General features: G+C 68.7%; 105 protein-coding genes and 4 tRNA genes (2 of these 109 running past the window's edge). 57 read left to right on the top strand and 52 right to left on the bottom strand.

Annotation, left to right across the window (positions count from 1 at the left end; translation table 11 throughout):
* The 6 genes from ACMGER_RS10965 to ACMGER_RS10990 all read left to right on the top strand — a co-directional run.
* Positions 1 to 291, top strand: the 3' end of a protein-coding gene (locus ACMGER_RS10965; RefSeq protein WP_436812181.1) for a FadR/GntR family transcriptional regulator. It extends 459 nt beyond the left edge of the window; the window shows 291 of its 750 coding nt (coding positions 460-750); its start codon lies off the left edge, out of view; it ends in the stop codon at positions 289 to 291.
* 471 nt (positions 292 to 762) lie between these two features.
* Entirely contained in the window at positions 763 to 2,568 is a 1,806-nt protein-coding gene (locus ACMGER_RS10970) for an IlvD/Edd family dehydratase (RefSeq protein ID WP_436812182.1), read from the top strand.
* Positions 2,569 to 2,585: 17 nt separating this feature from the next.
* Positions 2,586 to 3,752 (top strand): endo-1,4-beta-xylanase, encoded by a 1,167-nt coding sequence (locus ACMGER_RS10975; protein ID WP_436812183.1) that lies wholly within the window; start codon positions 2,586 to 2,588, stop codon positions 3,750 to 3,752.
* 287 nt (positions 3,753 to 4,039) lie between these two features.
* Positions 4,040 to 6,775 (top strand): TonB-dependent receptor, encoded by a 2,736-nt coding sequence (locus ACMGER_RS10980; RefSeq protein ID WP_436812184.1) that lies wholly within the window; start codon positions 4,040 to 4,042, stop codon positions 6,773 to 6,775.
* Entirely contained in the window at positions 6,775 to 7,719 is a 945-nt protein-coding gene (locus tag ACMGER_RS10985) for a family 43 glycosylhydrolase (protein ID WP_436812185.1), read from the top strand. Before ACMGER_RS10980 ends, ACMGER_RS10985 begins: the two co-directional genes overlap by 1 nt.
* A 61-nt stretch (positions 7,720 to 7,780) precedes the next feature.
* Positions 7,781 to 8,818 (top strand): arabinan endo-1,5-alpha-L-arabinosidase, encoded by a 1,038-nt coding sequence (locus ACMGER_RS10990; protein WP_436812186.1) that lies wholly within the window; start codon positions 7,781 to 7,783, stop codon positions 8,816 to 8,818.
* Between the two features lie 210 nt (positions 8,819 to 9,028).
* Here ACMGER_RS10990 and ACMGER_RS10995 read toward each other — a convergent pair.
* The 3 genes from ACMGER_RS10995 to lon form a co-directional block, all read right to left on the bottom strand.
* A tRNA-Val gene (locus tag ACMGER_RS10995) sits at positions 9,029 to 9,103 on the bottom strand.
* Between the two features lie 73 nt (positions 9,104 to 9,176).
* Complete coding sequence (locus tag ACMGER_RS11000) at positions 9,177 to 9,449, bottom strand: HU family DNA-binding protein (RefSeq protein WP_233782825.1); 273 nt, start codon at positions 9,447 to 9,449, stop codon at positions 9,177 to 9,179.
* Positions 9,450 to 9,592: 143 nt separating this feature from the next.
* Positions 9,593 to 11,989: an endopeptidase La gene (gene lon / locus ACMGER_RS11005; protein ID WP_436812187.1), complete on the bottom strand. Its 2,397-nt coding sequence runs from the start codon at positions 11,987 to 11,989 to the stop codon at positions 9,593 to 9,595.
* Between the two features lie 153 nt (positions 11,990 to 12,142).
* Here lon and ACMGER_RS11010 point away from each other — a divergent pair, with 153 nt between their 5' ends.
* Together ACMGER_RS11010 and ACMGER_RS11015 are read left to right on the top strand one after the other, a co-directional pair.
* Complete coding sequence (locus tag ACMGER_RS11010) at positions 12,143 to 13,858, top strand: M1 family metallopeptidase (protein ID WP_436812188.1); 1,716 nt, start codon at positions 12,143 to 12,145, stop codon at positions 13,856 to 13,858.
* A gap of 235 nt (positions 13,859 to 14,093) precedes the next feature.
* The gene (locus tag ACMGER_RS11015) at positions 14,094 to 15,656 is read left to right on the top strand and encodes an FAD-dependent monooxygenase (RefSeq protein ID WP_436812189.1); all 1,563 of its coding nucleotides are present in this window, start codon (positions 14,094 to 14,096) and stop codon (positions 15,654 to 15,656) included.
* 74 nt (positions 15,657 to 15,730) lie between these two features.
* Here ACMGER_RS11015 and clpX read toward each other — a convergent pair whose 3' ends face one another.
* The 6 genes from clpX to ACMGER_RS11045 all read right to left on the bottom strand — a co-directional run bounded on the left by clpX (position 15,731) and on the right by ACMGER_RS11045 (position 21,172).
* Entirely contained in the window at positions 15,731 to 17,002 is a 1,272-nt protein-coding gene (clpX, locus tag ACMGER_RS11020) for an ATP-dependent Clp protease ATP-binding subunit ClpX (RefSeq protein WP_436812190.1), read from the bottom strand.
* A 97-nt stretch (positions 17,003 to 17,099) separates the two neighbouring features.
* On the bottom strand, positions 17,100 to 17,444 hold the full coding sequence (locus ACMGER_RS11025) for a ribosomal protein L7/L12 (protein WP_436812191.1): 345 nt from the start codon (positions 17,442 to 17,444) through the stop codon (positions 17,100 to 17,102).
* 20 nt (positions 17,445 to 17,464) lie between these two features.
* Positions 17,465 to 18,082, bottom strand: coding sequence for an ATP-dependent Clp protease proteolytic subunit (locus ACMGER_RS11030; RefSeq protein ID WP_436812192.1), 618 nt, complete (start codon positions 18,080 to 18,082; stop codon positions 17,465 to 17,467).
* A gap of 124 nt (positions 18,083 to 18,206) precedes the next feature.
* Positions 18,207 to 19,133, bottom strand: coding sequence for a glycosyltransferase family 2 protein (locus tag ACMGER_RS11035; RefSeq protein ID WP_436812193.1), 927 nt, complete (start codon positions 19,131 to 19,133; stop codon positions 18,207 to 18,209).
* A gap of 219 nt (positions 19,134 to 19,352) precedes the next feature.
* Positions 19,353 to 21,011, bottom strand: a complete 1,659-nt coding sequence (tig, locus tag ACMGER_RS11040) for a trigger factor (protein WP_436812194.1) — start codon at positions 21,009 to 21,011, stop codon at positions 19,353 to 19,355.
* Between the two features lie 76 nt (positions 21,012 to 21,087).
* Positions 21,088 to 21,172: transfer RNA gene (locus tag ACMGER_RS11045), tRNA-Leu, on the bottom strand.
* A gap of 103 nt (positions 21,173 to 21,275) precedes the next feature.
* Here ACMGER_RS11045 and ACMGER_RS11050 point away from each other — a divergent pair.
* Positions 21,276 to 21,503 (top strand): hypothetical protein, encoded by a 228-nt coding sequence (locus tag ACMGER_RS11050; protein WP_436812195.1) that lies wholly within the window; start codon positions 21,276 to 21,278, stop codon positions 21,501 to 21,503.
* A 12-nt stretch (positions 21,504 to 21,515) separates the two neighbouring features.
* Positions 21,516 to 21,728: a hypothetical protein gene (locus ACMGER_RS11055; protein ID WP_436812196.1), complete on the top strand. Its 213-nt coding sequence runs from the start codon at positions 21,516 to 21,518 to the stop codon at positions 21,726 to 21,728.
* A gap of 36 nt (positions 21,729 to 21,764) precedes the next feature.
* Here ACMGER_RS11055 and ACMGER_RS11060 read toward each other — a convergent pair whose 3' ends face one another.
* From ACMGER_RS11060 to gatC, 6 genes are all read right to left on the bottom strand, one after another.
* Positions 21,765 to 22,373: a hypothetical protein gene (locus ACMGER_RS11060; protein ID WP_436812197.1), complete on the bottom strand. Its 609-nt coding sequence runs from the start codon at positions 22,371 to 22,373 to the stop codon at positions 21,765 to 21,767.
* A complete protein-coding gene (locus ACMGER_RS11065; RefSeq protein ID WP_436812198.1) occupies positions 22,370 to 23,398 on the bottom strand; it encodes a M48 family metallopeptidase in 1,029 nt (342 codons plus the stop codon). The genes ACMGER_RS11060 and ACMGER_RS11065 overlap by 4 nt, the downstream gene beginning before the upstream one ends.
* 250 nt (positions 23,399 to 23,648) lie before the next feature.
* Positions 23,649 to 24,413, bottom strand: coding sequence for a hypothetical protein (locus tag ACMGER_RS11070; protein ID WP_436812199.1), 765 nt, complete (start codon positions 24,411 to 24,413; stop codon positions 23,649 to 23,651).
* Positions 24,414 to 24,547: 134 nt separating this feature from the next.
* Positions 24,548 to 26,002: an Asp-tRNA(Asn)/Glu-tRNA(Gln) amidotransferase subunit GatB gene (gene gatB / locus ACMGER_RS11075; protein ID WP_436812200.1), complete on the bottom strand. Its 1,455-nt coding sequence runs from the start codon at positions 26,000 to 26,002 to the stop codon at positions 24,548 to 24,550.
* Positions 26,003 to 26,096: 94 nt separating this feature from the next.
* Positions 26,097 to 27,581 (bottom strand): Asp-tRNA(Asn)/Glu-tRNA(Gln) amidotransferase subunit GatA, encoded by a 1,485-nt coding sequence (gene gatA, locus ACMGER_RS11080; RefSeq protein WP_436812201.1) that lies wholly within the window; start codon positions 27,579 to 27,581, stop codon positions 26,097 to 26,099.
* The gene (gatC, locus tag ACMGER_RS11085) at positions 27,581 to 27,868 is read right to left on the bottom strand and encodes an Asp-tRNA(Asn)/Glu-tRNA(Gln) amidotransferase subunit GatC (protein ID WP_436812202.1); all 288 of its coding nucleotides are present in this window, start codon (positions 27,866 to 27,868) and stop codon (positions 27,581 to 27,583) included. Before gatC ends, gatA begins: the two co-directional genes overlap by 1 nt.
* Positions 27,869 to 28,009: 141 nt before the next feature.
* Here gatC and ACMGER_RS11090 point away from each other — a divergent pair, with 141 nt between their 5' ends.
* Together ACMGER_RS11090 and ruvX are read left to right on the top strand one after the other, a co-directional pair.
* Positions 28,010 to 29,116 carry a DUF3089 domain-containing protein gene (locus tag ACMGER_RS11090; RefSeq protein ID WP_436812203.1) on the top strand — a complete coding sequence of 369 codons (1,107 nt, stop codon included), beginning with the start codon at positions 28,010 to 28,012 and terminating at the stop codon, positions 29,114 to 29,116.
* Between the two features lie 19 nt (positions 29,117 to 29,135).
* Positions 29,136 to 29,597, top strand: coding sequence for a Holliday junction resolvase RuvX (gene ruvX / locus ACMGER_RS11095; protein WP_436812204.1), 462 nt, complete (start codon positions 29,136 to 29,138; stop codon positions 29,595 to 29,597).
* Positions 29,598 to 29,762: 165 nt separating this feature from the next.
* Here ruvX and ACMGER_RS11100 read toward each other — a convergent pair whose 3' ends face one another.
* On the bottom strand, positions 29,763 to 30,071 hold the full coding sequence (locus tag ACMGER_RS11100) for a PilZ domain-containing protein (protein WP_436812205.1): 309 nt from the start codon (positions 30,069 to 30,071) through the stop codon (positions 29,763 to 29,765).
* 208 nt (positions 30,072 to 30,279) lie between these two features.
* Between ACMGER_RS11100 and ACMGER_RS11105 the strand changes: the two genes are divergently transcribed.
* Genes ACMGER_RS11105 through ACMGER_RS11115 form a run of 3 tightly spaced genes read left to right on the top strand, consistent with a single transcriptional unit; the run spans position 30,280 to position 33,712 of the window.
* Positions 30,280 to 31,476: a cation:proton antiporter gene (locus ACMGER_RS11105; protein ID WP_436812866.1), complete on the top strand. Its 1,197-nt coding sequence runs from the start codon at positions 30,280 to 30,282 to the stop codon at positions 31,474 to 31,476.
* A gap of 41 nt (positions 31,477 to 31,517) precedes the next feature.
* Positions 31,518 to 32,507 carry an aspartate carbamoyltransferase catalytic subunit gene (locus tag ACMGER_RS11110; RefSeq protein WP_436812206.1) on the top strand — a complete coding sequence of 330 codons (990 nt, stop codon included), beginning with the start codon at positions 31,518 to 31,520 and terminating at the stop codon, positions 32,505 to 32,507.
* On the top strand, positions 32,504 to 33,712 hold the full coding sequence (locus ACMGER_RS11115; RefSeq protein ID WP_436812207.1) for a dihydroorotase: 1,209 nt from the start codon (positions 32,504 to 32,506) through the stop codon (positions 33,710 to 33,712). Before ACMGER_RS11110 ends, ACMGER_RS11115 begins: the two co-directional genes overlap by 4 nt.
* Positions 33,713 to 33,823: 111 nt before the next feature.
* Here the strand turns inward: ACMGER_RS11115 and ACMGER_RS11120 are convergent, their stop codons facing one another.
* Genes ACMGER_RS11120 through ACMGER_RS11130 form a run of 3 tightly spaced genes read right to left on the bottom strand, consistent with a single transcriptional unit; the run spans position 33,824 to position 36,416 of the window.
* The gene (locus tag ACMGER_RS11120) at positions 33,824 to 35,128 is read right to left on the bottom strand and encodes an SPOR domain-containing protein (RefSeq protein WP_436812208.1); all 1,305 of its coding nucleotides are present in this window, start codon (positions 35,126 to 35,128) and stop codon (positions 33,824 to 33,826) included.
* A gap of 9 nt (positions 35,129 to 35,137) precedes the next feature.
* Complete coding sequence (locus ACMGER_RS11125; protein ID WP_436812209.1) at positions 35,138 to 35,698, bottom strand: hypothetical protein; 561 nt, start codon at positions 35,696 to 35,698, stop codon at positions 35,138 to 35,140.
* 1 nt (position 35,699) lies between these two features.
* On the bottom strand, positions 35,700 to 36,416 hold the full coding sequence (locus ACMGER_RS11130; protein ID WP_436812210.1) for an AAA family ATPase: 717 nt from the start codon (positions 36,414 to 36,416) through the stop codon (positions 35,700 to 35,702).
* 162 nt (positions 36,417 to 36,578) lie between these two features.
* On the opposite strand from ACMGER_RS11130, the gene ACMGER_RS11135 reads away from it, so the two are divergent.
* A complete protein-coding gene (locus tag ACMGER_RS11135) occupies positions 36,579 to 37,559 on the top strand; it encodes an SPOR domain-containing protein (protein WP_436812211.1) in 981 nt (326 codons plus the stop codon).
* A gap of 4 nt (positions 37,560 to 37,563) precedes the next feature.
* Here the strand turns inward: ACMGER_RS11135 and ACMGER_RS11140 are convergent, their stop codons facing one another.
* Complete coding sequence (locus tag ACMGER_RS11140) at positions 37,564 to 37,968, bottom strand: Dabb family protein (RefSeq protein ID WP_436812212.1); 405 nt, start codon at positions 37,966 to 37,968, stop codon at positions 37,564 to 37,566.
* Between the two features lie 57 nt (positions 37,969 to 38,025).
* The gene (serB, locus tag ACMGER_RS11145) at positions 38,026 to 38,907 is read right to left on the bottom strand and encodes a phosphoserine phosphatase SerB (protein WP_436812213.1); all 882 of its coding nucleotides are present in this window, start codon (positions 38,905 to 38,907) and stop codon (positions 38,026 to 38,028) included.
* Here serB and miaA point away from each other — a divergent pair.
* The 8 genes from miaA (at position 38,900) to ACMGER_RS11185 (ending at position 48,289) form a co-directional block, all read left to right on the top strand.
* Positions 38,900 to 39,826 (top strand): tRNA (adenosine(37)-N6)-dimethylallyltransferase MiaA, encoded by a 927-nt coding sequence (gene miaA, locus ACMGER_RS11150; RefSeq protein ID WP_436812214.1) that lies wholly within the window; start codon positions 38,900 to 38,902, stop codon positions 39,824 to 39,826. The two genes, serB and miaA, sit on opposite strands and share 8 nt — an antisense overlap.
* A gap of 82 nt (positions 39,827 to 39,908) precedes the next feature.
* Positions 39,909 to 41,654, top strand: coding sequence for an acetolactate synthase 3 large subunit (locus tag ACMGER_RS11155; protein WP_436812215.1), 1,746 nt, complete (start codon positions 39,909 to 39,911; stop codon positions 41,652 to 41,654).
* 4 nt (positions 41,655 to 41,658) lie between these two features.
* Complete coding sequence (gene ilvN, locus ACMGER_RS11160; RefSeq protein ID WP_436812216.1) at positions 41,659 to 42,174, top strand: acetolactate synthase small subunit; 516 nt, start codon at positions 41,659 to 41,661, stop codon at positions 42,172 to 42,174.
* 174 nt (positions 42,175 to 42,348) lie between these two features.
* A complete protein-coding gene (gene ilvC / locus ACMGER_RS11165) occupies positions 42,349 to 43,368 on the top strand; it encodes a ketol-acid reductoisomerase (protein ID WP_436812217.1) in 1,020 nt (339 codons plus the stop codon).
* A 91-nt stretch (positions 43,369 to 43,459) separates the two neighbouring features.
* Positions 43,460 to 44,095: a YceI family protein gene (locus ACMGER_RS11170; RefSeq protein ID WP_436812218.1), complete on the top strand. Its 636-nt coding sequence runs from the start codon at positions 43,460 to 43,462 to the stop codon at positions 44,093 to 44,095.
* Positions 44,096 to 44,348: 253 nt separating this feature from the next.
* Positions 44,349 to 46,010 carry a 2-isopropylmalate synthase gene (gene leuA, locus ACMGER_RS11175; RefSeq protein WP_436812219.1) on the top strand — a complete coding sequence of 554 codons (1,662 nt, stop codon included), beginning with the start codon at positions 44,349 to 44,351 and terminating at the stop codon, positions 46,008 to 46,010.
* Between the two features lie 174 nt (positions 46,011 to 46,184).
* On the top strand, positions 46,185 to 47,765 hold the full coding sequence (locus ACMGER_RS11180; protein WP_436812220.1) for a hypothetical protein: 1,581 nt from the start codon (positions 46,185 to 46,187) through the stop codon (positions 47,763 to 47,765).
* A 245-nt stretch (positions 47,766 to 48,010) separates the two neighbouring features.
* Entirely contained in the window at positions 48,011 to 48,289 is a 279-nt protein-coding gene (locus tag ACMGER_RS11185; RefSeq protein WP_436812221.1) for a hypothetical protein, read from the top strand.
* Between the two features lie 55 nt (positions 48,290 to 48,344).
* On the opposite strand, the gene folE is transcribed toward ACMGER_RS11185, so the two are convergent.
* A complete protein-coding gene (gene folE, locus ACMGER_RS11190) occupies positions 48,345 to 48,965 on the bottom strand; it encodes a GTP cyclohydrolase I FolE (RefSeq protein WP_436812222.1) in 621 nt (206 codons plus the stop codon).
* A gap of 237 nt (positions 48,966 to 49,202) precedes the next feature.
* On the opposite strand from folE, the gene ACMGER_RS11195 reads away from it, so the two are divergent.
* From ACMGER_RS11195 to ACMGER_RS11205, 3 genes are all read left to right on the top strand, one after another.
* Positions 49,203 to 52,202 carry a TonB-dependent receptor domain-containing protein gene (locus ACMGER_RS11195; protein WP_436812223.1) on the top strand — a complete coding sequence of 1,000 codons (3,000 nt, stop codon included), beginning with the start codon at positions 49,203 to 49,205 and terminating at the stop codon, positions 52,200 to 52,202.
* A gap of 345 nt (positions 52,203 to 52,547) precedes the next feature.
* Positions 52,548 to 52,826: an SWIB/MDM2 domain-containing protein gene (locus tag ACMGER_RS11200; protein ID WP_436812224.1), complete on the top strand. Its 279-nt coding sequence runs from the start codon at positions 52,548 to 52,550 to the stop codon at positions 52,824 to 52,826.
* Between the two features lie 469 nt (positions 52,827 to 53,295).
* Positions 53,296 to 54,093, top strand: coding sequence for a SapC family protein (locus ACMGER_RS11205; protein ID WP_436812225.1), 798 nt, complete (start codon positions 53,296 to 53,298; stop codon positions 54,091 to 54,093).
* A gap of 287 nt (positions 54,094 to 54,380) precedes the next feature.
* Here the strand turns inward: ACMGER_RS11205 and ACMGER_RS11210 are convergent, their stop codons facing one another.
* A complete protein-coding gene (locus tag ACMGER_RS11210; protein WP_436812226.1) occupies positions 54,381 to 54,998 on the bottom strand; it encodes a TetR/AcrR family transcriptional regulator in 618 nt (205 codons plus the stop codon).
* A gap of 106 nt (positions 54,999 to 55,104) precedes the next feature.
* On the opposite strand from ACMGER_RS11210, the gene ACMGER_RS11215 reads away from it, so the two are divergent.
* The 6 genes from ACMGER_RS11215 to ACMGER_RS11240 all read left to right on the top strand — a co-directional run bounded on the left by ACMGER_RS11215 (position 55,105) and on the right by ACMGER_RS11240 (position 64,408).
* Positions 55,105 to 56,349, top strand: coding sequence for an efflux RND transporter periplasmic adaptor subunit (locus tag ACMGER_RS11215; RefSeq protein WP_436812227.1), 1,245 nt, complete (start codon positions 55,105 to 55,107; stop codon positions 56,347 to 56,349).
* A gap of 6 nt (positions 56,350 to 56,355) precedes the next feature.
* Entirely contained in the window at positions 56,356 to 59,541 is a 3,186-nt protein-coding gene (locus ACMGER_RS11220) for an efflux RND transporter permease subunit (protein WP_436812228.1), read from the top strand.
* Between the two features lie 5 nt (positions 59,542 to 59,546).
* Positions 59,547 to 60,977: an efflux transporter outer membrane subunit gene (locus ACMGER_RS11225; protein ID WP_436812229.1), complete on the top strand. Its 1,431-nt coding sequence runs from the start codon at positions 59,547 to 59,549 to the stop codon at positions 60,975 to 60,977.
* Positions 60,978 to 61,095: 118 nt separating this feature from the next.
* Positions 61,096 to 62,625: a cation:proton antiporter gene (locus tag ACMGER_RS11230; RefSeq protein ID WP_436812230.1), complete on the top strand. Its 1,530-nt coding sequence runs from the start codon at positions 61,096 to 61,098 to the stop codon at positions 62,623 to 62,625.
* 185 nt (positions 62,626 to 62,810) lie between these two features.
* Positions 62,811 to 63,059 carry a hypothetical protein gene (locus ACMGER_RS11235; protein WP_436812231.1) on the top strand — a complete coding sequence of 83 codons (249 nt, stop codon included), beginning with the start codon at positions 62,811 to 62,813 and terminating at the stop codon, positions 63,057 to 63,059.
* Positions 63,060 to 63,076: 17 nt separating this feature from the next.
* Complete coding sequence (locus tag ACMGER_RS11240) at positions 63,077 to 64,408, top strand: L,D-transpeptidase family protein (protein ID WP_436812232.1); 1,332 nt, start codon at positions 63,077 to 63,079, stop codon at positions 64,406 to 64,408.
* A gap of 7 nt (positions 64,409 to 64,415) precedes the next feature.
* Here ACMGER_RS11240 and ACMGER_RS11245 read toward each other — a convergent pair.
* From ACMGER_RS11245 to ACMGER_RS11265, 5 genes are all read right to left on the bottom strand, one after another.
* A tRNA-Arg gene (locus ACMGER_RS11245) sits at positions 64,416 to 64,492 on the bottom strand.
* 49 nt (positions 64,493 to 64,541) lie between these two features.
* Positions 64,542 to 64,973, bottom strand: a complete 432-nt coding sequence (locus ACMGER_RS11250) for a DUF1178 family protein (RefSeq protein ID WP_436812233.1) — start codon at positions 64,971 to 64,973, stop codon at positions 64,542 to 64,544.
* Entirely contained in the window at positions 64,970 to 65,794 is an 825-nt protein-coding gene (locus ACMGER_RS11255) for a carbon-nitrogen hydrolase family protein (RefSeq protein ID WP_436812234.1), read from the bottom strand. Before ACMGER_RS11255 ends, ACMGER_RS11250 begins: the two co-directional genes overlap by 4 nt.
* Positions 65,791 to 66,048 carry a glutaredoxin 3 gene (gene grxC / locus ACMGER_RS11260; RefSeq protein WP_436812867.1) on the bottom strand — a complete coding sequence of 86 codons (258 nt, stop codon included), beginning with the start codon at positions 66,046 to 66,048 and terminating at the stop codon, positions 65,791 to 65,793. The genes ACMGER_RS11255 and grxC overlap by 4 nt, the downstream gene beginning before the upstream one ends.
* Positions 66,049 to 66,082: 34 nt before the next feature.
* Positions 66,083 to 66,820: a ComF family protein gene (locus tag ACMGER_RS11265; protein WP_436812235.1), complete on the bottom strand. Its 738-nt coding sequence runs from the start codon at positions 66,818 to 66,820 to the stop codon at positions 66,083 to 66,085.
* 42 nt (positions 66,821 to 66,862) lie between these two features.
* On the opposite strand from ACMGER_RS11265, the gene ACMGER_RS11270 reads away from it, so the two are divergent.
* A complete protein-coding gene (locus tag ACMGER_RS11270; RefSeq protein ID WP_436812236.1) occupies positions 66,863 to 67,675 on the top strand; it encodes a methyltransferase domain-containing protein in 813 nt (270 codons plus the stop codon).
* A 148-nt stretch (positions 67,676 to 67,823) separates the two neighbouring features.
* Here the strand turns inward: ACMGER_RS11270 and ACMGER_RS11275 are convergent, their stop codons facing one another.
* Entirely contained in the window at positions 67,824 to 68,237 is a 414-nt protein-coding gene (locus tag ACMGER_RS11275; protein WP_436812237.1) for a (deoxy)nucleoside triphosphate pyrophosphohydrolase, read from the bottom strand.
* A 54-nt stretch (positions 68,238 to 68,291) separates the two neighbouring features.
* Between ACMGER_RS11275 and ACMGER_RS11280 the strand changes: the two genes are divergently transcribed.
* Together ACMGER_RS11280 and ACMGER_RS11285 are read left to right on the top strand one after the other, a co-directional pair.
* Complete coding sequence (locus ACMGER_RS11280; RefSeq protein WP_436812238.1) at positions 68,292 to 68,477, top strand: Flp family type IVb pilin; 186 nt, start codon at positions 68,292 to 68,294, stop codon at positions 68,475 to 68,477.
* A gap of 116 nt (positions 68,478 to 68,593) precedes the next feature.
* The gene (locus ACMGER_RS11285; protein ID WP_436812868.1) at positions 68,594 to 68,764 is read left to right on the top strand and encodes a Flp family type IVb pilin; all 171 of its coding nucleotides are present in this window, start codon (positions 68,594 to 68,596) and stop codon (positions 68,762 to 68,764) included.
* A gap of 72 nt (positions 68,765 to 68,836) precedes the next feature.
* Here ACMGER_RS11285 and ACMGER_RS11290 read toward each other — a convergent pair whose 3' ends face one another.
* From ACMGER_RS11290 to ACMGER_RS11305, 4 genes are read right to left on the bottom strand one after another with little or no spacing between them, the layout of a single operon-like run.
* Positions 68,837 to 69,784, bottom strand: a complete 948-nt coding sequence (locus ACMGER_RS11290) for an acetyl-CoA carboxylase carboxyltransferase subunit alpha (RefSeq protein WP_436812239.1) — start codon at positions 69,782 to 69,784, stop codon at positions 68,837 to 68,839.
* 14 nt (positions 69,785 to 69,798) lie between these two features.
* Positions 69,799 to 70,704 (bottom strand): tyrosine recombinase, encoded by a 906-nt coding sequence (locus ACMGER_RS11295; protein WP_436812240.1) that lies wholly within the window; start codon positions 70,702 to 70,704, stop codon positions 69,799 to 69,801.
* Positions 70,704 to 72,500 carry a hypothetical protein gene (locus ACMGER_RS11300; RefSeq protein ID WP_436812241.1) on the bottom strand — a complete coding sequence of 599 codons (1,797 nt, stop codon included), beginning with the start codon at positions 72,498 to 72,500 and terminating at the stop codon, positions 70,704 to 70,706. The genes ACMGER_RS11295 and ACMGER_RS11300 overlap by 1 nt, the downstream gene beginning before the upstream one ends.
* A complete protein-coding gene (locus tag ACMGER_RS11305) occupies positions 72,484 to 72,618 on the bottom strand; it encodes a hypothetical protein (RefSeq protein ID WP_264757851.1) in 135 nt (44 codons plus the stop codon). The genes ACMGER_RS11300 and ACMGER_RS11305 overlap by 17 nt, the downstream gene beginning before the upstream one ends.
* A 73-nt stretch (positions 72,619 to 72,691) precedes the next feature.
* Between ACMGER_RS11305 and ACMGER_RS11310 the strand changes: the two genes are divergently transcribed.
* Genes ACMGER_RS11310 through ACMGER_RS11320 form a run of 3 tightly spaced genes read left to right on the top strand, consistent with a single transcriptional unit; the run spans position 72,692 to position 74,555 of the window.
* Positions 72,692 to 73,246, top strand: coding sequence for a shikimate kinase (locus ACMGER_RS11310; protein ID WP_436812242.1), 555 nt, complete (start codon positions 72,692 to 72,694; stop codon positions 73,244 to 73,246).
* A complete protein-coding gene (aroB, locus tag ACMGER_RS11315; RefSeq protein WP_436812243.1) occupies positions 73,243 to 74,367 on the top strand; it encodes a 3-dehydroquinate synthase in 1,125 nt (374 codons plus the stop codon). Before ACMGER_RS11310 ends, aroB begins: the two co-directional genes overlap by 4 nt.
* A gap of 20 nt (positions 74,368 to 74,387) precedes the next feature.
* Positions 74,388 to 74,555 carry a CopG family ribbon-helix-helix protein gene (locus ACMGER_RS11320; RefSeq protein ID WP_436812244.1) on the top strand — a complete coding sequence of 56 codons (168 nt, stop codon included), beginning with the start codon at positions 74,388 to 74,390 and terminating at the stop codon, positions 74,553 to 74,555.
* 63 nt (positions 74,556 to 74,618) lie between these two features.
* Here ACMGER_RS11320 and ACMGER_RS11325 read toward each other — a convergent pair whose 3' ends face one another.
* From ACMGER_RS11325 to radA, 5 genes are all read right to left on the bottom strand, one after another.
* On the bottom strand, positions 74,619 to 74,960 hold the full coding sequence (locus tag ACMGER_RS11325; protein ID WP_436812245.1) for a DUF423 domain-containing protein: 342 nt from the start codon (positions 74,958 to 74,960) through the stop codon (positions 74,619 to 74,621).
* Positions 74,957 to 76,738, bottom strand: a complete 1,782-nt coding sequence (locus ACMGER_RS11330) for a cation:proton antiporter domain-containing protein (protein ID WP_436812246.1) — start codon at positions 76,736 to 76,738, stop codon at positions 74,957 to 74,959. The genes ACMGER_RS11325 and ACMGER_RS11330 overlap by 4 nt, the downstream gene beginning before the upstream one ends.
* On the bottom strand, positions 76,735 to 77,163 hold the full coding sequence (locus tag ACMGER_RS11335) for an iron-sulfur cluster assembly scaffold protein (protein ID WP_436812869.1): 429 nt from the start codon (positions 77,161 to 77,163) through the stop codon (positions 76,735 to 76,737). Before ACMGER_RS11335 ends, ACMGER_RS11330 begins: the two co-directional genes overlap by 4 nt.
* Before the next feature lie 130 nt (positions 77,164 to 77,293).
* Positions 77,294 to 77,863 carry a CvpA family protein gene (locus tag ACMGER_RS11340; RefSeq protein ID WP_436812247.1) on the bottom strand — a complete coding sequence of 190 codons (570 nt, stop codon included), beginning with the start codon at positions 77,861 to 77,863 and terminating at the stop codon, positions 77,294 to 77,296.
* Between the two features lie 71 nt (positions 77,864 to 77,934).
* The gene (gene radA, locus ACMGER_RS11345) at positions 77,935 to 79,308 is read right to left on the bottom strand and encodes a DNA repair protein RadA (protein WP_436812248.1); all 1,374 of its coding nucleotides are present in this window, start codon (positions 79,306 to 79,308) and stop codon (positions 77,935 to 77,937) included.
* A gap of 109 nt (positions 79,309 to 79,417) precedes the next feature.
* Between radA and ACMGER_RS11350 the strand changes: the two genes are divergently transcribed.
* Complete coding sequence (locus ACMGER_RS11350) at positions 79,418 to 80,206, top strand: DUF6683 family protein (protein ID WP_436812249.1); 789 nt, start codon at positions 79,418 to 79,420, stop codon at positions 80,204 to 80,206.
* A gap of 125 nt (positions 80,207 to 80,331) precedes the next feature.
* Positions 80,332 to 81,486, top strand: coding sequence for a glycosyltransferase family 4 protein (locus tag ACMGER_RS11355; RefSeq protein ID WP_436812250.1), 1,155 nt, complete (start codon positions 80,332 to 80,334; stop codon positions 81,484 to 81,486).
* A gap of 3 nt (positions 81,487 to 81,489) precedes the next feature.
* Here the strand turns inward: ACMGER_RS11355 and ACMGER_RS11360 are convergent, their stop codons facing one another.
* A complete protein-coding gene (locus tag ACMGER_RS11360; protein ID WP_436812251.1) occupies positions 81,490 to 82,986 on the bottom strand; it encodes a glycosyltransferase family protein in 1,497 nt (498 codons plus the stop codon).
* A gap of 102 nt (positions 82,987 to 83,088) precedes the next feature.
* Entirely contained in the window at positions 83,089 to 83,697 is a 609-nt protein-coding gene (locus tag ACMGER_RS11365) for a TetR/AcrR family transcriptional regulator (protein ID WP_436812252.1), read from the bottom strand.
* A gap of 112 nt (positions 83,698 to 83,809) precedes the next feature.
* On the opposite strand from ACMGER_RS11365, the gene ACMGER_RS11370 reads away from it, so the two are divergent.
* Positions 83,810 to 85,084, top strand: a complete 1,275-nt coding sequence (locus ACMGER_RS11370; RefSeq protein WP_436812253.1) for an MFS transporter — start codon at positions 83,810 to 83,812, stop codon at positions 85,082 to 85,084.
* Here ACMGER_RS11370 and ACMGER_RS11375 read toward each other — a convergent pair.
* Positions 85,021 to 85,542, bottom strand: coding sequence for a DUF8737 domain-containing protein (locus ACMGER_RS11375; protein WP_436812254.1), 522 nt, complete (start codon positions 85,540 to 85,542; stop codon positions 85,021 to 85,023). The two genes, ACMGER_RS11370 and ACMGER_RS11375, sit on opposite strands and share 64 nt — an antisense overlap.
* Before the next feature lie 109 nt (positions 85,543 to 85,651).
* Here ACMGER_RS11375 and ACMGER_RS11380 point away from each other — a divergent pair, with 109 nt between their 5' ends.
* Positions 85,652 to 86,290 carry a TetR/AcrR family transcriptional regulator gene (locus ACMGER_RS11380; protein WP_436812255.1) on the top strand — a complete coding sequence of 213 codons (639 nt, stop codon included), beginning with the start codon at positions 85,652 to 85,654 and terminating at the stop codon, positions 86,288 to 86,290.
* Positions 86,291 to 86,573: 283 nt separating this feature from the next.
* Here ACMGER_RS11380 and ACMGER_RS11385 read toward each other — a convergent pair whose 3' ends face one another.
* Both ACMGER_RS11385 and ACMGER_RS11390 read right to left on the bottom strand, forming a co-directional pair.
* Complete coding sequence (locus ACMGER_RS11385; RefSeq protein WP_436812256.1) at positions 86,574 to 86,897, bottom strand: DUF2218 domain-containing protein; 324 nt, start codon at positions 86,895 to 86,897, stop codon at positions 86,574 to 86,576.
* Between the two features lie 211 nt (positions 86,898 to 87,108).
* Positions 87,109 to 87,738, bottom strand: coding sequence for a PadR family transcriptional regulator (locus ACMGER_RS11390; RefSeq protein WP_436812257.1), 630 nt, complete (start codon positions 87,736 to 87,738; stop codon positions 87,109 to 87,111).
* Positions 87,739 to 87,896: 158 nt separating this feature from the next.
* On the opposite strand from ACMGER_RS11390, the gene ACMGER_RS11395 reads away from it, so the two are divergent.
* Genes ACMGER_RS11395 through ACMGER_RS11405 form a run of 3 tightly spaced genes read left to right on the top strand, consistent with a single transcriptional unit; the run spans position 87,897 to position 90,433 of the window.
* Positions 87,897 to 89,219, top strand: a complete 1,323-nt coding sequence (locus tag ACMGER_RS11395; protein WP_436812258.1) for a replication-associated recombination protein A — start codon at positions 87,897 to 87,899, stop codon at positions 89,217 to 89,219.
* Positions 89,212 to 89,565, top strand: coding sequence for an MmcQ/YjbR family DNA-binding protein (locus tag ACMGER_RS11400; protein ID WP_436812259.1), 354 nt, complete (start codon positions 89,212 to 89,214; stop codon positions 89,563 to 89,565). Before ACMGER_RS11395 ends, ACMGER_RS11400 begins: the two co-directional genes overlap by 8 nt.
* A complete protein-coding gene (locus tag ACMGER_RS11405) occupies positions 89,549 to 90,433 on the top strand; it encodes a hypothetical protein (protein ID WP_436812260.1) in 885 nt (294 codons plus the stop codon). The genes ACMGER_RS11400 and ACMGER_RS11405 overlap by 17 nt, the downstream gene beginning before the upstream one ends.
* 69 nt (positions 90,434 to 90,502) lie before the next feature.
* Here ACMGER_RS11405 and ACMGER_RS11410 read toward each other — a convergent pair whose 3' ends face one another.
* The 4 genes from ACMGER_RS11410 to ACMGER_RS11425 are packed head-to-tail and all read right to left on the bottom strand — an operon-like array spanning position 90,503 to position 95,786.
* Complete coding sequence (locus tag ACMGER_RS11410; protein WP_436812261.1) at positions 90,503 to 91,765, bottom strand: class I SAM-dependent methyltransferase; 1,263 nt, start codon at positions 91,763 to 91,765, stop codon at positions 90,503 to 90,505.
* Positions 91,766 to 91,806: 41 nt separating this feature from the next.
* Positions 91,807 to 92,835 carry a 2-oxoacid:ferredoxin oxidoreductase subunit beta gene (locus ACMGER_RS11415; RefSeq protein ID WP_436812262.1) on the bottom strand — a complete coding sequence of 343 codons (1,029 nt, stop codon included), beginning with the start codon at positions 92,833 to 92,835 and terminating at the stop codon, positions 91,807 to 91,809.
* Positions 92,836 to 92,879: 44 nt separating this feature from the next.
* Positions 92,880 to 94,748, bottom strand: coding sequence for a 2-oxoacid:acceptor oxidoreductase subunit alpha (locus ACMGER_RS11420; protein WP_436812263.1), 1,869 nt, complete (start codon positions 94,746 to 94,748; stop codon positions 92,880 to 92,882).
* Positions 94,749 to 94,787: 39 nt separating this feature from the next.
* Positions 94,788 to 95,786, bottom strand: coding sequence for a histone deacetylase family protein (locus ACMGER_RS11425; protein WP_436812264.1), 999 nt, complete (start codon positions 95,784 to 95,786; stop codon positions 94,788 to 94,790).
* Positions 95,787 to 95,835: 49 nt separating this feature from the next.
* Between ACMGER_RS11425 and ACMGER_RS11430 the strand changes: the two genes are divergently transcribed.
* The 11 genes from ACMGER_RS11430 (at position 95,836) to ACMGER_RS11480 (ending at position 104,677) form a co-directional block, all read left to right on the top strand.
* Positions 95,836 to 96,807 carry an alpha/beta hydrolase gene (locus tag ACMGER_RS11430; RefSeq protein ID WP_436812265.1) on the top strand — a complete coding sequence of 324 codons (972 nt, stop codon included), beginning with the start codon at positions 95,836 to 95,838 and terminating at the stop codon, positions 96,805 to 96,807.
* 47 nt (positions 96,808 to 96,854) lie between these two features.
* Positions 96,855 to 97,391, top strand: coding sequence for an RNA pyrophosphohydrolase (locus ACMGER_RS11435; RefSeq protein ID WP_436812266.1), 537 nt, complete (start codon positions 96,855 to 96,857; stop codon positions 97,389 to 97,391).
* A gap of 16 nt (positions 97,392 to 97,407) precedes the next feature.
* Positions 97,408 to 98,334: a DUF481 domain-containing protein gene (locus tag ACMGER_RS11440; RefSeq protein ID WP_436812267.1), complete on the top strand. Its 927-nt coding sequence runs from the start codon at positions 97,408 to 97,410 to the stop codon at positions 98,332 to 98,334.
* Entirely contained in the window at positions 98,331 to 99,536 is a 1,206-nt protein-coding gene (locus ACMGER_RS11445) for a hydrolase (RefSeq protein WP_436812268.1), read from the top strand. The genes ACMGER_RS11440 and ACMGER_RS11445 overlap by 4 nt, the downstream gene beginning before the upstream one ends.
* Positions 99,533 to 100,534, top strand: coding sequence for an arginine N-succinyltransferase (locus ACMGER_RS11450; protein WP_436812269.1), 1,002 nt, complete (start codon positions 99,533 to 99,535; stop codon positions 100,532 to 100,534). Before ACMGER_RS11445 ends, ACMGER_RS11450 begins: the two co-directional genes overlap by 4 nt.
* A 114-nt stretch (positions 100,535 to 100,648) precedes the next feature.
* On the top strand, positions 100,649 to 101,893 hold the full coding sequence (locus ACMGER_RS11455; protein WP_436812270.1) for an N-succinylarginine dihydrolase: 1,245 nt from the start codon (positions 100,649 to 100,651) through the stop codon (positions 101,891 to 101,893).
* A gap of 240 nt (positions 101,894 to 102,133) precedes the next feature.
* The gene (locus ACMGER_RS11460) at positions 102,134 to 102,349 is read left to right on the top strand and encodes a hypothetical protein (RefSeq protein WP_436812271.1); all 216 of its coding nucleotides are present in this window, start codon (positions 102,134 to 102,136) and stop codon (positions 102,347 to 102,349) included.
* Positions 102,350 to 102,387: 38 nt separating this feature from the next.
* Complete coding sequence (locus ACMGER_RS11465; protein WP_436812272.1) at positions 102,388 to 102,657, top strand: DUF6356 family protein; 270 nt, start codon at positions 102,388 to 102,390, stop codon at positions 102,655 to 102,657.
* A gap of 15 nt (positions 102,658 to 102,672) precedes the next feature.
* The gene (locus tag ACMGER_RS11470) at positions 102,673 to 104,025 is read left to right on the top strand and encodes an FAD/NAD(P)-binding protein (protein WP_436812273.1); all 1,353 of its coding nucleotides are present in this window, start codon (positions 102,673 to 102,675) and stop codon (positions 104,023 to 104,025) included.
* Positions 104,026 to 104,086: 61 nt separating this feature from the next.
* A tRNA-Arg gene (locus ACMGER_RS11475) sits at positions 104,087 to 104,163 on the top strand.
* Positions 104,164 to 104,194: 31 nt separating this feature from the next.
* The gene (locus ACMGER_RS11480; protein ID WP_436812274.1) at positions 104,195 to 104,677 is read left to right on the top strand and encodes a hypothetical protein; all 483 of its coding nucleotides are present in this window, start codon (positions 104,195 to 104,197) and stop codon (positions 104,675 to 104,677) included.
* On the opposite strand, the gene ACMGER_RS11485 is transcribed toward ACMGER_RS11480, so the two are convergent.
* From ACMGER_RS11485 to ACMGER_RS11505, 5 genes are all read right to left on the bottom strand, one after another.
* Positions 104,674 to 106,920 (bottom strand): spermidine synthase, encoded by a 2,247-nt coding sequence (locus ACMGER_RS11485; RefSeq protein ID WP_436812275.1) that lies wholly within the window; start codon positions 106,918 to 106,920, stop codon positions 104,674 to 104,676. The two genes, ACMGER_RS11480 and ACMGER_RS11485, sit on opposite strands and share 4 nt — an antisense overlap.
* Positions 106,917 to 107,450, bottom strand: coding sequence for a GNAT family N-acetyltransferase (locus ACMGER_RS11490; RefSeq protein WP_436812276.1), 534 nt, complete (start codon positions 107,448 to 107,450; stop codon positions 106,917 to 106,919). The genes ACMGER_RS11485 and ACMGER_RS11490 overlap by 4 nt, the downstream gene beginning before the upstream one ends.
* Positions 107,447 to 108,433: a porphobilinogen synthase gene (gene hemB, locus ACMGER_RS11495; protein ID WP_436812277.1), complete on the bottom strand. Its 987-nt coding sequence runs from the start codon at positions 108,431 to 108,433 to the stop codon at positions 107,447 to 107,449. Before hemB ends, ACMGER_RS11490 begins: the two co-directional genes overlap by 4 nt.
* 18 nt (positions 108,434 to 108,451) lie before the next feature.
* A complete protein-coding gene (locus ACMGER_RS11500; RefSeq protein ID WP_436812278.1) occupies positions 108,452 to 109,894 on the bottom strand; it encodes an MATE family efflux transporter in 1,443 nt (480 codons plus the stop codon).
* Between the two features lie 116 nt (positions 109,895 to 110,010).
* On the bottom strand, positions 110,011 to 112,544 hold the 3' portion of the coding sequence (locus tag ACMGER_RS11505; RefSeq protein WP_436812279.1) for a valine--tRNA ligase. It continues 319 nt past the right edge of the window; 2,534 of the gene's 2,853 nt are visible here — the last part of the coding sequence; the start codon falls outside the window, past its right edge; it ends in the stop codon at positions 110,011 to 110,013.

Below are 112,544 nucleotides of genomic sequence, written 5' to 3' on the forward strand. Positions count from 1 at the left end.
ATCCATGTGATCAGCAGCTTGTGGCGGATGCGCACCGAGATCGCGGAGGTGCGCACCACCTACGCCACCGTCTGCCACCACGACGGACCGACCCGGCACCAGGAGCATGTCGCGATCGTCGAGGCGCTGCGGGCGCGCGACCCGCAGGCCGCCCGCGTGGCGATGCGCCAGCATTTCGGGCGGCTGCTCGAGGCAATGATCGATGCGACCGAACAGCGCGAGCTTCAGGAACTACGCCGCAAGTCCGAGGCCAGCCGCGCCCGTTTCCTGATGAGCGCGCAGCTGTCCTGAGCCGGCGTATTTACGGCTTCTTATCGCCCTGGCGTAGGTCGCAGGGCTTCAGGACAGGCGCCGGAAACCCGCGGAAATCCGTCGAAGGTCACGAAAGTCATAGGTAGAACGGGCCCTGTCCGGATGAGGCCTTCCGAGGTCGGCCCCTTCCCAAAAATCTTGACTAAATTGACTCAGGCTATGTGTTTTGCGGGCCGATGCGCCTGGGACGCGGGATAGGCGCGGCACGGAAAAGAATCGACGGGATCAAAGAGCGACCCTGCGCTTGCGCGGCTCGGACCGGGCGAGCCAAGCAGGCGAAATCCTACATTGCAAGCCGCGCTGCCGTGTACGCAGCTTCGCCCCGACGACGATTACCACTGAAGGCGTGGCGCTGATTCGAGCCTTGCCATCCTCATGCTTGTTGTTTTTATAAGATATATATGCTTTTAATCTTCCTACATAGTATCGGGTGTGGCGATAGGAGTAGCGATGAGCGACGGCAGCAACGAGGGCGGCACGAAGCTCAGGTCCCGCGCCTGGTTCGATAACCCTCACAATCCGGACATGACCGCGCTCTACGTCGAACGTTACCTCAACTACGGCCTCAGCCTCGCCGAGCTCCAGTCGGGCAAGCCGATCATCGGCATCGCCCAGACCGGCAGCGACCTCGCCCCGTGCAACCGCCATCATCTGGTGCTGGCGGAGCGCGTGAAGGAGGGTATCCGCGAGGCGGGCGGCATTCCGCTCGAATTCCCGACCCATCCGATCCAGGAGACCGGCAAGCGTCCCACCGCAGGGATCGACCGCAACCTCGCCTATCTGAGCCTGGTCGAGACGCTCCACGGCTATCCGCTCGACGGGGCGGTGCTGACGATCGGCTGCGACAAGACCACCCCCGCCTGCCTGATGGCCGCCGCGACGATGAACATCCCGGCGATCGCGCTGTCGGTCGGGCCGATGCTCAACGGCTGGTACAAGGGCGAGCGCACCGGATCGGGCACGATCGTGTGGAAGGCGCGCGAGCTGCTCGCGGCCGGCGAGATCGACTACAAGGGCTTCATCGCGCTGGTCGCCTCGTCCGCCCCCTCGACCGGCTATTGCAACACGATGGGCACGGCGACGACGATGAATTCGCTGACCGAGGCGCTCGGCATGTCGCTGCCCGGCTCGGCGGCGATCCCCGCTCCCTATCGCGACCGCCAGCAATGCGCGTGGGAGACCGGGCGGCAGATCGTCGAGATGGTCCATGGCGACCGCAAGCCGTCCGACATCCTGACCCGCGCCGCCTTCCTCAACGCGATCCGGGTGAACTCGGCGATCGGCGGCTCGACCAACGCGCCGATCCATCTCAACGCGATCGCCCGCCACATCGGCGTCGAGCTGACGCTGGCCGACTGGGAGGTGCATGGCGCCGACGTGCCGCTGCTCGTCAACCTCCAGCCGGCGGGTGAGTATCTCGGCGAGGACTATTACCGCGCCGGCGGCGTGCCCGCGGTGATGGGCGAGCTCCTTCGCGCCGGCCTCATCGACGGCACCGCGCTCACCGCCAACGGCCGCACCGTCGCGGACAATGTGGCGGAGGCGCGGATCGAGGACGAGGCGGTGATCCGCCCGCTCGCGGCACCGCTCAAGCCCGCGGCCGGCCTCACCGTGCTGTCGGGCAATCTGTTCGACGGCGCGGTGATGAAGCTGTCGGTGATCTCGGACGAGTTCCGCGCGCGCTACCTGTCCGACCCCGCCGATCCCGAGGCATTCGAGGGCCGCGCCGTCGTGTTCGACGGGCCCGAGGACTATCACGCGCGCATCGACGACCCCGCACTCGGCATCGACGAACGCACCGTCCTGATCATGCGCGGCGCCGGCCCGATCGGCTATCCCGGCGGCGCCGAGGTGGTGAACATGCGCCCGCCCGCCGCCCTCATCCGCGCCGGCATCCATGCCCTGCCCTGCATCGGCGACGGGCGCCAGTCGGGGACGAGCGGCAGCCCGTCGATCCTCAACGCCGCGCCCGAGGCGGCGGTCGGCGGTGGGCTCGCGCTGGTGCGCACCGGCGACCGCATCCGCATCGACCTCAGGCGCCGCCGCGCCGACATGCTGGTCGACGAGACCGAGCTCGCCCGCCGCCGCGAGGAGACGGCGGACGTCGAGGCCCGGCTGATCCCCGAATCGCAGACCCCCTGGCAGGAAATCCATCGCGACCTGATCGGCCAGTTCGACACCGGCGCGGTGATCGAGAGCGCCGTCAAATATCAGCGCATCGCCCAGACCCGCGGCCTGCCCCGCGACAGCCACTGACCAAAGAGGACGAGAGGATGACCGCAATCCGCCCGATGACGACCCGTTTCCTTGCCGCCGCCGCTGCCGCCGCGCTCGCGTTCGGCGCCGCCACGCCCGCCGCCGCGCGCGACCTGTGGACCAAGGCCGAGGCGAAGCGCTGGTACGACGCCCAGCCCTGGCTGCTCGGCGCCAACTATGCCCCGGCGACCGCGATCAACCAGCTCGAGATGTGGCAGGCCGACAGCTTCGATCCCGCGACGATCGACAAGGAGCTCGGCTGGGCCGAGGGCCTCGGCATGACGACGATGCGCGTCTTCCTCCACAATCTACTGTGGGAGAACGATCCGGAGGGGCTCAAGAAGCGCATCGACATTTTCCTGACGATCGCGGCCAAGCACAAGATCAAGCCGATGTTCGTGCTGTTCGACAGCTGCTGGGATCCCAACCCGGTCGCCGGCAAGCAGCATCCGCCGATCCCCGGCGTCCACAATTCGGGCTGGGTGCAGGGCCCGGGCGCGGCGCGGCTCGCGGACACCGCCCAGTACGACAAGCTCGAAGCCTATGTGAAGGACATCGTCGGCAGCTTCGCCAACGACAAGCGCGTGCTCGCCTGGGACGTGTGGAACGAGCCCAACAACGAAGGCGGCGGCAATTACAAGCCGACGCCGAACAAGAAGCAGCTCGTCGCCGGCCTGCTCGGCAAGGTGTTCGACTGGGCGCAGTCGGCCAATCCCAGCCAGCCGCTGACCTCGGGACTGTGGATCGGCGACAGCTGGGACCGCGCCGAGACGCTGGATGCGGTCGAGACGATCCAGATCGCACGGTCCGACGTTCTGACCTTCCACGACTACAACTGGCCGGAGAAGTTCGAGCAGCGGGCGCGCCAGATGCTGAGCTATGGCCGTCCGGTCATCTGCACCGAATATATGGCGCGCGGCGCCGGATCGACCTTCGACGGTTCGCTGCCGATCGCCAAGCGGCTCGACATCGGCATGGTCAACTGGGGCTTCGTCGACGGCAAGACCCAGACGCGGCTGCCGTGGGACAGCTGGAAGAAGCCCTACACCTTCGACGAGCCGACCGTCTGGTTCCACGAGGTGCTGCGCGCCGACGGCACGCCCTATCGTCAGGCCGAAGCCGACATGCTGCGCGCCTACAGCGCGGCGCCCAAGGGCGTGGTGCCGTCGCTGACCCGCAAATAGGCGCGGGATCGGCTCTAGCCTCGAGTTCGATCAGGCTTGCACGCGCGACCTTTTCTAAGCCCCTCCCCTTTAGGGGAGGGGTTGGGGTGGGGCAGCACCGCAAGCAGGTCGCCCGTGGATAGGCCCCACCCCTAACCCCTCCCCTGAAGGGGAGGGGCTTGCACATTCCAGCGATTCAACCCTATCGAAGCCCATGTCTAGCCATAAATAATACTTGTCATATAAATCAGTTTGAGACATGTAGAACCGATAATCGGCCCGAACGGGCCTTGTAGGGAGGAGAGAGTATGATCCGCAAATCCACGTTGCTCGGCGCGTCTTCGGCGGCGGTGCTGCTGTGCGCATGGGCCGCTCCTGCGCTGGCGCAGACCGAGCAGACACCCCCGCCCGCCCCCGCCGAAACCGGCGATCAGGCGGACACGTCCGAGGATATCGTCGTCACCGGCATCCGCGCCAGCCTGGCCCGCGCCGCCGAGATCAAGCGCGATGCGCCGCAGGTGGTCGACTCGATCGTCGCGCAGGACATCGGCAAGTTCCCCGATCCGACCACGGCGGCGGCGCTCCAGCGCGTGCCCGGCGTCCAGGTGACCGTCGGCTCCAACAACGAGATCGTCAATCCGCTGATCCGCGGCCTCGATGACATCCTCACCACGCTCGACGGACGCGAGATCTTCACCGCCGAAAGGCGCGGCTTCGCGTTCCAGGACCTGCCGGCCGAGGCGCTGGCGCGTGCGGACGTCTATAAGTCGAACACCGCCAACCTGATCGAGGGCGGCGTCGCCGGCATGATCGACCTGCGCCTCAACAAGCCGTTCAACTACAACAAACCGACCTTCGCGGTCAGCGGCAAGCTCAACTATGCGTCGAACGCCGAGAAGCTGAGCCCGCAGATCAGCGCCCTCGCCACCGACCGCTGGGACACCGGCATCGGCGAGATCGGCGTGCTGCTCAACGTGTCGTGGTACGACATGAAGTTCAACCGGCCGGTCAACTATGTCGCGGAGCGGCGTTCGGGCGACCATCTGAATGGCGGCGACGGGTACGCGATCCCGATCTCGACAGGCGGCCTGAACGAGTTCGGCAGCTATTCGCGCCCGCAGGCCAACGGGTCGATCCAGTGGCAGGCGACGCCGGAGCTGCAGCTATATGTGGACGGCCTCTATTCCGCCTATCGCGGCAAATTCTCGACGGCCTTCTACGAGTATCAGCTGTTCAATTCCGATAGCGTCTCCGATATCGGCACCGACGACAACTGCTTCACCGCACGGGTGAACGGCGACGGGTTCAACGCCAACTCCGATCAGGTCCTGAACAACGAATACACCGATCAGCAGCTCTGCAACCTGACCTCGGGCCGGTTCCACAACACCAACTCCTTCACCAGCACGCAGGCGAAGAACCACAAGACCGACAGCTATCTCGCGGCGTTCGGCGTGAAGTACGACGCGGACCGGGCGCATCTGGCGCTCGATCTTTCCTATCAGGAATCGATCGTCAACAATGAGACGTTCATCGTCGACACCGGCAAGAAGGTGGATTCGGTGTCGCTCGATCTGACTGGCTCGGATCATTCGCCGGCCGTGACGGCGCCGGGCAATCCGATGATCGATCCGACCGGCTACACCTTCTTCAACGGCCTGTTCCAGGATTATCTGCGCGCGAAGGGCGACCTGTTCGCCGCCAAGCTGGATGGCAGCTACGACGTCGGCGGGATCATCAAGACGATCGAGTTCGGCGGCCGCTATGCCGATCGCGGCGCGCTGTACCAGCAGGTGCAGCTCGGCGTCGGCGCCCCGGGCGGCTCGGGCAACACGCCGGTCACCGCGGCGGGCGTTCCGGACGATTTCTTCGTGCGCGCGCCGGGCATTCCCCAGATCAACGGCGGGGCACCGTTCCTGATCCCCAGCCGTTCCTATCTGCTGTCGGACGAAGGGCAGGCGCTGTTGCGCGACTATTTCGGCGCGCCGGAAGGTCGGCCGCCGTTCGACCCGACACGCCGGTTCGAGGCGAACGAGAAGACCTACGCCGCCTATGCGCAGGTCGGATATGAGATCCCGCTCGGCGGCGCCATCAGCGTCGATGGCAAGATCGGCGTCCGCTATACGCGCTCCGATCGCGACATCACCGGCACAGGCGTCGTCGACGGCGATCCGGTGACGACGACCGCAAGCAAGAGCGATACCGACTGGCTGCCCAATGCCAGCGCGCGCATCCAGTTCGGCGGCGGCCTTCAGGCCCGATTCACCTATGCCAAGACGCTGGCGCGACCGGCGTTCGCATCGCTCAATCCGGGCCTCAACTATATCGTCTCGACCAATCCCAACATCCGCAACAGCGGCTCGGGCGGCAATCCGAACCTGCTGCCGCAGATGTCGGACAGCTTCGACGCCACGCTCGAATATTATTGGTCGTCGGGCTATTTGGCGATCGGCGGCTATTATCGCGACATCAAGAACCGCGTCGTGAACGGCGTTGATGTCGAGACGATCAACGGCATCGAATATAATATCTCCCGGCCGCGCAACGTCGGCCGGGCGAAGCTCAAGGGCATCGAGGTCAGCGCCCAGACCTTCTTCGATTTCCTGCCGGGCGACCTGGCCGGCTTCGGCGCCTTTGGCAACTTCACCTATGCAGACAGCGAGATCGGCGTGGGCGACGACCTGTCGGGCTTCCCGCTCCAGGGCGTGTCGAAATACAACTTCAACCTGGGCCTGCTGTACGACCGCCACGGCATCTCCGGCCGTGTGGTCTACACCTATCGCTCGAAATATTTCGACGAGGACCGCAGCGGCGCGGGCGACGTGCGCCCGGTCGGCACCGACACCTGGCTGAACTACGTCCGCCCCAACGGCCGCCTCGACTTCAGCCTCGGCGTCGACGTGACACCGAATCTCACTCTGACGGTCGAGGGCACCAACGTGCTGCGCTCGCGCTACCAGAGCTACATCAACGACAGCTATTTCATCCGCGATACCCGTACCGACGACAGTATCTACGCGGTCGGCTTCCGGGCGCGCTTCTGATGAGACGGCTCGGCCTGGCGGTGGCGGCAATCCTTGCCGCCACCCCGGCTCATGCGGACAATCCGCAGTTCCAGGGCGCCGATCCGCACGCCGTCATGATCGGCGGCGAGCTCTGGATATTCCCGACCGGCGGCCCCAGCGGAAGCTGGACCGCCGACCGGTTCGGCGCCTGGTCCAGCGGCGATCTCGTCCACTGGAAGAGCCGCGGGGTGCTGATCCGCCGCGACGCGATCGAGTGGATCGACGACGACGGCGCGCCGGAGCATTTCCTGTGGGCGCCCGCCGTCGCGACGCGGAACGGCAAATGGTATCTCTACTATTCGGTGGGTCCGCAGAATCCGACGCCCAGCCGGATCGGGGTCGCCGTCGCCGATCGTCCGGAAGGGCCCTATCGGGACAGCGGCAAGCCGCTGCTGACCGGCGGCAACGGGTTCGAGGCGATCGACCCGATGGTGTTCATCGATCCCAGGACGCGGACGCCCTATCTTTACGCCGGCGGCAGCGCCGGCGCCACGCTCCGGGTGTTCGAGCTCAAGCCCGATATGGTGACGATCGCCCGCGAGGTGCAGGTCGACCAGCCGCCCCAATTCACCGAAGGGGCGTTCATGCACGAGCGGAACGGGCTCTACTATCTCTCCTACAGCCACGGCAAATGGAACGGACCGAGCTACTCGGTCCATTATGCCACCTCGCCGTCGCCGACCGGCCCGTGGACCTATCGCGGACCGATCCTGACCGGCGACGCGAGCCATCAGGGACCCGGCCACCACAGCTTCGTCCGGCGCAACGGCGAGTGGCTGATCGTCTATCACCGTTGGGAACGACCGCCCGGCGAAGGCCCCTATCGGGGCGAGCGCCAGGTCGCGATCGAGCGCGTCCGCTATGCAAGCGACGGATCGATCCTGCCGATCAGGATGACGGACGGAAGGAATTCGCCGCATTGATCGGCCTTGGCGGCAACGAACCGGACCCGCTTGCCCGTCCGCTGATTGAAAGGAGCCCGATATGCGCATCGACCGTCGCAGTCTGCTGATCGGAGGCGCCGCGCTCGGCACGGGCGGGGCGAGCCTCGCGTTCGCGCAAAGCATGTCGCCCAATTCGCTCAACGCGAAGCTCACTGGAGATCTGACGCCGATCCACGACCCGGTCATCATCCGCGAAGGCGACACCTACCATGTGTTCGGCTCCGGCGGGTGGAGCAAGCGGCCGTCGGTGACATGGCGCGTGTCCAACGATTTGGCGAGCTGGCGCGACAACGGTGATCCGTTCGATGCGGTGCCGGCGTGGGCTAAGGCGGCGATCCCCAAAGCCGAAAGCATGTGGGCGCCCGACATCTCCCATGTCGACGGCCGATTCCGCCTCTACTACGCCGTCTCGACCGGCGGCAGTATGCGCTCCGCGATCGGCTTCGCCACGACAAGGACGCTCGATCGCAACTCCCCGGACTATGGCTGGACCGACCACGGCATGGTGGTCGAGACCTTCGAGGGCGGCACCTACAACGCGATCGACGCCAATTTCGTGATCGACGCCGCGGGCGATCACTGGCTCGCATTCGGCAGCTACTGGAGCGGCCTCAAGCTGATCCCGCTCGACAAGGCGACGGGCAAGCCCCGGCCCGGAGACAGGACGATCCACTCGATCGCCTACCGCCCCGCCCCTACCGGCGGCGACAACCCCGTCGAGGGCGCCTTCATCTTTCAGCACGACGGCTGGTACTATCTCTTCGCCAGCTACGATTATTGCTGCAGGAAGGAAGCGAGCAACTATTACGTCGCCGTCGGCCGCTCGAAGCAGGTGACCGGTCCCTATGTCGGCCGCGACGGCAAGGCGATGATGGACGGCTACGGCACCGCGGTGATCGTCGAGCGGCCATGGGCCTCCTCACGCTGGCGCGGCCCCGGCCATTGCGGCCTGTATCGCGACGGCGACCGCGACCTGATCGTCTATCACGCCTATGATACCGAGCATGGCGCCGTCCCGACCCTGCGCATCGCCGAGCTCAGCTGGAGCGCCGACGGCTGGCCTTCGGCGCTGACCTGATCCTCCGCTCGCCGGCGCATCCAGAATTTGTCGGGATGAAACGGGATCGTGCTCCTGCGGAAGCAGGCGCCGTGGATCACGGGCCTATCGCTTGCGGCCAAGGCTCCTGCCTTCGCAGGAGCACAATCCTCGCGTCTGTCCGCGCTATGATCGAGGGGAGAGCACCGCCCTCGGAGCCGCCGAGAACGGCCTGCTTCCGAGGGGATGACATGGTGGGCGCGGCAAGGATTGAACTTGCGACCCCTGCGGTGTGAACACAGTGCTCTACCACTGAGCTACGCGCCCGAAACGGGAAGCGGGCCTTTAGGCGGGGGCGGACCTGCTGTCCAGCCCCAAGCCGCGCGGCCCGCGGATAAAATCAGTTCACCGAGTCCTTGAGGCCCTTGCCGGCCTTGAACTTGGGCTGGGACGAGGCCTTGATCGTCATCGGCTCGCCGGTGCGCGGGTTGCGGCCGGTCGAGGCCTTGCGCTTGCTGACCGAGAAGGTGCCGAAGCCGACGAGGCGCACTTCGTCGCCCTTCTTGAGCGCACTCGCGATCGCGTCGAACACCGCTTCCACGGCGCGGCTGGCATCGCCCTTGCCGAGGCCCGATGCGTCAGCGACCTGTCCGATCAGTTCCTGCTTGTTCATGCCCTGGAATCCCCCGTTTACCTGATACGCCGAAAAGAATCGCGGCCGCCGGCCGAACGATCAATAAGGCCCGCTCGAGCGGCCGAGTCAAAGGATTTTCGGCATCTTTCCGGCCGAACGGAGCCGAAACGATGTCGAAATCCTTAGTGATGCACGGCCTCGCCCGCCGGCGGAACACCCTGCGGCGGTTGCGTAGCAAGCTCGTCGGCCTCGCTCCAATCGATCGGCGTGACCGGCTCGACCAGCGCGAGGCGCAGCGCCTCGTCGACGTGCTTGACCGGTACGATCTCCAGCCCTTCGCGGATGTTGTTCGGGATTTCCGCCAGGTCCTTCTCGTTCTCGATCGGGATCAGCACCGTCTGGATGCCGCCGCGCAGCGCCGCGAGGAGCTTTTCCTTGAGCCCGCCGATCGGCAGCACGCGGCCGCGCAGCGTCACCTCGCCGGTCATCGCTATCTCGCGCCGCACCGGGATGCCGGTCAACGTGGAGACGATCGAGGTGACCAAGCCGATGCCGGCCGACGGCCCGTCCTTGGGCACCGCGCCCTCGGGCAGGTGGACGTGGATGTCCTTGCGGCCGAACAGGCTCGGCTTGATGCCGTAGCTGGGCGAGCGCGCCTTGACGAAGCTGAACGCGGCCTCGACCGATTCCTTCATCACGTCGCCGAGCTTGCCGGTGGTCTTGATCGCGCCCTTGCCGGGCACGGTCACGCTCTCGATCGTCAAGAGCTCGCCGCCGACCTCGGTCCAGGCGAGGCCGGTGACCGCGCCGATCTGATGCTCCTCCTCGCCCAGGCCGTGACGAAACTTCTGCACGCCCGCGAACTCGGCGAGGTTGTCGGGCGTGATCGTCACGCTCTCCGCCTTGCCTTCGAGGATGCGGCGCAGCACCTTGCGCGCGAGCTTGGCGATCTCGCGTTCCAGCGTGCGCACGCCCGCCTCGCGGGTATACTTCTGGATCAGCGCACGCAGCCCCTCCTGGGTCAGCGTGAACTCGCCGTCCTTGAGCCCGTGCGCCTCGACCTGCTTGGCGATCAGGTGCCGCTCGGCGATCTCGACCTTCTCATCCTCGGTATAGCCCTCGAGCCGGATGATCTCCATGCGGTCGAGCAGCGGCTGCGGCAGGTTGAGCGTGTTCGCCGTCGTCACGAACATCACGTCCGAAAGATCGATGTCGATCTCCAGGTAATGGTCGTTGAACTTGTTGTTCTGCTCGGGATCCAGCACCTCGAGCAGCGCCGAGGCGGGGTCGCCGCGGAAATCCTGGCCGAGCTTGTCGATCTCGTCGAGCAGGAACAGCGGGTTCGACGTGCCGGCCTTGCGCAGATTGGTCACGATCTTGCCCGGCAGCGAGCCGATGTAGGTGCGGCGGTGGCCCCGAATCTCGGCCTCGTCGCGCACGCCGCCCAGCGACTGGCGGATGAACTCGCGCCCGGTCGCCTTGGCGATCGACTTGCCGAGCGAGGTCTTGCCGACGCCGGGCGGGCCGACGAGGCACAGGATCGGGCCCTTGAGCTTGTTGGTGCGCGCCTGGACCGCGAGATACTCGATGATCCGGTCCTTGACCTTCTCCAGCGCATAATGGTCCTCGTCGAGCACCGCCTGCGCGGCAGCGATGTCCTTCTTGATCTTGGACTTCTTGCCCCACGGCAGCCCGAGCAGCACGTCGAGATAGTTGCGCACCACCGTCGCCTCGGCGCTCATCGGCGCCATGGTCTTGAGCTTCTTGAGCTCGGACGTAGCCTTGGCGCGCGCCTCCTTGCTGAGCTTCAGCGTCGCGATCTTCTGGGTGAGCTCGGCGACCTCATTGCCGTCGCCGTCCTCGCCTTCGTTGCCGAGCTCGCGCTGGATCGCCTTCAGCTGCTCGTTCAGATAATATTCGCGCTGGGTCTTCTCCATCTGGCGCTTGACGCGCGAGCGGATCTTCTTCTCCACCTGCAGCACGCCGAGCTCGCCCTCCATGAAGGCGAACACCATCTCCAGCCGCTTCTGCGGATCGGTCTCGACCAGCAGCGCCTGCTTGTCGGCGACCTTGACCGCGATGTTGCCCGCGACCGCATCGGCGAGGCGCGAGGGATCGTCGAGCTCGGAGAGCTGCACCGCGGTCTCGGCCGGGAGCTTGCGGTTGAGCTTGGCGTAGTTCTCGAACTGCTCGACCACCGAACGCATCAGCGCCTGCACCTCGGAGCCGGTCGCCTCCTCCCCCTCGACGCGGGTCACGGTCGCGACGAGGTGATCGCCCGCGCTCTCCAGCGTCTCCAGATGCACGCGCTCCTTGCCCGCCACCAGCACGCGCACGGTGCCGTCGGGCAGCTTGAGGAGCTGCATCACTTCGGCGGTGACGCCGGTGTCGTAGAGGTCGTCGCGGCCGGGATCGTCCTCGGACGGATCGAGCTGCGCGATCAGCAGGATCTCCTTGTCGCTCGCCATCGCGGATTCGAGCGCCGCGACCGACTTGTCACGTCCGACGAACAGCGGCACGATCATATGGGGGAAGACGACGATGTCGCGAAGGGGAAGAACGGGGTAGGACTGCTTCATGGAAACTCCGGGTGGCCCAGAACCGGGCCGATCTCCTGCTTTATATGGTGCCGATGCCGGGCGCATCAATCCGCCGTCGGAACTATGACACAGCCCGAGGACCGCGAGGCCGCGCATTCGTCCCTGCCGTCACCGAAGTCGAAAGTCCGTCCCATGCGTCTCCATTCCCTCGCCGCGCTGGCGCTGCTCACCACATCCTCGGCACTCGCCGCGCCCGAAAAGGGCAAGCCCGAAGTCACCGCGCTGACGCAGCGATCGGGCGGACCGGTCGACCCGGAGCAGGCGAAGCTCCAGCTCGACACCGTCGACCTCGCGATCGAGGTGTTCCCCGACAAGGAGACGATCGCCGGTGTCGCCACGCTCGCCTTCACCGCCAAGGCGCCGCTCACCCGGCTGCTGATCGACCTCGACCGCAACCTGCCGGTGAGCGCCATCGCGATCGACGGCACGCCGCTGAAGCCCGGCGCCTGGACCAATCCGGAGGGCCGGCTGTCCGTCAGCCTGCCCGCCCCAGTTCCGGCAGGCGGAAAAGTCACCGCCAGGCTCACCTATGGCGGCACGCCCCATGTCGCCGTCCGCGCGCCGTGGGACGACGGCATCGTCTGGGCGAGAACCAGGGATGGCCGCCCCTGGATCGCCACCACCACCGAGGGATCGGGCTGCGACCTGTTCTGGCCCTGCCTCGACATGCCGAGCGGCGAGCCCGATCGCGTGGACCTGCACATCACCGTGCCCAAGGGGCTGAAGGCGCCGTCCAACGGCGTGCTCGAGGGCGTCGACACGCTGCCCGACGGCCGCACGAGGTGGAACTGGAGCGTCAAGCACCCCAATACCTATGCGATCGCGCTCAACATCGCGCCCTATGAGCTGATCGAGGGCGACTACAGGAGCCGCTTCGGCAACACGATCAGGATGCAATATTGGTACCTGCCGGGCGAGGAGGCGCAGGCCAAGGGCCTGTTCGCCGAATTCGCGCCGACGCTCGACTTCTTCGAGACGCTGATCGGCCCCTACCCCTTCGGCGACGAGAAGATGGGCGTGGTCGAGACCCCGCACCTCGGCATGGAGCATCAGACGATCAACGCCTACGGCAACGGCTACAAGAAGGCGCCCGAAGGCTTCGACTGGCTGTTCCATCACGAGTTCAGCCACGAATGGTTCGGCAACCAGCTCACCGCCGCCAACTGGGACGATTACTGGCTGCACGAGGGTTACGGCAGCTACATGCAGCCGCTCTACGGGCTGTGGCGCGAAGGCCAGGCCCGCTACGCCGCGATGATGGCGACCCAGCGTGCAGGCATCCGGAACAAGGCGCCGATCGTCTCCGGCCAGGTTCGCACCGAGGAGGAGGTCTATGACGAGGACAAGGGCGGGCCGGGCGGCGACATCTACAACAAGGGGGCGTGGATGCTCCACACGCTCCGCAGCCTGATCGGCGACAAGGCCTTCTTCGAAGTGACGACGCGGGCCGTCTATGGCCGCCCGGATCCGCGACCGGGCAACTTCAAGCCGCGCTTCGGCTCGACCACCGAGTACCGCCGGATCGTCAACGAGGTGACCGGCAGGGATTACGGCTGGTTCTTCGACGTCTACCTCAGCGAGGCGGCACTGCCCGACCTCGTCGAGAGCCGTCGCGGCGACACGCTGACGCTGGCGTGGAAGACGCCGGGCAACCGGCCCTTTCCGATGCCGGTCGAGGTGCAGATCGGCTTCGACGGGCCGGTGAGGACCGTGCCGATGACGGACGGCACCGGTACGCTGGCCGTGCCGGCAGGCGAGCACATCATCGTCGACCCGACGGCCAAGATCCTGCGCCGTTCGCTCGCGATCGAGGCCGTGCAGGCACAACGGCGGGCTGAGGCGCAATAGCCGTTGCGGCCCTATCAATTGCGGATCGATCGCGGCGACGCTATAGGGCCCGCGTCGGAAAAGGCAGACTTGGTTTGGTAAGCCCAAGTCCTTTCGGTAACGAAAGCTCTGGTCTCTGGCCTCGTGCATGAGATCCCCGCGACGAACATCGGGCGCTGCCCAGCGCCCCTTCGTTCGTCCGTGTGGTACTCGAACCCGAGGAACGCTCCGGTCGAACATCGACGAGGAGTAGTTCATGCGCGATCACCACCCGGCCCTCTATGATGTCGTGATTGCCGGGGCGGGCCCCGTCGGCCTGTTCCTCGCCTGCGAGCTGCGTCTCGCCGGCCTCTCGGTCCTGGTGCTGGAGCAGGCCGAAGACCCGCGCTCCCCTCTGAAGCGGCTTCCGTTCGGGATGCGCGGCCTTTCGGCGCCCACCCTCGAGGCCCTTTACCGTCGCGGGTTGCTCGACGACATCGCCGCGGCGCAGCGTGCGGACGACGCCTCGGGCGGCACCACCGTGGCCGCCGCGCATTGGATGCAGCAGCCACGCCGCCCGGCCGGCCATTTCGCCGGCATCCAGTTCCATCACGACGACATCGACACCTCGAGATGGCGGTATCGCTTGCCAAGTCCGGCGGGCGTCAGCCTGGCGGTCGCGATGGAGACGCTCGAAACCGTCCTGACCGCCCGGGCCGGCGCGATGGGGGTCGAGATCCGCCGCGGCCTCCCGGTCGAGGATCTCGATCCCTCGGACGGGGACGTGACCGTTCGCGCCGGTGGCGAGACCTTCCGCGGACGCTGGCTCGTCGGCTGCGATGGCGGCCGCAGCACGGTGCGCAAGGCCGGCGGCTTCGAATTCGTCGGCACCGATCCCGAGTTCACCGGCTATTCCGTCGAGGTCGAGATGGCCGATCCGGATGCGCTCCGCGTGGGTCGCCACTACACGCCGACAGGCATGTACACCTATGCGCGGCCCGGAACGATCGCGATGGTCGAGTTCAATGGAGGCGCTTTCCACCGGTCCCGGCAGATCACGCTCGATCACCTGCAGGCGGTGCTGCGCCGGGTGTCCGGCACGGACGTCACCCTGACGGCGCTCCGGCTCGCCACCACCTGGACGGATCGCGCCTGCCAAGCCACGGCTTACCGCAAGGGGCGGGTGCTGCTCGCGGGCGACGCCGCGCACATCCATTCTCCCTTGGGCGGCCAGGGGCTCAACCTCGGGCTCGGCGACGCGATGAACCTCGGCTGGAAACTGGCTGCCGCGATCCGTGGCGATGCGCCGGCGGGCCTGCTCGACAGCTATCTGAGCGAACGGCATCCGGTGGGCGCGCAGGTTCTCGACTGGTCGCGCGCCCAGGTCGCGCTCATGCGGCCGACCCGGAGCACGCGCGCGCTCGAAGCCATCATCCGTGACCTCGTCGAGACCCGCGACGGCGCGACATATTTCGCCGAGCGCGTATGGGGCGTTTCGCTCCGCTACGATCTCGGCGGCGACCATCCGCTCGTGGGCCGCAGCGTTCCTGACTTCGAGTTGGCCGACGGCAGGAAGACCGGCGAGCTCCTGCGCGAGGGCAAAGGCCTATTCCTGGACTTTGCCTCTCGCGCACCGTTTCAGGCGCTGGCAAGGCGCTGGAAGGGGCGGATCACCTATGTCGCGGCCGATGCCAAGGATCGGCTGGGCCTGAGCGCCGTGCTGGTGCGCCCCGACGGATTCGTTGCCTGGGCCAGCGGGACCGCCCCCGACGAAGAGGAAGCCGCTCAGGCCGCCTCGCGATGGTTCGGCGCGCCGAAGGAGCTTCGCGAATCCGCCTAGGGATTGTCCGCTCCAGATCGAATCGTCATTCCGCGAAGGCGGGAACGACGGCGGCTCAAGCTCAACCGGATCGACTAGGCGGCGTCGCCCGCCTTTTCCTTCTCTTTCTTGGCATAGACGCGCACCGGCTCCTTGGTGCCGGCGACGACGTCCTTGTCGATCATCACCTCGTCGACGCCGTCCATGCTGGGCAGGTCGAACATGGTGTCGAGCAATATGCCCTCCAAGATCGAGCGCAGGCCGCGCGCGCCGGTCTTGCGGTCGATCGCCCGCTTGGCGGTCGCGACCAGCGCGTCCTCGGTGAAGCCGAGCTTCACCTCCTCCATGTCGAACAGCTTCTGATACTGTTTGACCAGCGCGTTCTTGGGCTCGGTCAGGATCTTGATCAGCGCCTCGGTGTCGAGGTCCTCGAGCGTCGCGATCACCGGCAGGCGGCCGACGAACTCGGGGATCAGGCCGAACTTGAGCAGATCCTCGGGCTCGACGCTCTTCAGCACCTCGCCGGTGCGCCGCTCCTCGGGCGCGGCGACGTGCGCGCCGAAGCCGATCGACTTGCCCTGGAGGCGGTCGCCGATGATCTTGTCGAGGCCCGAGAAGGCGCCGCCGCAGATGAACAGGATGTTGGTCGTGTCGACCTGCAGGAACTCCTGCTGCGGGTGCTTGCGGCCGCCCTGCGGGGGCACCGAGGCGGTGGTGCCCTCCATCAGCTTGAGCAGCGCCTGCTGCACGCCCTCGCCCGAGACGTCGCGGGTGATCGAAGGATTCTCGGCCTTGCGGCTGATCTTGTCGATCTCGTCGATGTAGACGATGCCGCGCTGTGCCCGCTCGACGTTGTAGTCCGACGCCTGGAGCAGCTTGAGGATGATGTTCTCGACGTCCTCGCCGACATAGCCCGCCTCGGTCAGCGTGGTCGCATCCGCCATGGTGAACGGCACGTCGAGGATGCGCGCCAGCGTCTGCGCGAGCAAAGTCTTGCCGCAGCCGGTGGGGCCGACGAGCAGGATATTCGACTTCGACAGCTCGACGTCCGCACCCTTGGCGCCGTGGTTGAGGCGCTTGTAGTGGTTGTGCACGGCAACGGAGAGCACACGCTTGGCGCGGTTCTGGCCGATCACGTAATCGTCGAGGACGTCGCAGATCTCCTGCGGCGTGGGCACGCCGCCGTCCTTCTTCGACACCAGCGCGGACTTGGTCTCCTCGCGGATGATGTCGTTGCACAGCTCCACGCACTCGTCGCAGATGAAGACGGTGGGGCCCGCGATCAGCTTGCGCACCTCGTGCTGCGACTTGCCGCAGAAGGAGCAATAGAGGGTGCTCTTCGAGTCGCCACCGCTCAGCTTGGTCATTCAATCACCTCTTGCGCGCGAAGATACTGGCGCGTCCAACATTCGGGCACGCATCCTAACGCGCCTACGTAAACCCACAATGAAAAATCCGTTGCAGTCACCTTAGCTGGGGATCGCGGCGCCGCAGCTCGTCGACCATCTCCTGCGCCTCCTTGAGATGGAGACCGGTGGCGTCGCGTACAAGCTTGACGGCGTTGATCACGTTGCCGTCGCGCAGCTCGACCCAGACCTTCATCTCGACGTCCGGCGGCAGCGTCACCGGCGCCTGGACAGACGCGGCAGGCGGAGCCGGCGGCACGATGGCGGCAGGCTGCGCCGGGCGCGGCGGCACCCCCAGATCGTCGCGCCGGCCCCGGCGTCGCGACAGCAGCAGCGCGAGCAGGCCGGCAGCGATCACCGGGAGCAGCAGGATCAGCGAATGTATCAGCGAGAAACTGCCCATCGGCCGATCCTTGCGCGCTCTCAGGCGGCCTGGGCGGCGTCTTCGGCCGGCGTCGGGCGCTTGTCGAACACCTCGTCGACGATGCCGAAGGCCTTCGCCTCTTCCGCCTCGAGGAAGGTGTCGCGGTCCATCGCCCGCTCGATCTCCGTCAGCTCCTTGCCGGTGTACTTGGCGTAGAGATCGTTCATCCGCTTGCGGATGCGCAGGATCTCCTTGGCCTGGATCTCGATGTCGCTGGCCATGCCCTGGGCGCCGCCCGAGGGCTGGTGGACCATGATCCGGGCGTTGGTGAGCGCGACGCGCATCCCCGGTTCGCCCGAGGCGAGCAGGAAGCTGCCCATCGACGCCGCCTGGCCGATGCACACCGTGCCGACTCGTGGGCGGATGTACTGCATGGTGTCGTGGATCGCCATGCCCGCCGTCACCACGCCGCCCGGCGAGTTGATGTAAATCCAGATGTCCTTCTTCGGGTTCTCCGATTCGAGGAACAGCAGCTGGGCGGTGATGAGCGAGGCCATGTGATCCTCGACCGGGCCAGTCACGAACACGATCCGCTCGCGCAGCAGGCGCGAGTAGATGTCGAAGCTGCGTTCGCCGCGGCTCGACTGCTCGATGACGATAGGGACAAGGGCGCTCATAGGATCGTGCATGACAGTCCGCTCTGAAAGGTGGACGCCTTACATCGGCGTTCCACTTTCCCGACGCAAGGGGAGAACAAGGTGAAACCGATGGGTGTAGTCCCCGTTTCCGCTTGGCAGAAGGCTAGGTCGAGGGTCCCCGCACGGCGAGATAGGCCAGCCGCCGTACCTCGCGGCGGCCGCGGACGACGGTGTCGAGGATCAGACCCGCCGTGGCGCTCAACGACGCCAGGATCATCAGGCCGGTCGCCAGGATCGCGGTCGGGAAGCGCGGGACCAGGCCGGTCCGGGCGTAGGTGACCACCAGCGGGATCGAGAGCAGCACCGCGACCAAGGCGAGCAGGCCGCCGATCAGACCGAAGAACAGCATCGGTCGCTCGATGCGGTAGAGCGTGACGATCGTATTCAGGATGCGCAGCCCGTCGCGCCAGGTGTTGAGCTTCGATGCCGAACCCTCCGGACGGGCGAAATACGGCGTTTCGACCTCGCCGACCGGCATCTTGAGCTCCAGCGCATGAACGCTGATCTCGGTCTCGATCTCGAACCCGCCCGACAGCACCGGGAAGCTCTTCACGAAGCGTCTTGAAAAGACGCGGTAACCCGAGAAGATATCGGTGAAAGTTCGTCCGAACAGTCGGGCGAGGATGCCGGTCATCAGCCGGTTGCCGAGCACATGGCCGCGCCGGTACGCCTCGGCCGCCTCGTGCACGCGGGTGCCGACCACCATATCGAGGCCGTCCTCGAGCAGGCGGGCGACCATCTTCGGCGCAGCCTTGGGATCATAGGTCGCGTCGCCGTCGGCCATCACATAGACGTCGGCGTCGACGTCGGCGAACATGCGGCGGACGACGTTGCCCTTGCCCTGCATCCGCTCGCCGCGGACGATCGCGCCGGCCGTCTTCGCCACCTCGACCGTGCGGTCGCGCGAATTATTGTCGTAGACATAGATGGCGACGCCGGGGAGCGCGTCGCGGAAGCCCGCGATCGTCTGCGCGATCGCGGCTTCCTCATTGTAGCAGGGCAGCAGGACGGCGATGCGTGGCTGGTTCAAGTCGAAGCCCCCAAGCCTTCTCCCCTTGTGGGAGAAGGATACCGTAGCTTAGCGGCGCCAGCCGCTTAGCGGAGGTTGGATGAGGGGTAAGCGGCTTCGCAGAAGCCGCGCGGTCGCAAGCGCGACCGCCTTCCCCTCACCCAGCTCCGACTAGGGCCGCGCAAGAGCGCGACCCAAGTCTGCGCAACCCTCTCCCACAAGGGGAGAGGGAAGAAAAGATTAAGCCTCCGCCTTCTTCTTGGCCGGAGCCTTCTTGGCAGCGGGCTTGGCTTCCGCCTCGGCAGCTTCGGCCTTCTTCGCCGGTGCCTTCCTGGTCGCCGCCTTCTTGACCGGCTCCTCGGCGACCAGCTCGGCCTCTGCGACCGCTTCGCTCAGCGATTCGTCCTTCTTGGCGGCCGCCTTCTTCGCGGGAGCTTTCTCCTCCTTGGCGGGAGCAGCCTTGGTCGCGGCCTTCTTCGCCGGCTCCTCGGCCGTCGCAACAGCCTTCTTCGGCGCCTTGCGCGGCTTCGGGCTGTCGTGGTCGTGGGCGTGCGTGCCCGAAGCGAAGCCGTCGTCGCTCTCGATCGCGGCCTCGAGCTCCTCGCGGGTCACCTCGCGGTCGGTGATCTCCGCCTTGTCGAACAGGAAGTCGACGACCTTGTCCTCATAGAGCGGGGCACGCAGCTGGGCGGCGGCGAGCGGCTCCTGCTGGATATACTGGACGAAGCGCTGGCGATCCTCCGGGCGGTACTGCGACGCCGCCTGCTGGACCAGCATGTTCATCTCCTGCTGCGTCACCTCGACGCCGTTGGCCTGGCCGATCTCCGACAGGAGCAGGCCCAGGCGCACGCGGCGCTCGGCGATCGCGCGATAATCGTCCTTCTCGGCCTCGAGCTCGGCCTTGGCCGCCGCGACGTCCTCCTCATGCTCCGCCTCGTGCTGGAGCTGGTGCCAGATCTGGTCGAACTCTTGGCTGACCATCGTCGGCGGCACCGGGAAGTCGTGTCCGGCGGCGAGCTGGTCGAGCAGCTTGCGCTTCATATAGGTGCGGGTGAGGCCGTTGAGCTCCTGCTCGGCCTGTCCCTTGAGGATGCCGCGCAGCTGCTCGAGGCTCTCCAGGCCCAGGTTCTTGGCGAGATCGTCGTCGATCCTGGTCTCGCCGGGCGTCTTCACCGCCGTGACCTTGACGTCGAAGGTCGCGGGCTTGCCCTTCAGCTTCTCGACCGGATAATCCTCGGGGAAGGCCACCTCGACCGTCTTCTCGTCGCCCGCCTTGACGCCGACGAGCTGGTCCTCGAAGCCCGGGATCAGCCGGCCCGAGCCGATCTCGATCGACATGTCGGTGCCGGTGCCGCCGTCGAAGGCGACGCCGTCGACCTTGCCGGCGAAGTCCATCACCACCAGGTCGCCGGTCTTGGCCTCGTAGCTCTTGGGCGCCTCGTCGAAGCTCTTCGACTGGCCGGCGAGCTCAGCCAGCCGCTCGTCGATCTTCGCCTCGTCGACCGGAACGGTCAGCCGCTCGAGCTTGAGGCCGTCGATCGACGGGGTGGGCACGTCGGGCAGCACCTCGAGCTCGATGGTGATCTCGGCGTCCTTGCCGGCCTCATAGTCGTCGTTGAGGCGGACCGCGGGCTGGGTGGCCGGGCGCAGCTTGAACTCGCTCACCAGCGACTGCACGCCGTCCTGGATCGAGCTGTTGAGCGCGTCCTGCGCCAGCGCCTCGCCATGCATCTTGCGGATGAGGTTCACGGGCACCTTGCCGGGGCGGAAGCCGGGCATCCGCACCTGCGGCGCGACGCGCTTCACTTCGGCATCGACCTTGGCGTCGATGTCCTTCGCGGTGATCGTCAGCGTATAGGCGCGCTTCAGGCCCTCGTTCAACGTCTCGACAGTCTGCATGGGATGGGGTTGCTCTCGTTCTTCTCTCGGGAATCGGATCAGGCGGCGTCCTGCCAGCGCGTGCGTGGGAACGGGCTGGTGCGGGCGAAGGGAGTCGAACCCCCACATCTTTCGATACCAGGACCTAAACCTGGCGCGTCTACCAGTTCCGCCACGCCCGCATACGGGACACCGCCGGTGTGCGCGCGGCTCTATAGCAAAGGCGCGCGCGGGCGCAACCACGGCGGTCGGGCAAACGTTGGATCGGCGAAGGAGACGCCCGAAATGCCCGTCGAACCGCCGATCCCCGGCCCCGATGCCCCGCCCCCGCCCGGACCGCCGCCGGCACCGCAGCCGGGCCAGCCGACCACCCCGCCGCCCGAGACTCCGCCGCAGCCGGCTCCGGGCCGGCCCGACGCGCCGCCGCCGGAGGTCGACCCGCCCGGGCCCGATATCGACGTGCCGACGCCGGGCAGCGATCCCGGCGTGCCGCCGATCCAGCCGATTGCCTGAAGGAGCAACGTCATGAGCGACCGTGAGCGCGATCCCCACCCCGACAGCCCGCCGGAGAGCGGCCACGACGAGCGCAGCGACATCGAGCAGGCGGTCGAAAGCCGCAGCGACGAACTCAGGCGCCGGGGCGCCGACTCCGATTCGCCGCTGGAGCCGACAGTGTCGCCGGACAGCGCAGGTGGTGCCGGCGGCGAGGTGAAGAACCAGGGGGATGCGGGGCAGTAACGCATAGGGTCCTCCCCGGCACGGGGAGGATCTTGGTCAGATCCGCGCCGAATCCATGATCCTGCGCGCTTCGCCGATCCCTGCGTCGAAATAGTGGATCGCAGGCGCAGCGTAGGTGATGAGGTAGAGCCTGCCGCCGATGATCGCCGCCCGCCCCTCGCCCTTGCGGCGGACCTCCTCGTCCTGGACGACATAATGGTAGGTGAAGCGCACGCCGCTTTGCCCCAGGAAGGTCGCCGGCTCGACCGAATCGACCGCGAACAGCGAGGTCTTGAGGATGATGCGGTGCGATCCCTCGACCAGGCCGACGATCTCCGGCGGCAGCATCCCGGCGCGGAACTTGGGGAGCGGCTCGTCCTTCTTGCGGCGCTCGCGGTAGATCGCCTCGCCGGGCGCGATGCCGGCGAAGAAGGACAGCTCGTTGAGCGACATGCCGTCCTGGGTCCAGCTTTCCCCCTTCTTCGACGGGCGGGCGCTGGCGCGGTTCCAGTCGCCGACCGGCGTCACCTGCATCGTCGCCTTGACGACGCCGACCGGCTGGCCGCCGATCATCCGCTTCCAGCCGGCCTCGGCCGCCACCGGCTGCATCGCGATCGCGACGGCGAGCGCCGCCTTCGTCCATGTCCGCCCAATCCGCATCGTCACACGCCCCCTGCCAGCGCGGCCATCATCGCGCGGTCGCCCGCGTCCGGCTTCATCGTCACATAGTGCCTGAGCATCGCCTGCCCCTCCGCGGTCGCGCCGGTGCGGAGCAGCGCGAGGCCGAGCCCGCGCCGCGCCTCGGGCAGCGTCGAGCCCGCGGCGAGCGCCTGGCGGTAGAAATCCGCCGCCTTGGCCATGTCCGCATCGGTGCCGCGCGAGCGGTAGAGCTCGCCGCGCGCATAGAGCAGGTCGGCGGTCCAGCCGCCGCCTTGCGCCAGCTCGTTCAGCAGGAATTCGGTCGCGCCGAAGTCGTTGAGCTTGATCTGGTCGTCGATCAGCGCCGGCCACCAGGGCGCGAGCGCGGCGCGGTACTCGGCCTCGCCGGCGCGGTCGCCGGGCAGCGCCCTGGCCGCCGCCGCGAGATAGGCGACGCGCGCGGCGCTGTTGGGGTGGGTGGCGAAGAAGCCGCCGTTCTTGTCCTTCTTCGATTTGCGCCGGCGCTCGGCGGCGGTGGCGTCCTGCTCGGCGCGCAGCTGGCTCCAGATTCTCGGCGCCTCGCCTGGAGCGTAGCCGGCGGCGGACATCGCCTTCAGGCCCAGCACGTCCGCCTCCTGCTCCATCTCGCGGCTGTTGGCGAAATAGCCGCCGAGCTGGCCGACCTGGCCCAGCAGGCCGATCCCGTAGGGGAGGAAGGACAGCCAGGCCATGGCGTCGGTCCTGGCGCGGGCGTCGCGGAAGCCGCGGAGCTGATGGCGCTGCTCGAAATGGGCGAACTCGTGGCCCAACACCGCGGCGAGCTGCGCCTCATTCTGCGTCCGCAGGAGCAGGCCGGTCCACACCTGCATCATGCCGTTCGGGGCCATGTTGGCGTTGAAGAAGGGCGTGCGCACGATGTAGATGCGCGCGGCGCGGCACTTGTCGTCGCCGACGGTGCGGCAGAGCACGCCCCTGACATAGGCGTTGAGCGCTGCATCGCGCACCACGAAGTTCGAGGTCTTGAGCTCGCGCTCGGCCTCCTCGACCTCCATCCACAGGCCGCGCTCGTCGGTGCCCTGCGGCTGGTAGCCGTCGATGGTGGGGGCGGTGGCGGCGTCGCCCGTGTGGACCTGGGCCTGGACCGGCGGGGCGAGGAGCGCGGTGGCGACTACAAGACCGGCCCACCGCCTCCTCCCCGTTCGCCCCGAGCTCGTCGAAGGGCCACCGTGCCGCGAGCGAATCGCTTGGGACTTTCGCCCTTCGATAAGCTCGGGGCGAACGGGAGCGGGGAGAATTGTCACCTCACTTCGCCGCCGTCACCGCGGGCTGGGCCCCCGCCCGCCCCGGGAAATCCTCGAGAAGCTGTGCGACACGCTTCGTCGCACCGTCCGCCTCGCGCACGTCGCCGCCCATCCTGAGGTCGGCATTGATCCAGACCAGCTCGCCGGTCCTGAGGTCGACCAGCCCCGCATAGCCGATGTGAACGCCGGCCTGCTGAACGATACAGAAGCCGACCAGGCACCCCAGGAAGCCCGCCGCCTGCGCCGCCTTGCGACCCGCCGAGCCGTAGCTGTCGAACATGTAGAGAAAGAGGCCATAGTCGCCGCCGCCGATCTCGCCGAGGCGCGCGATGCCGGGGCCGAGCGTCCAGTTGAAGTCGGCGCGCTTGGTGGGCAGGCGGTTGCCGGCGAACAGCTTGTGCTGGACCACCGCGTCGACCACGGCGCGGAACAGTGCGCGATAGTCGGCGAACAGAGCGCCGTCCTCGCCCTCCGGCTCGGGCATCGGCTTGATCTCGGCGCCTTCGGTCATCGGGCTATGGTCGAGCGCGTCGGCGATGTTCCTGCGCGCCGCCTGGGTCCAGTCGGCATTGGGCTCGTTGAGGCCGCCGGTCGACTGCTCGCCGACGCGCACGTCCGGCCGGAACACCAGGATGCGGACCGGTCCGTCCTTCGGGAAAGCGAAATCCTGCCTGGAGGCCGAAGCCTCGGTCCCGAACTGGGCGTGCGCCGGCATCGCCGGAACGCCGGCAAGCGCGACCAATGCCGCGAGCACGTAGCGCCACATGATGACATCCCCTCCACGCCGTTCCCCAACGGCGCGAGACGGCATCCTATCGAGCGGGATGGGATTGCCAAGGGGGATCGTGCGCGGGCCACCAGAACCGTCATCCCGGCTTTCGCCGGGATGACGGTTCTGGCTCAGTCCAGCGCTTTCTTCAGCAGCTCGTTGACCACGCCGGGGTTGGCCTTGCCGCCCATCGCCTTCATCGTCTGGCCGACGAAGAAGCCGAACAGCTGCTGCTTGCCGGCGCGATATTGTTCGAGCTGGCCGGGGTTGTTGACGAGCACGTCGGCGATCACCGCCTCGATCGCTCCGGTGTCCGACGTCTGCTTGAGGCCGCGTTCCTCGACGATTTTCGCCGGATCGTCGCCGGTCTCCAGCATCACCTCGAACACCTGCTTGGCAAGGCTGCCCGACAGCGTGCCGTCGGCGACCAGGGCGAGCAGCTCGGCCGCCTGATTCGGCGACACCGGCGATTCGGCGATGTCCCTGCCGAGGCGGTTGAGGGCGCCGAACAGCTCCGAGGCGACCCAGTTGGAGGCCTGGACGGGCGCGGCGCCCGCCTCCAGCAGCGCGTCGAACCAGCGCGCGGTCTCGACCTCCGCGGTCAGCACGCCGGCGTTGTAGGGGGTGATCCCCAGCCCCTCGTAGCGCGCGCGCTTGGCGTCGGGCAGCTCGGGGAGGCTGGCGCGGCATTCCTCGAGGAACGCGTCCTCGAGCTCGAGCGGCAGCAGATCCGGATCGGGGAAGTAGCGATAGTCGTGCGCGTCCTCCTTGGAACGCATCGACCGCGTCGTGCCGGTGTCCGGATTGAACAGCCGCGTCTCCTGTACGATCCTGCCGCCCGCCTCGAGCACGTCGACCTGGCGCATCGCCTCATGCTCGATCGCCTGCATGACGAAGCGGACCGAGTTGACGTTCTTGGTCTCGGTGCGGATGCCGAACGGTTCACCGGGCCTGCGGACCGACACATTGACGTCGGCGCGCATCGAACCCTCTTCCATATTGCCGTCGCAGCTGCCCACGTATCTCAGAATCGATCTGAGTTTACGCAGGTAGGCTCCCGCTTCAGCAGGAGAACGCATGTCCGGCCGGCTGACGATCTCCATCAGCGCGACGCCCGAGCGGTTGAGGTCGACATAGCTGCGGGTCGGGTGCTGGTCGTGCATCAGCTTGCCGGCGTCCTGCTCGACGTGGATGCGCTCGACGCCGACGGTCTTGGTCGCGTCGTCGACCTCGATCTCGATCGCGCCCTCGCCGATCAGCGGGTGGTAGAGCTGGCTGATCTGATAGCCCTGCGGCAGGTCGGCGTAGAAATAGTTCTTGCGGTCGAAACGAGACCATCTGTTGATCTTCGCCTCGATCGCCATGCCGGTGCGCACCGCCTGGCGGATGCACTCCCTGTTGGGAACCGGCAGCATTCCCGGCATCGCCGCGTCGACCAGGCTGACCTGGGTATTGGGCTCGGCGCCGAAGGCGGTCGAGGCGCCCGAGAACAGCTTGGCGTTGGAGGTGACCTGGGCGTGGACCTCCAGCCCGATCACGACCTCCCACTCACCGGTGGCCCCCTGGATGCGATATTCTGCAGACATGCCGTCCCCATATGGCGTCGACGGATCGTTGGAAAGCCCGGTCCCGCGGCCTTGCCCTATGGAGATCCGTCCGAATGCACCAAGGAGAGCATCCTTACCACCAGGCTTCCGGCCGGGCGGTGAAGCCGGCGCGCTGCTCGATCGCGAGACCGGCGTCGAGCACGCCCTGCTCGTCGAGCGGCTTGCCGATGATCTGGAGGCCGAGCGGCAGGCCGGCGGCGTCGAGGCCGCCCGGCACGCTCATCGCCGGCAGGCCGGCGAGGCTCGACGGCACGGTGAAGACGTCGTTCAGATACATCGCGATCGGATCGGCGCTCTTCTCGCCCAGCGCGAAGGCGGCCGAGGGCGCGGTGGGGGTCAGCAGCAGGTCGCAGCTTTCCCAGACCTGCTCGAAATCGCGCGCGATCAAGGTGCGGACCTTCTGCGCCTGGGTGTAATAGGCGTCGTAGAAGCCGGCCGAGAGCACATAGGTGCCGATCATGATGCGACGCTTGACCTCGTCGCCGAAACCGGCCGCACGGGTCGCCGCATACATGTCCTGCAGGCCAGCGCCGTCGGGCAGCTCGCGCTGGCCATAGCGTACGCCGTCGTAGCGGGCGAGGTTCGACGACGCCTCCGCCGGCGCGATGATGTAATAGGCCGGCAGCGCGTATTTGGTATGGGGCAGCGATACCTCGACCACCTCGGCGCCGGCATCCTTCAGCCAGTCGATGCCCTGCTGCCACAGCGCCTCGATCTCGGCGGGCATCCCGTCGACCCGATACTCCCTGGGAATACCGATCCGCTTGCCCTTGAGATCACTCGACAATCCCGCTTCCCAGCGTGGCACGTCGAGCTCGAGCGAAGTCGCGTCCTTGGGATCGAAGCCGGCCATCGCCTCCAGCAGGATCGCGCAGTCGCGCACGTCGCGCGCCATCGGGCCGGCCTGGTCGAGCGACGAGGCGAAGGCGATCACGCCCCAGCGCGAGCAGCGGCCATAGGTCGGCTTGATGCCCGAGATGCCGGTGAACGCCGCCGGCTGGCGGATCGAGCCGCCGGTATCGGTGCCGGTCGCGCCCGGGCACAGCCGCGCCGCGATCGCCGCCGAACTGCCGCCCGAGGAACCGCCCGGTGCGAGCGGGGCGTTGCCGCCGTCGCTGCGGCGCCAGGGCGAGACGACGTTGCCGAAATAGCTCGTCTCGTTGGACGAGCCCATCGCGAACTGGTCCATGTTGAGCTTGCCGAGCATCCCCGCGCCCGCGCGCCAGAGATTGCCCGACACGGTCGATTCGTAGGTCGGCGTGAAGCCTTCGAGGATGTGGCTGGCCGCGGTCGCCGGCACGCCGGCGGTGCAGAACAGGTCCTTCATGCCGATCGGCACGCCGGCCAACGGCTTCGGTTCCTCCCCTGCTGCACGTGCATCGTCGGCGGCCTTGGCGGCGGCGAGCGCGTGATCGGGGGTCTCCACCAGGAAGGCGTTGAGCGCCTTGGCCGCGCCGACGCGGGCGATGAAGGCATCGGCCACCTCGCGCGCGGAGAAGTCGCCTGCGCGGACGCCGTCGCGGATGGCGGCGACGCCGAGATCGGTGAGCTCGGCCATTATTCGATCACCTTCGGCACGGTGAAGAAGCCATGCTCGGCCTGAGGCGCGTTCGCCAGCACCTGGTCGCGCACGCCGCCGTCGGTGACGACGTCGTCGCGCAGGCGCAGGTGGTTGGGGATGACGGCGGTCATCGGCTGCACGGACGAGGTGTCGACCTCGCCCAGCTGCTCGATCCAGCCGAGGATGTTGGCAAGCTCGGGAGCGAGGCGTTCGGCCTCCTCCTCGGTGATCGCGATGCGCGCCAGGCTCGCGACCTTCTTCACGGTGGCAATGTCGATGGACATGGGGAGCGCGGCTAGCACCCGCCCCCGCCGCAGCGCAACCTCGGATGCGCACCGGCGATTGCGCAATGAGCAACCATGAGGCACGGCGGTTGCGATTGCAGCTTTCATTAATATGCTGCACTGCACAATGGAGTCACCGGGGTGGCCAGGAAATTCCTCTATGTCATCGCAGGACTGATCGTGCTCGCCATCGCCGCCACCTTTGCCTATCGCCTGTTCGGCGTGCAGCTGCTCCGGCAGGCGATGGTGCCGGGCACGTCGTTCCAGGCGCAGCCGGCGATGGCGCGGGGCATCTATGCCCGGCGCGACATGTGGATCGCGCGACCCGACCTGCCGGGCAATCCCGCGCTGTGGACGCCGGCCGGCATGGCGCCTGCCAAAAACCCGCCGGCGGCGGTGTTCTTCATCCATCCGACCTCGTACCTCGACCGGGCGCGCTGGAACGCGCCGCTCGACAATAAGGAGGCGAACGATCGTGCCGCGCTGTTCCTGCGGGGTCAGGCGAGCGCGTTCAACGGCGTCGGCGGCATCTGGGCGCCGCGCTATCGCCAGGCGACGTTCGGAGCCTTCTTGACCAACCAGGCGGATGCCGGGAGGGCGCTGGACCTCGCCTATCGCGACGTGACGCTGGCGTTCGACCGGTTCCTGGAGGAAGCGGGCGACCGGCCGATCATCCTGGCGGGGCACAGCCAGGGGGCGCTCCACCTGACGCGGCTGCTGCACGAGCGCATCGCCGGGACGCCGCTCGCGAAACGGATCGTCGCGGCCTATGTCGTCGGCTGGCCGGTGTCGCGTACCGCCGACCTGCCGGCGCTCGGGCTGCCGGAGTGCGCCGCGGCCGACCAGACGGGCTGCATCCTGTCGTGGCAGAGCTTCGCCGAGCCCGCCGATCCGTCGCTGATCGTCGATACCTTCGATGCAACCGACGGCTTCACCGGGGCGCCGCGCAAGAGCACGCCGATGGTCTGCACCAATCCGCTGACCGGCACGCCGGACGCGGCGGCGCCGGCGGGCGCCAACCTCGGTACGCTGTTCCCCAATGCCGATCTCAGCGGTGCCTCGCTGCAACAGGGCAAGGTGCCGGCGCGGTGCGACGGGCGCGGGTTCCTGCTGATCGGGAGCGGGCCGGACGTGGGGCCCTATGTGCTGCCGGGGAACAATTACCACGTGTTCGACTACAGCCTGTTCTGGGCGAACGTGCGCGCGGATGCGGAGCGGCGGCTGAAGGCGTTCCAGGCGGGGAAATAGTCCGGCATGACGGTGAGGCATGATCACTACGAACCCTCAAGAATTCCGCGCGGCCCTCCCCGACGGAGGACGACTGCTCGGCCTCGACGTCGGCACGAGGACGATCGGCACGGCGCTGTGCGACGCGGGCTGGAGCTTCGCCTCCCCTGCCCCACTGATCCGGCGCACCAGGTTCACCGCGGACAAGGCGGCGCTGACGGCGATGCTGGCGCCTCAGGCGGTGAAGGGGGTGGTGATCGGCCTCCCGCTCAACCTCGACGGCAGCGATTCCCCACGCACGCAGTCGACGCGCGCCTTTGCCCGGAACGTCGAGGATTGGGGCCTGCCCATCCTCTTGTGGGACGAGCGCTGGTCGACCGTCGCGGTCGAGCGGACGATGATCGAACAGGATCTTTCCCGGGCCAAGCGGGCCGAGCGTGTCGACAGCCTCGCTGCCGCGCACATCCTGCAGGCGGCGATCGATGCCCTGGTGAACGTCTAAGCAGATTGCGCGGAAACCTGACCCATCACCGGCACCCCGGACTTGTTCCGGGGTCCACCGGGCAACCAAGGGCTGTTTTCGAAGGTCAAGCTGGACCCTCAGCGCCAGTCTTCGTGGAGGCGTGGATGCCGGAACAAGTCCGGCATGGGTTTGTTGCAGGCCGCCCTAGACGAGCTTGAGGACGATCGCGCGGAGCAGCGAACGGTCGATCGGCGTGTCGAAGCGGCAACCCATCATCGCGCCGTCGCGCCACACCACGCGCGCGGCGACGGGAGCGCTGCCGTCGAGGCTGAGCCGGACCGACGCGCCGGGCTTGCGCGGGCGATCGCCCTCGATGCGGCAGCCGTAGATCGAAAGGTCGCGCAGGATCGCATCGCATGGCTGACCCATCACGCGATGGAGGCTGACCCATGAAACCGGTGTCGGCACGCGAGGCGCGGCACGCCGTTCGACCGGCGTGGGTTGATCCGTCATGTGCACTGCATTGGAAGCCATGCTCTTCTCCCGCCGCACTGTGCTGCGCCAATGGTAAACGGCTGGTTAATGGCCGCGGGGCTCGCCTGCGTTCCACCCGATAATATCGCAGCGATCGCCAGGCAGCGAATCGACTGGTCAATAGCCGATCTTCAATTATATCGCCACCACAACGACCGGCCTTGGGGAGGTGCCGACAATGCATGCGATGAGCATCACCGAAGTTTTCCTAATCGCGATGCTGATCATCTTCACGCTGCCTTATCTCGTCTGGCGCGTGCTGCGCACCGATTATTATGCGCCGCTGGTGGTGGTTCAGATCATCGGCGGCATCCTCCTGGGGCCCGGAGTGCTCGGGGCGGCCTTTCCTTCCTATTACGCCTCTGTCTTCACGCCGCAGGTGATCACTGCGCTCAACGGCATCGCCTGGTGGGCGGTGATGATGTTCGTATGGATCGCCGGCATCGAGCTGGACCTGCACCTGGCATGGGTCAAACGGAAGGAGACCGGGATCACCGCCGCCTGCGCCCTGTTGGTGCCGCTGCTGCTCGGCGGCGCGGCGGCGGCGCTGCTGCTGCGTTCGGACGGGTGGATGGGGCCGAACGGCAACTGGTGGCAGACCACGCTCGGCATCGGCATGGCGTGTGCTGTCACCGCCCTTCCCATCCTCATCCTGCTCATGGAGAACCTCGCGATCCTGCGCGAGCCGCTCGGGCAGCGGATGCTGCGCTACGCCAGCCTGGACGACGTCGCGATCTGGGGCGTGCTCGCGCTGATCCTGCTCGACTGGGAGCGGATCGGGCGGCAGGCGGCGTTCCTGATCGCCTTCGTTCCCGCCGCGATCGGTGCGCGGGCCCTGCTGAAACGCGTGCCGGTGCGCGATCGCTGGCACATCGGGCTGGTATGGCTCGCGCTGAGCGGGTTCGTCGCCGACTGGGCGGGGCTGCATTACATGGTGGGCGCGTTCCTGGCCGGCGCGGTGCTCGATGCAGAGATGTTCGGGCAGGAGGCGATGGACCGGTTCCGTCACACCGTCCTGCTGACGATGATGCCGGTATTCTTCCTGTCGACGGGGCTGCGCACCACCTGGGAGGTCGGCGGGTTGGCGGTGTTCGGAGCGGCGGCACTGCTGCTGGCCGCATCGGTAATCGGCAAGCTCGCCGGCGTGCAGATCGCCGGGCGCATCCTCGGCTGGGGCAAGGGCGAGGCGTGGGTGATCGGCTGGCTCTTGCAGACCAAGGCGCTGATCATGATCATCTTCGTCAACGTGCTGCTCGACAAGGGGATCATCGCCAGCACCACCTTCACCGCGCTGCTGCTGATGGCGGTAGCGAGCACGATGCTGACGGTCCCGATCGTGGCGCCGCGCCTGCGCCGCGCCCCCGAGCTGATCGCCAAGGCGTGAGGCTTGCCGGGCGCCGGCCCAGGCGCTAGCGGTCGGCTTTAATGCCAGCATCCGATCACCGACCCGCCGCGCTCCTCAAGGGGCGCGAGGCGTTTCCGCACAGGCATCTCGTCGGCATCGCCGGCCTCCAGCCGCACGAGATCATGTTCCTGCTCGACGAGGCCGAGCAGTGGATCGACGCCAACCGCACCCGCGCCAAGGGCGACGGGCGGCTGGCGGGGCTCACCCAGATCAACGCCTTCTTCGAGAACTCGACGCGCACGCTTTTGTCGTTCGAGATCGCGGGCAAGCGATTGGGCGCCGACGTCGTCAACATGCACGCCGCCCAGTCCAGCGTGAAGAAGGGCGAGACGCTGATCGACACCGCGGTGACGCTCAACGCGATGCGCGCCGACGTGATCGTGATCCGGCACATGAGCTCGGGCGCGGTGCAGCTGATCGCCGACAAGGTCGACTGCCCGGTGCTCAACGCGGGCGACGGGCGGCACGAGCATCCCACGCAGGCGCTGCTCGACGCGCTGACGATCCGGCGGCGGCGCGGGCGCGTGGAGGGGCAGCGGGTGGTGATCTGCGGCGACGTGCTCCACAGCCGCGTCGCGCGGTCGAACATCCTGGCGCTGACGGCGCTGGCGGCGGAGGTGCGGGTGTGTGCGCCCTCGACGCTGATGCCGCCAGCGATCGAGGCGTTCGGCGTCGCGCCCTTCACCGACTTCGACGCCGCGCTGGAGAGGGCCGACGTGGTGATGATGCTGCGCGTCCAGAACGAACGGATGTCGGGCGGCTTCATCCCCTCGACGCGCGAGTTCCATGCCCGCTACGGCCTCACGCCCGAGCGGCTGGCACGCGCCAAGCCCGATGCGCTGGTGATGCATCCGGGGCCGATGAACCGCGGGGTCGAGATCGCCTCCAGCGTCGCAGACCATCCCAGCCGCTCGGCGATCACCGAGCAGGTCGAGATGGGGGTGGCGGTGCGCATGGCCTGCCTCGACGTGCTGACCCGGGCCGAGCGCGGCGTGGAGGGCTGGGCATGAGCCGGATCGCCTTCACCAACGCCCGCATCGTCTGCCCGGCGACCGGCATCCGTCATGGCACGCTTCTGATCGAGAGCGAGACGATCGTCGCCGGCGAGGACGTACCCGCCGACGCGGCCGTGATCGACTGTGCCGGCAGGACGCTGGCGCCCGGCATCGTCGATCTCGGCGCCTTCGCCGTCGACAAGGCGGCGTGCCGCGACGGCGGCGTGGTCCGCGTCGCGCTGATGCCCGACCAGTCGCCGGTGCTCGACGATCCGGGCATCGTCCGCCGCGCCGCGACAATGGGCAAGCCGGAGCTGTGGGTCCATCCGCTCGGCGCCGCGACCAGGGGGCTGGCCGGCACCGACCTCGCCGAGATGGCGATCAACGCCTCGGCCGGCGCGCGCGCGGTGGCGACGGGGCGGCGCTGGATCGCCGATTCGGGGTTGATGCGCAAGGTGCTCGCCTATGCGCGTGACTGCGGCCTGGCGGTGATCAGCCACGCCGAGGATGCGAACCTCACCGGCGATGCGGTCGCCACCGACGGGCTGACCGCGACCCTGCTCGGCCTTCCCTCCGCGCCCGCGATCGCCGAGGCATTGGCGATCTCGCGCGACCTGATGCTGGCCGAGGAGACCGGCGCGCGGCTTCATTTCCGGCAGGTCACGACGGCGGCGGGCTTCGACCTGATCCGCGCGGCCAAGCGGCGCGGCGTCGCCGTCACCTGCGGCATCACGCCGGCGCACCTGCTGCTGTCGGATATCGCGGTCAGCGACTTCCGGAGCTTCGCGCACCTGTCGCCGCCGCTCCGGAGCGAGGCGGATCGCCAGGCGTGTCTGGCCGCGCTCAGGGACGGGGCGATCGACGTGCTCGCGTCCGGCGACGATCCGCGCGGACCCGAGGAGAAGCGCCTGCCCTTCGCCGATTCGGCGCCCGGCGCGGCGGGCACGCGCACCCTGCTCGCGCTGGCGCTCGGCCTCGCGCGCGATGCGGTGATGCCGCCGGACCGGCTGTTCGCGCTGCTCGCCGCCAATCCGGCAAGGGTGCTGGGGCTGGAGACGGGCACGCTGGAGCCCGGCCGCCCCGCCGACCTGATCCTGTTCGACCCGGATACGCCATGGCAGATCGACGCCGAGGCGATCGGCAACACGCCGTTCGACGGCCTGCCGGTGCAAGGCCGGGTGCTCCGGATGTTCAAGGGCGGGAAGGAAATCCTGGCCTAGAGGCGCGACTTAGCCCCTCCCCTTCAGGGGTGGGGCAGTGCGGCAGGCCGTTTTGCTCGCGGATAGCCTCCACCCCAACCCCTCCCCTGAAGGGGAGGGGCTTAATGAGGTTCAGCGCGCGGCCATCTGCACGCCGCCGCCGTGGCGGGGCCTGGACCAGCTCGCGATCGTCTCGCCTACCGTGCCGCGCACGAAACAGCGGCCGCCGATACGCTTGATGTCGGCGCAGAGCCGCACCGCGTCGGCGCGCGTGAAGCCGCCGACCGAGAGGCGGTAAAAGCTGGCGCCGTTCACCGTCGCCTGCATCCCGTGCGGCTGCAACGACGAGAGTGCGGCGATGCGACGGCCCAGTCCACCCCACTTCTCCCGGGCGACGGCGGCATTCTCATAGGCGCCGAGCTGAACGAAATAGCTGCCCGCGGCGGGAACGAAGGACCTCGCCGGCCTGGCCCTGGCGACGACCGTCGGCTTCGGCGCCGCCGTGGCATGCAATCGCTCGGCCGACGCGACCGGGATCGCCTGGACAATCTCCTGATGCGGCGCGAACGAGATGCCGACCGCGGGAGCGGACGTGGCGCCCTCGCTCGCCGGCGGTGCGGCAGAAGCCTCTGCGGCGACCTTGGGCGCCTCGCCCGTGCCCGGCATGTAGGCGTCGACCGGATCGACCACCTGCGCGACCGCGGCCACAGCGCGCGAGGTCACGCCGAGGGCAAGCTGCCGCGGCTGGCCGGCGTCCTCGACCGGCGTCACCCCGAGCAGCGCGGCGACCTGGTCGGACGCCGAGCTCGGGCGCGCGAAGGCGGCCCATTGCACGATGCGCTTGTCGACCTCGGCCGGCGACACGTCGAGCGCGGCGACGGTCTTGGCGTCGCTCCAGCGGCCGGCGAGCGCGAGGCTGAGCGCGAGGTTCTGGCGGGTCTTGGCGTCCGCCTCCGGCCCGCGCGCGGCCGGGATCAGTATCTCGACCGCGCCGACCGGGTCGCCGGCCAGCGCCAGCGCGAGGCCGCGGTCGGCCGGAGTGATGCTGCCCTGATGCGCATCGAGTGTCTCGCGCGCCCCACCCCAGTCGCCGGTGCCGATCTGCGCCAGCGCGAGATGCAGCGCCGCGGCGCCGTCGGCGGGATCGAGCGCCAGCGCGTCCTTGAGCGCCTCGCCGGCCGAGACGAAGCGGCCCGCCATCAGATAGGCCTGTCCCAACAGCGTTCGATAGCCCGCCTCGCGCGGCTGCAGCGCGACCGCGGCCTCCGCCGCCGTCACCGCCTGCGCGGCCTTGTGCCTGGCCAGCGCCTTGGACGCGATCTGGGCCTGCTCGGCGGCGCGGCGCGGGGCGCCGGTGTCGCTCGCGGCGGTGACGGCGATGCTGCCGGCGAGCGTCACCCCGGCGAGCGCGGCGGCGATGGTGATGCGGAACGTCATGCTACCCTCTCAGGCCTTATCGGGGCGGGAGAGCTGGCCGACCAGCGGCTCGACCTCCGGAAGCGAAGCGATGAAGGCGTCGAGCGCCTCGGTGACCAGCGCCTGCGCGGAGCGGTTGCGGCACGCCGAGGCGAGGCGGAGGCGCAGGTGGCGCTCAGGGTCGAGACGCAGCGTGAACGCCGCCTTGGGCTTGCCGGCGCGGACCTCGCGCTGGATGCGCGCGGCGGTCGCGATCGAGACGGGGCGGACCTCCTGCTCGGCGCGGACGGCCGGCGCGGGCGCCGGCTCGGCGACGGGTTCGTCGAACTCCCGGCGGAGCGCCCGGCGCTCGACCAGCACCGGCGGCACCGGCGCCTCGGCGGGCGGCTCGATCGAGGAGAGCAGCGGCTGCACCGGCGCGGGCGCGGGGAGTTCCGGCACGTCGCCCATGTCGTTCCAGCCGAGGTCCTCCAGGCTGAGCCCGGTGCCGTGGAAGCCCTGCGGCCGCATCGCCGGCCGCGCCTGCCCCTTGCGCGCGAGCAGCCCCGAGGAGAGCGAGGCCAGCGGCTTGCTGTTTCCGATCGCAGCCATGTCAGCTCACCACCCGGCGGCCGAAGCCGCCCTGAGGCCGCGCCGCGGGGAAGCCACCGACGCCCTGGGTCGGCGCGGCGAACACGGTGCGGCGGAAATTCTTCTCGAGCCGGTCGGAGACATAGGTCCACAGCGCCTCGACCTCGGCGGCGGAGCGGCCCTGCGGGTCCACCTCCATCACGGTGCGGCCGTCGATCATCGACGCGGCGAAATCGGTGCGGTGGTGCAGCGTCACCGGCGCGACGGTGCCGTGTTGCGACAGCGCGACCGCGGCCTCGCTGGTGATGCGCGCCTTGGGCGTCGCGCCGTTGACGACGAAGATCAGCGGCTTGCCGGCGCGGTCGCACAGGTCGACGGTGGCGCCGACCGCACGCAGGTCGTGCGGGCTGGGACGGGTCGGGACGACCACCAGCTCGGCGACCGCGATGACGCTCTGGATCGCCATCGTGATCGCCGGCGGCGTGTCGATGACGGCGAGGCGGAAGCCCTGCTGGCGCAACACCTCCAGATCGGCGGCGAGCCGCGCGACCGTGGTCTGGGCGAAGGCCGGGAAATCCGTATCCCGCTCGTTCCACCAGTCGGAAAGCGACCCCTGCGGGTCGATGTCGATCAGCACGACGGGGCCTGCGCCCGCCATCTGCGCCTGCACGGCGAGATGTCCGGAAAGCGTCGTCTTTCCGGACCCACCCTTCTGCGATGCCATCGCGAGTACGCGCATTGCCACCCCTGAGCCCACCTGTTCCTGGATGCCGGCAGTGCCATGCGGTCCGATAAGAACCGGTTAATGCGCCGGAGGCGATTTCCGGCGGCGTGTGGTTAAGAGAAGCTTTGCCAATTGCGGGGCAAAGGGCATTATCCCTTGAGCCAGGAGACGCGGGCGATGAGACATGCATGGTTGGGTGCGGCGGTGCTGGCCGCCGGTCTGGCGGTGCCGGCGGCCGCCGACGTGAAGGCGGGCGTCGAGGCCTGGTCGCGCGGCGAGTACCGGAAGGCGGTCGAGGAATGGCGCGGCCCGGCGCTGGCCGGCGATCCCGACGCCCAGTTCAACCTGGGACAGGCCTACAAGCTCGGGCGCGGCGTGCCGGTCGATCTGGCGATGGCGGAGGAATGGTACCGCAAGGCCGCGCAGCAGGGCCATCTCCAGGCGCAGGACAATTACGGGCTCGCGCTGTTCCAGAACAACAAGCGCGACCAGGCGCTGCCGTGGCTGGAGAAATCTGCGGGGCGCGGCGAACCGCGGGCGCAATATGTGCTCGGCACCATGTACTTCAACGGCGACTCGGTGAAGCGCGACTGGGTGAAGGCCTATGCGCTGGTGACGCGCGCATCGGCCGCCGGGCTGCCGCAGGCGTCGAGCGCGCTGGCGCAGATGGACGCCGCCATCAGCCTCGCCGACCGCCAGCGCGGCACCGAGCTGGCGCGGCAATATGAGGCGCAGGCCCGGCGCGCGCAGACCACCAGCGAGCTTGCCGCGAGCGAGGACCGGCCCGTCCGCCCGATCGCGTCCGCGCCGGTGCCGCCGTCGCGGACGCCGGAGCGCGTCGCGGCGAACGATAGCCGCCGGGCGAGCCCGCCGCCGCCACCGCCGCAGCGGCGGGACGAGCCCCACCCCTCCCCTGCCCCGCGCGCCGACGGTGGCTGGCGGGCGCAGCTCGGCAGCTTCCGCGAGACCGGCAATGCGCACGGCCTGCTTGCCACGCTCCAGCGCAAGGGTGCGGTCGGCGGGCTCACGCCCTATTTCGTGAAGGCGGGTCCCTTGACCAAGCTCCAGGTCGGCCCTTTCGCCAGCAGCGCCGCCGCCGCCCAGGCCTGCGGCACCATTAGGCGCGCCGGCAGCGAGTGCGTGCCGGTGCGGAAGTAACGGCTCAGGCCTTCAGCGTGTCGTAGACGACCACCTTGCGCCACAGGTGGCTGCACCGGGCGACGAATTGCTGATGGATAGGATGATCCTGGTAGATCTTCTGGTCGGCGACGCTGTCGAAGAACATCAGCTCCGACACGTCGTAGCTGGCATCGACCACGTCGCGCGCTTCGGTCGGCGCGGGAACGCCGATATGGAGCCCACGGATGACCTCGATACCCGCAAGCGTCCGCAATCCCGCAATCAGCTGCTCGCGATCCTCGGCGGAACCGGGATTCTTCAGCCAGAACAGGACATGATGGATCAGCGTCGTGGAAATAGGCGTTGCAGCCGCCACGCCGAGGCCCGCCGCGGCGGCTGCGCCGCCCGCCGCTATCACCGTCATAACGCTCCTGCGATCGGTTTCCATTGCATCCATCTTCCCGCTGTCTTCCCAGGTTAGGGTGAAGCGCCGCCGGCGACAATCCTAATCCTCTACCCAATCCCGCCGGCCGATCCCCTGCGCCCACAGCAGCGCCGTCAGGTCGCCATGGTCGATCCGGGCCCCGGCGGCTGCCGCGACGATCGGCTTGGCGCGATAGGCGACGCCCAGGCCCGCCCTGCGGATCATCGCGAGGTCATTGGCGCCATCGCCGACAGCCAGCGTCGCCTCGGGCGCGAGGCCGCGCTCGGCGATCGCGTTCACGAGCGCCGTTTCCTTGGTCGAGGAATCGACGATCGGCTTCTCAACCGTGCCGGCGAGTCTGCCCTCGGCGATGACGAGCCGGTTGGCGATGGCGCGATCGAAGCCTATCTCGACCGCCACCGGATCGGCGAAGCGGGTGAAGCCGCCCGACACCAGCACGGTCCAGGCGCCCCGCGCACGCATCGTGCGAACCAGCGCCCTGGCGCCCGGCATGATCCGCACCCGCTCGGCGAGGCAGCGGTCGATCGTGCCCTCGTCAAGCCCCTCGAGCAGCGCCACGCGCGCATCGAGCGCCTGGGCGAAATCGAGCTCGCCGCGCATCGCCCGCTCGGTCACCTCGGCGATCCGAGGCTTGATGCCGGCATAGTCGGCGAGTTCGTCGATGCATTCGACGGTGATCATCGTCGAGTCCATGTCGGCGACCAGCAGCGCCTTGGCCCTGCCCTCCGCCGGCTGCACCACCACGTCGGTCGCGGCAAAGGCGCCCTCCAGCGCACCGCGGGCGATTTCCGGGTTGTGCGCGAACGGAAGGTCGGCGGCATCGCCCTCGTCCAGCCATCGCCACGTCTCCGGCGCGCAGCCGGCGACGGCGAGCCGATCGGCTGCTTCCGACAAATCTCCCGCCGAAAGCTTTCCGGCTGCTATCAACGTCGCAATGAACACGCCTGACCTCCCGCTGCTGGCGCTCATCGCAGGACCGACCGCGAGCGGCAAGTCGGCGCTCGCGCTGACGCTGGCCGAGCGGCATCGCGGCACGCTGATCAACGCCGATGCCAGCCAGGTCTATGCCGACCTGCGTATCCTCTCCGCCCGCCCGAGCGTAGAGGAGGAGGCCCGCGCGCCGCATCGGCTGTTCGGCCATGTCGACGGCGCCGATCTCGGCTATTCCGCCGCGCGCTGGGCGGAGGAGGCGAAGGCGGCGATCGACGAGACGATCGCGGAGGGGCGGCTGCCGATCCTCGTCGGCGGCACGGGCCTTTATCTACGCACATTGCTCGACGGCATCGCGCCGGTGCCGGAGATCGATCCGGGCATCCGTTCCGAGGTCCGCGCGCTGCCGGTCGCCGAGGCCCATGCCGCGCTCGCCGAAGCCGATCCCGCCGCCGCCGCGCGTCTCCGGCCCACCGATACGACACGCGTCGCCCGCGCGCTGGAGGTGGTCCGCTCGACCGGCCGGCCGCTCGCGGCCTGGCAGGCGGAGCGGGGCGTCGGGATTGCCGGCGATTACCGCCTCATCCCGCTCGTCCTGCTTCCCGATCGCGCATGGCTGGTGGCGCGCTGCGATGCGCGATTCGAAACGATGATGGATCAGGGCGCGGTCGAGGAGGTGGAGGCGCTGCTCGCCCGCGGCCTGCCCGAAACCGCGCCGGCGCGCCGGGCGATCGGCGTGCGCGAGATCGGCGGTTGGCTGGCCGGGCTTTCGACGCGCGAAGAAGCGGTGGCTCGCGCCCAGGCGGCGACGCGGCAATATGCCAAGCGGCAATATACCTGGTTCCGCCACCAGCCGCCGGTCGGCTGGCGCCGGACCGACGAGACAGAAACATCCATCATTCTGGAAGAATTTGAAATAAGATTACCATGATAAGCGTTGACACGCAGTTTTACTGCTACTAGCAGGCCGCCTCCACCCGGTGCTATGCACCTTCCGAAGAAAGGACCGAACCGTGGCAGAGAAAAGCGGAGCCGATATCCTGGTCGAGGCGCTCGGCGATCTCGGCGTGGAGGTCGTGTTCGGCTATCCGGGCGGGGCGGTCCTTCCGATCTACGACGCGTTGTTCCAGCAGAAGAAGATCCGGCACATCCTCGTCCGCCACGAGCAGGCGGCGACCCACGCCGCCGAAGGCTATGCGCGCTCGACCGGCAGGCCGGGCGTGGTGCTGGTGACATCGGGGCCGGGCGCGACCAACGCGGTCACCGGCATCACCGACGCGCTGATGGATTCGATCCCGATGGTGGTGATCACCGGCCAGGTGCCGACCGCACTGATCGGCACCGACGCCTTCCAGGAGGCGGACACCGTCGGCATCACGCGGCACTGCACCAAGCACAATTATCTGGTGAAGGATCCGGCGACGCTGGGGGCGACGATCCATGAGGCGTTCCACATCGCTACGTCCGGCCGTCCCGGCCCGGTGGTGGTCGACATCCCCAAGGACGTCCAGGTCGCGACCGCACGCTACGCGAGGCCCGGCCCGATCCAGCACAAGACCTATCGCCCGCAGGTGAAGCCCGATCTCGCCGCGATCGAGACGGCGGTCGACATGCTCGCCGCCGCCGAGCGGCCGGTGCTCTACACCGGCGGCGGGGTGATCAACGCCGGGCCGGCGGCGTCGCAGATGCTGCGCGAGCTGGCGAAGATCACCGGTGCGCCGGTCACCTCGACGCTGATGGGGCTCGGCGCCCTCCCCGCCTCCAGCCCGCAGTGGCTCGGGATGCTGGGGATGCACGGCACCTATGAGGCGAACTGGGCGATGAATCAGGCCGACCTCGTCATCGCGATCGGCGCTAGGTTCGACGACCGCGTGACGGGCCGGCTCGATGCGTTCAGCCCGAACAGCCGCAAGGTCCATATCGACATCGACCGATCCTCGGTGAACAAGACGGTGCGGATCGACCTGGCCGTGATCGCCGACGCCGGCCATGCGCTGGAGGCGATGGTCAAGCTGTGGAAGGCGCGCCAGCACCCCAAGCCCGACCTCGGCGAATGGTGGGCGCGGATCGACGGCTGGCGCGCGGCCAAGTGCCTCGATTTCGTCGAGAGCGGCGAGGCGATCATGCCGCAGCGTGCGATCCGTGCGCTCTACGAGGCGACGAAGGATCGGGCCCCGATCATCTCGACCGAGGTCGGCCAGCACCAGATGTGGGCGGCGCAGCACTTCGGATTCGAGGCGCCGAACAAGTGGCTCACCTCGGGCGGGCTCGGCACGATGGGCTACGGCCTGCCCGCCGCGATCGGCGCGCAGCTTGGCAACCCCAATGCGCTGGTGATCGACATCGCCGGCGAGGCCTCGATCCAGATGAACATCCAGGAGCTGGCGACCGCGACCCAGTATCGCCTGCCGGTCAAGGTGTTCATCCTCAACAACGAATATATGGGCATGGTCCGCCAGTGGCAGGAGCTGACCTACCAGTCACGCTATTCGGAGAGCTACTCCGACGCACTGCCCGACTTCGTGAAGCTGGCCGAAGCCTATGGCTGGAAGGGCATCCGCATCGAGAACCGCGGGGAGTTGGACGACGGCATCGCCGCGATGCTGGCCCATGACGGGCCGGTGATGGTCGACTGCCGCGTGGCGAAGCTCGCGAACTGCTTCCCGATGATCCCCTCGGGCGCCGCCCATACCGAAATGCTCCTCCAGGCCGCCGAGGTTTCCGGCGAAATGGACGACGAAGCCAAGGCGCTGGTCTGACCCCATGCACATCAAGGAAGAAACCGCCGAGCGGCATACGCTCGCCGTGATCGTCGACAACGAGCCGGGCATCCTCGCCCGGATCGCCGGCCTGTTCACGGCGCGCGGCTATAATATCGAAAGCCTGACGGTGTCGGAGATCAGCGTTGACGATCTCATCAGCCGCATCACCATCGTCACCTCGGCGTCGGCGCCGGTGATGGAGCAGATCATCGCCCAGCTCGAGCGGCTGGTGCCGGTGCACAAGGTGACGGACCTGACGGCGCTCGGCCCCCACGTCGAGCGCGAGCTGGCGCTGGTCAAGGTGAAGGGCACGGGCGACCATCGGATCGAGGCGCTGCGCCTCGCCGAGGTCTATCGCGCCCGGGTGGTCGACGCGACCACCTCCAGCTTCGTGTTCGAGGTGACCGGCGCGATCGAGAAGATCGACAAGTTCGTCGAGCTGATGGATGAGCTCGGCCTGGTCGAGGTCGCCCGCACCGGCATCGTCGCCATCGCCAGGGGGGCGGAGGCGGCTTAGCGAAATTCCCCTCTCCTCTTCGGGAGAGGGAGGGGCCCGTCGCACAGCGATGGGAGGGTGAGGGTCCCTGCCCTCTCGGCCCCACATCACCCTCACCAACTCCGACTGGCCAGCAAGCTGGCAAGTCTCCGTATCCTCTCCCGCCGGGAGAGGAGCAGAAGGGGAATTGAAGAAATGCGTGTCTATTACGATCGCGACGCCGACCTGAACCTGATTACGGCCAAGAAGATCGCCATCCTCGGCTACGGCAGCCAGGGCCATGCCCATGCGCAGAACCTGCGCGATTCGGGGGTGAAGGAGGTCGCGATCGCCCTTCGTCCCGGTTCGGCCAGCGCCAAGAAGGCCGAGGACGCCGGCTTCGAGGTGATGGCGAACGCCGATGCGGCCAAATGGGCCGACATCCTGATGGTGCTCGCGCCGGACGAGCATCAGGCCGCGATCTACGCCGCCGACCTGCACGACAATCTCCGTCCCGGCGCGGCCATCGCCTTCGCGCACGGCCTCAACGTCCACTTCGGCCTGATCGAGCCGCGCGCCGACATCGACGTGATCATGATCGCGCCCAAGGGGCCCGGCCACACCGTGCGCAGCGAGTATCTGCGCGGCGGCGGCGTGCCCTGCCTCGTCGCCATCCACCAGGACGCCTCGGGCAACGCGCACGACGTCGCGCTCGCCTATGCCTCGGGCGTCGGCGGCGGCCGCTCGGGCATCATCGAGACCAACTTCCGCGAGGAGTGCGAGACCGACCTGTTCGGCGAGCAGGTCGTGCTGTGCGGCGGCCTCACCCACCTGATCCAGGCCGGGTTCGAGACGCTGGTCGAGGCCGGCTACGCCCCCGAGATGGCCTATTTCGAGTGCCTCCACGAGGTGAAGCTGATCGTCGACCTGATGTACGAGGGCGGCATCGCCAACATGCGCTACTCGATCTCGAACACCGCCGAATACGGCGACATCACCACCGGTCCCCGCATCATCACCGAGGAGACCAAGCGGGAGATGAAGCGCGTGCTCGCCGACATCCAGGGCGGACGGTTCGTCAGGAACTTCGTGCTCGACAACCGGGCCGGCCAGCCAGAGCTCAAGGCCGCGCGCAAGCAGGCCGCCGCGCATCCGATCGAGAAGATCGGCGCCGAACTTCGCGCGATGATGCCGTGGATCGGCGCCAACAAGCTGGTCGACAAGGACAGGAACTGACGATCGGCGTCGTCAAGCTGCCAATCGTCATCCCGGCTTTCGCCGGGATGACGATTGTGGTTGATTACCCCTTCATCGAGGGAGTCGTCTCATGCGCCGCATCCTGCTTGCCGTCACCGCAGTTATCGCGTTCACCGCGCCGATCATCGCCCAGCAGGGGATGCAGGCGCCGGGTTCCAGGAACCCCGCCGCGATTACCGGCGGCACCTATCAGGCCGATCCCGGCCATACGTTGGTGCGCTGGCAGGTCGACCATCTCGGCTTCTCGCCCTATTTCGGCATCTTCGGCAGCGTCACCGGCACGCTGACGCTCGATCCCAAGAACCTCGGCGCGGCCAAGGTCGACGTGACCATCCCCGTCGCCAAGGTGACGACCGCGAGCGAGGGGCTGACCGCGCACCTGCTGCGCCCGGGCAAGGACGGCGGCAAGCCCGACTTCTTCGGCTCCAATCCCGCCGACGCGCGCTTCGTCTCGACCAACGTGACGGTCAACGGCCAATCGGCGACGATCACCGGCAACCTGACGCTCAACGGCGTCACCAAGCCGGTGACGCTCGCCGCCGAATTCTACGGTGCGGGCAAGATGCCGGCGCAGATGGGCGGCAAGGAGAACGTCGGCTTCACCGCGACCGGCACGATCAAGCGCAGCGATTTCGGCGTAACGATGGGTATCCCGCTCGTCTCGGACGAAGTGAAACTCGACATCGCCGCCGCTTTCGAGAAATAGAAGGACGAGCGGGGGAAGGCCGCCCTGACCTCGGCCGTCGTCCCGGCTTTCGCCGGGATGACGGCAATTGGCGCTGGACAGCTTCCCTCGGCTATGGCTAACGCAGTCGGCATGACGCAGGCGCTTCGCCTCTCGCTGCTTCTTCGACTTACGCGCCCTTAGGCGCGATCCTCGCCGCGCGCCCGTAGGCGCCGCGACCCGCCTAAGGGCCAGATCGACCCGACCGCCAACCGCGAAGCCCGCGAGACGACCCATGCTGCGCAATCCCGAGACCAAATACCGCCCCTTCCCCACCATCGACCTGCCCGACCGGCGTTGGCCGAGCCAGGTGATCACCAAGCCGCCGCGCTGGCTCTCCACCGACATGCGCGACGGCAACCAGGCGCTGATCGACCCGATGGACGCGGAGAAGAAGACCCGCTTCTTCGATCTGCTGGTCAAGGTCGGCGTCAAGGAGATCGAGGTCGGCTTCCCCGCCGCCGGCGCGACCGAGTTCGACTTCATCTCCAGCCTCGTCCGCTCGGACCGCATCCCCGAGGACGTGACGATCCAGGTGCTGACGCAATCGCGCCGCGACCTGATCGAGACCAGCTTCAGGAGCCTGGAGGGCGCGCGGACCGCGATCGTGCACCTCTACAACGCTATCTCGCCGTCGTGGCGGCGCATCGTGTTCGGCATGAGCCGCGAGGAGATCAGGCAGATCGCGGTCGAAGGCGTGAAGGTGCTGCGCGATCAGGCGGCGGCCTATCCGGGGACCGACTGGCGGTTCGAATACAGTCCCGAGACCTTCTCCACCGCCGAGCTCGATTTCAGCCTGGAGGTGTGCGAGGCGGTGATGGACGTGCTGCGTCCGACGCCCGAGAGGCCGCTGATCCTCAACCTGCCGGCGACGGTCGAGTGCGCGACGCCCAACGTCTACGCCGACCAGGTCGAGTGGTTCTGCCGCAACATCCGCGACCGCGAGAACGTGGTGCTCTCGCTGCACACCCACAACGACCGCGGCACCGGCGTCGCCGCGACCGAGCTGGGGCTGATGGCCGGCGCCGACCGCGTCGAGGGCTGCCTGTTCGGCAACGGCGAGCGCACCGGCAACGTCGACCTGGTGACGGTCGCGCTCAACATGTACACCCAGGGGATCGACCCCGGCCTCGACTTCTCCGACATCGACGAGGTCATCAAGACGGTCGAATATTGCAACAATATTCCCGTCCATCCGCGCCATCCTTACGCGGGCGACCTCGTCTTCACCGCTTTCTCGGGCTCGCACCAGGACGCGATCAAGAAGGGCTTCGCGGCGCAGGCGACGCGCAACGACGGCGTCTGGGACGTCCCCTATCTGCCGATCGATCCCAAGGACCTCGGCCGCGACTATGAAGCGGTGATCCGCGTCAACTCGCAGTCGGGCAAGGGCGGCGTCGCCTGGGTGCTGGAGCAGGACAAGGGCCTCAAGCTTCCCAAGCGGCTCCAGGCCGATTTCAGCCGGCACGTCCAGGCCTTCGCCGACCGGACCAGCCGCGAGCTCGACGCCGCCGACATCTGGCGGCTGTTCCGCGACACCTATCTGCCGGCCGACAACGATCGTATCGCCCTCACCGACTATGAGGAGAGCGGCCAGCCCGGCGACCGGCTCTTCGTGGGCCGGGTACGGGTCGACGGCGCCGAGCGCTCGATCTCCGGCCGCGGCAACGGCCTGATCTCGGGCGTGGTCGCGGCGCTGGCGGAGGCGACCGGGCAGGCGCTGGAGGTGGTCGACTACAACGAGCACGCGATCGGCCACGGGACGGACGTGCAGGCGGCCGCCTATCTCGAATGCCGCACGCCCGACGGCCGCACCGTCTGGGGCATCGGCATCGACAGCGACGTCGCCACCGCCTCGGTCCGCGCGGTGATCGGCGCGGCGAATGCCGTGGGCTGACTCCATGCGCTGACGGATCAGTCCGGCGGCACCTCGATTACGCAAGAACGCATCATGTGCGGGGATGACGGAGGAGAGAACGGGTCACCGAACTAATCGAATCGTTTAGTGACGGCACGGGCCATTGCTGAAAGACTCCTGCGCGAAATCCCAACGCGCGCAGGAGAAGTTCAGATGTTGGATCCAGCAGGCGGTTCGAGCAGCGTCTCCGCAACCCAAGCACAGCAACTCGCGCCTACCCAAAGCCCCAGCCGCGATCCCCAGGTCGAACAGGCCGTCCAGGAGACTGCGCGCTTCGCCCAGGAATATCACGGCGATCCGGCCTATGTGATCCAGCAGACGATGGCCGACCCCGGCCTCAGCCAGGCGCAGAAGGACGAATATATCGCGCGCGTGGTCGATCTCGCGAGCGGCTCCGACCCGGGTTTCCGTACCCAGATGGGCGGTCTCGACGATCGCGCCCGGGGCGAGCTGGTGACCGCGATGGAGCAGATCGGCGTCGCCTATACCGATCCCGCCACGCCGCAGCTGCGCGACCAGGTGACCGCGGCGATGGGCCGCAACATCGATTCGGGTCGACTCAATGCCGACCAGATCTATTCGCTGGTCGATCCGTCGCGCAATCCGGCCTCGGACGGCGTGCGCCAGCTGCTCACCACCGCCACCGACGGCGCGGTGCTGCAGCAGGTCGCCTATGACCTGCGCACCGACGCGGGCCGCAACGGCTACGACATCAACACGCAGGAGGGGATGCGCGGCGTCCAGGCGCTGACCGCCGCCGCCGACATCGCGGGCATGGCCGCCCAGCACGGCTATGTGGCGGCCGCCAACGGCGTCATCGCCCATATCGCCGACCAGCCCAATCCGGGAGAGCTGATCCAGCTGATGGACCGGCTGCCGATGAACGCTTACGGCAACCCGCCGTCGGGCCGCGGCGGCTTCGACGCGGTCGCCTCCGCGCTCGCCGGCACCAACAACAATTACGCGCAGGCCAAGTTCGACAAGGTCTTCAGCGCGATGGTCGACCTGAGCGGCGAGTCGAGCGCGTTCGACCGCTCGGCGGGGCTCAACGATCTCGGCGCCTATTTCAACCGCCACGTCGGCCGGCTGAACCAGGAGACGACCTGGGCCGGCGGCTGGAACGACCGCGGCGAGGACGCCAAGCCGCCGACGGCCTATCACTCGCTCACCGAGCGTTTCATGCGCAACGTGATGCTCAACGGCGAGTTCGACGGCCGCGCCGCGACCCAGCAGGCGGTCGCCGACGAGATGGCGCGGCTCGGCAACATCGTCGGCGCGGGGCCGGGAGCTGGCGCGCCCAACGGGGCGCAGCGCGCCGATGCGGCACGGCAGTTCGGCACGCTGGTGGGCTCGATGCAGGGCGCTGCGGCGGATTACGTCAAGCATACCCGCGACAGCGCCGACCAGCAGATCGAATCGATCCGCACGATCACCGACCTGCTCACCGACCAGGTGCTCGGCAAGACCGGCCCGCTCGGCGAGGCGCTCGGCGGCCAGCTCGTCGATTCCTTCTGGGACTATCTCGGCGGCCGGGCGGAGGCCGGGGCGGAGGACGACGTCAACGCCGCGCTGGGACAGCTCAACGATGTCGGCGAGGCGATCGATCAGGCGATGACCCAGTCGCTCCGCACCAACTATCCGCCGGAGACCGCGAACCAGACCGGCGTCGATTCGCCTCTCATCGTTTCCGCCTATGAGCAGGCGGTGACGACGCACCGCGCCAACCCGGAGTGACGATGCGGGAGGCGCGCCCATCGAGGAGCGCCTCCATTCCCTCTCCCGCAGGGACTAAGCGCCCCGGCGATGCCGGGAAGCCAATCTCCGTATCTATCCCTCCAGGGAGAAGAAGGAAGATGGCCGCCCGCCCCTAAGCACCACGCGTGTCGATCCTGAACCTCGCCTGCCAGTCGGGTTCAGCGCGGCCTCAGCCGGCCTGCCCTATTCGTCGGCGAGTGCGAAGACTCGCAGGAGAATGGGACATGACCCTGAAGACCTTGCTGCTCGGCCTGACCGCCGCCGCGGCGATCGCGGTTCCCGGAATCGCGTCGGCGCAATCCTATGACCATGGCCGCGGCTATTACGGGCGCGGCTATCACGACGGCTATCGCTATGACGGGCGCCGCGACTACCGCCACCGCGATCGCTGGGACCGGTGGGACCGCTACCGCTACGAGCAGCGCCGCCGCTGGGAGCGGGAACGGCGGCACTATCGCCACTATCGTCATCACGACCGCGACGGGTGGCGCGACTATCGCTGATCCACTCCGATAGGGCTCGGGGCCGGTCGTCGCATGACGATCGGCTCCGTCGGCGTCAGTCGCCAGCCCCCATCAGCGCCAGCACTTCCTTGCGGCTGCGATCGTCCTCGCGGAACACGCCCATCATCCGGCTGGTGACCATCGCCACCCCCGGCGTGCGCACGCCGCGCGCGGTCATGCAGGCGTGGCTCGCCTCGATCACCACCGCGACGCCGCGCGGCTTCAGCCCTTCCCAGATGCAGTCGGCGACCTCGGCGGTCAGCCGCTCCTGCACCTGCAGCCGTCGCGCGAAGCCGTGCAGCACGCGCGCGAGCTTGGAAATGCCGACGACATGGTCCCGCGGCAGATAGGCGATGTGCGCCTTGCCGATGATCGGCGCCATATGGTGCTCGCAGTGCGACTGGAACGGGATGTCCTTGAGCAGCACGATCTCGTCATAGCCGCCGACTTCCTCGAACACGCGGGAAAGATGCTGCGCAGGGTCCTCGCCATAGCCCTGGCAATATTCCTTCCACGCGCGCGCGACGCGCTTCGGCGTGTCGAGCAATCCCTCCCGACTCGGATCGTCGCCGGCCCAGCGGATCAGCGTCCGCACCGCCTCGGCAACCTCGTCGGGCACCGGAATCTTCGGCGCGGAGGCAACCAGGTCGCCATCGTCGGGTTCGTGATCGTGCATGGTAATTCTCGCCTCCTCGGCCCTGGCCGCCGGTTTTCCCTTACGGCAACTGCGGATTTCCAAATATCGGTCTTGTATTGAAACTGTTTCACCTTGGCCACAGCCCGGAAAAACCGCAGAAATCCGAGCCGGAATGCGATTGACGCCTGAGAATCGCGAGCGTTAGTTTCTCCGGTATGGTTTTCCAACCCTGCCAGCCGGCTCGAGACCGGCGGAGGGACCATAGAGGGGATGCTCATGAAGAAGTTCGAGCTGCTCACGGCTTCGGCGCTGGCATTGATCGCGGCCACGCCCGCTTTCGCCCAGGATGCCGCCGTCACGCAAGGGTCGCCGAGCGCGACGACGCAGACGGCGGACGAGGATCAGGGCGGCGTCGCCGACATCGTCATCACCGCACAGCGCCAGTCCGAACGGCTTCAGGACGTGCCGATCGCGGTGTCGGCCTTCACTGCCGAGAACATGCAGCAGCAGCAGATCGTCAATCCCACGGCGCTGCAGCAGACGCTGCCCAACATCACCTATACCAAGACCAACTTCACCAGCTCGAGCTTCACCATCCGCGGCATCGGCGACCTGTGCGTCGGCGTCACCTGCGACAGCGCGACCGCGATCCACGTCAACGACATGCCGCTGCTCGGCAGCCGCCTGTTCGAGAGCGAGTTCTACGATCTCGAGCGGGTCGAGGTGCTGCGCGGGCCGCAGGGCACGCTGTTCGGCCGCAACGCGACCTCGGGCGTGGTCAACTTCATCACCGCCAAGCCCGACCTCACGGGTATCCATGCCGCCGGCGAGTTCGAATACGGCAACTACGACTCCAAGCAGGCGAAGGCGATGCTGAACGTGCCGCTGGCGAGCACGCTCGGCGTCCGCGTCGCCGGCATGTGGCTCAATCGCGACGGCTATACGGAGAACCTCCACACCGGCAACGACATCGACGGGCGCGACCTGTGGTCGGTGCGCGGCACCATCTCGTGGGAGCCCGATCCCAATACCCGGCTCGACCTGATCGGCTATTATTTCCACGAGAAGGACGACCGCTCGCGCATCCAGAAACAGCTCTGCCACCGCGATCCGACCGGCGTGCTCGGCTGCCTGCCCGACCGCCTGGCCAACGAAACCACCAACGGCAACTCGCTGCTCAACACGATCTTCACCTCGCAGGAAGTGATCAACCTCAACTTCGGGGCGGCGGCGGCGCTGTTCCGGCCGCTCGCGACCGGCAGCCTCTACAGCCCTAACGACGCCTATGCCGGCGTGATCAACCCAAGCGACATGCGCACGGTCGACATCGATTTCGAGCCGACCTATTTCGCCAAGGAACAGCAATACACCGCCAAGTTCTTCCACGATTTCGGCTCGGTCTCGCTCAACGTGACCGGCGGCTATATGGAGAACGAGGTCCGCTCGCGCACCGACTACAACCTGGCGATCAGCAGCTTCTCGCCCACGGCGCTGGCGGCGCTGAACGCCTATGGGACGACGCCGGTCACGCCGTTCCAGCCGATCTTCCAGGCGATCCGCAACACGCTGATCCCCAACGGTCCGACCGGCGGACTGTGCCAGTCGGCGCCGGACCCGAACAATCTCGGCGTGTTCGGCGGGGCGTCGATCGGCTGCTACCCGACCAGCCTCGATTTCGACGAGTCCAGCCAGAAGGTGAAGCAGTATAGCGTCGAGGCGCACGTCGACAGCCACTTTGACGGGATGTTCAATTTCCTGCTGGGCGGCATCTATTTCGACAGCAAAACCTATAACAACAGCTATTACGTCAACAGCTTCGGCCTGGATTATGCGGCAGCGATCCTCGGCGCCGGGGAGACGATCGCTCATTGGGCGGCCGGCGATACCACCTATCCGGCGGTCTACCGCGCCTCGCCCTTCTTCCGGAACAACACCGACTACTTCCACCTGAAGTCGTGGGGCGTGTTCGGCGAGACCTATTTCGAGTTCAACGACAAGCTGAAACTGACGCTGGGCCTGCGCTACAACCATGACGAGAAATATGTGCGGGCGCGCAGCAGCCTGCTCTCGGACGCGATGGGCGACGGGGTGTTCATCCCCTACGGCAGCGATTCCTTCGACGATGCGATCGATCCGTTCGATTTCGACGCGAACACGCCGGGCGCGCAGGACTTCGCGGTCAACCGGGTCAAGTTCAACCGCCTGACCGGCCGCGCGGTGCTCGACTATCGCATCACGCCCGACAACCTGCTCTACGCATCCTATTCGCGCGGCTACAAGTCGGGCGGCATCAACCCGCCGCTGTCGCCGTCGTTCGCGGTGCCGATCACGTTCGAGCCGGAAAAGGTCGACGCGTTCGAGATCGGGTCGAAGAACACCTTCGGCAACGGCAAGCTCCGGCTCAACGTCACCGGCTTCTACTACAAGTACAACAGCCTGCAGCTCAGCCGCATCGTCTCGCGTACCGCGGTCAACGACAACGTCAACGCCGACATCTACGGCGTCGAGGCGGAGGCGATCATCAGCCCGGTCCGCAAGTTCGTGGTCAACGCGAACTTCAGCTACCTGCGCTCGAAGGTGTCGAGCGACAAGTTCATCGCCGATCCGCGCGACCCGTCGGGCGGCCGATCGGACGCGGTCATCATCAAGGACATCTCGAACGCCGCGAACTGCGCGATCGTATCCAACACGGGCAGTGCCGTTGCGGTGAACACCTTTGTCACGGCGATCAATTCCAGCCTGGGCCTGCGCGCACCGACGCCGGTGCCCGGCACCAACACCACCGGCGCGTTCAGCGTCTGCTCGGCGTTGGAGGCGGCGGCCGCCAATCCGCCCTCCGCGCTGCGCGCACTGTTCGGCGTGCCGACCGGTGCGCTGCCCTTCACCATGCTCGGCAGCGGCGTCGAGGTGAACATCCGCGGCAACAAGCTGCCCGGCGCACCGACCTACAAGGCATCGGTGGGAGCGCAATACACCATCGACTTCGCCAACGGCATGACGCTGGTGCCGCGCGCCGACCTCAACTTCACGGGCAACAGCTATGCCAGCGTGTTCAACCGTCAGATGGACCGGCTGCCCGCCTATGAGGTGATCAACGCGCAGATCACGCTCAACAGCGCCGACGACCGCTGGTACCTGCGCGGCTTCGTGCAGAACCTGACCAACAACAATGCCATCACCGGCCAGTACACCGGCGACCAGGCGTCGGGGCTCTATACGAACGTCTTCACGATCGAGCCGCGGCGCTACGGCGCCGCGCTGGGCTTCCGGTTCTGATCGGCGGAGGGGCGCGCCGGGTGCCCGCCCCTCCCCCCGCAACGCCGTTTCCATGCAGTCGATCGCACCGAATGGACGCTTCGCCGCACCGGGGCAGGCGAGTGTGCCAAAAACGCTTCACAAGCGCGGCCGCGTCCGCTGGAAGTCCCCTGGCGGCACAGGCCATGGGACGCTGGTGAAGAAACAGGCTCCAAATACATGGATACCCTCACAAGACGCGTGCATCGGGCGAAAATCCGCAATACATCGTGCGGAGCGACAACGGCGGGAGGCACCGCCAGGCCGTCGGCGCTTATCAAGGAATGAACGCGGGGGTAGGCCCCTCGCGATGAGTGGGAGAAGACAATGGCAAAGGAAGCCACCAAGAAATCCGGCGGCGCCCGTGGGGGGATCACCGCGCCGGTGACTCCGTCCCCGGAGCTCGCCGCGATCGTCGGCAACGGCCCGCTGCCGCGCAGCGAGATCGTCAGCAAGATCTGGGATCACATCAAGAAGAACAATCTCCAGAACCCGGCGAACAAGCGCGAGATCCTGGCCGACGACAAGCTGAAGAAGATCTTCGGCAAGGACAAGGCCACGATGTTCGAGATGAACAAGCACATCAGCGGCCACGTCAAGGCGTGACCTCCAAGCGCCCGGCGGCGACATGCCTCGCCGCCGGGCCGCCTGGCCGGGCGTATAGCGCCCGGAGATCGAGGGCACCGGATCGTGTTCGCCCTCTCTCGTCATCCCGGCGAAGGCCGGGATCTCCATCATCCGGCGAACGCCTCGCGGCGCGAGATCCCGGCCTTCGCCGGGATGACGGTGGGACGTTGCAGGTTCCAGCCATATCTTAGCCCCTCCCCTTCCAGGGAGGAGTTGGGGGTGGGGCGTATCAGTCTCGCCGGGACCAATCGTCCGCGGACAGGCCCCACCCCAACCCCTCCCCTGGGAGGGGCTCAGAAGGCCGCGCAGCTCATCCGATGTCCCAAAGCCAAGTCCGGCCATCTCAACAGCTTGCAGCCGCCCCGCGCTCCGCCTAGTAAACGGTGATCGTCAGACGCAGCGTGCGCCGGGCGGCAAAGATTCCAACCTCCCGCAGGAGAGACCTCCGATGGCCACCAATCCGGCCGCCCAGCTTCCGTTGTTCTACAACGACCTTCAGCCGCTCTCGAGCCAGACCCACGCCGACTGGCGCGTGCGCTCGACCAATGCCGCGCCGTTCCTCGCCGCCCAGCACGCCGTGCCGCTGACGGTCGAGGAATTCCCGCTGGTCCAGCGCCGTATGCCGATCGTGTTCTCGGTCGGCGACGATCCGATCCCGCTCGCGCTGATGGGCCTCAACGAGGGCGTCAACGTCTTCATCGACAGCGAGGGCAAGCTGCGCGACCAGGAGACCTATATCCCGGCCTATATCCGCCGCTATCCCTACATGCTGGCGCGCCTCAGACCCGATGCGGACGAGCTGTCGCTGTGCTTCGACCCGTCGTCCGACACCATCGGCGCGTTCGAGGAGGGCGAGAAGCTGTTCGAGAACGGCGAGCCCACCGAAGTCACCAAGGCGATCCTGGGCTTCGCCGAGCAGTTCGAGCAGGCCGGCCAGCGCACGTCGCAGTTCATGGCCGAACTCAAGCAGCTCGAGCTGCTGATCGACGGCGAGGTCCAGATCCAGCCCGACGGCGCGGCGCAGCCGTTCATCTACCGCGGCTTCCAGATGGTCGACGAGAAGAAGCTGACGGAGCTGCGCGGCGACCAGCTGCGCAAGATGGTGCAGTCGGGCATGTTGCCGCTGGTCTATGCCCATCTCTTCTCGCTGAGCCTGATGCGCGACCTGTTCGCCAAACAGGCGCAGCAGGGCAGCGCGCCGGTGCCCGCGTCGACGATCGAGGCGGCACCCGCGGGCGCCGCCTGACGCGGAACCGTCATAGAGCCCGGTTAGGGCAACCTGCAAAGGGGGAAAGCGCCGGACGCGAGTAGCGGCCGGCGCTTTTTTGTGTGGTGGGACGCGGATCGTTGCCGGCGCCGCTTTCGCCGGGCGATTTGATCCGGATCGGTTCCAGGTTCCGCCTAGGACCGCCCTGCTCGGATCGAGGCGGTACGAGTGCTCCTGCGCAGGCAGGAGCACAGGCCTCAAGCGACACACCCTAATCCAGGGCTCCTGCCTGCGCAGGAGCACGTTTCTACTCAGGTAAACAAATCCTAACGCGACAGCTCGTCGATCTCGCGTTCGATGACGGCGGTAATGTAACGGCCGAGCGGCTCCGTCTTCATGTCGGGATGAACGACCATGCGCGCCATTACGCCGAAGCCCTGCGCCAGGATGAAGTCGATCAACGTCGCGCATTTGTCGGTCCGCTCCTTGGCCGGAACGAGCGCGGCGAGCGCGGCCGACAGATTCTTGCGGATACGCGCATCGATCGTGCGGAGGATCGCCGCAACGCGCTCGTTGCGACCGGCTTCGGCCAGAATCTCGGTCATCATCCGGCATTTCTCGGCCGTGTCGTCGACCGAACCGAACTGCTTGATCCAGCAGCGGATCGCAGGAAGGTCGCCCTCGGCAACCGCAGCGACGAGCACATCCTCCTCGATCCATTCCGCGACGCCTTCCTCGCAAATGGCGGCGATCACGTCCTCCTTGCTCTGGAAGTCGCGGTAGATCTGGCCGACCTTGATCCCCGAGGCCGCGGCGATCTGCGCGACGCCGGTGCGGTGGAAACCATACTCGATGAAAAGCGTCCGTGCCGTCTCGATCACATGCCGGCGCCGCAGGTCGGCCCGGCTCGCACGCGTCGCATTCTCGACGAGCGCCGTCTCCATCTGTATCTTCCCCTCCGGCTTGACAACGACCCGGTCGGCGGACTAGGCGGCGCCGACATACAAGTGAATGATCGTTCACATATAATCACAGCCCGCAGGTAAGTCCATGAAAAATATCGCTTCAGCGATCGGAATCACGTTGCTGCTCGCGGGTTGCGGTGGTGCACCGCAGCAACCGCCGCCGGGTCCGCCCCAGGTCGGATTCGTGACGGTGCGCGAGGAGCCGGTGACGCTCAGCACCGAGCTGCCGGGCCGCACCAGCGCCTATGAGACCTCGGACGTGCGTCCGCAGGTCAACGGCATCGTCCTCGCCCGCCTGTTCGAGGAGGGCGATTATGTGCGCGCGGGGCAGCCGCTCTACCGCATCGACCCCAAGCCCTATGAGGCGCAGGTCGCCAACGCGCGCGCCGCCGTCGCCCGCGCGCGCGCGGCGATCGCTTCGTCGCAGGCGCTCGCGCGGCGCTACGGCGAGCTGGTCAAGATCAACGCCATCTCGCGGCAGGATGCGGAGAACGCGATCACCAGCGCCCAGCAGGCCCAGGCCGATGTCGCGGCGCAGCAGGCGGCGTTGCGCAGCGCCGAGATCGACCTCGGCCGCACCACCATCCGCGCGCCGATCTCCGGCCGGATCGGCCGCTCCGCCTTCACCACCGGCGCGCTGGTCTCGGCAGCGCAAGCCGACGCGCTCGCCGTCATCCAGCGGCTCGATCCGATCTACGTGGACATCCAGCAGTCGAGCGCCGACGTGCTGCGGTTGCGCCAGCAGATCATGTCGGGCGAGCTCGCCTCCGGCGGCGACGCGCGCGTGCGGCTGAGGCTCGAGGACGGCTCGACCTATCCGATCGAGGGCAGGCTCAAGTTCACCGACGTGACGGTCGATCCCACGACCGGCAGCCAGGTGATCCGCGCGGTCTTCCCCAACCCGCGCGGGCTGCTGCTGCCGGGCATGTACGCCCGCGCCGAGCTGGTGCAGGGCGTCAAGTCGAACGCGATGCTGGTGCCGCAGCGCGGCGTGACGCGCGACGAGAAGGGAAATGCCACCGCGCTGGTGGTCGGCGCCGACGGCAAGCTCCAGCCGCGGACGATCACCGCGCCGCGCACGATCGGCCAGGATTGGCTGGTCACCGCGGGCCTCAAGCCGGGCGACCGCGTGGTCGTCGAGGGCGCGCAGAACCTGCAGCCCGGCACGCCGGTCAAGGCCGTTCCCTTCAGGGAGAACGCCGGCAACCAGGGGCCGGGCGGCCAGCAGCCGCAGGCGAACCAGGGCAATCAGCCGCAGGGCAACAATCAGCCGCAGAGCAATGAGTCTCGGGGCGGTCAGTCGCAGGGCAACCAGGCGCAGGCGAAGTAACCGGTCATGTCACGCTATTTCATCGACCGGCCCATCTTCGCATGGGTCATCGCGATCATCCTGATGCTGGGCGGCGCGCTCGCGCTGCGCAGCCTGCCGATCGAGCAGTTCCCGACGATCGCCCCGCCGGCGGTGACGATCACCGCCACCTATCCCGGGGCCGACGCGGAGACGCTCGAGCGGACGACGACGCAGATCATCGAGCAGCAGCTCAAGGGCATCGACCATCTGCGCTATTTCTCGTCGTCGTCCTCGTCGGCGGGCACGGTGACGATCACGCTCACCTTCGAGCAGGGCACCAACCCGGACATCGCCCAGGTCCAGGTGCAGAACAAGCTGCAGGCGGCGACCTCGCTGCTGCCGCAGGAGGTGCAGCGTCAGGGCATCCAGGTGACGAAATCGTCCGCCGCCTTCCTGCTGATCGTCGGCCTCTATTCCGCCGACGATTCGCATAGCGCGACCGACCTCGCCGACTATATCGTCTCGCGCCTGCAGGACCCGATCAGCCGCGTGAACGGCGTCGGCCAGCTCCAGGTGTTCGGCAGCCAATATGCGATGCGCATCTGGGTCGATCCGATCAAGCTGTCGAACTACGGCCTGACCATCGCCGACGTCAGCAACGCGGTGCAGGCGCAGAACGCGCAGGTTTCCGCCGGCCAGATCGGCCAGCTGCCCGCGCCCAAGGAGCAGATGCTGAACGCCACCGTCTCGGTGCAGTCGCGCCTGCAGACGCCCGAGGAGTTCGGCGGTATCCGCCTCAGGACCACGACCGACGGTGCGGTGGTGCGGCTGCGCGACGTCGCCCGCACCGAGCTCGGCGCGGAGATGTACGGCTTCGATCCCAAGTTCAACGGGCATCCGGCATCGGGCTTCGCGGTCATGCTGGCGCCGGGCGCCAACGCGCTCTCCACCGTCAATGCGGTGAAGGCCGAGGTCGAGCAGATCGCCAAGCAGTTCCCGTCGGACATCAAGGTGGTCTACCCGCTCGACAGCACGCCGTTCATCCGGCTGTCGATCGAGCAGGTGGTCGAGACGCTGGCCGAGGCGGTGGTCCTCGTCTTCCTCGTCATGTTCCTGTTCCTGCAGAACTGGCGGGCGACGCTGATCCCGACGATCGCGGTGCCGGTGGTGCTGCTCGGCACCTTCGCGGTGCTGGCGATCGCGGGCTATACGATCAACACGCTGACGCTGTTCGGCACCGTGCTCGCGATCGGCCTGCTCGTCGACGACGCGATCGTGGTGGTCGAGAACGTCGAGCGCCTGATCCAGGAGGAAGGGCTCAGTCCCAAGGACGCCGCGCGCAAGTCGATGGACGAGATCACCGGCGCGCTGATCGGCATCGCCGCGGTGCTCTCCGCCGTGTTCCTGCCGATGGCGTTCTTCGGCGGCTCAACCGGCGTGATCTACCGCCAGTTCTCGATCACCATCGTCTCGGCGATGGTGCTGTCGGTGATGGTCGCGCTGATCCTGACGCCGGCGCTGTGCGCCACCCTCCTGAAACCGCACGATCCGACAAAGCACGAGGGCAAGGGCCCCCTCGCCCGCTTCTTCCGCTGGTTCAACGACTGGTTCGACCGCGGCCGGAACAAATACGACAAGGGCGTGCGCAGCACCACGCGCAGCTGGAAGCGCTCGGCGCTGGTCTACCTGCTGATCGTGGTGGGCATGGGCACGCTGTTCTACCGGTTGCCGACCGGCTTCCTGCCGGACGAGGACCAGGGCAACATCTTCGCGATCGTCCAGGGGCCATCGGGCGCGACGCTGCCGCGCACCGAGAAGGCGCTCGACCTGGTGCGCAACCACTTCCTCAACGACGAGAAGGCGAACGTCGAGGGCATCTTCACGCTCGCCGGCTTCTCCTTCGCGGGGCAGGGCCAGAACGCCGGCATCGCCTTCGTCCAGCTCAAGCCGTGGGAGGACCGCAAGGGCGCGCAGAACACCGCGCAGGCGATCGCCGGGCGCGCGATGGGGCCGTTCATGCAGTATCATGACGCGATGATCTTCGCGCTGACGCCGCCCGCGGTGCAGGAGCTGGGCAACGCCACCGGCTTCGATCTGTGGCTCACCGACCGTTCGAACCTGGGTCACCCCCAGCTCACCCAGACGCGCAACATGATGCTCGGCATGTCGATGCAGGAGAAGCGCGTGGCGCAGGTGCGCCCGATGAGCCTCGACGACGCGCCGTCGCTCAAGGTCAACGTCGACCAGGACAAGGCGGGCGCTCTCGGCCTCGATCTCGGCGCGATCAACACCACGATCGCGACCGCCTGGGGCGGCGCCTATGTCAACGACTTCATCGACCGCGGCCGCGTGAAGCGCGTCTATCTCCAGGCGGACGAGCCCTATCGGCAGGCGCCCGAGAGCCTCAACGACTTCTACGTGCGGGGCGCGACCGGGACGATGGCGCCGTTCACCGCCTTCTCCAACCTGTCGTGGACGCAGGCGCCGGTGCAGCTCACCCGCTACAACGGCCAGCCCGCGCTCCAGCTCCAGGGCGGCGCCGCGCCCGGCGTCAGCACCGGCGACGCGATGACGGCGATGGAGGCGATCCACGCCAAGCTGCCGCCCGGCACCGCGCTCGACTGGACCGGCCTTTCCTACGAGGAGCGGCTGTCGGGCAGCCAGGCGCCCGCGCTCTACGCGCTGTCGCTGCTGATCGTGTTCCTGTGCCTCGCCGCGCTCTACGAGAGCTGGTCGGTGCCGATCGCGGTCATGCTGGTGGTGCCGCTGGGCGTGCTCGGCGCGCTGCTCGCGGCGACGCTGACCGGGCTCAACAACGACATCTACCTGCAGGTCGGCCTGATCACGACGATCGGCGTCTCGGCCAAGAACGCGATCCTGATCGTCGAGTTCGCGGAGGAACGCGTACGCGCCGGCTGGACCGCGTTCGACGCGGCGATGGAGGCGGCGCGGCTGCGTCTCCGCCCGATCCTGATGACCAGCTTCGCCTTCGTGTTCGGCGTGCTGCCGCTCGCGATCACCACCGGCGCGGGCGCCGGCGGCCAGAACGCGATCGGCCGTGCGGTGGTCGGCGGCATGTTGTCGGCGACGGTGCTGGCGATCTTCTTCGTGCCGATGTTCTTCGTGGTGGTGAGCCGGATGTTCGGCCACGGCCAGGTGGACAGGCGGACCAGCCCGCCCGAAGGCGAGCCTCGGCCCAATGACGGCGGCGTCGCGCCGCAGGGAGCCTGATTGCAATGACCAAGCCGCTTCTCGCTCTCCTGATGGGCGCGACGATGCTCGCCGGATGCAATCTCGCGCCCAAATACGCCCGCCCCGCCAGCCCGGTGCCGCCGGCGCTGCCGGAGGGCGGCATCTACCCGTCCGCGGCGACCGACGCGCCGGACGTCACTGCGATCGGCTGGCGCGACTTCTTCGTCGATCCGCGGCTGCGCCAGGTGATCGAGACCGGGCTCGCCAACAACCGCGACCTCAGGGTGGCGGCGGCGAACGTGCTGCAGGCACGCGCGCAGCTGCGTACCCAACGGGCAGATCAGGTGCCGACAACCACGGTGACGGGCAGCGGCACCTATACGAACAACATCATGGGTGCGGGGGCTGGAGCGGGCGCTGGCGCCGGTACCGGCACGACCTCGCAGAATCTCGAATTCTACTCGCTCAATGCCGGCTTCTCCTCCTTCGAGCTCGACCTGTTCGGCCGCATCCGCAACCTGACGCGCGCGGCGCAGGAGCAGGTCTTCGCCAGCGAGGAGGCGCAGCGCTCGACGCGGATCAGCCTGATCGCCGAGATCGCCACCGCCTGGCTGACGCTGGCGTCGGACCAGGAGCAGCTCCGCCTCTCGCGCGACACGCTGCGCACCTTCGAGGACACGCTGCGCCTCACCCGTGAGCAGTTCCGCGTCGGCGTCGGCTCAGAGCTCGAGGTGCGGCAGGCGGAGACCAACTACCAGTCCGCGCGCAACGACATCGCGACGCTGGAGACCCGCATCGCGCAGGACCAGAACGCGCTCAACCTGCTGGTCGGCACCACCGTGCCCGCGGAGCAGCTCCCGCCCGGCCTCGGCGCCGATCCGGTCACCCGCGATGCATTGCCCGCCAATCTGTCGTCCGAAGTGCTGCTCCGCCGACCCGACGTGCTCCGGGCCGAGCATCTGCTGATCGCCGAGAACGCCAACATCGGCGCCGCGCGCGCGGCCTTCTTCCCGACCATCTCGCTGACCACGACGATCGGCACGATCGGCACCGCGCTGTCGAACCTCTTCACCAGCGGCAGCTACACCTACAATGCGGCGCCGAGCGTGTCGCTGCCGCTGTTCGATGGCGACCGGCGCGCGGGCAACCTCGACTATGCCAAGGCGTCGCAGCAGGTGGCGGTGGCGACCTACGAGAAGGCGATCCAGACCGCCTTCCGCGAGGTCGCCGACGCGCTCGCCCAGCGCGGCAGGATCGGCGAGCAGCTCTCGGCGCAGAGCGCGCGGGTCGAGGCGGCGCAGGTCGCCGCACGGCTGTCCGACGCGCGGTTCCGGGCAGGGGTGGATTCGTTCCTCACCACCCTCGACGCGCAGCGCACCGCCTATGGGGCCCAGCAGCAGCTCGTGACGACGCGGTTCACCCAGGCAAGCAACCTGGTCGAACTGTATCGCTCGCTGGGCGGCGGGCTGAACTGAGCGCGACAGCGGCCGCACAAAGCCTGCTCCCCTACCCACCGTCGTCATCCCGGCGAAAGCCGGGATGACGGCAGAGAGCTTCTTCTGATTTCGCCGAGGCCGGTCTAGGCTCCCGCGCGTGACCTTCTTCGAGAGCCTCCTTGCGCTGATGCTGGTGGCGGTCCTGCTGCTGCAGGTCTCGCGCAGGCTCGGGCTCCCCTACCCCACCCTGCTTGCCGCCGCGGGAGTCGCGGTCGGCATGATCCCGGGCGCGCCGTCGATCCTGATCGCGCCGGAGACCGCGCTCGCACTGTTCCTCGCGCCGGTGCTGATCGACGCGGCCTACGACTATCCCATCGGCGCCGCGCGCAAGCTGCTGGCGCCGCTCGTCGTCTATGCCGTCGTCGCGGTGATCGTGACGGCGCTGGCGGTCGCCGGCATCGGGGTCGCGATGCTCGGCCTGCCGCTCGCCGCGGCGCTGACCTTGGGCGCGATCGTCGCCCCGCCCGACGCCGCCGCGGCGACGGCGATCCTCGTCAACCTGCCGGTCGCGCGCCGCATCGACGCGCTGCTGAAGGGCGAGAGCCTGTTCAACGACGCCACCGCGCTGCTGCTGTTCACCGCCGCGCTGACGGTGCAGCAGCGCGGCGGGCTCGACGCCGGCACGGCCGCGCAGCTTGCCCTCGCCGCGCCGGGCGGCATCCTGTTCGGCATCGCCTATGGCTGGCTGGTCTCGCGGCTCCAGCCGCTGGTCGGCAACACGGTCGGCGCGACATTGCTCCAGTTCGTCCACGCCTTCCTCACCTGGATCATCGCCGAGCATCTGCACCTGTCCGCGGTCCTCGCGGTGGTGGCGAGCGCGATGACCATCGCCTCCCGTGCCAGGACGAGCGATTCGCCGCGGATGCGCGTCCATTCCTTCGCCGTCTGGACGACCGTGGTGTTCCTGCTGAACGTCCTCGCCTTCCTGCTGATGGGCCTCCAGGCGCGGCGCATCGTGACCGCGATGGATGCCGCCGAGTTCGCCCGCGCCGCCTGGTTCGCGGGGGCAGTGGTCGTGGCGGTGATCGCGGTCAGGCTGGTGATCTCGTTCGGCTATCGTTGGGCCGTCGTCCCGCACCGCGGCGGCGAGGCACCTGAACGGCTTTCACGCGCCGAGACCTTCCTGCTCGGCTGGGCGGGAATGCGGGGCCTGGTCACGCTCGCCACCGCCTTCGCGCTTCCGCCGGATTTCCCCGAGCGCAACACCGTCGTCCTCGCCGCCTTTGCGGTCGTGCTGGCGACGCTGGTCGTGCAGGGAGCGACCCTCGCGCCCTTCATCCGCATCTTCGGCATCGGTCGCGCCGCCGAGGCCGAGAACGAAATCGTCGAGGCGCGCATCGCCCTTGCCGGCGCAGCGTTGGAACGCCTCGACGGCGAACCCGGTGAGGAAGCCGAGCAGCTGCGCCGCACCTACATGCAATTCCGCGACGGCAGGCGCAGCTCGCCGGCGCTCGATCGCCGCCGCGGCCTCGCGCTCGCGGCGGTGCTCGCGCAGCGCGAGCGGCTCGACGGCCTGCGCGCCGAGAACCGTATCGGCGCCGACGCCTATCTCCAGCTTCAGGAGGAGCTCGACTGGAAGCAGCTCTCCGTCGTCAGCGACGCCGAGCGGCGCATCGCCGAGAGCTGACGGTCGGGCACCGAATCGCGGGCCAAATGCTGACATAGGTTGCATCCGCCGCAGATCGCCGCGCGCAACGCACCGTTCGTCGTTCTCGGGATGACCGGCGGGTCCACGGCGAGTTCCTCTCGCGCGCAGGGGGTGACCTCGCGTGCCGGTCCTCCGGGCCGGACGCGCACAAAGGGATGTGACATATGCGTTTCCGATCCATCATGCTGGCGGGCCTAGCCGCAATGACGCTCGCGGCCTGCGCCAAGGAGGAAGAAATCGCCTCCGCACCGCCGCCTCCGCCCGGAGCGGTTCCGGGCAGCACCGCCGCGGACCGCGACGGCGACGGCATCGTCGACGGCTATTACACCGCCGACGGCATCTATCATCCCAACGCCGCGCCTGCCCTGCCGCCACCGCCGCCGGCGCCGACCCGCCTGGGAGAACGGGGCTGATCACATCGCTTCCGGGAGTGCGGCGCCGCCGCACTCCCCTCTGCCTCGCCATCGCGATTGCTGTCTTCTCCGCCTGCCAGACGGCCGCCGTAGCGGCGCCGGCAGGGCAAAGGGCCACGCGCGCCGCCAGCACCCCTGTCCGGACAACGTCCGACGCCGTCGCGCTCGCCATCCGCGAGGAGGCGGGCGGCTCGCTCAAGCGTTTCTACGCCAGCCGCGGCTTCCGGCCGCTCTGGGCGCCGGACGGCAGGTTCGGACGCGCCACGGACACGCTGATCGGCTATCTGCGCTCGGCCGAGCTCGACGGGCTGAAATCCTCGTCCTACGACGTCGGCGAGCTCCGCGACCTCGTCGGCGAGGCACGCGGCGGCGATCCTCGGGCGGTCGCCCGCGCCGAGCTCGCGCTTTCGGCCGCCTTCGCGCGTTACGTCCAGGACCAGCGCCGCCCCCGGGACGTCCGCATGACCTATGCGGACCGCAAGCTGAAGCCGAAGCGGCTCCGCACCGAAACGGTCTTGCGCGCGGCCGCCTTTCCCAAGTCGTTCGGCGACTATGTCGCGGACATGGGCTGGATGAGCGACCAGTACGTCCGCCTGCGCGCGTTGGCGGCACGGGCCCGCAAGGCCGGCGCATCCGAGCTGGAGATGGAGCGCCTGCGCCTCAACCTCGACCGTGCGCGGCTGCTGCCGGGCCCGTGGACCCGCCACGTCGTCGTCGACTCCTCCTCCGGGCGGCTCTGGTATTATGAGGCGGGCAGGCAGGTCGGGACGATGCGCGTCGTCGTCGGCGCGGCCGAGACGCAAACGCCGATGCTCGCCGGCACGCTGCAATGGGCGATCCTGAACCCCTATTGGAACGTGCCGACCTATCTCGCCCGCAACGACATCGCGCCCAAGGTGCTCGGCGGCCGCTCGCTCACCTCGATGAAGATGGAGGCCCTGTCCGACTGGAGCGCTTCGCCCCGCCGGCTCGACCCCGCGTCGATCGACTGGCACGCGGTGGCGGCCGGCGAGGAGGAAGTGCGCCTGCGCGAACTGCCCGGTCCCGCCAACTCGATGGGAAGGGTCAAGTTCCTCTTCCCGAACAAGGAGGGAATCTACCTGCACGACACGCCCAAGCGCGACCTGCTGCGCAAGAACGATCGCCATTTCAGCAACGGCTGCATCCGGCTGGAGAATGCGGCGGAGCTCGGCCGGTGGCTGCTCCAGAAGCCGCTCCGGACCTCGAAGACGCCGGAGCAGGCGGTGCCGCTTCCGGTGCCGACGCCGGTCTACCTGACCTATATCACCGCGGCGGCGACCGATGCCGGCCTCGCCTTTCGCAACGATGTGTACGGGAGGGATGGCTGAGGGGCGATGGTGCCCTCGAGAGGATTCGAACCTCCGACCTGCGGTTTAGGAAACCGTTGCTCTATCCTGCTGAGCTACGAGGGCGCCGGGCAGGCTGGTAGTGGCCGCGCTGACGGCGGTCAATCGCGTGCGTTCAGTTGAGCGTCTCGGGCGGGATCACCGGCACCAGCAGCGGCGCCACCGGGACGCCGTCCTCGACCAGCGCCTTCGCCTCGTCAGGGGTCGCCTGGCCGTGGATGGGGGCGGTCGGTTCCTCGCCGAGGTGCATCGCGCGCGCCTTGTCGGCGAAGGCCATGCCGACCCATTGCGAGGTCTTGAGCGCCTCCGCCTGCTCGGCCGCGAGTGCCGCCAGCGCCGCCTTCATCGCCTCCGGAGTCGGCCGCGTATCGCGGCGGTTGCCCTTGGACGCGACATTGGGGGCCATCACCGCCTTGCCGACGTCGCTGTCGCCGCACACGGGACAGGCGATCAGCGATCCCGCGCGCTGCTCCTCATAGGCGGCGCTGGAGGCGAACCATGCCTCGAACACATGGCCGCCGGCGCATCTGAGGTCGAAGGCGATCATCGCGCCGCCGCCACCGGAGGGATGGCGCGGCGATGCGCGAGCACGGGGATGCGCGCGCGGGTGTCGGCGACGCGCGCCGGGTCGATCTCGGCAAATCCCAGCCCCGCCTCGCTCCCCATGTCGAGCAGTACGCCGCCCCAGGGATCGATCACCAGCGAATGGCCATAGGTGGCGCGGCCGTCGTCGTGGTTGCCGACCTGCGCAGCGGCGATCACGAACGCCGCGGATTCGATCGCGCGGGCGCGGAGCAATGTGTGCCAATGCGCCATGCCGGTCGGCACGGTGAACGCGGCCGGCACTGCCAGGACCGTCGCCCCCGCCCCGCTGAGCGCCTGATAGAGCGCCGAGAAGCGCAGGTCGTAGCAGATCGACAGGCCCAAGGTACCGAGCGGCGTCTCCGCCGTCACCGCGCGCTCGCCCGGCGCATAGGCGGCCGATTCGCGCCAGCTCTCGCCGGTGGGCAGGTCGACGTCGAACAGGTGGAGCTTGTCGTAGGTGGCGCGGATCTTGCCGGTGTCGTCGATCACGAAGCCGCGGTTGGCGAAGCGCCCGTCGTCCGCCAGCACCGCCAGCGAGCCGAGATGGACCCACAGCCCCTGCTCCGCCGCCGCGGCGCGCACCGCCGCCAGCACCGGATCGTCCTCGGCGCGGACGATCGACTCCGCCGCACGCTCGCGATCGCGGTCGATCAGGTTCGACATCTCGGGCGTGAACAGCATCGCCGCCCCGCCGGCCTTCGCCTCGGCCATTGCCGACACGATGGCGCGCGCGTTCGCCGCGGGATCGATCCCGCCGGTCATCTGGAGCAGGGCCGCCTTCATGCCGCGAGCAACCGATCGAGCGATCCCTCGCGGTCGAGCGCGGCCAGATCGTCCGATCCGCCGACATGGCGTCCGTCGACGAAGATCTGCGGCACGGTGGTCCGTCCACCCGCGCGCTGGATCATCTCGGTACGGCGGGGGCCGCCCATGGTGATGTCGAACTCCTCGTACGCCACGCCCTTCTCGCCGAGCAGCCGCTTGGCGCGCGTGCAATAGGGACAGAACGCCTTGGTGTAGATCTCGACCTTCGCCATGATGGCGGAGAGGTGTGGGCCGAAACCCGCCTTGTCAATCATTTGCTTGCGCATCGATCACCCGCGCCCAGGCGAGCACCGTCACCCGCGCCGCGCCGCCCTTGAGCAGGAGGCGGGTGCAGGCGGCCACCGTCGCGCCGGTGGTATAGACGTCGTCGACCAGCACGACATGCCTTCCTCCGAGCCGCTCCCGTGTGCTTTCGGCAAGCGCGAACGCCCCCGTCACCGCCTTCGTCCGTTGGCGCGGTCCCAGCCCGCGCAGCACCGGCGTCGCCCGGGTGCGCAGCAGCAATCGCGGCTCATGCGGCACGCCGCTCGCCTTCGCCAGGCCGCCCGCGATCAGCGCCGCCTGGTTGTACCCGCGCGACCACAGCCGCCAGCGGTGGAGCGGCACCGGCACCAGCAATCCGGCGTCGGCGGGCAGCAGCCGCGCCATCTGCCGCGCCGCCGTCTCGGCGAAGGCGCTGCGCCGGCCGTATTTGAGCCGCAGCGCCACCGTCCTGGCGATCTCGCCATAGGCCACCGCCGCGCGGGCGCCGGCATAGGGCGGCGGGTCGGCCAGGCAGGCGCCGCACAGCGCGCCCTCGCCGCGGTCGAACTCGAACGGCAGCGCGCAGCCGGCGCACCACGGCGGTCCGAGGAAATCGAACGATGCCCAGCAGGCGGCACAGAAGCGATGGTCGGCCTCGACGACGGCGCCGCACCCCGGACAGCGCGGCGGCAGCGCCAGCGCGGCGACGAGGGCGAGCGGCCGGGCGACATTGGCGATCACGCCCCCTTGTCGCCGCCCGCGCGCCGCCGCACAAGCGCCGGCGTGGACACGCCCGAGATCTTCGACCGCCGCCTCCGGCGCCTCCGCCGCGATCGCGCCGCGCGGGGCTATGACGGCTTCCTGCGCGACATCATGCTGGAAGGGATCGTCGACCGGCTGGGCGCGGTGACGCGCAGCTTCGGCGAGGTGCTCGATCTCGGCGCCGCCGACCACGGCTTTGCGCTGCCCGGCGCCCGCATCGTCCGCTGCGATCCCGGCGCGCTGTTCGCGCGCGGCGGCGTGCAGGCCGACGAGGACCGCCTGCCCTTCGCCGATGCGAGCTTCGACCTCGTCGTCTCGGCGGGCGTGCTCGACCAGGTCAACGACCTGCCCGGCGCGCTCGCGCTGATCCGGCGCGCGCTGCGGCCCGACGGGCTGTTCCTCGGCGCCTTCGCCGGTGCGGGCAGCCTCGCCACGTTGCGCGCGGTGCTGCGGGAAGTCGAGCCGGGCGTCGCGCGGCTGCACCCGCAGATCGACGTACGCTCGGCCGGCGACCTCCTCGTCCGCGCCGGCTTCACGCTGCCGGTCGCCGACACCGAGCGGCTCGACGTCCGTTATGCCAGCATCTTCAAGCTGTTCGCCGACCTGCGCGCGACCGCCTCCACCAACCTGCTGGCCGAACGCACGCCCCTCACCCGCACGACGCTCGCCCGCGCCGCCCAGGCCTTCGCCGACCGCGCCGATCCCGACGGCCGCACGTCCGAGCGCTTCGAGATCGTGTTCCTGACCGGCTGGGCCCCCGATCCCTCGCAGCCCAAGCCCGCGCGCCGCGGCAGCGCAACGGCCAGCCTGGCGGCGGCGCTGCGGCCGAATTAGCCAAACTATCCCTCTCCCCTTGGGAGAGGGAAGGAGCGCCGAAGGCGCGGGAGGGTGACCGTGACCTCGCTGACCGTAGTCCCCCTCACCCTCCCACCCGGCTACGCCGGGCGGGCCCCTCCCTCTCCCAAGGGGAGAGGGGTTTCTGCTAGACCAACGCCTCGAGCAGTCCGATCAGCGGCTTGTCGGCGGGAGGCATTTCCAGCCGGTGCAGTTCCAGCGGCCGCAGCCATTTGAGCGCGGCGGCGTGCCGCGGCTCCGCTGTGCCCGACCATTTGCGGCAGACGTAGAGCAGCAGCAGCAAATGCCTGTCGTCCAGCGTCTCGCTGGCGAAAGTTGCGGGCGCCAGACACGCCGCCTCGATGCCGATCCCCAACTCCTCGCCGAGCTCGCGGATCAGCGCGCCTTCCGGTGTCTCGCCTGGCTCGATCTTGCCGCCCGGGAATTCCCACAGGCCAGCCATCGGCTTGCCCAGCGGCCGCTGCTGCACCAGCACGCGCCCGTCGCCGTCGACCAGCGCCGCCGCTGCGACATGAAGCAGATGCGCGCCGTTCGATGACACTTCGTTAATCCTCCTGCCCTAGCCTCGCCAGCGATCGACCGGAGACCGATCGCAATGCGCGCTACCCTGATCGCCCTGCGCCGGCTCGCCGGCAACCGCAAGGCAGCAACGGCCATCGAGTACAGCCTCATCCTCGCATTCGTCGTGATCGTGGCGATCGTCGGGCTCACCGCCATGGCGGATTCCACGACAGGAATGTGGAACAGGTTCACCAGCCGGGTCGCCACAGCGGTCGGCTGAGCTGCGCGCCCAACACCTTAAACCTTTCTCAACCTCCCACGGCTTAAGTTCGCGTCGCTGTCCGGGGGTCCGCCCGCGGCGGCCGGGTGACTGAAGCTTCCACTGTGGAGACCGACATGCAGAAGATCCGTAATTTCCTGAAGAACTCGAAGGGCGCGACCGCGATCGAGTACGGCCTGATCGCCGCGCTCATCGCCGTGGCCGCCATCGCCGCGATGCAGGGTCTGGGCAACTCGATCAACAAGACTTTCAATAACGTTTCGGGCACGCTCAGCGCGAAGACCTGATTTCGTTCTGATCGCAAAAACGGAAGGGCGGCGGAGCTTCGGTTCCGCCGCCCTTTCGATTCCAACCGTCGCTCAGAACCGGCCGATCCGGAGGAACTTGGTGCGCCGCGCCGCCCGCACCGCCGCCGGCTCCTGCCCGTCGAACGCGGTCAGCTCCTCCCACAGCGCCTCCCCCAGCGAGGCGATCGCCGCCGCCGGATCGCGATGCGCGCCGCCCAGCGGCTCCGGCACGATGCGGTCGATCACGCCCAGCGCCTTCAGGTCCTGCGCGGTGACCTTCATCGCCTCCGCCGCCTCGGCCGCCTTGTCGGCCGTCCGCCACAGGATCGACGCGCAGCCCTCCGGCGAGATCACCGAATAGACCGCGTGCTCGAACATCAGCACGCTGTTGCCCGTCGCCAGCGCCACCGCGCCGCCCGAACCGCCCTCGCCCACCACCGCGGCGATCAACGGTACGCCCAGCTCCAGGCACGCCTCGGTCGAGCGCGCGATCGCTTCCGCCTGGCCGCGCTCCTCGGCCTGCACGCCGGGGAAGGCGCCCGAGGTGTCGACCAGGGTCAGCACCGGCAGGCAGAAGCGGTCGGCGAGCCGCATCAGCCGGATCGCCTTGCGATAGCCCTCGGGCTTGCCCATGCCGAAATTATGCTTGAGCCGGCTCGCGGTGTCGTCGCCCTTCTCGTGACCGATCACCATCACCTTGCGGCCGCGGAACATGCCGAGCCCGCCGATGATCGCCTGATCGTCGGCGAAGGCGCGGTCGCCGGCCAACGGCATGAAATCCTCGATCAGCGCCGCGATGTAATGCTTGAAGTGCGGGCGGTCGGGGTGGCGCGCGACCTGCGTCTTCTGCCAGGGCGTGAGACGGGCATAGGTGTCGCGCAGCAGCTTGTCCGACTTGGCCTGCAGCTTGACGATCTCGGCATCGATGTCGATGCTGCTGTCCGCCGCGCTCTCGCGCAGCTCGTCGATCCGGCCCTGCAGCTCGGCGATCGGTTTCTCGAAGTCCAGGAAGTTTGCCATGAGCGCGCCTGCGGTTAGGCCCGGCGGAGCGGCACGTCAACGAGCGGATGGCGCTGGTTGACCAGCTCGACCAGCCGGCGGCTGTCGACATGGGTGTAGATTTCGGTCGTGGCGATGCTCGCATGGCCCAGCATCGCCTGCAGCGCGCGCAGGTCCGCGCCACCCTCCAGCAGGTGGGTGGCGAAGGCGTGACGCAGCACATGCGGGCTCACCCGCTCGGGCGGGAGGCCGGCCTCGGCCGCAAGCCCCTTGATGAGCTGGTAGAGCCTGACGCGCGAGAGGTGCTTCTTGCCCGACGGGAACAGCCACGGCCGATCGCTCGCGACATGCCCGCGCCACACCGCCACGGCGGCGCGCGCGCGATCGGAGATCGGCACCAGCCGCTCGCGTCCGCCCTTGCCGCGCAGGATCAGATAGGGCCGGTCGGGCTGCACCGCGTTGCGCGGCAGCGATACCAGCTCGCTCGCGCGTAGCCCCGATCCGTAGAGCAGCTCGACCAGCGCCGCGAGCCTCAGGTCGTTGGGATCGGCCGGTACCCGCGCGATCCGTGCCTCGATCGCCGCGAACATCGCGTCGACGTCGGCGGCCGACAGCACCTTGGGCAGCGGCCGTGCCGTGCCCGGCCGCGGCAATGCGGCACCGGGGTCGTCGCTCCTCAGCCCTTCGTCGGCAAGAAAGGCGAAGAACCGCCGCAGCGCCGCCGACTTGCGCGCCACGGTCGATCGCGCCAGGTCCGCCCAGCCCCCCGCGAGACGCTGCAATGCCTCCGCGTCGGCAGAACCGAGCCGCCCATCCAGCGTCTCTGACGCCAGCGCCAAGTCGCTGCGATAGGCGGCGATGGTATTCGCCGCCGCGCCGGCCTCCGCCGCCAGCATCTCGAGGAAGCGCTCGATCAGCGCGCGATCCTCGCCGCCAGGCATCAGAGCCGCGCGATCGCCTCCGCGGCGATCATCCGCGCCTCGCCTTCGAGGCCGACCGCGCGCAGCGCCGCGACGCTGTGGAACAGCACCTCGGGCGGCACGCCGCGCCAGCTGGTGGTCTGCATCCCGACGCCGGCGAGCAGCAGCACCGTACCGGGCTCGCCGCGCGCCGCCGCGGCCTCGATCGCGCGGGTCCAGCTGTTCTCCAGCCCGAAGCGCACATCGAACGACCGCCCAAGCCGCTCCGCCTCCTCCGGCGACAGCCGCCCGAGCCCAGCGAGCCCGGCGAGCAGCATCCGCGCCTTCAGCCGCTCGGCATCCTGGTCGCCGCTGCGATAGCTCTCGACGTCGCCGGGACGCACCCGGCCTCCGCGCGGATCGGTAAGCGCGATCATCGCCCAGGCGTCGCTCGCCCCGGGCGCCATGCTGCGCCAACGCGAAGCCGCGATGTCGAGCCCGGCGGTCAGCATCGAAGCCACCAGCCGGTTGGAATCCGTCGCGAGGTCCTGCGCCGGCACCACCCGCGCCGCCGCCCGGGCGGTCAGGACCAGGCCGGCGAAGCGCTCGCGCACGCTCTCGCCACTGTCCCAGATCTGCCGGAGCGCACCGATCCGCTCCTCAGGCGTCGCGCCGGCGAAGGCGGTCTGCAGGTCGCGTGCCCGCGCCCCCGCCGCCGAATTGCTGTCGCCGCCCGCCGCGATCTCGCCGTAGAGATCGGCGAGCGCCAGGCTGGAGAGCACGCCCTGCGCGGCCGCCATGTCGGCGACGCCGACGCGCGCCGCCGGCTCGATCATCGGCGAGGTCGCGCGCCACGACGCCACCTGCGCCCCCACGGTCCCGAACAGCTCCGCCGGAATCTCCACGCCGGTCGCGGTGGCAAGGCCGTAGCGCCAGATCGTCAGCCGATCGACGCCGTTCCACTCCGCCGGCTCGATTGTCACCGAGCGGCCGCCGCCGGCACCGACCACCTTCTCGGCGAGCAGCGCGTCGAGCGTGCGCCCCATGCCGCGCCGCGCGGACTGGAGCAGCTGCCCCGCCTCACGCGGCTTGCCGGACAGCGCGGCGCACATCGCCTTGGCGAAGGCCCAGCCGCGCTCGTTCGATACGCCCGACGCGGGTTCCGCCAGCGGGCAGAGGCCAGCCGGATCGCCAGTGGCGAGCATCGCCTGCATCGCCACCTGGAACAGCTTGGGCGTATAATCCTCGGTATCGACGCTCTGCACCACCGCGCGCGCCATCTCGGCCTCGCCCATGCGCAGCAGCAGCCACGCGCGTTCGGCGGCGAAATCGGCGCCGTTGACGCCCGCCGGCGGTGAGAGCCGCGAGGCCAACGCGCGGCGGAGTGCGATCGACAGCCACCGCGAAGGGAGTGGCGCGTCGAGCCGCCGCATCAGCAACTCGATGGTGCGGCCATTCGCGCGCCCGAAGGCGTTCAGCTCCACCCCGCCGCTGTTCGGCCCGATCGCGCCGAGCTGGTTCAGCGGACGTTTGGCATAGGCCGGCAGCTCGTAGGCGGAGAGGTCGACCGGGGTCGGCGTCGCGGTGGGAGTCGGGGTGGGAGCCGGCACCGCATCCGAAGGCAGCAGCTCTGCCGGCGTCGGCGCCGCGACGGGGGCGGACGTGCCCGGCTGAGCCGGTCTCGGCGCCGGCGCGGGGGTCGGCGCAGGCGCGACCGGCTCGTTGAAGCCGGGCGGCAGGATCGATTCGGGGGCGTTCTGCCGGCTGCCGGCAACACCTGCCCCGGCCGCGAGCGCCAGGGCGAGCGCGCCGAGCCCGGCGCTAGCTGAGATTTTCAAGCGCGACCGCCTTCTCGACCTTCACCGGAGCTTTCTCGCTGTTCCGTCCGGCCAGCCAGAACATGCCGCCTACGAGCACGACGAGAATGAGGAGGAGAATGACCAGGGAACGCGACATGACCAACCTTCGACGATCTTCGTTACCGGCCTTTTGCCCGACCGGCACCCTCGCTGTATAGCCCCCGCCGACGATGTTGCACTCCTCGCCTCGCAAACCGCTCTGGACAGGCAAGCCGATCGTGCTGGTGGGGCTGATGGGCGCCGGCAAGTCGACCGTCGGCCGGCGCCTTGCCATGCGGCTCGGTCTGCCTTTCGTCGACGCCGACAGCGAGATCGAGGCGGCCGCCGGCATGACGATCGCCGAGATATTCGACAGCTTCGGCGAACCCTATTTCCGCGACGGCGAGCGCCGGGTGATCGCGCGCCTCATCGACGGCACGCCCAAGGTGATCGCGACCGGCGGCGGCGCCTTCATCAACGACGACACGCGCGCGCTGATCCTCGATCAGGCGCTGGCGATATGGCTCGACGCGCAGCCGCATGTGCTTGCCGATCGCGTCGCACGCCGCGATACGCGACCGCTGCTCCGGGGCCGCGATCCGCACGACGTGCTGTCCGACCTCGCTGCCAAGAGGAATCCCTATTACGCCATGGCCCCCATCCGCGTGCCCAGCAACAACACCCCCCACGAGCATACCGTCGCGGCGATCCTGAAGGCGCTCGGCCTGAAGGATCTCGGGTCGTGACGGTCGTCCGCGTCGACCTGGCCGACCGCGGCTATGACGTGGTCATCGAAAGCGGCCTCCTCGGGCGTGCCGGCGAGCAGCTCGCCCCGCTTTCGCGCGGCCGGACAATGGCGATCGTCACCGACGAGAACGTCCGTCCGCATCTCGCGACGCTCCAGACGAGCCTCGCGGCGCACGGTGTCGCCAGCGAGCCGATCGTCCTCCCGCCCGGCGAATCGACCAAGAGCTGGGCGAGCCTCGAATCGCTCACCGACCGCCTGCTCGAGCTCGGTGTCGAGCGGGGCGACCACGTCGTCGCGCTCGGCGGCGGCGTGATCGGCGACCTCGTCGGCTTCGCCTGCGCGATCCTCAAGCGCGGCTGCGGCTTCGTCCAGGTGCCGACCACGCTGCTCGCCCAGGTCGATTCGTCGGTCGGCGGCAAGACCGCGATCAACGCGCGCGCCGGCAAGAACCTGATCGGCGCCTTCCACCAGCCGAGCCTCGTCCTGATCGACCCCGACGTGCTCGACACGCTGCCCCCGCGCCAGCTGCGCGCCGGCTATGCCGAGGTGGTGAAGTACGGCCTGATCGACGATTTCGCCTTCTTCGAGTGGTGCGAGGCCAATGCGCCGAAGCTGCTCGCCGGCGACCCGGCGGCGCGCGAACACGCCATCGCCCATTCGGTCGCCGCCAAGGCGCGCATCGTCGCCGCCGACGAGCGCGAGACCAGCGGCACGCGCGCGCTGCTCAACCTCGGCCATACCTTTGGCCATGCGCTGGAGGCGGAGACCGGTTTCTCCGACCGCCTGCTCCATGGCGAGGGCGTGGCGGCGGGCATGGCGCTCGCCTTCGCCTTCTCTGCGGCCCAAGGCATCGCCCCCGGCCAGGACGCCGAGCGCGTCGCCGCGCACCTGCGCGCCGTCGGCCTGCCCGACAGCCCCGCGGCGGCGGGCATCGACGCGGACGGCGACACGCTGGTCGCGCACATGCTCCACGACAAGAAGATGGATGCCGGCACTCTCCCCTTCCTGCTCGCGCGGGGGATCGGGCGGACCTACCTCGACAAGACGGTGGACCTGACGGCGGTGGCGGCGTTTCTCGACGGCAGCCTGTCGCCCGGCGTCGGGGCGATTAACTCTTAATCGGACCGATTGGATGGGTGATGAAGCAGGCGCTCGCCGCATGGGTTGAGCAGGAGGAGGAACGCGATCGGTTAACGCGTGAAGCGTTGGCGGATGTCGATGCTGGACGCCTGATCGATCACCAAAGCATCTGCGCCTGGGATGATAGCCTGGCCACGGACAAGCCGCTCCTCCTACCGAAAATATGAGGATTCGATGGATGGGCCGTGCTTCGGCCGACCTCGGGAAAATCGCAGTTTTGACGACAGCGATTAGAGATTGGCCGTCCGCATCGCCTTCCAAGCCAGCCACAGCCACCCCGCGATCAACGCCGCGCCGCCGATCGGCGTCACCGCGCCCAGCCAGCGTGGCGCACCCAGCGCCATTGCATAGAGCGTGCCCGCGAACACCGCCGCGCCCAGCACGAAGCACCACGCCGGTCCCGGCGCCGCCATCCGTATCGCCACCAGCGCCGCGACGGCATGGATCAGCTGATACTGCCCACCCGTCCTGAGCCACTCCGTCGCCTGCCCTTCGGCGCCATGCGCGCCGAACGCGCCCGCCGCCACCGCCAGCGCACCCGACAGCGCCGCCAGTACCGCGACCAGGGTCATCCGCAATCCTCCCCCAGCGTGTCGCGCAGGTTGCGCGGTGTGACGATCATCGTGTCGCGCGCCGCCCGGATGTCGCCGGACTCGAACTGGATCTTGAGCCGCTCGCGGTCGCGAGCGCGATAGAGGTCCTCGGTGCGCCGGATCTCCTCCTCGTCGACACCGACCGCCGCCATCGCCTCGCGCGCCATGCGGATCGCCGATTCGATGAGCTCGCGCACCACGCCCCGCGCCGGCGTTCCCCTGAGCTTCAGCAGCTGCCGGCGGTCAAAGGCGCGCACGAAGATCGCCGCCTTGGGAAATGCCTCGTGCACCGCTTCGACCAGTTCGGCATCGACTCCGTCCCCGTCCATGCAGAACAGGATCAGCTCGGCGTCGCCCGCGCCGGCCTGGCGCAGCAGGTCGACGCGCGTGCCGTCGCCGTAATAGACCTTGGCGCCGAACTCGCCGGCGACGTCGATCATCTCGATGTCGGTGTCGACCAGCGTGACGGCGATCCCCTGCGCCAGCAGCATCTGCGCCACCGTCTGCCCGAAGCGGCCATAGCCGACGATGATCGCGTTGGAGCCGTCGGCCGTGGGTCCCTCGCGCTCCTCCTGGACGATCGGCTCGGCGCGCATCCGCCGCGTCGCCATCATCAGGAACGGCGTGGTCGCCATCGACAGCGTCACGATCGCGCTGAACAGGCTTGCCGCCTCGGGCGCGATCAGGAACGCGTTCTGCGCCTGCGCGAACAATACGAAGCCGAACTCGCCGCCCTGGCTCAGCAGCAGCCCCAGCGCCAGCGCGCCGCGCCAGCTCATGCGGAAGGCAAGCCCGATCAGGAAGATCACCAGCGCCTTGGTCGCGACCAAGGCCAGCGCCATCGCGATGACGAACAGCGGCCGCTCGGCGATCGCGGTGAGGTCCAGCAACATGCCGACGGTCAGGAAGAACAGGCCGAGCAGAATCGACCGGAACGGCTCGACATCCGCCTCCAGCTCGTGCCGATAGGGCGAATCGGCCAGCATCATGCCGGCGATGAACGCGCCGAGCGCGGTCGACAGCCCCAGCATCTGCATGATCGCCGAGCTCGCGATCACGGTGAACAGCCCGGCGAACACGAACATCTCGCGCTCACCGAGGTTGCCGATCAGCCGGAACAACGGGCGCAGCAGGAAGCGGCCGGCCAGCACCAGTCCGACGATCGCCGCGACCGTGTAGACGAACACGACCCACCCCGGCGGCCCCGCCGCGTCGGCCGGGTTGCGGCTCATCGCGGCGATGATCGTGATCATCGGCACGATCGACAGGTCCTGGAACAGCAGGATCGAGAAGGCGCGCTCGCCGAACGGTGTCCTGAGCCGCCCCGCCGATTGCAGCATCGGCAGCACCTGCGCGGTCGAGGAGAGCGCGAGCGGCAGCCCCAGCGCCAGCGCCGCCGCGGCGGAGAACTTCGCGCCGAAGCCGATGATCGCCGCGATCGCCAGGCCGCACAGCACCACCTGGATCAGCCCAAGCCCCAATATGTCCTGCTTCATCCGCCACAGCCGCGACGGATTGAGCTCGAGCCCGACCAGGAACAGCAGCAGGGTGATGCCGAGCTCCGAGAACTCCATCTTGGTCTCGGCCCCACCGACGAGGCCGAGCATCTGCGGGCCCACCAGCGCGCCGGCGACGAGGTAGCCGAGGGTGGCGCCCAGCCCGAGCCGGCGGAAGATGAGCACGAACACCAGCGCGAAGCCGAACAGCGGCACCATGTCGCGCAGGATGCCGGCGGTGGCGTGCGCCCCGTCACTCATCGGCCGGCAGCCCGGCGAACGGCGTCGGCCACGGCCTCGAAGGCCAGGCGGATCGACGGATGGCGCGCGCTGTGCGGCAGTGCCGGCGCAAGCAGGTCGAGCCCCGGCCAGTCCGGCGGCGTGTCACGCTTGCCGGCAAGCCACGCCGTCAGCGCATCGCGCGCCTCGTCGAGCTCCGCGGCCGACCGCCCGACGGCATGGCTCGCCATCAGCGATGCGGAAGCCTGCCCCAGCGCGCAGGCCCTCACCACCATCCCGATCGCCGAAACGCAGCCCTCATCATCGACATCGACGTCCACCGTAACCCGACTCCCGCAGATCGGCGAGCGCTTCTCGGACGATCCCATCGGCGCCTCCAGCCGCTGCTGGAAGGGTATGCTGGCGGCGAGGCGGAGGATTTCGGTGGTGTAGAGCGGCGCGTTCACAGCCGCCATGTAGGCGGCAAATCCGCCGCCGCCCAGCCCTTCGTCGGCCTGAGGCGGAAAACCGGGATTGACGGCCCCGACGGCGGGGAGCCGGAGGGCGACGAGACTGCGCCCGCTGCTGACAGGCCGCTCAGTCCGAATTTCCTGCCGCGCCCGCATTCTCCGATGCGCTGAACCCCGACGCCTCGAACACCGGCTCGCCCCGCCGCCGCTTGTCGACGAAATCGGCGATGCTGGCGCTGGTCGCGTTGAGCAGCGGATAGGTGCGCGATGCGGTGATCCATTCGGGCCGCCGCTTGGCTCCGCCGCTGATCGTGTCGATCACCAGCACCACCAGCAGGAAGCCGAGGCTCGCCAGGATCAGCCCCTTGAGCGCCCCGAAGCCGAACCCCAGCGCGCGGTCGACCGGCCCCAGGACCGAGCTGCGCGTCCGCGATCCGATCGCGTTCGCCACCAGCCGACCGCCGAACCAGGTCACGCCGGCGATGATCGCGAAGGCCAATGTCGCCGCCCCTGCCGCGGTCCCCACTAGACCCGCGAACAGCGCCGAGAGCGGCGTATGGAACAGCTTCAGCGCGAACACCACGAAGATCCACGCCATCAGCGACAGCACTTCGGTGACGAAGCCGCGCATCAGCCCCAGGATCGCCGCCCCGCCGACGGCGATCAGCACCAGGATGTCGAGTGCGGTCAGGCCCATGCGATCAAGTCCATGCGATCGAATCCCGTCCCCCGCCGTCCGCGACGCGCGAACCGGCTCCTGCGGCCCCGCTATCCCCGCCCCAGCAGATGGTCAACGAACCGCCCGAGGTTGCCGAAGCTCGCGACCTCCATCGCTGCGCCTTCGTTCCCCTGCTTGGCCGGCACCAGCGCGCGGGCGAACCCCAGCTTCGCCGCCTCCTTGAGCCTCAGCGCGCCGTGCGCCACCGGCCGCACCTCGCCCGACAGCGCGATCTCGCCGAATGCCACCGCGTCCGTCGCGATCGGCCGCTCGCTCAATGCCGAGACCAGCGCCGCCGCCACCGCCAGGTCGGCCGCGGGATCCTGCACGCGATAGCCGCCGGCGATGTTGAGATAGACCTCGCATGAGGAGAAGCTGAGCCCGCATCGCGCCTCCAGCACTGCCAGAGTCATCGCGAGCCGCCCCGAATCCCATCCCACGACCGCTCGCCGTGGCGTCGCGCCGGAGGCGAGCCGCACCGTCAGCGCCTGCACCTCGACCAGCACCGGCCGCGTCCCTTCCAGCGCCGGGAACACCACCGTCCCGGCCACCGTCTCGTCGCGCGCGGTCAGGAACAGCCTGGAGGGATTGGAAACCTCGCTGAGCCCGCCCGCCTCCATCGCGAACACGCCGATCTCGTCGGTGCCGCCGAAGCGGTTCTTGGTCGCGCGCAGGATGCGGTATTGATGGCTGCGCTCCCCCTCGAAGGCGAGCACGGTGTCGACCATGTGCTCCAGCACGCGCGGCCCGGCGATCGTGCCGTCCTTGGTGACGTGCCCGACCAGCACCAGCGCGGTCCCGCGCTCCTTGGCGAAGCGGATCAGCTCCTGCGCGGAGGCGCGCACCTGGCTCACCGTTCCCGGTGCGCCTTCGATCAGGTCCGAGTGCATCGTCTGGATCGAGTCGATCACCAGCAGCGCCGGAGCGGCACCCTCTCCCAGTGTCGTCAGAATATCGCGCACCGAGGTCGCCGCCGCGAGTCGTACCGGCGCGTGCCCCAGCCCCAGCCGCTGCGCACGGAGCCGCACCTGATCCGCCGCCTCCTCGCCCGAGACATAGGCGACCGCCCGCCCCGCCAGCGCCAGCTTCGCCGCCGCCTGGAGCAGCAGCGTCGACTTGCCGATCCCCGGATCGCCGCCGATCAGCGTCGCCGACGCTTCGACGAAGCCGCCGCCCAGCGCGCGGTCGAGCTCGGCGATCCCCGTCCCCATCCGCTCGGGCAAGGGAATCGCGGCGTCGAGCCCGCTCATCTCGATCGCCCGTCCGCCCGACTGGAGGTTGTGGCGCGCCTGGAACGGCGTCACCACCGCGCCGACATCCTCGACCAGCGTGTTCCATTCCCCGCAATCGGCGCACTGGCCCGCCCATTTGGACGAGACCGATCCGCACAGCTGGCAGACGTAGCGCTTCTGGGGCTTGGCCATGCGACACGGCTTAGCCGAACCGGAACGATAAGGGAACACGGCAAACCGGAACCTTCTCAACCAGGTGAGGGTAGGCTATGCGTCACGCTCTCGTTCAGGGGAGTGCGTCATGAGGTCGATCCTCACCTTTGCCCTATGTCTCGGCGGGGGGGTGCCGGCCGCGGCCAGCGCTCAGGACGTCTGGGGCTGGAGCGTGGTTGTCCCATCCTATACGGGCACCGATACGCTCGGGCTGCACCTGCGCGATCTGATGAACGACTCCGATCGCCAGGGTTCTGCACAGCGGGAGGAGCGGAGACCGGCCGCCAAGGCGCCGGCCGCGAGCTTCCGCTATGCGCCGTCGCGCGAGCGCCGCACAGCCAACCTCGCGCGCTTCGTCGCGAAGAGCCGGGCGGTCGATCCGAAGAGCGCGGACGAGCTCGCCAAGCTGTTCGCCCAAGGCGACGTCATCGAGCGGATGCGGCCGGAACTCGCGGAATACGGCCTCAGCGTCGACGATGTCGCCGATGCCTATACCGTGTGGTGGATCAATGCCTGGCACGCGAGCCGCGGCCTGTCCGAGGACGTGAGCGATGCCGTCACGGCGTCGGTGCGCCGGCAGGTGACGGCGGCGATGGCCGCCACGCCGGCGTTGCGCAACGCCGGCGACGCCGCCAAGCAGGAAATGGCAGAATCGTTCCTCATCCAGGCGCTGCTCCTGTCGGCCGCCGTCGAGCAGGCGAAGGGCGACCGCGCGCAGCTGGACGCGGTGAGCCGCGCGGCCGTGCAGGGCGCCCATGGCATGGGGATCGACCTGCCCTCGATGACGCTGACGGAGGCAGGCTTCGTTCCCGCCGGCCGTGCCGGCGAAGCCCGGCCCCGGCCCGGCGAAGGACCGGTCGACCTCGCCCGGCGATAGGTCGACCGGGCCGCAGGATCGCGGAAATAGCGCGGCTCGCCCCATCCGATGCTCTCGCGCCGGGACGGCGCTTGCACGAGCTTCGGGGTGGAGTTCGGGCGGCGCGGGCGCTATCCGCGCGCGCCATGCACCCTTCCGACCTTCGCGTCGCCATGTTCAGCGGCAATTACAACTATACCCGCGACGGGGCGAACCAGGCGCTCAACCTGCTGGTCGGCCATCTGCTCGCCAGGGGCGCCGCGGTGCGCGTCTATTCGCCGACGATCGATCCGCCCGCCTTTCCGCCCACCGGCGACCTCGTCAGCGTGCCGAGCTGGACGATGCTGGGTGGGCGCAAGGAGTATAAGGTGGCGCGCGGCCTTCCCGCCGCGACGCAGCGCGACCTCGCCGCCTTCGCGCCCAATCTGATCCATGTCTCGGCGCCCGACATCCTCGGCCATCGCGCGATCACCTGGGCACGACGCCGCGGCATCCCGGTCGTCGCATCGCTCCACACGCGCTTCGAAACCTATTTCCGCTATTACAACATCGGCTTCCTCGAGCCGCTGGCGATCCGCGCGCTGACCCGCTTCTACAATCGCGTCGACCAGGTGCTGACCCCGGGCCGGTCGACCGCGGACATCATCCGGTCGTGGGGCGTCACCACCCCGATCGACATCTGGTCGCGCGGCGTCGACCACGACCGCTTCAATCCCGCACGCCGCAGCCTCGAATGGCGCCGCTCGCTCGGCATCGCCGACGACGAGGTGGCAATCGGCTTTCTCGGCCGGCTCGTGTTGGAGAAGGGTCTCGACATCTTCGCCGACGTCTCGCGCGAGCTCAAGGCGCGCGGCGTCCCCCACCGCGTACTGGTGGTCGGCAAGGGCCCGGCGCGCGACTGGTTCGCCGAGCGCGTCCCCGACGCCGCCTTCGCCGGCTTCCAGCGCGGCGACGATCTGGGCCGCGCGGTCGCCTCGATGGACATGCTGTTCAACCCCAGCGTCACCGAGACGTTCGGCAACGTCACGCTGGAGGCGATGGCGGCCGGCGTTCCCGTCGTCGCCGCGCGCGCGACCGGCGCGGTCGACCTGATCGAGGAAGGCGTCAACGGCCATCTCGTCCGCGCGCGCGACGTCGGCGCCTATGCCGATGCGATCGCCCATTACGTCCGCGACGGCGCCGCCCGCCGCGCGGCGGGCGCGGCCGGTCATGCCAAGGCGGCCGCCTATCTGTGGGACACGATCAACCAGGTCGTGCTCGACGCCTATCTGGAGGTGATGACGCGAAAGGCGCGCGGCTGACCATCATTTCGCCGGGAGGACGCTCCCTCCCCGTGCGGGACAAACGCCCGTCATCTCCGGCCGCAGCCGGTACACGCGCTGCGGCAACGATCCGACCCTCACCGCGCCGACCAGCCGATAGCGTTCCGCTACCGCCCGCTCGACCTCGCGCGCGGCGGCGGGGTTGGTGTTGTCCTTGCTCGCGCGCACCACGATCGTGCCGGGGCAGCGGCCCAGCACGCGCCTGAGCTCCGCCAGCGGATCGACGCCGATCGCCCGCGCCTCGCGCGTCTGGCTCAGGTGGCTGCGGAACAGATAGGGCGTCAGCGTGCACGAGCGCGTGAGATGATAGAGGATCGGTTCCGCCCCGAAGCCGAACATGCACCCGGCCGGCCGGTCGCCGATCATCCCCACCAGCGCGCCGATCGCCTCGGCGTCCCCGCGCCGCTTCACATGGTCACGCATGGTGAACACCGCCAGCACCAGTCCCAGCAGCAGCAACGGCGCGGCGATCCGCCACTCGATCCGCTGCGCCCGTCCCGCCGGTGCGAACATCGGCGCGGCGGCGACGCACAAGGGCAGCAGCACCGGCAGGAAATAATGTCCCTTGAACGATTTCCCCAGCAGCACCGCGAGGACGGCTACGCCGAGCCACAGCAGCAGGAATCTCGCCGTCCGCCGTTCCGCCGGCGACGTCGCCGGCCGCCGCCGGACGCCCGCCACGGCACAGGCGAGCAGCGGCAGGAGGCCGATCGCGGCAAGCGCCACATAGGCGATCCTCTCGCCGACCGTGTCGTTCGGCGCGAAGTCGAAGATCGACACGAAATTGGCATAGGCGAAGGCGGCGCCATGCCCGGCCGCGGCATAGGCGGCAAAGGCGATCAGCGTCGGCAGCAGCGCCATACCCGCCCAAAGCGCCCCATCGCCGGCCAATCCGGGCAACGCCGCCCCGCTGCGATGCCGCCGCCAGACCAACGCCAGCCCGAACAACAGCCCCTCGAACACCACGGTGTATTTGATCTGGATGGCGATGCCCACCAGCGTCATCGCCACCACGCCGCGCCAACGCGCGCACCTGCCGCTCGCGTCGCTCACCACGTCGACCATGATCAGCGCCGCCCCGGCCATGGCGAGATTGTAGAACAGCGGCGCCTGCGCGCCCGCGCCGTCGAAGATCAGCAGCCAGACGAGATAGGTCGCGCCCGCCATGACCGACGCCGCCGCGCCGGTCCGCCGCGAGGCGAGGCAGGCGACCAGCCACGCCGTCCCCGCCGCGGACAGGGTGGCGGCGATCTGGCAGGCGACGATCCCGTCCCCGCCGCCGATCCGACGGGCGGCGGCGAAGATCAGGAACAGCCCGATCGGCTTGCGGTCCCAGATGTCGACGAACGGCAGCGCGCCATGCAGCATCCGGTCGCCGACGAGCAGGTAGAATTGCTCGTCGCTGTGGATCACCGGATTGCCGAACATCGGGAAGCGCAGCGCGAAGGCGACGAGCAGCAGGATCAGCGCGTGCCCCATGCGGAGCCGCTGTCGATCGCGTGTATTTTCATGGATTTGCAGAGACATCGCCGCCCCTTGCCTGCCTTTTGCGCAGAAGGCCATCGGCACGGGACGGGAGAATCAGCGCGAAGCCGTCCCGGAACGGCGCAGCAGGCCCTCCATCAACGCGCGGAATGCCGGGATGGCCCTTCGCGAGGCCTCCCGAGGGTCATCCGCGTTGGCGATCCACTGCGCGGCATAGGTCGAGGCGCCGCAGATGAGCCGCGCGGTCGCCTCGGCGTCGACCGGCGCGACCAGTCCCTCCGCCTGCAATCGCTCCAGCCCGGCGCGCAGTGCGGCGACGCAGCCTTCCGTGTTCGACCAACGGAACGGATCGCCGAGCACCGCCGGCCCGTCGCGCAGCATGATGCGCTGGATCTCGGGCTCCAGCGCCAGCTCGACATAGGCGATGTTCTCGGCGACGAACCCTTCCCAGGGCGAGGCCGCCGTTGCCGAGACCTTGTTCAGCCGCGCCGCGATCTCGGCATCGATCTGCAGCAGCACCGCCTCGAACAGACCTCTCTTGTCTCCGAAATGATGGTAGAGCGCGCCGCGCGTGAGGCCCGCCTCGGCAGTAAAGTCGTCCATCGATGCCTCGGCATAGCCCTTCTCCCCGAATGCCTTGCGCGCCGCGGCGATCAGCCGGGTGCGGGTTTCCGCCGCCGTTTCCGCGCGTGACTTTGCCGCCATCGAAATCGCTCCACCCGGCGGTTGACATACGCGCCGTATGTCACCACCTATTTCACATACGAAGCGTATGTAAACGTCTCGATCGTGATCGCCAAGCCGAGAGGGCGCAAGCATGACCAACCCCTATGCCGCGATTTTCCAGGCACGAGGCGCAAAGGGCTTCGCCGCCGCGGCGTTCGTCGCCCGGCTGCCGATTGCGATGGCGCCGATCGGCATCGTCACCATGCTCGCCCAGAGCCGCGGCGAATATTGGCTGGCCGGTGCGGTGGCGGCGACGTTCGCGCTGACCAACGCCGTCGCCGCGCCGCAGATCTCTCGGCTGGTCGACCGGCTCGGGCAGTTCCGCCTGCTGATCCCGACAACGGCGATCTCGGTCGCGGCCTTCGCGCTGCTGATGATCGCGACCCGCTGGCAATGGCCGACCTGGACGCTGTTCGCGGCGGCGCTGCTCGCAGCGACGATGCCCAGCATCCCCGCGATGGTCCGTGCCCGCTGGACCGAGCTGTTCCGCGACCGGCCCGAACTCAACACCGCCTTCGCCTTCGAATCCGTTGCCGACGAGCTGGTCTATATCGCCGGCGCCTCGCTGTCGGTCGGCCTCAGCGTGGCGCTGTTCCCCGAGGCGGGGGTGCTGGCCTCGACCCTGTTCCTTGCCCTTGGCACCACCGCCTTCGTCCTGCAGCGCAGCACCGAGCCCCCGATCCGCCGCACCGGATCGGGGCCGGGCAAGTCGGCGATCCTGCTGAGGCCGGTCCAGATCGTCACGCTGGCGCTGGTGTTCGTCGGCGCCATCTTCGCGACCGCGGAGGTGAGCACCGTCGCCCTGACCCGCGACCTCGGCCGGCCCGGCGCCGCCAGCCTGGTCATCGGCGTCTACGCTATGGGGTCGTTCGTCGTCGGCGTGGTCGTCGGCGCGCTCAGCCTCCGCGCGCCGCTGCAGCGGCAGCTGCTGGTCGCGCTCACGGTGCTGCTGATCACGACGCTCCCCCTGCTGCTGGCCGACTCCGTGCCGCTGCTGGCGGCGACCATCTTCCTGAGCGGCATCGCCGTCTCGCCGACCTTCATCACCGCCTTCGGCCTGGTCGAACGCAGCGTCCCGTCCGCGGTGCTGACGGAGGGCGTGACCTGGGTGACGACCGGCATCGGCATCGGCATGGCGCTCGGGGCGTTCGTCTCGGGCTGGGTGGTCGACGAGTTCGGCGCGCGCAGCGGCTTCCTGGTCTCGGCAGGTGCCGCCGTTGCCGCCCTGTCGATCGTCGCGCTCGGACAGCCCGTCCTCACCCGCGCGATCAGCAGGGGCCAGCGGGGCCAGGACGGCGACCGTCAGGATGCCGCGTCGGCAGCGAGCGTCCCCGCCATCTTGGGCCGGGACCGCACCAGCAAATAGAATGCGAGAACATGCGTGATCATCAACGCGGGCACGTAGAGGATCGGAATCCAATAGGTCGCCGCCAATTCTCCTGCCAGCTCCGGCAAGCGAACCTGGGCGCCGTGATAATAGTTGATGAGAAGATCGGCCGTTCCCACCGTATTGAAGGCCACGACGAGCAGCCAGAACAGCGGACGCACCCGGACGGTCAGCAGCGCCAGCATGGCGAGGACCCCGGTGACGAAATCGCCATAGGCGGCGGGCACCGCGAAGCCCGTGGGCAATTCCCTGCCGACCACGCCCGGAAGGATGAAAGCCAAGCCGAAGAAGCGGAAGCTGTGCAGCGTGGCAATCGCCCGCTGCGCCTCGACAGGGTCCATCGACATCAGCCTGGGCAGCACATAGGTACCGAGCAGGAGGAGCCAAGGCACATAGCCAAGAATCATCTGGATTCCGAAAATGGTCGACGGCGCCATATGCACCTCCTGTCGAGACTATCCCGCACGGCCTCGATGATGGACTCGGGCGTATCGCGTGCTATGCATGGTACCAATGGGTACCATAGTCAAGGGACAGGAGGTGAGGATGACAACCGAAGCTCCGCCATCGCCGATGGACAGGGAGGTTGGTCCCGTCCGGACGCGCATCATCGACGCCGCGTTCGCAACCTTCAGCGCGCGCGGCTACTCGCAGACGAGCATGTTAGAGATCGCGACCCGCGCAAAGGTCTCTAAGCGCGAGCTCTATGCCCTGGTCGGCAACAAGCACGACATGCTGATCGCCTGCATCACGGAACGAGCCGGGCGCTTGCGCGCGCCGGCCGACATTCCCGAGCCTCGCGACCGTGATAGTCTCCTGGATGCGTTGGCGACCTTTGGGGAACGGCTCCTGCGCGAGGTCAGCGACCCGATCGTCCTCGGCGTCTTCCGGCTCGCGATCGCCGAAGCCGAACGGGCGCCGGAGATCGGGCGCGCGCTGGATGCGATCGGCCGAGCGGCGGCGCGAAGAGAGTTGGCGACCCTGCTCGAAAAGGCGCAGGGTCACGGCCTTCTGCGCGGAGGAGACCCCGCCGACATGGCGATCCGGTTCCTTGCGTTGCTCTGGGGCAACCTCATGATCGGTCTGCTCCTTCGCCTAGTCGAACCGCCGTCGGCGGAGGAAGCCGGGCGTCGGGCTCGCGACGCCGCCTCAGCCTTCCTGCATCTGCAAGCGGCTGAGGTCTAAAGACTGTTTCAGCAAAGCTGAAACGGTAGCGGGCTGGTGCCGATTCAGCGAAGCTGAAACGACTCTAGGACGGATCGACATTTGAGGGGGGCTGACATTTCAACCCTCCTCAGCGTCACCCCGGACTTGTTCCGGAGGCCACCGGACGCAGGGCTGGACAAGAGGTTTGAGCCCAGCCCGCGAGGCCCAATGGACCCCGGAACAAGTCCGGGGTGACGGCTAGGAACCGGGCTGCGGAAGACCTGTAACCTCGATGTCGATCGACCCTAAGATGTTCCGGGACTCACGAGTCCGCCTGCCACGCGAACGCCAATGGCGCCTCGCGAAACGCGAAGCGGTCGACGTGCCGCGCCACCGCGTCCTTCAGCGCCTCGAGCTGACCCTCGATGCTGGCGTCGATCCGCACGTCAAGCGTCTCGGCCTTGGCGGCGAGCGTCACCAGCGCATCGCCGGGCCAGTCGGCGCCGCGCGCATCGCGCGGGAAGACGATCGTCCCATGTTCCGCGTTGAACACTACGGTCAGATTGTGCTGCCAGTGCTTGCACAGCTGTTGGAGATATTTGCTCGCCTGCGCCGTCGGCACCTTGGCGGTCGCACTGATGGTCATCAGTTGTCCTTCCCTGGAGCTGGAGTCAGTCCCGCTCAATCATATTTGTGCTCCTGCGAAGGCAGGAGCTCTGGATCGCTCGCCAGTCTGCCCGCGGCCTGGGCACCTGCCTTCGCAGGAGCACGAAGCCGCTTCATCCGGACCGACTCCGAGCTGGTAACCGTGCCGGCGGCTGGAAGGTCCAGCCACCGGCACAGAAGTTGGAGACAGTTCACTTGCGCTCCAGCCGCTCGATGCGGCGGGTCGCCTCGTCGAGGATGTCGGCGATCGCGTGCAGCGTCTCGTCGTCGACGTCGCTCTGCGACAGCCGCTCGCCGAGCGCCGAGCGCAGGTTGCCCATCGCGCGGCGGATCACGCCGCCGCTGGTGCGCTCGCGCTCCTCGCCGAGCTCGGCGAGACGCGCCAGCAGCGCCGCCACCTCCTCGGCCTTGGCCTCAAGCTCGGCCTGGCCGGCCTCGGTCGCCGCGAACAGCTTGCGCGCGCCTTCCGACTGCTGCTCCTCGGTGAGGCCCATGTCGGCGAGCATGGTGAGCGTCGGATAGACCACCCCCGGGCTCGGCGCATAGGCGCCGCCGCTGCGCTCCTCGATCTCCCTGATGAGGTCGTAGCCGTGGCGCGGCTGGTCGGCGATCAGGCGGAGCAGCACGAGCCGCAGCTCGTCGCCGCCGAACATGCGCCGGCGCCCGCCGCGTCCGCCGCGACCGCCCTCGCCCGCCATATCCCAACCGAAGGCGAAGAACGGGCCGGGACCCCAGGGGCCTCCACGCCGGCCGCCCCAGCGACCGCCATGCCATCCGCGCGGCCCGCAGCCGCGGCCGTCTCCACGATGTCCGAAATGCATTGAAATGTTCCTTTGATGATTCATGATGCATCTAAGATATATCATGAATCTTACGAGTCAACCCCATAGGAGGTGCGACTTTCGTGACTTTCGGGTGCGCCGATGGCCGGAGGCAATCTGCTGGTCGATCGCCTCTGTCGCCCTTATCTTGGCAAGCCATGGCCGACCTCTTCGCCGCCTTCGAACCACCCGCTGCCGCCGACGCGCCCTCGCCGGACGCGCCGCTCGCCGACCGCCTGCGGCCGGCGCGGCTCGAGGATGTGGTGGGCCAGGAGCATCTGACCGGCCCCGAGGGCGCGATCGGCCGCATGGTCGCCGCCGGCCGGCTCTCGTCGATGATCCTGTGGGGTCCGCCCGGCACCGGCAAGACCACCATCGCCCGACTGCTCGCCGATGCGGTGGGGCTGCGCTTCGTCGCCATCTCGGCGGTGTTCTCGGGCGTGGCGGACCTCAAGAAGGCCTTCGCCGAGGCGCGCCAGGCCGCCCGCGCCGGCCGGCGCACGCTGCTGTTCGTGGACGAGATCCACCGCTTCAACCGCGCCCAGCAGGACGGCTTCCTGCCCTACGTCGAGGACGGCACCGTCACCCTCGTCGGCGCCACCACCGAGAACCCCTCGTTCGAGCTCAACGCCGCGCTGCTGAGCCGCGCCCAGGTCCTCATCCTCCACCGCCTCGACGCCGCCGCGCTCGGCAAGCTGCTCGACCGCGCCGAGGCGGCGATGGAACGCCCCCTCCCCCTCACGCCCGCGGCGCGCGACGCCCTCGTCGCCAGCGCCGACGGCGACGGCCGCTTCCTCCTGAACCAGGCCGAGACGCTCTATTCGGTCGACATCGCCGAGCCGCTCGACCCGGCGGGGCTTTCGAGCTTCCTCCAGCGCCGCGTCGCCGTCTACGACAAGGACCGCGAGGGCCACTACAACCTGATCTCCGCGCTCCACAAGTCGATGCGCGGCTCGGACCCGCAGGCCGCGCTCTACTATCTCGCCCGGATGCTGACTGCCGGCGAGGAGCCGCTCTATGTCCTGCGCCGCATCACCCGCTTCGCCAGCGAGGATATCGGCCTCGCCGATCCCAATGCGCTGGTGCAGTGCCTTGCCGCCAAGGACGCCTATGATTTCCTCGGCTCGCCCGAGGGCGAGCTCGCGATCGCGCAGGCGTGCCTCTATTGCGCCGCCGCGCCCAAGTCGAACGCCGCCTATGTCGCGCAGAAGGCCGCCTGGCGCGCGGCCAAAGAGACCGGCTCGCTGATGCCCCCCGCCTCGATCCTCAACGCGCCGACGCGGCTCATGAAGGACATCGGCTACGGCAAGGGCTACGCCTACGACCATGACACGGACGAGGGCTTCTCGGGCGCCGACTACTGGCCCGAAGCGATGGAGCCGCAGACCTTCTACACTCCCACCGATCGCGGCTTCGAGAAGCGCATCCGCGAGCGGCTCGACCATTGGGATCAGTTGAGGCGAGAGAAGCGTGATGACTGAGCGCTTCGACAGCTGGGATGACGTCATGGCCTTCGCGCTGGCGCTGCCCGACACCGAGATGGCGCCCTTCTACGGCACTCCCTGTCCGAAGGTGAACGCCAAGGCCTTCGCCTCCCCCGGTCGCGAGGCGGGCAGCTTCTGCGTGATGGCCCCGCATGACGAGAAGGCGGTGCTGCTCGAGACCGATCCCGACAGCTTCTGGCAGACGCCGCACTACGACGGCTGGCCCGCCGTGCTGGTCCGCTACGGCTCGGCCGATCCCGAGCGTATCGCCAACGTCATCCGCCGCGCGTGGTGGGACCGCGCCAGGAAGCCGCAACGCGACGCCTTTGGCCCACGTCCCTGATCATTTCACCCATTTCGCCGCGATCGACTGGTCGGGCGCGATCGGCGCGCGCCAGCCCGGCATCGCCGTCGCGTTATGCGAGCGCGGCGGCGGTCCGCCCGCGCTGACCCGCCCGGGGCACGTCTGGTCGCGCGCCGACGTGCTCGATTGGCTGAAGCACGAGCTGCCGTCCGCCACGCTGCTCGGCCTCGACCTCGGCATGTCGCTGCCATTCGCCGATCGCGGCGCTTTCTTTCCCGCCTGGAGCGAAAGCCCTTCCGACGCGCACGCGCTCTGGGCGCTGGTCGACCGACTGTGCCATGCCGACCCGCACCTCGCCGCCTCCAGCTTCGTCGATCACGTCGACGCCTCGCGCCATTTCCGCCGCCACGGCGGTCGCGCCGGCGACCTGTTCGAGCCCGGCCGCGGGCGCCTCCGCGTCACCGAGGTCGCCCAGCGCGAGCAGGGCCTCAATCCCTGCAGCAACTTCAACCTGGTCGGCGCGGCCCAGGTCGGCAAGTCGAGCCTCACCGGTATGCGCCTGCTCCACCGGCTGGGACAGGCCTTGCCGATCTGGCCCTTCGATCCGGCGCCCGCGGCCGGCTCGCTCATCGTCGAGATCTACACCAGCATCGCCGCCCGCGACGCCGGCCGTCCGCCCGGCCGCACCAAGATGAAGACGGTGGAGGCGCTCAACCGGGCCCTCGCCTCTCGGGCGATCGCCAGCGCTCCCGTATCAGGCGCGGGCGCGATCGACGACCACAGCAGCGACGCCCTCCTCACCGCCGCGTGGCTGCGCGCCTACGCCTGTCGCGGGGAACTCTGGCACCCGGCCGCGCTCACGCCCGCGCTTGCCCGCACCGAGGGCTGGACCTTCGGCATCGCATGACGCAGGGGAGCCGGGCGCCGGAAGGCTACGGCGCGGACGGTTCTTGCGTCGTCGGCCTTTACGAACACGTCACGCCCCCTCCTTCACCAATGTCACCTGCGCGACGTCGATCCCGCCCCCGCGAAAGCCGCCTTCGCAGTACATGAGATAGTAGCGCCACAGATCGAGGAAGCGATCGTCGAACTCGGCCGGCAGCCGGCCCTCCGCCGCCGCGCGGTCGAACCGCTCGCGCCACTGCCGCAGCGTCTCGGCATAGCTGAGGCCAAAACCCTTGCGATCCTGCCAGCGGAGGCCGACGCTCCCGGCGATGCCGCGGAACTCCGGCTCGCAGATCAGCAGGCCGCCAGGGAAGATGTAGGTCTGGATGAAGTCGACGTTGCCCGCATAGTTCTCGAAGATCGCGTCATCCATCGAGATGAGCTGGATCGCGGCGCGTCCGCCCGGCTTCAGAGCGCGGGCGATGGCGGCGAGATAGTCGCGCCAATATTCGCGGCCGACCGCCTCGACCATCTCGATGCTGACGACTGCGTCATAAGTGCCGGCGACGTCGCGATAGTCGGTGAGGGTGAAGCGCGTGTCGGGGAATCCCGCCAGCCGCGCCTCGGCATAGTCGCGCTGCTCGGTCGACAGGGTGATGCCGTGCACCTTGACGCCCTGCCGCGCGGCCAGCTCGGCGAAGGAGCCCCAGCCCGAACCGATCTCGAGGATCATGTCGCCGGGCGCGGTCGCGGTGCGGGCGAGGACCGCCTCCAGCTTCGCCGCCTGCGCCTCCTCCAACGTCATGCCGGGACGGGCGAACAGGGCGCTCGAATAGGTCATGCCGGCGTCGAGCCACGGCACGTAGAAATCGTTCCCGAGATCATAGTGATAGGCGATGTTGCGGCGCGATCCGGCACGGTCGTTGCGGCGGAAGCGGTGGGCCATGCGGCGCAGCCGCTTGCTCCAGCCGGACGCGCGCCCCGCTTCCCCCAGCGTGCGCCGGTTGAGCATGAACAGCGTGAACAGCGGCACCGGGTCGGGGCTCGACCATTCGGCGGCCGCCCAGGCCTCGTACCAGCCGGCCGAGCCGCCGGTGGCGAGGCGCGACAGGGCGTTCCAGCTCGCGATCGCCACCACCGCCACCGGCCCGGCGCCGCGGCCGCCGATCAGGCGACGGCTGCCGTCGGGCAGGATCGTCTCGATCGCGCCCCGAGTCAGTCCGGCGTCGATGCGGTCGAGCAGCTTGTGGAACAGCGGCGCGAAGGGCGCGAGCCACCCGCCGCCGGCGCCGCCCACGACCGTCCGGCGTGGCCCGCCGGGCCATCGGCCCCTGTTCCGCACCGGCGCGTCCATCGCCTCTTCAATGCACGTCGGCGGCCGTTACGCAAGCGTTCTCAGAGCGGATGCGGTTCCTTCTCGACCATCCAGGTCTGGCCCTGCGAGAGCAGCTTCTGGAGGTCGGCCTTCTTGCCTTCGCTGGCCTGGCGGTTCTGCGCGACGACCGCACTCTCGAAGGTCGGCGCGGGATCGTCGTAGAGCACGCCGAGCGCCATCGGAAAGGATCCGAACGGCATCTCGACCAGCAGATGCGCGATCATGCGGTTGGTCTGGTCGTGGAGCAGCACTTCCGACGCGTCGCCGTCGCCCACGTCGACCACCTTGAGCGCGAGCCGGTCGCGGTCGAACGCCAAGCCTTTGGTGCCGCCCGCGAACAGCAGCGGCTTGCCATGCTCGACCCAGAGCTGGCTGCCGGCCGCATTCGCCTTCTCGGTGAAGGGGGCGAAGACGTCGTCGTTGTAGACGATGCAGTTCTGGAAGATCTCGACGAACGCCGCGCCCTTGTGGGCGTGGGCGGCCTTGAGCACCGCGGGCAGGTTCTTGTGGACGTCGATGCCGCGGGCGATGAAGCGCGCGCCCGAGCCGAGCGCGAAGGCGCAGGGACTCGCCGGGCGGTCGACCGAGCCGAACGGGGTGGACGGGCTGCGGGTGCCGACGCGCGAGGTGGGCGAATACTGACCCTTCGTTAGCCCGTAGATCTCGTTGTTGAACAGCAGCACCTGGCAATCGAGGTTGCGGCGCAGCAGGTGCATGGTGTGGTTGCCGCCGATCGACAGCGCGTCGCCGTCGCCGGTGATGATCCACACGTCGAGGTCCGGGTTGGCCAGCTTCACCCCCGTCGCCACGGCGCAGGCGCGGCCGTGGATGGTGTGGAAGCCGTATGTCTCCATGTAATATGGAAAGCGGCTCGAGCAGCCGATGCCGGAGACGAACACGGTATCCTCGGGCCTGACGCCGAGCTCCGGCATGGTGCGCTGGACCGCCTTCAGGATCGCATAGTCGCCGCAGCCGGGGCACCAGCGGACCTCCTGGTCGCTCTCCCAGTCCTTGGGCGAGCTCTTCGCGATGGGGGTCATGTCGTTCATGGCAAGGGCGCCTTGTAGAAAGTGCAAAAAGTAGTTTCCGAAGTTTACGCCAACGCCGCCTCGATTGCCGCTTCGATCTCGGCGATGCGGAAGGGCTGGCCGGAGACCTTGTTGAGCGCCCGGGCGTCGACCAGATACTGGTCGCGCAACACGGTCTTGAGCTGGCCCGTGTTCATTTCCGGTACGAGAATTTTCTCGTAACCCCTCAGCAAGTCACCGAGATTCTTCGGCATCGGCCAGATGTGACGCAGATGGATATGGCTCACGTCGAGCCCTTTGCGCCGTGCGCGCCGCACCGCCTGGTGGATCGGGCCGAAGGTCGAGCCCCAGCCGACCACGGCGAGCTTGCCGCCCGCCTCGCCCAGCGTCACCTCCTGGTCGGGCACGCCGATGCCGGCGACCTTGTCGCGGCGCAGTTCGGTCATCTGCTGGTGGTTGGCGGGCGAATAGTCGATGTTGCCGGTGCCGGCCTTCTTCTCGATGCCGCCGATGCGGTGGAGCAGGCCCGGCGTGCCGGGCTTGACCCACGGCCGCGCGAGCTTGTCGTCGCGGGCGTAAGGCTGGAAGCCTTCCGCCGGCGCTTCCTCCAGGAAGGTCACCGGAAACGGATCGAACGCACTGACATCCGGGACTTTCCACGGCTCGGCAGCATTGGCGATATAGCCGTCGGTGAGCAGCATCACCGGCGTCATATACTGCGTCGCGATGCGGCACGCCTCGATCGCGCACTCGAAGGCGTCGGCGGGCGAGCGCGCGGCGATCACCGGCATCGGCGCATCGCCGTTGCGGCCGTAGACCGCCTGATAGAGGTCCGACTGCTCGGTCTTGGTCGGCAGGCCGGTCGAGGGACCGCCGCGCTGCGAGTTGACGATCACCAGCGGCAGCTCGGTCATGATCGCAAGGCCGATCGCCTCGCCCTTGAGCGCGATGCCGGGCCCCGACGAGGAGGTGACGCCGAGCTGGCCGGCGTAGGAGGCCCCCAGCGACGCGGCGATCGCGGCGATCTCGTCCTCGGCCTGGAAGGTGGTGACGCCATATTCCTTGAGGCGCGACAGGTGGTGCAGGATCGCCGAGGCCGGGGTGATCGGATAGCCGCCGAAGAACATCGGCAGCCCGGCAAGCTGCGTCCCCGCCACCAGGCCGAGCGAGATCGCCTCGGCCCCGGTGACGGTGCGGTAGAGGCCGGGCTCGGCCGGCGCCGCCGGCATGTGGAGCTGCCCGACCTGTCCACCGAGCTCCGCCGTCTCGCCATAGGCGTGGCCGGCGTTCAAGGCGGCGATGTTGGCTTCGGCGAGCTCGGGCGCCTTGGCGAACTTGGCCTTGAGCCAGTCGACGATCGGCTGGCGGTCGCGGTCGAACATCCACAGCGCCAAGCCCAGCGTCCACATGTTCTTGCAGCGCAGCGCCTCCTTGTTGCCGAGGCCGAACGGCTTCACGGCATCGAGGGTCAGCTGCGAGATGTTGAGCTTCAGCACCTGCCATCTGGCGAGGCTGTCGTCCTCCAGCGGATTGGCGTCGTACTTGGCCTTGGCGAGGTTGCGATCGTTGAACTCGCCCTCGTCGGCGATGATCAGCCCGCCGGGCTTGAGATCGTCGACGTTCACGTGCAGCGCCGCCGGGTTCATCGCCACCAGCACGTCGGGCGCGTCGCCTGCCGTCTCGATCGAGGCCGAGCCGAAGTTGATCTGGAAGGCCGACACACCGAACAGCGTGCCCTGCGGCGCGCGGATCTCGGCGGGGAAATCCGGGAAAGTGGCGAGATCGTTGCCAGCGAGCGCGGTCGACAGGGTGAACTGCCCGCCGGTGAGCTGCATCCCGTCACCGCTGTCGCCGGCGAAACGGACGACGATCGCTTCGGGCGGCGGGTTCGCCGACGCCTCCTCGGGCGTCAGCAGATGGGCGGCTGTGGCCATGTAAACCAATGTCCTGCGGTAACTGCTTTCGCGGGCCTTCTATGCCTCTGCGTTCCGACCATCCAAGGTAGAATGATGGGTAGCGGTTGCAACCAGTTCTTTTGGCTGGAATGAAGGTTGTGGCTCCGCTCCGGGACGGAGAGGAGATTGGAGGTACTCCCCTCCCAATGCCAGGATCGACGCGACGTGGCGTTCGGCGACCTCCATCGCGTCCTCACCGTAGCCGCCGCCGAGCGCACTCGCGAGAGGCAGGCGGCGGTCGCGGAACAGGCGGGCGATCCAGCGGTCGCGGCGGATCAGGCCCTCGCGCGTCAGGCCGAGGCGGCCGAGGCGATCGCCTTTCCACGGGTCGACGCCGGCCTGGTAAAGCACCAGGTCGGGCCCGAAGGCTTCGACCAGCGGCGACAGCGTCTCGGCGAGGGCATCCAGATAAGCCTCGTCACCCGTCCCGTCCGGCAATCCCACATCGAGGGTCGAGCGGGCCTTGCGCACCGGGAAATTCTTCTCCGCGTGGATCGAGTAGGTGGCGACGTCATGCCGCTCCGCCATCAGCGCGGCGGTGCCGTCGCCCTGGTGGACGTCGCAGTCGACGACGAGGACGCGATGCCCCTCCTCCGCCAGCCGCGCCGCGGCGATGGCGAGATCGTTGAAGATGCAGAAGCCGGCCCCGGTATTCGCGAGCGCGTGATGACTGCCGCCGGCGCTGTTGGCGGCATAGCCCCGCTCCATCGCCAGCCGGGCCGCGAGGTAGGTGCCGCCCGGCACCACCACCGCCCGCCGGGCCACCTCCCGCGTGACCTGGAAACCGATGCGGCGTTCCTTTTCACGGGGCACGCGCGCTTCGATCACCTCGGCGACATAGTCCGGATCGTGCACCGCCTCGATCCAGGCGCGCGGCATCGGACCTGGGGTGAACCACTCGATCGCTTCGCCCTCGGCGCGGAGCAGGTCGCGGACGAGGCCGTTCTTGTTCCACTGATAGGTCGATCGCGGCGGAGCGGGTGCGACGTAATGCGGATGATGGACGACGGGGATCATCGGGCATAACCTAGTTTCGAAAAGTCGACGATCCAAGGAGAGCCGCACCGTGACCGAAGTCTTTACCCGCCCCGACGTCGTCCAGTTCCTGGCTTATCTCAACAACCTGCCGGGGCCGAAGATGCACGAGGTCGGCGCTCCCGCGGCGCGACAGCTGTTCGTCGCGATGCGGGACGTCACCGATCCGCCGGTCGGCGAGCTCGCCGCGATCAAAGACCTCGGCATCCCGGGGCCGGCGGGCACTATCCCCGCCCGCCTGTTCGATGCACGCGCGAGCCGCGAGCCGGGGCCGGCGGTGGTGTTCTTCCACGGCGGCGGCTTCACCATCGGCGACCTCGATACCCATGCCAGCTTCTGCGCGGAGATCGCGCGCACACTCGACCTGCCGGTGGTGGCGGTCGACTATCGGCTGGGGCCCGAGCATCGCTGGCCGGCGGCGCCCGACGATGCCGAGGCGGCGGCGCGCTGGGTGGCGGGGAGCCCGGCCGAGCTCGGCCGCGCCGTCACCGGGCTGGTGCTGTGTGGCGACAGCGCCGGGGGCAACCTCACCATCGTCGTCGCGCTCGGCCTGCGCGACCGGCCGGCGGCGGTGCCGGTGATCGCGCAGCTGCCGATCTATCCGGCGACCGACTATACGCGCGACTATCCCTCCTATGCGGCGTTCAGCGAAGGCCGGCTGCTGACGCATGAGTCGATGACCTGGTTCACCGAGAGCTATGCGCCCGATGCCGAGCATCACCGCGCGTCGCCGCTCAACGCCGACCTCGCCGGCCTGCCGCCGGCGGTGGTGATGACCGCCGGGCTCGACCCGATCCGCGACCAGGGCCGCGCCTATGCCGCCAGGCTGATCGAGGCCGGCGTGCCGGTGGTGTTCCGCGAGGCGGCGGGGAACATCCATGGCTTCGTAACGCTCAGGAAGGTGATTCCGTCGAGCCAGGGCGACGTGGCCGGGTTCCTGGTCGCGGCGAAGGCGGTGATCGTGGAGGCGGAGGGGCAGCGGGTGATGGCGGAAGCGGCGTAGTTTCATTCCCTCTCCTGTCGGGAGAGGGAATTGGGTAAGGGGCAGGCATGACCGACCCGAAATCCCTTCCCTACCGTCCGTGCGCGGGCGTCATGCTGGTCAACCGCGCCGGCAAGGTGTTCGTCGGGCAGCGGCTCGATTCGACGCTGGAGGCCTGGCAGATGCCGCAGGGCGGGATCGATCCGGGCGAGGACGCGCTGACCGCGGCGATCCGCGAGGTCGGCGAGGAGACGGGGATCGCGCCCGAGCATCTGGAGCTGATCGCCGAGGCACCCGAGGAGCTGCAATACGACCTGCCTGACGACCTGGTCGGCAAGATCTGGAAGGGCAAATGGCGCGGGCAGCGGCAGCGCTGGTTCCTGTTCGCCTTCACCGGCGAGGACAAGGACGTGAACATCGCCACCGCCCATCCCGAGTTCCGCGCCTGGAAATGGGCCGATCCCGCCGACCTGCCGGCGATGATCGTCCCGTTCAAGAAGGCGCTCTACGAGGCGGTGCTCGACGCCTTTGCCGGGCCGCTGGCGCGGCGCGGAGGCGGCGTGGACGGCTCATCGCACCGGGGGGTGACGGCGCCCGCTCGCTGACGCTATGGGCGGGACGATGCGAAGCGTGCTCCTCCCCCTCGCGGCGCTGCTGATGATGGGCAATACGCCCGATCCGGCGCCCCCGACGACCGGCGCTCTCGACAGCGACGACATCCCGCCGGTGATCCGTGCGATGCTCCAGGCCGCGATGGAATCGGGCAACGACAGCGAGGTCGCCACGGTCGAGAAATATGCGCGCAACGCCTCGCCCGAGAATGCGCGGGAGATCGCGGAGATCACCGCCAGGTGGCGCAACGAGCGGAACGCGGCGGTGACCGAGAAGCTGCGTACCTCCGACTTCCTGACGCTGCTCAAGGGCCGGATCGAGGTCGGCGGGTTCCTGACCACGGGCAACACCGAGAATGTCGGCGTCACCGCGAACGTCAACCTCACACGCGAGGGCTATCGCTGGCGTCACCGGCTCAACCTGCTCGCAGAGTATCAGGAGAGCAACGGCGTGACGAGCCGCGAGCATTATCTCGCGTCGTTCGAGCCCAACTACAAGATCGACGACCGCGCTTATGTCTATGGCGCGGTGCAGTTCGAGAGCGACCGCTACCTCGGTTATTTCGAACGCTATTCGACCTCGTTCGGCGCCGGCTACAGCGCGATCAAGTCGACCAACCTCAGCCTCGACCTCGAGGTGGGACCCGCCTATCGCTACACGCGCTTCACCGACGAGACGCGCGAGAGCAATCTTGGCGCGCGCGGCACGGTGCGGTTCGGCTGGACGCTGGCACCGGGGATGCGGCTGACGCAGGACGCATCGACCTATGTGCAGAGCGCGAACAGCACGGTCACGGGTCGCACCGCGCTGTCGGCACGGCTGTTCGGGCCGCTGTCGGCGCAGCTGTCCTACGACGTCGCTTACGAGAGCCGCCCGCCGGAGGGTCAGGTCAACACCGACACCACCAGCCGCGCGTCGCTGGTCTACACGTTTTGACCGCGCCCGGCCCCCGCGAGCGCGACGCGATCGCGCATGTCGGCGAAGCGCCGATGCTGGCGAACACGCTCGCCTGGGCGGGGGTGAACAGCGGCACCGGCAACCTTGCGGGGCTGGCGGCGATGGCGGAGCGGCTTGTCGACGCCTTCGGGACGTTGCCGGGGACGTGCCGGCTGGTCGATCCGGCGCCGGTCGAACGGGTGACGGCGGACGGGCGGGTCGAGCCGGTCGCGCACGGGCGGCACCTTCATCTCGCCGTGCGGCCCGAGGCGCCGGTGCAGATGCTGTTCACCGGGCATATGGATACGGTCTATCCGGCCGATCATCCGTTCCAGGCGGTGACCGAGCTTCCGGACGGGCGGATCAACGGGCCGGGCGCCGCCGACATGAAGGGCGGGCTCGCGCTGCTGCTCGCGGCGCTGGAAGCCGTCGAGGCGGTGGGCGTGCCGCGGCTCGGCTATGAGGTGGTGATCAACTCGGACGAGGAGACGGGGAGCTTCTCCTCTGCCGCGCTGATCGCCGCGGCGGCGCACGGCAAGGCGGCGGCGCTCACCTATGAGCCGGCGCTGGCCGACGGGACGCTGGCCGGGGCGCGGGGCGGGACCGGGAACTTCTCGATCGTGGTACGCGGACGGAGCGCCCATGCCGGGCGCAATCCCGAGGATGGGCGCAATGCGGTCGTCGCCGCCTCCGATCTGGCAATAAGGCTGGCGGCGGCGAAGGGGCCGGGGCTGGCGGTCAATCCGGCGCGGATCGACGGCGGCGGGCCGAACAACGTCGTGCCGGAGCTGGCGGTGCTGCGGGTCAACTTCCGCCCCGCCTCGCGCGAGGAGATCGCGCGGGCGCAGGCGCTGATCGATACCGCCGTGGCGGCGGTGGCGCGCGAGCATGATGTCCGGATCGAGGTGTACGGCAGCTTCAATCGGCCGCCGAAGCCGGTCGATCCGGGCGCCGAGCGGCTGTTCGCGCTGGTGCGGGAGGTCGGGGCCGATCTGGGGCTCGACATCGGCTGGAAGGCGACCGGCGGCGTGTGCGACGGCAACAACATCGCCGCCTGCGGCGTGCCGGTGGTCGACACGATGGGCGTGCGCGGGGGTGCGATCCACTCGGCCGACGAGTTCATGATCCCGGACAGCCTGGCCGAGCGCGCGGCGCTGTCGGCGTTGACCATTTTGCGGATCGCCGACAAAGGTCGTCCATGACCTTCCGCATCCGCGCGGCCCGCGACGAAGACATCGAGCCGCTCTACGAAATGGCGAAGCTGACCGGGGGCGGCTTCACCAACCTGCCGCCGGACCGCGGCGCGCTCACCGCCAAGCTGGAGCGCAGCCACGCCACCTTCGCGCGCGAGGAGGACGGCCTCGCCGACGAGCTGTTCGTGCTGGTGCTCGAGAACGCCGCGACCGGCGAGGTGCGCGGGACGTGCCAGATCTTCACGCAGGTGGGGCAGCGCTGGCCGTTCTACAGCTATCGTATCGGCACGCTGACCAAGCACAGCGAGGAGCTGGGGCGCACCTTCCGCTCGGAGATCCTGAACCTGGTCAACGACCTGGAGGGCTGCAGCGAGGTGGGCGGGCTGTTCCTCCATCCCAGCGAACGCGCGGGCGGGCTCGGGCTGCTGCTGGCGCGCAGCCGCTACCTGTTCATCCGCGCGCACCGCACCCGCTTCGCCGACCGGCTGCTGGCGGAGCTGCGCGGGATCATCGACGAGGCGGGCGGGTCGCCGTTCTGGGACGGCGTGGCGGGGCGGTTCTTCGGGATGAACTTCCAGGACGCGGATGCCTTCAATGCGGTGCACGGCAACCAGTTCATCGCCGACCTGATGCCGCGTCACCCGATCTACACCGCCATGCTGCCCGAGAGCGCGCGAAGCGTGATCGGCCTCCCCCATCCCTCCGGCCGTGCGGCGATGCGGATGCTGGAGAACGAAGGGTTCGCGTTCGAGAACTATATCGACATCTTCGACGGCGGGCCGACGATGACCGTGCGCACCGACCATGTCCGCACGATCCGCGAGGCGGTGGACATGGAGGTGCGGGAAGTTGCGGTCGGGGGGAAGGCGTCGCTGATCGCGACCGGGCGGCTGGGAGAATTCCGGGCCTGCCTGGGGCATGTCGGCGAGGGGGCGATCGATCCGGAGAGCGCCGAGGTGCTGGGCGTGGAGCCGGGAACGGTAGTGAGCCATGTCGGGCGGGTTTGACCTTACCCGTCATGCCGGACTTGGTCCGGCATCCACCGTTCAGCGAGCCAATCGGCCGATGCAAGTGCGGCTCGGTGGATGCCGGACCAAGTCCGGCATGACGGGGAGGATTTGATGGCGCTCGTCGAGATCAACCTCGACGGGATCGTCGGGCCCAGCCATAATTACGCCGGCCTCAGCCCCGGCAACCTCGCGGCGACGCGGAATGCCGGCGCGACCTCCCATCCGCGCGCCGCGGCGCTCCAAGGCATCGCCAAGATGCGCGCCAACCTCTCGCTCGGGCTGACGCAGGGCATCCTGCTACCGCACGCGCGGCCGGACCATCGCTGGCTGGACCGGCTCGCCATCAACTATGCGGACGCGGCACCGCACCTCAAGGCGCAGGCGCTGTCGGCCTCGGCGATGTGGGCGGCCAATGCGGCGACCGTCTCGCCCGCGCCCGATGCGGCCGACGGGCGCTGTCATCTGACCGTCGCCAACCTGCTGACGATGCCGCATCGCAGCCACGAATGGCCGGACACGCTGGCGCAGCTCCGGCTCGCCTTCGCCGATCCCGCCTTCGCGGTGCATCCGCCGGTGCCGCCGCCGTTCGGCGACGAGGGGGCGGCCAATCATATGCGGCTCACCCGCAGCCACGGCGAGGCGGGGGTCGAGGTGTTCGTTTATGGCCTATCGGGCGGCCCCTTCCCCGCGCGCCAGCACCGCGAGGCGAGCGAGGCGGTGGCGCGGCGGCACGGAGTCCATGCGCTGTTCGTGCAGCAGAGCGAGGAAGCGATCGCCGCCGGCGCTTTCCACAACGACGTTGTCGCCGTCGCCAACGAGACGGTCCTGTTCGCGCACGAGTTGGCCTTTGCCGACAAGGAACGCTTCTACACAGAACTGCGTGCGCGGTTTCCGGAGGTCGAGATCATCGAGGTGCCAGCGAGCCGGGTGAGCCTGGCCGATGCGATCGCCTCCTATCTGTTCAACGCACAGCTGGTGACGCTGCCCGCAGGCGGCATGGCGCTGATCCTGCCGTCCGAGGTCCGCGAGACACCGAGCGTCTGGGGATGGCTCCAGGAGCTGGTCGCCGGCAACGGGTCGATCCGGCATCTCGAGGTAGTGGACGTCCGCGAATCGATGGCGAACGGTGGCGGACCGGCCTGTCTCCGCCTGCGCGTCGTTGCCGATCCGGCGACGGTCGATCCGCGATTTCTGGTCGACGAGGCGAAGCTCGACCGGATCGCGGCGGTGGTGGAGACGCACTGGCCCGAGGCGATCGCGCATGACCGGATCGGCGATCCGGGGCTGATCCGACAGATCGAGGCGGCGCGGCGCGCGCTGCTGGATGCGTTGGGTCTTGCCGGCGAGCTGGCCTGACGGCGGCGCCGGCTTTCGGCGGGTCCCTCTCCCTTTGGGAGTGGGAGGGTGAGGATGACCTCGCCAGCCGCAGTCATCCTCACCCTCCCGCCGCCTTCGGCGGCTCCTTCCCTCTCCCCATGGGAGAGGGACAGTAGGGGCAGGCTGCAAATCTGTCGGATGAATTGACAGGTAACCATAAGCCTTAACCCGCAATCGCGCATTTCCGCCGCTGGCCCGGAGCTTGCTTAACCATCGGGCATGTGGCGCCGGATCAAGAGCCTGTTCACGATCAAGACCAAGTTCGAGGCGTTCCTGGTGATCTACGGCCTCGGCACCGGCGCGGTGGAGCGCGGCATTCATTACCTCCACCAATATCCGGGCGTCGGCGGGTGGCTGCTGTTCGCCGTCTGCCCGATCGCGGTATTCATGGCAGGCGGGCGCATCCTCGATTCGATCGAACACTCGCGCCGCTGACGGTTTCAAACGCGACGATCGCGCGCTAGGGGTGCCGCATGGCCAATCCTCTCCACCGCTGGTTCGTCGAACATCCCCAGAGTGTCGGCGAGAGTTACATCGAGCATTTCGGCGTCGCCTCCCGCTTCGGGCTGACGATGGTCGCGGGCGGGCTCGCCTGCTTCGTCCATGCCCTGGTGCCGGCATTGTGCACCCGCACCGGCAGCAGCGCGGTCAAGCGGCTCTATTCGGAGATGGTGTCGCGTCAGCCGGGCGCCCGCCGCCCGGCCTATGAAGAGCCGCACTGGCGCCCCGAATACGAAATCTGACCGTATCGCCGCCCAGTGATCGAGCATGTCGTCATCATCGGCGCGGGCTTTTCCGGCTCGCTGCAGGCGATCAACCTGCTGCGCCACGATGGGCCGCGCGCGACGCTGATTGAACGCGGGCCGAGCGCGGGCAAGGGGCTGGCCTATGGCGCCGCCCATCCCAGCCATGTGCTCAACGTGCGCGCCGGCAACATGAGCGCGCTGCCCGACGATCCGCTGCATTTCGTGCGCTGGCTGGCCGGGCGCGGCGTGGCGAATCCGGAGACCGCCTTCATCTCGCGCGTCACCTATGGCGAATATCTGAGCGAGCAACTCGCCGCCGCGCGGGCCGCCGCACCCGACCGGCTCACCATCGTCCAGGGCGACGTCGCCGACCTGCGCCACAACGGCCGCGCGACCGCGGTGATGGCCGACGGCCGGCGGATCGAGGCCCATGCCGCGGTGCTCGCGGTGGGCAACCTCCCGCCGCATCACCCGCCGGGGCTTGATCCCGACGCACTGCCCGGCAGCCGCTACATCGGCGATCCCTGGGACGTGCGCGTCCCGGTCGGGCTCAGCGGGGACGACACGGTGCTGATCGTCGGCACCGGGCTCACCATGATCGACGTCGCACTGCTGCTGGAAGCGAACGGCTTTGAAGGGAAGATCGTCGCCATCTCGCGCCGCGGGCTGCTGCCGCGCCCGCACGAGGGGCCCGACGTGCGCTGGCGCAAGATCGACGAGCGGCCGAAGCTCTGCGCCTCCGTGCTGCTGCGCGAGGTGCGTGCGCGCGGCGCGGCGATCGGCTGGCGCAACGCGGTCGACGAGCTGCGTCCCTTCACCCAGGACATGTGGGCCAATGCCAGCGTCGAGGAGCGCGGGCGGTTCCTGCGGCACCTGAGACCCTGGTGGGACGTCCACCGCCACCGGCTCGCACCCGAGGTCCATGCGCGGCTGCAGGCGATGATCGCGCGAGGGCAGCTCAGCGTCCACGCCGGCAAGCCGAGCGCCTTCGTCGCTACCGAGGGCGGGGTCGACGTGACCTGGCGCCCGCGCGGGCGCGACGGCGAGGAGGTGCTGCACGTCCGCCGCGTCGTCAACGCGATCGGCCCGCAGGGCGACCTCACCCGCACCGGGGAGCCGCTGCTGCGCAAGCTGCTCCAGCGCGGGCTGATCCGGCCCGATGCGGCGAGGCTCGGCATCGACGTCGACGCGACCGCGGCCGCGATCGGCGCGGACGGGCAGCCGAGCGCGTGGCTCCACGCGCTGGGGCCGATGACGCGCGGCGCCTTCTGGGAGATCGTCGCGGTGCCCGATATCCGCACCCAGACCTGGGCGCTGGCGCGGCGCCTGTCCAACGCGCATTGGGTGGGCGGTGAAGGTTTGTGACGTCTTTGGCCGGTTGGGGGTTGCGCTCCGGCAACGACCCCTCTATTTGGCCGCTTCCCACGCGCCCGTAGCTCAGCTGGATAGAGCATCAGACTACGAATCTGAGGGTCGGACGTTCGAATCGTTCCGGGCGCGCCATTTTCTCCAGGGTCGAGCGGGAGGCCGCCCGATGCGCCGTCTCGCTCCCCTGCTTCTCCTTTCCGGCTGCGCCAGCCTGGCCAATCAGGGTCCGTCGCTGCAACCGCGGCCGATCGAGAGCCGCAGCAATGCCGAGTCCGAGGTGGTGCCGGTGCCGATCGAGGCCGATCCGGCGCTCGATGCGCGCATTGCCGAACGGGTCAAGACGGTCGACGCAGCGGCGCAGGCGTTCGCCGCAGCGGAAAGCCGAGCCGGAACACTGGCCAATCGTGCCGCGAAGGCGCCGGCCGGGAGCGATGCCTGGCTCGACGCGCAGACCGCGACCAGCGAGCTCGGCACCGCGCGCGCCGTGACCGAAGCCGCGGTCGCCGATCTGGAGGCGCTGGCGATCGCCCACGCCGAGGGCGGAGCTCCGGCCTATCCTGCGCTCGATGCCGCGCTGGCCAAGGCGAGCGCCGAGGCGGAGCGGGAGAATGAGGTGGTGACGCGGCTCTCGGCGCTGCTGGACCGTTAATCCGCTCCCGCCGTCCGGAAGCTGCGCAGCAGCGGCAGGATCGTCGCATAGTCGTCGGTCCAGGGACGGAAGCCCCTGCGCGGGCGGACCGGCTGCCAGTGGCCGCCCTGCTCCAGCAACCGCGCGAGCGTGGTGCCGTCGCGGGTGAGCGCGATCCAGTCGGAGATGGTGGCCTGCTCGCCCTCCCTCGGATCGGGGTGATAGTCGAGCCGTGCCGCGAACCAATGCCCCCGCGCGCCCGCCGCCGCGACCACCGGCTCCAGGTCGAGGAAACGGTTGGAGATGTGGACGAGCAGCAGCCCCTTCGGGCTCAGCACCCGGCCGTAGGTGGCGAACGCCTCCTCGGTCATCAGGTGCATCGGGATCGCATCCGACGAGAAGGCATCGAGCGCGAGCAGGTCGAGGCTGCCGGGCGGCTGCTCGGCGAGCCGCATCCGCGCATCGCCGATCTCGACCGTCGGATGGGGCAGGCACCGGGCGAGGAAGCGGAAATGATCGCGCGCGATGTCGACGACGACCGGGTCGATCTCGAAGAAGCGCCACGCCTGGCCCGGCTGCGCATAGCAGGCGAGCGTGCCGGTGCCGAGCCCGACCACGCCGATCCGGGCGTTCGGCCCGTAGAGCGTGGGCGCGGCCTGCATCGCCTGGCCGACTCCGGAGCCTGGGATATAGTAGCTGGTCGGCCAGCGCTCGCGCTCGGGCGAACCGGTGAGCTCCACGCCGTGAAGCGTGGTGCCGTGCGCGAGCGTGCGCCACTCGGGATAATCGCGGACGGTATAGACGCCGAAATAGCTGCGCGTGCGCGCGTCGCCCTCCAGCGTGGTCAGGATCGCGCGATAGCCGCCGTAGAGGAAGATCGCGCCGAACAGCACGATGACATAGGGGATGCGCATCCCGATCACGAACAGGCCGAGCGCGGCGAGGATCAGGAAGGCGATGTTCTCGCCCATCCCGCGGAAGACGTGGCCCGGATCGGTCAGGCCGAGCCCCACCAGCACCGCCACGACGACGGCGACCGCCGCAGTCCGGATCAGCACGCCCTGCCGGCCGGCATTCCACAGCCGGCCGAAGACCGGCAGCAGGAACTGCTGCGGCGCGAGCAGGCCCGCGGCGAGGATCAGCAGCGGATACTCGTAGGTCCAGTCGAACAGCACCGGCGCGACCAGCCCGGCGAAGACGCCGCCGAGCGCGCCGCCGAACGCCATGGCGAGGTAGAAGCCGGTGAGCCGGTCCGGCACCGGCCGCAGCGCATACATGCGGCTGTGCAACGCCACCGCCGCCATGAACAGCAGCAGCAGCGCCATCACGGTGTTGAGGTAGGGATATTGCTGCGCGCCCCCGATCATCACGCCGCCGAACATGAGGATGGTGAGCGGCGCGAAGCGGGTGATCACCTCGGCCAGCGCCCGCCGGGTGGCGAAGGCGACGGTGAAACTCAGGAGGTAGAGACCGAGCGGCAGCACCCAGAGCATCGGCACGGCGACGATGTCGGTGGTGATGAAGGTGGAGGTCGCCAGCATGAGGCCGGAGGGCACGAACGCGAGGGCCACCCACATGGCGGTCCGCCGCGCGGTCGGCGACGGGCTGGTGAGGGGATGGTGCACCCCCTCCCCACCGGCGCCGCGCGGGAGCAGCAGCGCGCAGCCCGCGACGAGCACGAACAGCAACGCATAGCCGGCGCTCCAGACCAGGCTCTGCTCGCGCAGGGCCAGCATCGGCTCGACGAGGAGCGGATAGACGATGAGGCCGCCGAAGCTGCCGACGTTGGAGGCGGCATAGAGCGCATAGGGGTCGCGGCCGGGTTCGGCGGACGCGTACCAGCGCTGCATCAGCGGCGCCTGGGCGGAGACGGCGAAGAACAAGGGGCCGATCGAGGCGCCGAGCAGCCACGGCACCCACAATGCCGGCTCGGCATCGGCCGGCATCGCGAAGGCGAACAGACCGATCGGCAGCCACAGTGCCGCCAGCGCGAGCAGGACGAGATGGACGATGGCACCGGTTCGGAGCCCGAGACGCCCCAGCCCGTGCGCATAGGCATAGCCGCCCAGCAGCAGCGCCTGATAGACCAGCATCGCCGAGTTCCACACCGCCGGCGCGCCGCCCAGCCTCGGCAGCGCCATGCGCGCGACCATCGGCTGGACGAGGAACAGCAGGAACGATCCGACCAGGATCGTCGCGACGAACAGCGTACGGGGAGCACGGCCGGCGACGGCGCCCGGGCCGGCAGCGACGCCTTCGCTCATGCGGGGCGCGCTATCGAATAGGTGATGTGGCGCTTGAGCGGGCTATCGTCGGGCACCGTCGGATGATCGAAGTCGCCGTCTGCCACGCGTTGCATCCCCAGTCGCTCCATCAGGCCCCAGCTCCGTTCATTGGCAAGCACCGTGATCGCGACGATATGCGACGCATCGAGGTTCGCCCAGCCCCAGTCGAGGCTCGCCACCGCCGCCTCGCGGGCATAGCCCTGTCCCCAAAAGGCGCGGCCGAAGCGCCAGCCGATCTCGACCATGCCCTCGATCGGCGTGCCCGGCGCCCCCGGCTTCAATCCGCAGAAGCCGAGCAGCGCACCGTCGGCGCGGCGCTCGACCGCCCAGAAGCAATAGCCGTGGCTTTCGAGATAGCCGTTCTGCCGGTCGAGTGCGGCGTCGGTCTCCGCGCGGGTCAGCGGCGGACCGAGGTAGCGCATCACATCCGGATCGCTGCAATGCGCGTGGAACGCCGGCCGGTCGTCATCGCGCCAGCGGCGGAGGATCAGGCGCCCGGTCTCGATCACCGGGCGAGCAGCCGGGCCGCGTGCGGTGCGTGGTAGGTGAGGACGCCCGAGCAGCCGGCGCGCTTGAACGCCATCAGCGTCTCCAGCACCAGCACGTCGCGCTCCCCCGCCGCGGCGGCGACGGCCGCCTCGATCATCGCGTATTCGCCCGAGACCTGATAGGCGAACACCGGCACGCCGAACTCCGACTTCACCCGGACGATGATGTCGAGATACGGCAGGCCCGGCTTCACCATCACGCTGTCGGCGCCCTCGTCGAGATCGAGCGCGACCTCGCGGATCGCCTCCTCGGCGTTGGCGGGGTCCATCTGATAGGTTGTCTTGTCGCCCTTCAGTAGCCCGCGCGAGCCGACCGCGTCGCGGAACGGACCGTAGAAGCCGCTGGCGTATTTGGCGGCGTAGGACATGATCTGGACGTTGACGTATCCCGCCCCTTCCAGCGCCTGGCGGATCAGGCCGACACGGCCATCCATCATGTCCGAGGGGGCGATGATGTCGGCGCCAGCCTCAGCCTGGACCAGCGCCTGGCCGACCAGCACCTCGGCGGTGGCGTCGTTGAGGACGTAGCCCGCCTCGTCGAGCAGCCCGTCGTGACCGTGGCTGGTGTAGGGATCGAGCGCGACGTCGGTCAGCACGCCCACCTCCGGCACCGCATCCTTGAGCGCGCGGATCGCGCGGCACATCAGATTGTCGCGGTTGAACGCCTCCTCGCCCTTCTCCGTGCGCAAATGCGCGGGCGTGTTGGGGAACAGCGCGAGGCAGGGGATGCCGAGATCGCGCGCTTCCTTCGCCCGATCGATCAGTTTGGCGATCGACCAGCGCGAGACGCCGGGCAGGCTGGCGATCGGCTCCTCGTCGGCGCCTTCGGTGACGAACAGCGGCCAGATGAGGTCGGCGGGGGTCAGCACCGTCTCGGCATGGAGGCGGCGGCTCCAGGCGGAGGCGCGGGTACGGCGGAGGCGGAGGGCGGGATAGACGGACATGGCGCTCCACATGAGCCTTCAGCCGGTCGGTTGCAATCGTCCGGCCGGCTCGGTGGCGGCATGGGCGTGTTCCGTCGTCTCCTCGGAGTCGGGCGGCACGGCGAGCACCTGGTTACGCCACTTGCCGTAACGATAATAGGCGACCGCCAGCGCCAGCGACACCGCCGAGCCGATCGGGAAGGCCCACCACAATGCGTCCGTGCCGATCAACGGCTTTGCCCCCAGCGCGACGCCGATCCGCACCGGATAGAGCGCGACGAACAGGATGATGAGCGGCGGGACGGTCACGCCGTTGGCGCGGACGGTCGAGAACAGCACCATCGTCGCGCCGAACAGCACGAAGGTCCAGCTCGCGATGAGCTGGATGTGGCGCGCGATCGGGATCGCCGGGCTGTCGCCGCCGACGAACAGCGCCATCACCGGCCGGTCGAACAGGATGATCGCGGCGATCACCGCGAGCGTGATCGCCGTATTCATGACGATGCCCGATCGGGTGACCGCGCCGACGCGGTCCCAGCGGCCGGCGCCGATGTTCTGCGCCGCCATCGCGCTCACCGCCGCGCCGATCGCCATCGCCGGCATCTGGATATAGGTCCACAGCTGCTGCGAGACGGCATAGGCTGCAGCGGTGTCGACGCCGAGCCGGTTGACGAGGCCGACCATGGTGAGGCCCGCGGTCGACATCACCAGCATCTGCGCGCCGATCGGCAGCCCCTTGGCGACGATGGTGCGGACCAGCGCGCGTTCGGGGATCAGGTAGCGCAGCTCAGCCCCGCGCAGGCGGATCGGCAGGTCGCGGGCATAGACATAGGCAATGAGGCCGAGCGCGGAGACGGCGTTGGCGAGCAGCGTCGCCGTCGCCGATCCGGCGATGCCCATCTCAGGGAACGGGCCGAGGCCCCGGATCAGCACCGGGTTCATCGAGCTGTCGATGGCGACGCTCAGCACCATGAACCACAGCGGGGTGACGGCATCGCCGGTGCCGCGCAGGCCCATCTGGATCAGCACGCCGAGCATCGACAGCGGCAGGCCGAGGAAGATGACGCGGAGATAGTCGCGCGCCAGCGCCTGCGCCTCGCCCGGCGTGGCGAGCAGGTGCAGGATCTCGGGCGTGAGGATCCAGCCGACCGCAGAGATCACGACGGCGCCGCCGACCACCAGTCCAACCGCCGAGCCGAACGCGCGCCGCGCCGCCTCGATGTCGCGGCGGCCGATCGACTGGCCGATCAGGATGGTCGCGGCCATGCCGAAGCCGAACACAGCGCCGAACGTCAGGAACATGATGATGTTGGCGTTGGACGTCGCCGCCAGCGCCCCCTCGCCGAGGAAGCGCCCCACCCAGATCGAGTTGATCGAGCCGTTGAGCGACTGGAGTATGTTCGAGCCGAGCGTCGGCAGCGCGAACATGAGCAACGTGCGGCCGATCGGACCTTGCGTCAGGTCGTGGGTGGGACGCGGCATGTCCTATCCCCTACCCGTCATGCCGGACTTGTTCCGGCATCCACGGAGCCGCGAGGTCTGCGCTCGCAGATGGGTGGTCCCCGGCACAAGGCCGGGGTGACGGTTGGGACGGAGTTTCATCCAAGGCGCGCCAGCGCTGCCGTCAGGCGTTCCGCTTCCGCCGCCTTCTCGGCGTGATCGGCGCGAGCCCTCTCCACCGCCTCGGGCTTGGCGCGCTCGACGAAGCTCGGATTGCCGAGGCGTCCGGCGAGACCATCGCGCTCCTTCTCCGCCGCAGCGATCGCCTTGGCGAGGCGGGCGCGCTCGGCGTCGAGGTCGATCACGCCCTGGAGCGGGATCACGAAGGTCGCCTCATCCACCACGATCTGAAGCGCACCGCCGGCCGGCAGGTCCCCCTCCGCCTGATCGACCCGCGCCAGGCGGGCGATGGCGGCTGCCTGGTTCGCCAGGCGCGCCTCCGTCGCCGGAGCGGCGTCGCGGACGTGCAGCGGCAGCCGGGCGCCCGGCGGCACGTTGAGCTCCGTGCGGGCGGCCCGGATTTCGCCGACGAGGCGGATCAGCCAGTCGATCTCCCTGCCCGCCTCGGGATCGAGCGCGCGGGCATCCGCCATCGGCCATTTCGCGACGATCAGCTCATAACCGCGCTCGCCCATCTTGGACCACAGCTCCTCGGTGATGAAGGGCATGAACGGGTGGAGCAGCACCAGGATCTGGTCGAGCACCCAGCCGGCGACCGCGCACGTCTCCGCGGCGGGACCTTGAGCGCCCAGCGCTTCGCGCATCTCGTCGCCGGAGAAGCTGCCCGGCTCGCCGCCCTGGAGCACCGGCTTGATCAGCTCCAAGTACCAGTCGCAGAAGCGGCTCCACACGAAATGATAGATCGCGTCCGCCGCGCCGTCGAAGCGCAGGTCGGCGAGCGCGAGGTCGACCGCCTGCACCGTCTGGATCGTCTCGCCGATGATCCAGCGATTGACGGCGAGGCTCGCCGCCGGCGGCTCCAGATGCTGCGAGGCGCCGATGCCGTTCGCCTGGCAGAAGCGCGCGGCGTTCCACAGCTTGGTCGCGAAGTTGCGATAGCCCTCGACGCGGCGCTCATCCATCTTGATGTCGCGGCCCTGGCTCTCCATCGCCGCCATGAAGAAGCGCAGCGCGTCGGCGCCGTATCGGTCGATCAGGCCGAGCGGATCGACGGTGTTGCCCTTGGACTTGGACATCTTGGCGCCGTCGGCGGCGCGGACCAGGCCGTGCAGGTAAAGCGTGCGGAACGGCACGTCGCCCATGAAGTGCAGCCCCTGCATAATCATCCGCGCATCCCAGAAGAACAGGATGTCGAAGCCGGAGATGAGCACGTCGTTAGGGTAGCGGCCGTGGAGCTTCGGGTCCGCATCCTCCGGCCAGCCCATCGTCGCGAACGGCCACAACGCGGAGGAGAACCAGGTGTCGAGCACGTCAGCGTCACGGCTTATCACAACCACGGACTTGCCGCTGTCCTGCCGTGCCGGATGCGCACCCTCTTCCATTTGGCTGATAACCACCTGGAATTCATCGCCGTAATAGTGCTCAGCTTGTTCGATGGCCTCTGCCTCGGTCTCGGCGACGAAAATTGCTTGATCGGGAATGGCACCGTTGAATATCTCGCTGCCGATTTCGCGATATGATTTGGTCGAATTCTGCTCCAACCACTCTTTCGAGATGCCAAACCACGCCGGAATCCGGTGCCCCCACCACAGCTGTCGCGACACGCACCAGGGCTGGATGTTCTCCATCCAGTTGAAGAAGGTTTTCTCCCACGTCTTCGGCACGATCTCGATCGCGCCCGAGCGCACCGCTTCGATCGCCGGCTTGGCCAGCGTCGCGGCGTCGACGTACCATTGGTCGGTGAGCCACGGCTCGATCACCACGCCCGAGCGGTCGCCGTAGGGCGTCTGGATCACGCGGTCCTCGACCCGTTCGAGCGCGCCCTCGCCCTCCAGCAGCTTGACGATGCGGTCGCGCGCCTCGAAGCGGTCGAGACCGACCAGGTCCGCCGGGATCAGCCCGTCGGCGGTCTGGGCGACCTGGCCCTTGGCGTCGAGCATGTTGAGCATGTCGCGCGGCTCGATGCCGGCGCGCTTGCCGACCTCGAAGTCGTTGAAGTCGTGCCCCGGCGTGATCTTGACCGCGCCCGAGCCGAGCTCCGGGTCGGCGTGCTCGTCGGCGACGATCGGGACGAGGCGGCCGGTGATCGGCAGGCGCACCTTTTTCCCCACCAGCGCCTTGTAGCGTTCGTCCTCGGGGTTCACCGCCACCGCCATGTCGGCGAGCATCGTTTCCGGCCGCGTGGTCGCGACCGAGATGAAGCCGCTGCCGTCTTCCAGCGGGTACTTGAGATGCCAGAAGCTGCCCTGCTTCTCCACCGTCTCGACCTCGAGATCGCTGATCGCGGTGCCGAGGCCGGGGTCCCAGTTCACCAGCCTCTTGTCGCGGTAGAGCAGGCCCTGGCGGTAGAGGTCGACGAACACCTTGAGGACCGCCTTCGAGAAGCCCTCATCCATGGTGAAGCGCTCGTTGGCCCAGTCCATCGAGCAGCCAAGGCGGCGGAGCTGGCGGGTGATCTGGCCGCCCGACTGCTCCTTCCACTCCCGCACCTTGGCGACGAACTCCTCGCGGG

The sequence above is a fragment of the Sphingomonas astragali genome, assembly GCF_051400615.1.
In the GTDB taxonomy this organism is placed as follows: Bacteria; Pseudomonadota; Alphaproteobacteria; order Sphingomonadales; family Sphingomonadaceae; genus Sphingomonas.

Coding starts and splice junctions, on each gene's coding strand:
- ACMGER_RS10970 (WP_436812182.1), top strand. CDS start 763: ATGAGCGACGGCAGCAACGAGGGCGGCACGAAGCTCAGGTCCCGCGCC.
- ACMGER_RS10975 (WP_436812183.1), top strand. CDS start 2,586: ATGACCGCAATCCGCCCGATGACGACCCGTTTCCTTGCCGCCGCCGCT.
- ACMGER_RS10980 (WP_436812184.1), top strand. CDS start 4,040: ATGATCCGCAAATCCACGTTGCTCGGCGCGTCTTCGGCGGCGGTGCTG.
- ACMGER_RS10985 (WP_436812185.1), top strand. CDS start 6,775: ATGAGACGGCTCGGCCTGGCGGTGGCGGCAATCCTTGCCGCCACCCCG.
- ACMGER_RS10990 (WP_436812186.1), top strand. CDS start 7,781: ATGCGCATCGACCGTCGCAGTCTGCTGATCGGAGGCGCCGCGCTCGGC.
- ACMGER_RS11000 (WP_233782825.1), bottom strand. CDS start 9,449: ATGAACAAGCAGGAACTGATCGGACAGGTCGCTGACGCATCGGGCCTC.
- lon (WP_436812187.1), bottom strand. CDS start 11,989: ATGAAGCAGTCCTACCCCGTTCTTCCCCTTCGCGACATCGTCGTCTTC.
- ACMGER_RS11010 (WP_436812188.1), top strand. CDS start 12,143: ATGCGTCTCCATTCCCTCGCCGCGCTGGCGCTGCTCACCACATCCTCG.
- ACMGER_RS11015 (WP_436812189.1), top strand. CDS start 14,094: ATGCGCGATCACCACCCGGCCCTCTATGATGTCGTGATTGCCGGGGCG.
- clpX (WP_436812190.1), bottom strand. CDS start 17,002: ATGACCAAGCTGAGCGGTGGCGACTCGAAGAGCACCCTCTATTGCTCC.
- ACMGER_RS11025 (WP_436812191.1), bottom strand. CDS start 17,444: ATGGGCAGTTTCTCGCTGATACATTCGCTGATCCTGCTGCTCCCGGTG.
- ACMGER_RS11030 (WP_436812192.1), bottom strand. CDS start 18,082: ATGAGCGCCCTTGTCCCTATCGTCATCGAGCAGTCGAGCCGCGGCGAA.
- tig (WP_436812194.1), bottom strand. CDS start 21,011: ATGCAGACTGTCGAGACGTTGAACGAGGGCCTGAAGCGCGCCTATACG.
- ACMGER_RS11050 (WP_436812195.1), top strand. CDS start 21,276: ATGCCCGTCGAACCGCCGATCCCCGGCCCCGATGCCCCGCCCCCGCCC.
- ACMGER_RS11055 (WP_436812196.1), top strand. CDS start 21,516: ATGAGCGACCGTGAGCGCGATCCCCACCCCGACAGCCCGCCGGAGAGC.
- ACMGER_RS11065 (WP_436812198.1), bottom strand. CDS start 23,398: ATGGAGGTCGAGGAGGCCGAGCGCGAGCTCAAGACCTCGAACTTCGTG.
- ACMGER_RS11070 (WP_436812199.1), bottom strand. CDS start 24,413: ATGTGGCGCTACGTGCTCGCGGCATTGGTCGCGCTTGCCGGCGTTCCG.
- gatB (WP_436812200.1), bottom strand. CDS start 26,002: ATGTCTGCAGAATATCGCATCCAGGGGGCCACCGGTGAGTGGGAGGTC.
- gatA (WP_436812201.1), bottom strand. CDS start 27,581: ATGGCCGAGCTCACCGATCTCGGCGTCGCCGCCATCCGCGACGGCGTC.
- gatC (WP_436812202.1), bottom strand. CDS start 27,868: ATGTCCATCGACATTGCCACCGTGAAGAAGGTCGCGAGCCTGGCGCGC.
- ruvX (WP_436812204.1), top strand. CDS start 29,136: ATGATCACTACGAACCCTCAAGAATTCCGCGCGGCCCTCCCCGACGGA.
- ACMGER_RS11100 (WP_436812205.1), bottom strand. CDS start 30,071: ATGACGGATCAACCCACGCCGGTCGAACGGCGTGCCGCGCCTCGCGTG.
- ACMGER_RS11105 (WP_436812866.1), top strand. CDS start 30,280: ATGAGCATCACCGAAGTTTTCCTAATCGCGATGCTGATCATCTTCACG.
- ACMGER_RS11110 (WP_436812206.1), top strand. CDS start 31,518: ATGCCAGCATCCGATCACCGACCCGCCGCGCTCCTCAAGGGGCGCGAG.
- ACMGER_RS11115 (WP_436812207.1), top strand. CDS start 32,504: ATGAGCCGGATCGCCTTCACCAACGCCCGCATCGTCTGCCCGGCGACC.
- ACMGER_RS11120 (WP_436812208.1), bottom strand. CDS start 35,128: ATGACGTTCCGCATCACCATCGCCGCCGCGCTCGCCGGGGTGACGCTC.
- ACMGER_RS11125 (WP_436812209.1), bottom strand. CDS start 35,698: ATGGCTGCGATCGGAAACAGCAAGCCGCTGGCCTCGCTCTCCTCGGGG.
- ACMGER_RS11130 (WP_436812210.1), bottom strand. CDS start 36,416: ATGCGCGTACTCGCGATGGCATCGCAGAAGGGTGGGTCCGGAAAGACG.
- ACMGER_RS11135 (WP_436812211.1), top strand. CDS start 36,579: ATGAGACATGCATGGTTGGGTGCGGCGGTGCTGGCCGCCGGTCTGGCG.
- ACMGER_RS11140 (WP_436812212.1), bottom strand. CDS start 37,968: ATGGAAACCGATCGCAGGAGCGTTATGACGGTGATAGCGGCGGGCGGC.
- miaA (WP_436812214.1), top strand. CDS start 38,900: ATGAACACGCCTGACCTCCCGCTGCTGGCGCTCATCGCAGGACCGACC.
- ilvN (WP_436812216.1), top strand. CDS start 41,659: ATGCACATCAAGGAAGAAACCGCCGAGCGGCATACGCTCGCCGTGATC.
- ilvC (WP_436812217.1), top strand. CDS start 42,349: ATGCGTGTCTATTACGATCGCGACGCCGACCTGAACCTGATTACGGCC.
- ACMGER_RS11170 (WP_436812218.1), top strand. CDS start 43,460: ATGCGCCGCATCCTGCTTGCCGTCACCGCAGTTATCGCGTTCACCGCG.
- leuA (WP_436812219.1), top strand. CDS start 44,349: ATGCTGCGCAATCCCGAGACCAAATACCGCCCCTTCCCCACCATCGAC.
- ACMGER_RS11180 (WP_436812220.1), top strand. CDS start 46,185: ATGTTGGATCCAGCAGGCGGTTCGAGCAGCGTCTCCGCAACCCAAGCA.
- ACMGER_RS11185 (WP_436812221.1), top strand. CDS start 48,011: ATGACCCTGAAGACCTTGCTGCTCGGCCTGACCGCCGCCGCGGCGATC.
- folE (WP_436812222.1), bottom strand. CDS start 48,965: ATGCACGATCACGAACCCGACGATGGCGACCTGGTTGCCTCCGCGCCG.
- ACMGER_RS11195 (WP_436812223.1), top strand. CDS start 49,203: ATGAAGAAGTTCGAGCTGCTCACGGCTTCGGCGCTGGCATTGATCGCG.
- ACMGER_RS11200 (WP_436812224.1), top strand. CDS start 52,548: ATGGCAAAGGAAGCCACCAAGAAATCCGGCGGCGCCCGTGGGGGGATC.
- ACMGER_RS11205 (WP_436812225.1), top strand. CDS start 53,296: ATGGCCACCAATCCGGCCGCCCAGCTTCCGTTGTTCTACAACGACCTT.
- ACMGER_RS11210 (WP_436812226.1), bottom strand. CDS start 54,998: ATGGAGACGGCGCTCGTCGAGAATGCGACGCGTGCGAGCCGGGCCGAC.
- ACMGER_RS11215 (WP_436812227.1), top strand. CDS start 55,105: ATGAAAAATATCGCTTCAGCGATCGGAATCACGTTGCTGCTCGCGGGT.
- ACMGER_RS11220 (WP_436812228.1), top strand. CDS start 56,356: ATGTCACGCTATTTCATCGACCGGCCCATCTTCGCATGGGTCATCGCG.
- ACMGER_RS11225 (WP_436812229.1), top strand. CDS start 59,547: ATGACCAAGCCGCTTCTCGCTCTCCTGATGGGCGCGACGATGCTCGCC.
- ACMGER_RS11235 (WP_436812231.1), top strand. CDS start 62,811: ATGCGTTTCCGATCCATCATGCTGGCGGGCCTAGCCGCAATGACGCTC.
- ACMGER_RS11250 (WP_436812233.1), bottom strand. CDS start 64,973: ATGATCGCCTTCGACCTCAGATGCGCCGGCGGCCATGTGTTCGAGGCA.
- ACMGER_RS11255 (WP_436812234.1), bottom strand. CDS start 65,794: ATGAAGGCGGCCCTGCTCCAGATGACCGGCGGGATCGATCCCGCGGCG.
- grxC (WP_436812867.1), bottom strand. CDS start 66,048: ATGGCGAAGGTCGAGATCTACACCAAGGCGTTCTGTCCCTATTGCACG.
- ACMGER_RS11280 (WP_436812238.1), top strand. CDS start 68,292: ATGCGCGCTACCCTGATCGCCCTGCGCCGGCTCGCCGGCAACCGCAAG.
- ACMGER_RS11285 (WP_436812868.1), top strand. CDS start 68,594: ATGCAGAAGATCCGTAATTTCCTGAAGAACTCGAAGGGCGCGACCGCG.
- ACMGER_RS11290 (WP_436812239.1), bottom strand. CDS start 69,784: ATGGCAAACTTCCTGGACTTCGAGAAACCGATCGCCGAGCTGCAGGGC.
- ACMGER_RS11295 (WP_436812240.1), bottom strand. CDS start 70,704: ATGCCTGGCGGCGAGGATCGCGCGCTGATCGAGCGCTTCCTCGAGATG.
- ACMGER_RS11305 (WP_264757851.1), bottom strand. CDS start 72,618: ATGTCGCGTTCCCTGGTCATTCTCCTCCTCATTCTCGTCGTGCTCGTA.
- ACMGER_RS11310 (WP_436812242.1), top strand. CDS start 72,692: ATGTTGCACTCCTCGCCTCGCAAACCGCTCTGGACAGGCAAGCCGATC.
- ACMGER_RS11320 (WP_436812244.1), top strand. CDS start 74,388: ATGAAGCAGGCGCTCGCCGCATGGGTTGAGCAGGAGGAGGAACGCGAT.
- ACMGER_RS11325 (WP_436812245.1), bottom strand. CDS start 74,960: ATGACCCTGGTCGCGGTACTGGCGGCGCTGTCGGGTGCGCTGGCGGTG.
- ACMGER_RS11330 (WP_436812246.1), bottom strand. CDS start 76,738: ATGAGTGACGGGGCGCACGCCACCGCCGGCATCCTGCGCGACATGGTG.
- ACMGER_RS11340 (WP_436812247.1), bottom strand. CDS start 77,863: ATGGGCCTGACCGCACTCGACATCCTGGTGCTGATCGCCGTCGGCGGG.
- radA (WP_436812248.1), bottom strand. CDS start 79,308: ATGGCCAAGCCCCAGAAGCGCTACGTCTGCCAGCTGTGCGGATCGGTC.
- ACMGER_RS11350 (WP_436812249.1), top strand. CDS start 79,418: ATGAGGTCGATCCTCACCTTTGCCCTATGTCTCGGCGGGGGGGTGCCG.
- ACMGER_RS11355 (WP_436812250.1), top strand. CDS start 80,332: ATGCACCCTTCCGACCTTCGCGTCGCCATGTTCAGCGGCAATTACAAC.
- ACMGER_RS11360 (WP_436812251.1), bottom strand. CDS start 82,986: ATGGGGCACGCGCTGATCCTGCTGCTCGTCGCCTTCGCGCTGCGCTTC.
- ACMGER_RS11365 (WP_436812252.1), bottom strand. CDS start 83,697: ATGGCGGCAAAGTCACGCGCGGAAACGGCGGCGGAAACCCGCACCCGG.
- ACMGER_RS11370 (WP_436812253.1), top strand. CDS start 83,810: ATGACCAACCCCTATGCCGCGATTTTCCAGGCACGAGGCGCAAAGGGC.
- ACMGER_RS11375 (WP_436812254.1), bottom strand. CDS start 85,542: ATGGCGCCGTCGACCATTTTCGGAATCCAGATGATTCTTGGCTATGTG.
- ACMGER_RS11380 (WP_436812255.1), top strand. CDS start 85,652: ATGACAACCGAAGCTCCGCCATCGCCGATGGACAGGGAGGTTGGTCCC.
- ACMGER_RS11385 (WP_436812256.1), bottom strand. CDS start 86,897: ATGACCATCAGTGCGACCGCCAAGGTGCCGACGGCGCAGGCGAGCAAA.
- ACMGER_RS11390 (WP_436812257.1), bottom strand. CDS start 87,738: ATGCATTTCGGACATCGTGGAGACGGCCGCGGCTGCGGGCCGCGCGGA.
- ACMGER_RS11395 (WP_436812258.1), top strand. CDS start 87,897: ATGGCCGACCTCTTCGCCGCCTTCGAACCACCCGCTGCCGCCGACGCG.
- ACMGER_RS11400 (WP_436812259.1), top strand. CDS start 89,212: ATGACTGAGCGCTTCGACAGCTGGGATGACGTCATGGCCTTCGCGCTG.
- ACMGER_RS11410 (WP_436812261.1), bottom strand. CDS start 91,765: ATGGACGCGCCGGTGCGGAACAGGGGCCGATGGCCCGGCGGGCCACGC.
- ACMGER_RS11415 (WP_436812262.1), bottom strand. CDS start 92,835: ATGAACGACATGACCCCCATCGCGAAGAGCTCGCCCAAGGACTGGGAG.
- ACMGER_RS11420 (WP_436812263.1), bottom strand. CDS start 94,748: ATGGCCACAGCCGCCCATCTGCTGACGCCCGAGGAGGCGTCGGCGAAC.
- ACMGER_RS11425 (WP_436812264.1), bottom strand. CDS start 95,786: ATGATCCCCGTCGTCCATCATCCGCATTACGTCGCACCCGCTCCGCCG.
- ACMGER_RS11435 (WP_436812266.1), top strand. CDS start 96,855: ATGACCGACCCGAAATCCCTTCCCTACCGTCCGTGCGCGGGCGTCATG.
- ACMGER_RS11440 (WP_436812267.1), top strand. CDS start 97,408: ATGCGAAGCGTGCTCCTCCCCCTCGCGGCGCTGCTGATGATGGGCAAT.
- ACMGER_RS11450 (WP_436812269.1), top strand. CDS start 99,533: ATGACCTTCCGCATCCGCGCGGCCCGCGACGAAGACATCGAGCCGCTC.
- ACMGER_RS11455 (WP_436812270.1), top strand. CDS start 100,649: ATGGCGCTCGTCGAGATCAACCTCGACGGGATCGTCGGGCCCAGCCAT.
- ACMGER_RS11460 (WP_436812271.1), top strand. CDS start 102,134: ATGTGGCGCCGGATCAAGAGCCTGTTCACGATCAAGACCAAGTTCGAG.
- ACMGER_RS11465 (WP_436812272.1), top strand. CDS start 102,388: ATGGCCAATCCTCTCCACCGCTGGTTCGTCGAACATCCCCAGAGTGTC.
- ACMGER_RS11480 (WP_436812274.1), top strand. CDS start 104,195: ATGCGCCGTCTCGCTCCCCTGCTTCTCCTTTCCGGCTGCGCCAGCCTG.
- ACMGER_RS11485 (WP_436812275.1), bottom strand. CDS start 106,920: ATGAGCGAAGGCGTCGCTGCCGGCCCGGGCGCCGTCGCCGGCCGTGCT.
- hemB (WP_436812277.1), bottom strand. CDS start 108,433: ATGTCCGTCTATCCCGCCCTCCGCCTCCGCCGTACCCGCGCCTCCGCC.
- ACMGER_RS11500 (WP_436812278.1), bottom strand. CDS start 109,894: ATGCCGCGTCCCACCCACGACCTGACGCAAGGTCCGATCGGCCGCACG.